At 71.3% G+C, this 86308-nt stretch carries 86 protein-coding genes, 1 tRNA gene, 2 pseudogenes and 1 riboswitch; of the genes and pseudogenes, 34 read left to right on the forward strand and 55 right to left on the reverse strand.

What is annotated here, in order from left to right:
* Positions 1-94: pseudogene (locus tag AB0H54_RS32620) on the forward strand (50S ribosomal protein L16); the annotation flags it as partial.
* A gap of 7 nt (positions 95-101) precedes the next feature.
* On the opposite strand, the pseudogene AB0H54_RS32625 reads toward AB0H54_RS32620, so the two are convergent.
* From AB0H54_RS32625 to AB0H54_RS32635, 3 genes and pseudogenes are all read right to left on the reverse strand, one after another.
* A pseudogene (locus tag AB0H54_RS32625) lies at positions 102-1229 on the reverse strand (branched-chain amino acid ABC transporter substrate-binding protein); the annotation flags it as partial.
* A 272-nt stretch (positions 1230-1501) separates the two neighbouring features.
* On the reverse strand, positions 1502-2119 hold the full coding sequence (locus AB0H54_RS32630) for an ANTAR domain-containing response regulator (protein ID WP_218716853.1): 618 nt from the start codon (positions 2117-2119) through the stop codon (positions 1502-1504).
* 238 nt (positions 2120-2357) lie between these two features.
* Positions 2358-2444: transfer RNA gene (locus tag AB0H54_RS32635), tRNA-Leu, on the reverse strand.
* Between the two features lie 112 nt (positions 2445-2556).
* Between AB0H54_RS32635 and AB0H54_RS32640 the strand changes: the two genes are divergently transcribed.
* The 3 genes from AB0H54_RS32640 to AB0H54_RS32650 all read left to right on the forward strand — a co-directional run bounded on the left by AB0H54_RS32640 (position 2557) and on the right by AB0H54_RS32650 (position 4367).
* A complete protein-coding gene (locus tag AB0H54_RS32640) occupies positions 2557-3066 on the forward strand; it encodes a DUF4188 domain-containing protein (protein WP_357350775.1) in 510 nt (169 codons plus the stop codon).
* Between the two features lie 185 nt (positions 3067-3251).
* Complete coding sequence (locus tag AB0H54_RS32645) at positions 3252-3869, forward strand: low molecular weight phosphatase family protein (RefSeq protein ID WP_355283333.1); 618 nt, start codon at positions 3252-3254, stop codon at positions 3867-3869.
* A 129-nt stretch (positions 3870-3998) separates the two neighbouring features.
* Positions 3999-4367, forward strand: coding sequence for a hypothetical protein (locus AB0H54_RS32650; RefSeq protein ID WP_357350778.1), 369 nt, complete (start codon positions 3999-4001; stop codon positions 4365-4367).
* 7 nt (positions 4368-4374) lie between these two features.
* Here AB0H54_RS32650 and AB0H54_RS32655 read toward each other — a convergent pair whose 3' ends face one another.
* The 11 genes from AB0H54_RS32655 to AB0H54_RS32705 all read right to left on the reverse strand — a co-directional run bounded on the left by AB0H54_RS32655 (position 4375) and on the right by AB0H54_RS32705 (position 15613).
* Positions 4375-5244: an acyl-CoA thioesterase II gene (locus AB0H54_RS32655; RefSeq protein WP_357350907.1), complete on the reverse strand. Its 870-nt coding sequence runs from the start codon at positions 5242-5244 to the stop codon at positions 4375-4377.
* A gap of 41 nt (positions 5245-5285) precedes the next feature.
* Positions 5286-6704: a pyruvate kinase gene (gene pyk / locus AB0H54_RS32660; protein WP_355283328.1), complete on the reverse strand. Its 1419-nt coding sequence runs from the start codon at positions 6702-6704 to the stop codon at positions 5286-5288.
* A 78-nt stretch (positions 6705-6782) separates the two neighbouring features.
* On the reverse strand, positions 6783-7454 hold the full coding sequence (locus AB0H54_RS32665) for an amino acid ABC transporter permease (protein ID WP_357350780.1): 672 nt from the start codon (positions 7452-7454) through the stop codon (positions 6783-6785).
* A 3-nt stretch (positions 7455-7457) separates the two neighbouring features.
* Positions 7458-8210, reverse strand: a complete 753-nt coding sequence (locus AB0H54_RS32670) for a transporter substrate-binding domain-containing protein (RefSeq protein WP_355283344.1) — start codon at positions 8208-8210, stop codon at positions 7458-7460.
* 170 nt (positions 8211-8380) lie between these two features.
* Positions 8381-8932 (reverse strand): TM2 domain-containing protein, encoded by a 552-nt coding sequence (locus AB0H54_RS32675; protein WP_355283323.1) that lies wholly within the window; start codon positions 8930-8932, stop codon positions 8381-8383.
* Between the two features lie 227 nt (positions 8933-9159).
* Positions 9160-10323, reverse strand: coding sequence for a prolipoprotein diacylglyceryl transferase (gene lgt, locus AB0H54_RS32680; protein ID WP_357350782.1), 1164 nt, complete (start codon positions 10321-10323; stop codon positions 9160-9162).
* Between the two features lie 63 nt (positions 10324-10386).
* On the reverse strand, positions 10387-11187 hold the full coding sequence (trpA, locus tag AB0H54_RS32685) for a tryptophan synthase subunit alpha (protein WP_357350784.1): 801 nt from the start codon (positions 11185-11187) through the stop codon (positions 10387-10389).
* Positions 11184-12446, reverse strand: coding sequence for a tryptophan synthase subunit beta (gene trpB / locus AB0H54_RS32690; protein WP_355283318.1), 1263 nt, complete (start codon positions 12444-12446; stop codon positions 11184-11186). The genes trpA and trpB overlap by 4 nt, the downstream gene beginning before the upstream one ends.
* On the reverse strand, positions 12443-13264 hold the full coding sequence (trpC, locus tag AB0H54_RS32695) for an indole-3-glycerol phosphate synthase TrpC (protein WP_355283315.1): 822 nt from the start codon (positions 13262-13264) through the stop codon (positions 12443-12445). The genes trpB and trpC overlap by 4 nt, the downstream gene beginning before the upstream one ends.
* 124 nt (positions 13265-13388) lie before the next feature.
* A complete protein-coding gene (locus AB0H54_RS32700; RefSeq protein WP_357350787.1) occupies positions 13389-14078 on the reverse strand; it encodes a TIGR02234 family membrane protein in 690 nt (229 codons plus the stop codon).
* Entirely contained in the window at positions 14075-15613 is a 1539-nt protein-coding gene (locus AB0H54_RS32705; protein ID WP_357350789.1) for an anthranilate synthase component I, read from the reverse strand. Before AB0H54_RS32705 ends, AB0H54_RS32700 begins: the two co-directional genes overlap by 4 nt.
* A 134-nt stretch (positions 15614-15747) precedes the next feature.
* Here AB0H54_RS32705 and AB0H54_RS32710 point away from each other — a divergent pair, with 134 nt between their 5' ends.
* The 6 genes from AB0H54_RS32710 (at position 15748) to AB0H54_RS32735 (ending at position 20869) form a co-directional block, all read left to right on the forward strand.
* Complete coding sequence (locus AB0H54_RS32710; protein WP_355283305.1) at positions 15748-16023, forward strand: hypothetical protein; 276 nt, start codon at positions 15748-15750, stop codon at positions 16021-16023.
* A 119-nt stretch (positions 16024-16142) separates the two neighbouring features.
* Positions 16143-16613: a peroxiredoxin gene (locus AB0H54_RS32715; RefSeq protein ID WP_355283302.1), complete on the forward strand. Its 471-nt coding sequence runs from the start codon at positions 16143-16145 to the stop codon at positions 16611-16613.
* A 61-nt stretch (positions 16614-16674) separates the two neighbouring features.
* Positions 16675-17244 (forward strand): permease, encoded by a 570-nt coding sequence (locus AB0H54_RS32720; RefSeq protein WP_357350792.1) that lies wholly within the window; start codon positions 16675-16677, stop codon positions 17242-17244.
* A gap of 76 nt (positions 17245-17320) precedes the next feature.
* On the forward strand, positions 17321-18499 hold the full coding sequence (locus AB0H54_RS32725; protein WP_357350794.1) for a 4-hydroxybenzoate 3-monooxygenase: 1179 nt from the start codon (positions 17321-17323) through the stop codon (positions 18497-18499).
* 14 nt (positions 18500-18513) lie between these two features.
* Complete coding sequence (locus AB0H54_RS32730) at positions 18514-20187, forward strand: methyltransferase (RefSeq protein ID WP_357350796.1); 1674 nt, start codon at positions 18514-18516, stop codon at positions 20185-20187.
* 214 nt (positions 20188-20401) lie between these two features.
* A complete protein-coding gene (locus tag AB0H54_RS32735; RefSeq protein WP_357350798.1) occupies positions 20402-20869 on the forward strand; it encodes a MarR family transcriptional regulator in 468 nt (155 codons plus the stop codon).
* On the opposite strand, the gene hisI is transcribed toward AB0H54_RS32735, so the two are convergent.
* Together hisI and AB0H54_RS32745 are read right to left on the reverse strand one after the other, a co-directional pair.
* The gene (hisI, locus tag AB0H54_RS32740; protein WP_357350800.1) at positions 20866-21210 is read right to left on the reverse strand and encodes a phosphoribosyl-AMP cyclohydrolase; all 345 of its coding nucleotides are present in this window, start codon (positions 21208-21210) and stop codon (positions 20866-20868) included. The two genes, AB0H54_RS32735 and hisI, sit on opposite strands and share 4 nt — an antisense overlap.
* The gene (locus AB0H54_RS32745) at positions 21207-22529 is read right to left on the reverse strand and encodes a helix-turn-helix domain-containing protein (protein ID WP_357350802.1); all 1323 of its coding nucleotides are present in this window, start codon (positions 22527-22529) and stop codon (positions 21207-21209) included. The genes hisI and AB0H54_RS32745 overlap by 4 nt, the downstream gene beginning before the upstream one ends.
* A gap of 134 nt (positions 22530-22663) precedes the next feature.
* Between AB0H54_RS32745 and AB0H54_RS32750 the strand changes: the two genes are divergently transcribed.
* The 7 genes from AB0H54_RS32750 (at position 22664) to AB0H54_RS32780 (ending at position 29368) form a co-directional block, all read left to right on the forward strand.
* On the forward strand, positions 22664-23422 hold the full coding sequence (locus AB0H54_RS32750) for an ABC transporter ATP-binding protein (protein WP_357350804.1): 759 nt from the start codon (positions 22664-22666) through the stop codon (positions 23420-23422).
* Positions 23419-24144, forward strand: a complete 726-nt coding sequence (locus AB0H54_RS32755; protein WP_355283278.1) for an ABC transporter ATP-binding protein — start codon at positions 23419-23421, stop codon at positions 24142-24144. Before AB0H54_RS32750 ends, AB0H54_RS32755 begins: the two co-directional genes overlap by 4 nt.
* Positions 24141-25019 (forward strand): branched-chain amino acid ABC transporter permease, encoded by an 879-nt coding sequence (locus AB0H54_RS32760; RefSeq protein ID WP_355283276.1) that lies wholly within the window; start codon positions 24141-24143, stop codon positions 25017-25019. Before AB0H54_RS32755 ends, AB0H54_RS32760 begins: the two co-directional genes overlap by 4 nt.
* A complete protein-coding gene (locus AB0H54_RS32765; protein WP_357350806.1) occupies positions 25016-26068 on the forward strand; it encodes a branched-chain amino acid ABC transporter permease in 1053 nt (350 codons plus the stop codon). Before AB0H54_RS32760 ends, AB0H54_RS32765 begins: the two co-directional genes overlap by 4 nt.
* Positions 26058-27308: an ABC transporter substrate-binding protein gene (locus AB0H54_RS32770; RefSeq protein ID WP_357350808.1), complete on the forward strand. Its 1251-nt coding sequence runs from the start codon at positions 26058-26060 to the stop codon at positions 27306-27308. The genes AB0H54_RS32765 and AB0H54_RS32770 overlap by 11 nt, the downstream gene beginning before the upstream one ends.
* A gap of 72 nt (positions 27309-27380) precedes the next feature.
* Positions 27381-28124, forward strand: coding sequence for a hypothetical protein (locus AB0H54_RS32775; RefSeq protein WP_357350810.1), 744 nt, complete (start codon positions 27381-27383; stop codon positions 28122-28124).
* Positions 28125-28210: 86 nt separating this feature from the next.
* Positions 28211-29368, forward strand: coding sequence for an acyl-CoA dehydrogenase family protein (locus AB0H54_RS32780; RefSeq protein WP_357350812.1), 1158 nt, complete (start codon positions 28211-28213; stop codon positions 29366-29368).
* Between the two features lie 30 nt (positions 29369-29398).
* Here AB0H54_RS32780 and AB0H54_RS32785 read toward each other — a convergent pair whose 3' ends face one another.
* The 5 genes from AB0H54_RS32785 to AB0H54_RS32805 all read right to left on the reverse strand — a co-directional run bounded on the left by AB0H54_RS32785 (position 29399) and on the right by AB0H54_RS32805 (position 33484).
* Positions 29399-30337 (reverse strand): TIGR03564 family F420-dependent LLM class oxidoreductase, encoded by a 939-nt coding sequence (locus tag AB0H54_RS32785; protein WP_357350814.1) that lies wholly within the window; start codon positions 30335-30337, stop codon positions 29399-29401.
* Between the two features lie 83 nt (positions 30338-30420).
* On the reverse strand, positions 30421-31236 hold the full coding sequence (gene hisF, locus AB0H54_RS32790) for an imidazole glycerol phosphate synthase subunit HisF (RefSeq protein WP_355283260.1): 816 nt from the start codon (positions 31234-31236) through the stop codon (positions 30421-30423).
* A gap of 5 nt (positions 31237-31241) precedes the next feature.
* Positions 31242-32063 (reverse strand): inositol monophosphatase family protein, encoded by an 822-nt coding sequence (locus AB0H54_RS32795; protein ID WP_355283257.1) that lies wholly within the window; start codon positions 32061-32063, stop codon positions 31242-31244.
* A gap of 8 nt (positions 32064-32071) precedes the next feature.
* Positions 32072-32803 carry a bifunctional 1-(5-phosphoribosyl)-5-((5-phosphoribosylamino)methylideneamino)imidazole-4-carboxamide isomerase/phosphoribosylanthranilate isomerase PriA gene (gene priA / locus AB0H54_RS32800; protein WP_357350817.1) on the reverse strand — a complete coding sequence of 244 codons (732 nt, stop codon included), beginning with the start codon at positions 32801-32803 and terminating at the stop codon, positions 32072-32074.
* A gap of 78 nt (positions 32804-32881) precedes the next feature.
* The gene (locus AB0H54_RS32805; RefSeq protein ID WP_357350819.1) at positions 32882-33484 is read right to left on the reverse strand and encodes a maleylpyruvate isomerase family mycothiol-dependent enzyme; all 603 of its coding nucleotides are present in this window, start codon (positions 33482-33484) and stop codon (positions 32882-32884) included.
* Positions 33485-33722: 238 nt separating this feature from the next.
* Between AB0H54_RS32805 and AB0H54_RS32810 the strand changes: the two genes are divergently transcribed.
* The 7 genes from AB0H54_RS32810 to kstD all read left to right on the forward strand — a co-directional run bounded on the left by AB0H54_RS32810 (position 33723) and on the right by kstD (position 41271).
* Positions 33723-34976, forward strand: coding sequence for a DUF2786 domain-containing protein (locus tag AB0H54_RS32810; RefSeq protein WP_357350821.1), 1254 nt, complete (start codon positions 33723-33725; stop codon positions 34974-34976).
* 77 nt (positions 34977-35053) lie between these two features.
* Positions 35054-36637, forward strand: a complete 1584-nt coding sequence (locus AB0H54_RS32815) for an alpha/beta hydrolase (RefSeq protein ID WP_357350823.1) — start codon at positions 35054-35056, stop codon at positions 36635-36637.
* A 47-nt stretch (positions 36638-36684) separates the two neighbouring features.
* Positions 36685-37467, forward strand: coding sequence for a helix-turn-helix domain-containing protein (locus AB0H54_RS32820; protein ID WP_357350825.1), 783 nt, complete (start codon positions 36685-36687; stop codon positions 37465-37467).
* A 52-nt stretch (positions 37468-37519) separates the two neighbouring features.
* Positions 37520-38479 carry an alpha/beta hydrolase gene (locus AB0H54_RS32825; RefSeq protein WP_357350827.1) on the forward strand — a complete coding sequence of 320 codons (960 nt, stop codon included), beginning with the start codon at positions 37520-37522 and terminating at the stop codon, positions 38477-38479.
* A complete protein-coding gene (locus AB0H54_RS32830) occupies positions 38472-38825 on the forward strand; it encodes a cupin domain-containing protein (protein ID WP_357350829.1) in 354 nt (117 codons plus the stop codon). Before AB0H54_RS32825 ends, AB0H54_RS32830 begins: the two co-directional genes overlap by 8 nt.
* A gap of 125 nt (positions 38826-38950) precedes the next feature.
* On the forward strand, positions 38951-39544 hold the full coding sequence (locus AB0H54_RS32835; protein WP_357350831.1) for a helix-turn-helix domain-containing protein: 594 nt from the start codon (positions 38951-38953) through the stop codon (positions 39542-39544).
* A gap of 32 nt (positions 39545-39576) precedes the next feature.
* Complete coding sequence (gene kstD, locus AB0H54_RS32840) at positions 39577-41271, forward strand: 3-oxosteroid 1-dehydrogenase (RefSeq protein ID WP_357350833.1); 1695 nt, start codon at positions 39577-39579, stop codon at positions 41269-41271.
* 26 nt (positions 41272-41297) lie between these two features.
* Here kstD and AB0H54_RS32845 read toward each other — a convergent pair whose 3' ends face one another.
* The 13 genes from AB0H54_RS32845 to AB0H54_RS32905 all read right to left on the reverse strand — a co-directional run bounded on the left by AB0H54_RS32845 (position 41298) and on the right by AB0H54_RS32905 (position 57958).
* Complete coding sequence (locus tag AB0H54_RS32845; RefSeq protein ID WP_355283233.1) at positions 41298-41780, reverse strand: nitroreductase family deazaflavin-dependent oxidoreductase; 483 nt, start codon at positions 41778-41780, stop codon at positions 41298-41300.
* A gap of 64 nt (positions 41781-41844) precedes the next feature.
* A complete protein-coding gene (gene hisH / locus AB0H54_RS32850; RefSeq protein ID WP_357350836.1) occupies positions 41845-42477 on the reverse strand; it encodes an imidazole glycerol phosphate synthase subunit HisH in 633 nt (210 codons plus the stop codon).
* Complete coding sequence (hisB, locus tag AB0H54_RS32855) at positions 42474-43088, reverse strand: imidazoleglycerol-phosphate dehydratase HisB (protein WP_030203827.1); 615 nt, start codon at positions 43086-43088, stop codon at positions 42474-42476. Before hisB ends, hisH begins: the two co-directional genes overlap by 4 nt.
* Before the next feature lie 26 nt (positions 43089-43114).
* A complete protein-coding gene (locus AB0H54_RS32860; RefSeq protein WP_357350838.1) occupies positions 43115-44242 on the reverse strand; it encodes a histidinol-phosphate transaminase in 1128 nt (375 codons plus the stop codon).
* Positions 44239-45576: a histidinol dehydrogenase gene (hisD, locus tag AB0H54_RS32865; RefSeq protein WP_357350840.1), complete on the reverse strand. Its 1338-nt coding sequence runs from the start codon at positions 45574-45576 to the stop codon at positions 44239-44241. The genes AB0H54_RS32860 and hisD overlap by 4 nt, the downstream gene beginning before the upstream one ends.
* Before the next feature lie 67 nt (positions 45577-45643).
* A complete protein-coding gene (locus AB0H54_RS32870) occupies positions 45644-46900 on the reverse strand; it encodes an amidohydrolase family protein (RefSeq protein WP_357350843.1) in 1257 nt (418 codons plus the stop codon).
* 224 nt (positions 46901-47124) lie between these two features.
* Positions 47125-48723, reverse strand: a complete 1599-nt coding sequence (locus AB0H54_RS32875) for a serine/threonine-protein kinase (RefSeq protein WP_355283221.1) — start codon at positions 48721-48723, stop codon at positions 47125-47127.
* 88 nt (positions 48724-48811) lie between these two features.
* Positions 48812-50554 (reverse strand): penicillin-binding transpeptidase domain-containing protein, encoded by a 1743-nt coding sequence (locus AB0H54_RS32880; RefSeq protein ID WP_357350845.1) that lies wholly within the window; start codon positions 50552-50554, stop codon positions 48812-48814.
* A gap of 45 nt (positions 50555-50599) precedes the next feature.
* On the reverse strand, positions 50600-52660 hold the full coding sequence (locus tag AB0H54_RS32885; protein WP_357350847.1) for an acyltransferase family protein: 2061 nt from the start codon (positions 52658-52660) through the stop codon (positions 50600-50602).
* 152 nt (positions 52661-52812) lie between these two features.
* On the reverse strand, positions 52813-53709 hold the full coding sequence (locus AB0H54_RS32890) for an arylamine N-acetyltransferase (protein WP_357350849.1): 897 nt from the start codon (positions 53707-53709) through the stop codon (positions 52813-52815).
* Positions 53710-53776: 67 nt separating this feature from the next.
* A complete protein-coding gene (locus AB0H54_RS32895) occupies positions 53777-54769 on the reverse strand; it encodes a prolyl oligopeptidase family serine peptidase (protein WP_357350850.1) in 993 nt (330 codons plus the stop codon).
* 73 nt (positions 54770-54842) lie between these two features.
* Complete coding sequence (locus AB0H54_RS32900; protein ID WP_357350851.1) at positions 54843-55832, reverse strand: TAXI family TRAP transporter solute-binding subunit; 990 nt, start codon at positions 55830-55832, stop codon at positions 54843-54845.
* 32 nt (positions 55833-55864) lie between these two features.
* Positions 55865-57958, reverse strand: a complete 2094-nt coding sequence (locus AB0H54_RS32905) for a TRAP transporter fused permease subunit (RefSeq protein WP_357350853.1) — start codon at positions 57956-57958, stop codon at positions 55865-55867.
* Between the two features lie 138 nt (positions 57959-58096).
* Here AB0H54_RS32905 and AB0H54_RS32910 point away from each other — a divergent pair, with 138 nt between their 5' ends.
* Positions 58097-59278, forward strand: a complete 1182-nt coding sequence (locus tag AB0H54_RS32910) for a winged helix DNA-binding domain-containing protein (RefSeq protein WP_357350855.1) — start codon at positions 58097-58099, stop codon at positions 59276-59278.
* A gap of 195 nt (positions 59279-59473) precedes the next feature.
* On the opposite strand, the gene AB0H54_RS32915 is transcribed toward AB0H54_RS32910, so the two are convergent.
* The 4 genes from AB0H54_RS32915 to nadA all read right to left on the reverse strand — a co-directional run bounded on the left by AB0H54_RS32915 (position 59474) and on the right by nadA (position 64052).
* On the reverse strand, positions 59474-60289 hold the full coding sequence (locus AB0H54_RS32915) for a phosphotransferase (RefSeq protein ID WP_357350857.1): 816 nt from the start codon (positions 60287-60289) through the stop codon (positions 59474-59476).
* Between the two features lie 50 nt (positions 60290-60339).
* Positions 60340-61200 carry a carboxylating nicotinate-nucleotide diphosphorylase gene (nadC, locus tag AB0H54_RS32920; RefSeq protein ID WP_357350859.1) on the reverse strand — a complete coding sequence of 287 codons (861 nt, stop codon included), beginning with the start codon at positions 61198-61200 and terminating at the stop codon, positions 60340-60342.
* Between the two features lie 118 nt (positions 61201-61318).
* Complete coding sequence (locus AB0H54_RS32925; protein ID WP_357350861.1) at positions 61319-62977, reverse strand: L-aspartate oxidase; 1659 nt, start codon at positions 62975-62977, stop codon at positions 61319-61321.
* Positions 62978-63014: 37 nt separating this feature from the next.
* Entirely contained in the window at positions 63015-64052 is a 1038-nt protein-coding gene (gene nadA / locus AB0H54_RS32930) for a quinolinate synthase NadA (RefSeq protein ID WP_355283187.1), read from the reverse strand.
* Between the two features lie 78 nt (positions 64053-64130).
* Between nadA and AB0H54_RS32935 the strand changes: the two genes are divergently transcribed.
* Both AB0H54_RS32935 and AB0H54_RS32940 read left to right on the forward strand, forming a co-directional pair.
* Positions 64131-64859: an NUDIX domain-containing protein gene (locus AB0H54_RS32935; RefSeq protein WP_357350864.1), complete on the forward strand. Its 729-nt coding sequence runs from the start codon at positions 64131-64133 to the stop codon at positions 64857-64859.
* A gap of 47 nt (positions 64860-64906) precedes the next feature.
* On the forward strand, positions 64907-65392 hold the full coding sequence (locus AB0H54_RS32940; protein ID WP_357350866.1) for a nitroreductase/quinone reductase family protein: 486 nt from the start codon (positions 64907-64909) through the stop codon (positions 65390-65392).
* Positions 65393-65468: 76 nt separating this feature from the next.
* On the opposite strand, the gene AB0H54_RS32945 is transcribed toward AB0H54_RS32940, so the two are convergent.
* A complete protein-coding gene (locus AB0H54_RS32945; protein ID WP_357350868.1) occupies positions 65469-66149 on the reverse strand; it encodes a TetR/AcrR family transcriptional regulator in 681 nt (226 codons plus the stop codon).
* Positions 66150-66244: 95 nt separating this feature from the next.
* Between AB0H54_RS32945 and AB0H54_RS32950 the strand changes: the two genes are divergently transcribed.
* Together AB0H54_RS32950 and AB0H54_RS32955 are read left to right on the forward strand one after the other, a co-directional pair.
* Entirely contained in the window at positions 66245-67222 is a 978-nt protein-coding gene (locus AB0H54_RS32950) for an ATP-binding cassette domain-containing protein (protein ID WP_357350870.1), read from the forward strand.
* Positions 67219-68028: an ABC transporter permease gene (locus AB0H54_RS32955; protein WP_357350872.1), complete on the forward strand. Its 810-nt coding sequence runs from the start codon at positions 67219-67221 to the stop codon at positions 68026-68028. The genes AB0H54_RS32950 and AB0H54_RS32955 overlap by 4 nt, the downstream gene beginning before the upstream one ends.
* Before the next feature lie 19 nt (positions 68029-68047).
* On the opposite strand, the gene AB0H54_RS32960 is transcribed toward AB0H54_RS32955, so the two are convergent.
* The 9 genes from AB0H54_RS32960 to bioB form a co-directional block, all read right to left on the reverse strand.
* On the reverse strand, positions 68048-68875 hold the full coding sequence (locus tag AB0H54_RS32960) for a class I SAM-dependent methyltransferase (protein WP_357350874.1): 828 nt from the start codon (positions 68873-68875) through the stop codon (positions 68048-68050).
* Positions 68865-69032 (reverse strand): hypothetical protein, encoded by a 168-nt coding sequence (locus tag AB0H54_RS32965; protein WP_357350876.1) that lies wholly within the window; start codon positions 69030-69032, stop codon positions 68865-68867. Before AB0H54_RS32965 ends, AB0H54_RS32960 begins: the two co-directional genes overlap by 11 nt.
* A gap of 83 nt (positions 69033-69115) precedes the next feature.
* The gene (locus AB0H54_RS32970; protein WP_357350878.1) at positions 69116-70513 is read right to left on the reverse strand and encodes a hypothetical protein; all 1398 of its coding nucleotides are present in this window, start codon (positions 70511-70513) and stop codon (positions 69116-69118) included.
* A 40-nt stretch (positions 70514-70553) separates the two neighbouring features.
* The gene (locus tag AB0H54_RS32975; RefSeq protein WP_355283162.1) at positions 70554-70970 is read right to left on the reverse strand and encodes a hypothetical protein; all 417 of its coding nucleotides are present in this window, start codon (positions 70968-70970) and stop codon (positions 70554-70556) included.
* A complete protein-coding gene (locus AB0H54_RS32980) occupies positions 70967-72082 on the reverse strand; it encodes an AI-2E family transporter (RefSeq protein ID WP_357350880.1) in 1116 nt (371 codons plus the stop codon). Before AB0H54_RS32980 ends, AB0H54_RS32975 begins: the two co-directional genes overlap by 4 nt.
* 123 nt (positions 72083-72205) lie before the next feature.
* Entirely contained in the window at positions 72206-72739 is a 534-nt protein-coding gene (locus tag AB0H54_RS32985) for a DUF1353 domain-containing protein (protein WP_357350882.1), read from the reverse strand.
* A 72-nt stretch (positions 72740-72811) separates the two neighbouring features.
* Positions 72812-73459 (reverse strand): DUF2567 domain-containing protein, encoded by a 648-nt coding sequence (locus AB0H54_RS32990; protein ID WP_355283154.1) that lies wholly within the window; start codon positions 73457-73459, stop codon positions 72812-72814.
* Positions 73459-73668 carry a hypothetical protein gene (locus AB0H54_RS32995; protein ID WP_189033945.1) on the reverse strand — a complete coding sequence of 70 codons (210 nt, stop codon included), beginning with the start codon at positions 73666-73668 and terminating at the stop codon, positions 73459-73461. Before AB0H54_RS32995 ends, AB0H54_RS32990 begins: the two co-directional genes overlap by 1 nt.
* Positions 73669-73694: 26 nt before the next feature.
* Positions 73695-74708: a biotin synthase BioB gene (bioB, locus tag AB0H54_RS33000; protein WP_019046302.1), complete on the reverse strand. Its 1014-nt coding sequence runs from the start codon at positions 74706-74708 to the stop codon at positions 73695-73697.
* Positions 74709-74857: 149 nt separating this feature from the next.
* Here bioB and AB0H54_RS33005 point away from each other — a divergent pair, with 149 nt between their 5' ends.
* The gene (locus AB0H54_RS33005) at positions 74858-75442 is read left to right on the forward strand and encodes a TetR/AcrR family transcriptional regulator C-terminal domain-containing protein (protein WP_355283150.1); all 585 of its coding nucleotides are present in this window, start codon (positions 74858-74860) and stop codon (positions 75440-75442) included.
* A gap of 10 nt (positions 75443-75452) precedes the next feature.
* Here the strand turns inward: AB0H54_RS33005 and AB0H54_RS33010 are convergent, their stop codons facing one another.
* Positions 75453-76205: a helix-turn-helix domain-containing protein gene (locus AB0H54_RS33010; RefSeq protein ID WP_357350885.1), complete on the reverse strand. Its 753-nt coding sequence runs from the start codon at positions 76203-76205 to the stop codon at positions 75453-75455.
* 62 nt (positions 76206-76267) lie between these two features.
* On the opposite strand from AB0H54_RS33010, the gene AB0H54_RS33015 reads away from it, so the two are divergent.
* Complete coding sequence (locus AB0H54_RS33015) at positions 76268-76846, forward strand: TIGR03086 family metal-binding protein (protein WP_357350887.1); 579 nt, start codon at positions 76268-76270, stop codon at positions 76844-76846.
* A gap of 113 nt (positions 76847-76959) precedes the next feature.
* Here the strand turns inward: AB0H54_RS33015 and AB0H54_RS33020 are convergent, their stop codons facing one another.
* The 5 genes from AB0H54_RS33020 to AB0H54_RS33040 all read right to left on the reverse strand — a co-directional run bounded on the left by AB0H54_RS33020 (position 76960) and on the right by AB0H54_RS33040 (position 82290).
* Positions 76960-78156 carry an MFS transporter gene (locus AB0H54_RS33020; protein WP_357350889.1) on the reverse strand — a complete coding sequence of 399 codons (1197 nt, stop codon included), beginning with the start codon at positions 78154-78156 and terminating at the stop codon, positions 76960-76962.
* 96 nt (positions 78157-78252) lie between these two features.
* Positions 78253-79602 carry an LLM class flavin-dependent oxidoreductase gene (locus AB0H54_RS33025; RefSeq protein ID WP_357350891.1) on the reverse strand — a complete coding sequence of 450 codons (1350 nt, stop codon included), beginning with the start codon at positions 79600-79602 and terminating at the stop codon, positions 78253-78255.
* On the reverse strand, positions 79599-80363 hold the full coding sequence (locus AB0H54_RS33030; protein ID WP_357350893.1) for an ABC transporter ATP-binding protein: 765 nt from the start codon (positions 80361-80363) through the stop codon (positions 79599-79601). Before AB0H54_RS33030 ends, AB0H54_RS33025 begins: the two co-directional genes overlap by 4 nt.
* Positions 80339-81199, reverse strand: coding sequence for an ABC transporter permease (locus AB0H54_RS33035; protein WP_357350895.1), 861 nt, complete (start codon positions 81197-81199; stop codon positions 80339-80341). The genes AB0H54_RS33030 and AB0H54_RS33035 overlap by 25 nt, the downstream gene beginning before the upstream one ends.
* Complete coding sequence (locus AB0H54_RS33040) at positions 81199-82290, reverse strand: ABC transporter substrate-binding protein (RefSeq protein ID WP_357350897.1); 1092 nt, start codon at positions 82288-82290, stop codon at positions 81199-81201. Before AB0H54_RS33040 ends, AB0H54_RS33035 begins: the two co-directional genes overlap by 1 nt.
* A 142-nt stretch (positions 82291-82432) precedes the next feature.
* Positions 82433-82496: riboswitch (cobalamin riboswitch) on the forward strand.
* Positions 82497-82550: 54 nt separating this feature from the next.
* Here AB0H54_RS33040 and AB0H54_RS33045 point away from each other — a divergent pair.
* From AB0H54_RS33045 to AB0H54_RS33055, 3 genes are read left to right on the forward strand one after another with little or no spacing between them, the layout of a single operon-like run.
* Entirely contained in the window at positions 82551-83582 is a 1032-nt protein-coding gene (locus tag AB0H54_RS33045; protein WP_357350899.1) for an iron ABC transporter permease, read from the forward strand.
* The gene (locus AB0H54_RS33050) at positions 83579-84643 is read left to right on the forward strand and encodes an ABC transporter ATP-binding protein (RefSeq protein WP_357350901.1); all 1065 of its coding nucleotides are present in this window, start codon (positions 83579-83581) and stop codon (positions 84641-84643) included. The genes AB0H54_RS33045 and AB0H54_RS33050 overlap by 4 nt, the downstream gene beginning before the upstream one ends.
* On the forward strand, positions 84643-85674 hold the full coding sequence (locus AB0H54_RS33055) for an ABC transporter substrate-binding protein (protein WP_357350903.1): 1032 nt from the start codon (positions 84643-84645) through the stop codon (positions 85672-85674). Before AB0H54_RS33050 ends, AB0H54_RS33055 begins: the two co-directional genes overlap by 1 nt.
* Positions 85675-85700: 26 nt before the next feature.
* Here the strand turns inward: AB0H54_RS33055 and AB0H54_RS33060 are convergent, their stop codons facing one another.
* The gene (locus tag AB0H54_RS33060) at positions 85701-86168 is read right to left on the reverse strand and encodes an SRPBCC domain-containing protein (protein WP_357350905.1); all 468 of its coding nucleotides are present in this window, start codon (positions 86166-86168) and stop codon (positions 85701-85703) included.
* Positions 86169-86308 lie beyond the last annotated feature (140 nt).

The following is an 86308-nucleotide window of genomic DNA, read 5'->3' on the forward strand; positions in this document are numbered from 1 at the left end:
CCCGAACGAGGAGATCGCTCGCGAGGCCCTGCGTCGCGCGATGCACAAGCTCCCGATGAAGTGCAGGATCGTGACCAGGGAGGAGCAGTTCTGATATGGATGTTGGCCAGCTCGCCGGTCTCGCCCCACTTGTACTGGCGGGCGACGCCGGTGCCGTTGTAGTTACGGACGTAGTCCACGAGCTCGGCGCGGGTCACCTTGCCCGAGTCGATGCCCTTGAGCAGGATCGTGGTCAGGTCGTAGCCCTCGACGGAGTAGACGCCGGGCGCCTGGCCGTTGAGCGCCTTGTACTCGGTCGCGAACTTCTCCGGCGCCGGGCTGCACGGGCAGGAGAGCAGCGCGCCCTTGGACGAGCTACCGGCCTGCCGGACGAACTCGGGATCGTTGCTGCCGTCGGCGGAGACGAAGGCCGCGGTCACACCGCCGGACCGCAGCTGCTGCACGAACGGCGCGGCCTCGGCGTAGTAGCCGGCGTAGAAGATGGCGTCGGGCTTGGCGGCGGACAGCTTCGACACCGCGGCCGAGAAGTCCTTGTCACCTTCCTTGACGCTGACCGCGCAGGAGGCGTCGGCGGCCGGGCCCGCGGCGGTGATGAACGCCTGCGCCAGACCGGCACCGTAGTCGGTGTTGTCCTGCACGACGCAGATCTTCTTGTAGCCCTTCTCGCCGGTCAGGTAGTTGGCGACGGCCGGACCCTGCGAGTTGTCGTTGCCCAGGCCGCGGAAGAAGGTCTTCCAGCCGTTCTGGGTCAGGGTCGGGTTGGTGGCCGAGGCGGTCAGCGTGGGCATGCCCGCCTCGCTGAGGATCTGGCCGGTCGCCTTGGTCTCGCCCGAGAATGTCGGGCCGACCAGCGCCACGATGCTGGGATCGCTGACGATCGTCGGGATCACCTGGCTCGCGATCTGCGGCTTGCCCTCGGTGTCGAACTGCTTGACCGAGACCTGACAGTCGGGGTTGGCCTTGTTGTGCTTGTCGAGGGCGAGCTTGACGCCGTCGATGATGTTGATGCCGAGCGCGGCGTTGCCGCCGGTCAGCGGGCCCGCCATCGCGATGGTCTGGGGCGCGCACTTGGCCTTGCCGTCACCCGCCGGGTCGGCGGCGGTGCCCGCGTCGGTCGCCGCGACAGCCTTACCCTGGGTATCGAGCTGCACGACCGGCTGGATGGAGAGATCGGTGTTGCCGCCACCGCCGCCGTCGGACGACTTGTCGCTGCATCCGGACAACACCAACGACGCGGCAGCTCCGATTACCAGAACTCCTCGCGTCGAACGACTGCGCCATGTCGAACTGAGCACGTCTCACCTCTATGTCCTGTGCTCCCCGGGGTCACCGAGGGGGCCGACCACGTTCAGCCCGGACAGAACATATCGTCGGTTTGTTAGATCCGCATCACATTCGCATCATGTCGGACGCTCCGTGTCCAGTCGTAGTTCACATTATTGTTTCGCTTACGTAAAGTTTTTCGGCTTTCGACGCGAGACACGGAGCGACGCGTTCCAGCTCACTGCGGGGTGAGGTTCTCCAGCACGACTTCGGCGACCGCCTTCATCGTCGTCCGGCGATCCATCGCGGTGCGCTGAATCCATTTGAACGCCTGCGGCTCGGACAGACCCTGGGTCTGCATGAGCACGCCCTTGGCGCGCTCGACCAGTTTGCGCGTCTCCAAACGATCCGACAGATTCGCGACTTCTGTTTCCAGCGCGGTGATTTCGTGGAAACGGCTCGCCGCGAGTTCGATCGCGGGCACCAGATCGGATTTGGTGAACGGCTTGACCAGATAGGCCATGGCGCCCGCGTCGCGGGCCCGCTCGACCAGGTCACGCTGACTGAACGCGGTCAGGATCACCACGGGCGCAACACGTTTCGACGCGATCTCGGCGGCGGCGTCGATCCCGTCGCGGCGCGGCATCTTGACGTCCATGATGACCAGATCGGGGCGCAGCTCCTCGGCGAGCTCGACGGCCTGCTGCCCGTCGCCCGCTTCACCGACTACCTCGTAGCCCTCTTCCTTGAGCATCTCCACGAGATCCATCCGGATGAGGGCCTCGTCCTCGGCGACGACGACACGCTTGGCCGCGGCCTCACGCGTGGCGCCAGCGCCCCCTGCATTCGTGCTCATAGGTTCGACCCCTCTGGATTCCGATGCCTGTCGATCACACCACGACAGACGACGGCACCGGGCGAGCCGGCCGAAAAACCCGTCGTGGGTGACCGAGTGATGTAAAGAGTACCTTTCGCTTCCGCACAGAATGCATTGAGCGGTCGGAAACCGCCGGTGAACGCAAGCGCGGAGACGTCGCGCACACCCCGCGACCGATACTCCCCCGCGGAGCGCGGCCGATGCCGCGCTTCCGCCGTGGTGCCGAGTGTGGGACTCGAACCCACACGTCCTTTCGGACAACGGTTTTTGAGACCGTCGCGTCTGCCAGTTCCGCCAACCCGGCGCACCGCGGTCACTATAGCGTCTCGGCGCGCCGGGACGCGAACCGCCGGTCGAACCGGGGGAACGCCCACGTCGTAGTACCGGGAGAGCGGGCACGACAGAAGGGCGCGGACATGCGGGTGAACAGGATGACGGTGGATCTGGACGCCTACCCCGACCTGGTGATGATCCTGCTGGGTATGCGCGTGCGCACCCCGCGCGGGATGCTGCGCCTGCTCGGCGTCGGGCCCAAGCTCTACCGCTCGCACGCCGACCGTCCCGACGGCCTGATCCTGCACGAAGACGTGGTCTGGTCGATGCTGCCGCCGCACTGGGGCGCCCGGCAGTACTGGCGCGACCTGGACTCGCTCGAACGCTGGACCCGCTCGGACCCGCACCGGCAGTGGTGGCGGGAGTTCCTGCGCGATTCCGGCGGCACCGGCTTCTGGCACGAGGCGTACTTCCGGCGCGGCGGCATCGACGCCGTCTACGACGACATGACCAGGCCGACCGGCCTGGCCGCCTTCGCGCCCACCGTCCCTGCGCGCGGCCGGATGTTCTCCACCCGCGGCCGGGTACACGGCGCTCCGCCCGCCGTGCCGCCGGTTATTACCGAATCGAATTATTACGACGCGAAAGAGTGATGGTCGACACATATCATCGGGAGGTTTCCAGACCATATCTCGCGGGTATCACGGTCACACACAACGGATTTGCGCATTGCGATTCGTGTACAGCATTCAACCGAGAGGTGAATAAGTAGCACCGCGCCTGTGATGGTTACAATTCCGGCCTTCTGCGCGACAATCGACCCGATTACGGTGTCGGTATGCACGTGCTGTTCGTCTGCAACTCCAATGTCTGCCGGTCGGTGATCGCCGAACGGCTCACCCGGGCGTTCGCGACGGACAACGGCCTGGCCGGCCTGACCGCGGAGAGCGCGGGCACCCGCGCCCTGGTCGGGTTTCCGCCCGAACCGATGGCGGCGGAGACCGTCGCGGGCCTCGGCGGCGACCCCACCGGTTTCAAGGCCCGAAAGCTCAAGCCCGAGATGGTCGATCGCGCCGATCTGGTGCTGGCGATGACTGAATCACTGCGCGACCAGGTCAGCGAGCTGGCCTTCGGCGCCGCGCCGCGCACCTTCACACTCGGCGAGGCGCACCGGATCGCCAAGGTCACCGGCGCGAAATCCATTGCCGCGCTGCACCAAGCCCGCAACGACCTGGCCTACGTCGGCCGGGAGAACATCGCCGACCCGATCGGGCTGTCCCCCGAGGCGTTTCTCGAGGTCGGCGACCGGATCGCCGAACTGCTGTTCCCGCTGCTGGCCGCGCTGGCACCGCACGAGCAGGCCAAGCTCAGCGAGGACGCGCGCCCCGGGCTGGTCATCGAACCCGCCCCGGCCCGGCCGCTCTCGGCGTTTCTGGCCGCGCAGCGCAGACGCTGAGCGCAAGGCTGTTCGCCGGGCCGCCGACGGTCTAGACTTCGGCGGACGTGGAAGTTCCCCTTGCAGGTTCGACACGACAGGACTGGAGACTTGCCGAAACGCATTTCGGATGTTTCGCTCCATGTGTATGTGACCCCGGAAATCCTCGACCGCATCGTCGCCAGCGTGCGGACGGTTCTCGACGACCACCTCCAGGACCGTGAGGCCTTCGCCTGGCGATTCACCCTGCCGGTCGACGCCGCCGATCCGCTGCATCGGGAACTCGAATCACAGTGGCGCGCAACGCATCCCGGTGCCGCGCCGGAAACCGAGGCGGCGTTCGAGATCGCGCTGAGCCTGGTCGGCGATCCGGCCGATCTCACCGATGCCGATATCGCCGACCTCGAGCACGGGCTGGCCCTGGCGGTGTACGGCGCGGCCAGCCACGCCGTCCCCTTCGTCCTGCGCGCGGATCAGCGCACCGACCTCGAATGGGAACTCGACGTCGAGCGGCGCTGACCCCCGCTCAGCGGGCCGGGAAGTGCCGGATGACGCCTTCCTGGACGGTGGTGGCGAGCAGTTCGCCACTGCGCGAATAGAACCGGCCCGTGGCCAGCCCGCGCGAACCGGCGGCCACCGGCGACTCGGTCGCGTAGAGCGTCCAGTCGTCGAAGCGGAACGGGCGATGGAACCAGATCGAGTGGTTCACCGTCGCCGCGAGAATCCGGTCCAGGCCCCACGACAAACCGTGCGTGGTGATGATCGAATCCAGCACCGTGGTGTCCGAGGAGTAGCCGAGGGCGGCCACGTGCAGCAGCGGATCGTCGGGCAGCGTGCCGTCGGTGCGCATCCACACGCGGTTGTGGTTGAGCTTCTCGCCGGTGCCCTTGAGGATCCACGCCGGATCGTTGGTGTAGCGCATGTCGATCGGGTGCGGCGCGTTGATGAACATCTCCAGCTTGTCCTCGAAGCCGGCGAAGCTCTCCTCGATCCGGGGCAGCGTCTCCGGATCGGGCACCTGGGGGCCCTCGTGGGCGTGCTCGAGGCCCTTGCCCCAGTCCTGGAAGGCCGCCAGCATGACGAACAGCTCCTGGCCGTCCTGGCTGGCGGTGACCGTCCGGTTCGCGAGCGCGCGGCCGTCGCGATGCCGCTGCACGTGGTATTCGATCGGCTTCTTCACGTCGCCGCCGCGCACGAAGTGCGCGTTGATCGCGTGCAGCGGCCGCTCCCCGGCGGTGCGTCCGGCAGCGACGATCGCCTGCGACACCAGCTGCCCGCCGAAGGTGCGGCTCCACACCTTCTCGGGATGGTTGCCGAGGAAGACGTCCTCGCCGATCGGCTCGAGGTCGAGCAGGTCGAGCAGCACCCGCAGATCGGGTGACTGCTCGTCGTGCACTGTCTCCACCTCGGTCGATCCGCCTGCCGAACTACTCACGACTAGTGGTCCTCCTCGCCGATGCGATGAACGTGGATCAGGTTGGTGGAACCGACGGTACCCGGCGGGGAACCGGCGACGATGACCACCAGGTCACCCTTGCGGTACCGATCCATCGACAGCAGCGCCTGGTCGACCTGATGGATCATCGCGTCGGTGCTGTCCACCATCGGCACGATGAAGGTCTCGGTGCCCCAGGTCAGCGTCAGCTGGCTGCGCACCTCCGGCAGCGGGGTGAACGCCAGCAGCGGCAGCGGGGTGTGCAGCCGGGCCAGGCGGCGCACGGTGTCACCGGACTGGGTGAAGGCCACCAGCGCCTTGGCGTTGAGCCGCTCGCCGATGTCGCGGGCGGCGTAGGAGATGACGCCGCGCTTGGTGCGGGGCACGTGGGTCAGCGGAGGGACCCGGTTGGTCTCGGACTCCACGGCGGTGACGATGCGGCTCATGGTGCGCACCGCGTCGATCGGCCAGGCGCCGACCGAGGTCTCGCCCGAGAGCATCACCGCGTCGGCGCCGTCGAGCACCGCGTTGGCGACGTCGGAGGCCTCGGCGCGGGTCGGGCGGGAGTTCTCGATCATCGACTCCAGCATCTGGGTCGCGACGATGACCGGCTTGGCGTTCTCGCGCGCCATCTGGATGGCCCGCTTCTGCACCAGCGGCACCTGCTCGAGCGGCAGCTCGACACCCAGGTCACCACGGGCGACCATGACCGCGTCGAAGGCGAGCACGATGGCCTCGAGGTTGTCGATCGCCTCCGGCTTCTCCAGCTTGGCGATGACCGGCACCCGGCGGCCGACCTTGTCCATGATGTCGTGCACGAGCTCGATGTCGGACGGCGAGCGCACGAACGACAGCGCGATGAAGTCGACGCCCAGCTTCAGGGCGAACTCGAGGTCTTCGATGTCCTTCTCGGACAGGGCGGGCACCGACACGTCCATGCCGGGCAGCGACAGGCCCTTGTTGTTGCTCACGGGACCACCCTCGGTGACCCGGCACACGACGTCGTTGCCGTCGATGCTCTCGACCGTCAGGCCGACCTTGCCGTCGTCGACGAGCAGGCGGTCACCGGCCTTGGCGTCCTGCGCGAGCTGCTTGTAGGTGGTGGAGACCCGGTCGTGGGTGCCGTCGACCTCGTCGACGGTGATCCGGACCTGCTCGCCGTTGGCCCAGGTGGTCCGGCCGTCGGTGAACCGGCCGAGGCGGATCTTGGGGCCCTGCAGGTCGGCGAGGATGCCGACCGCGCGGCCGGTCTCGTCCGAGGCCGCGCGGACCATCTTGTAGTTGTCGGCGTGGTCGGCGTGTTCGCCGTGGCTGAAGTTCAGCCGCGCGACGTCCATGCCGCTTTCGACGAGCTCACGAATACGGTCCTGGGTGGCCGTAGCCGGTCCGAGGGTGCACACAATCTTCGTCCGTCGCATCACACCGGCAAGCCTAGTCCTCCCGATTCCGGGCGTCGTTTCGCCGGTCGGGAGTTATCCCGGTGTTCACGAAATCGGTTGTCACCGAACGGCGACGTGCCTGGACAACCGGGTCTCCAGGCGGGTCTGGAAGAAGCCGAGGATCAGGCAGATCACCCAGTAGTAGACGGCGGCGACGCCGTAGAGGGCGAAGAAGTCGAAGGTGGGCGCGGCGGCCAGCTGGGCGGTGCGCAGCAGCTCGGTGACCAGGATGGTCGAGGCCAGCGAGGTGTCCTTGACCAAGGAGATGAGCGTGTTCGACAGCGGCGGCACCGCGATCCGGGACGCCTGCGGGAACACGACGTACCAGAGCGTCTGCGGGTAGGTCATGCCCAGCGACTCGGCCGCCTCCCACTGCCCCGGCGCGACGCTCATGATCGCCGAGCGCACCACCTCCGCGGCGTAGCCGCCGACATTGAGGCTGAAGGCGATCACCGCGGCCGGGAACGGGTCGATGACGATGCCGAACTGCGGCAGCGCGTAGAACACGATGAACAACTGCACCAGCAGCGGGGTGCCGCGGATGATCGAGATGTAGAAGCGGGCGGGCAGCGACAGCGCCCGCTTCGACGACATCCTGGCCAGCGCGACGCCGACCGCGATCGCCAGGCCGATGACGAAACTGATCGCCGTCAGCGGCAGCGTCGCGGTCAGCGTGGCCTTCAGCATCGGCCACAGGTTGTGCCAGATCAGCTCCCTGGTCGCGGGATCCATCCGCTATTTGCTGACGTCGGTGCCGAAGTACTTCTCCGACAGCCTGGTCAGCGTGCCGTCGGCGCGCAGCTGCGCGAGCGCGGCGTCGATGTCGGCGATCAGCGCGGCGTCGTCCTTGCGGGCGGCCAGCGCCTGCTTGCTGGTCTCGCCGGTCTTGCCGGCGATCTTGATGCCGGTGTCGCCGGTCTTCTTGGTGTACTCGCCGACGGCGAGGGTGTCGTTGACGGTCGCGTCCACGCGGCCCGCCTTCAGCAGCTGCACCGCCTGCACGAACCCTTCCACCGCTTCGACTTTCGCGCCGGCGGCCGCGGCGACCTTGCCCCAGTTGCTGGTGGCCGACTGCGCCGTGGTCTTGCCCGACAGGTCGGCCAGCGAGGTGATGGTGGTGTTGTCGGCCTTGGTGACGATCACGCCCTCGGAGGTCGTGTAGGGCTGCGACAGGGAGTACTTGGCGGCGCGCTCGGGGTTGACGGTCACCTGGTTGGCGACGAGGTCGAAGCGCTTGGACTCCAGTCCGGCGAAGATCGAGTCCCAGGGCGTCTGCACGAATTCCACCCGCTTGCCGAGCTTCTCGCCGACCGCCCGCGCGACCTCGACGTCGTAGCCGGTGAGGGTGCCGTTCTCCTGGTAGCTGAACGGCGCGTAGGTGCCCTCGGTACCGACTTTCAGCACGTTCGGGTCGGCGTCGGACGAGCAGGCCGACAGGCCCGTCGCGGCGACGACGGCGAGTACGGCGGCGGCAAGCAGTTTGCGCACGGACATCCCTTTCTCCGCTGCGCGCATCGGGCACGCGCAGGCCAAGCGACGCTACGGCGCCGCCCTGGACCGACACAGAGTATCGCTCACGGTGATCGCAATCCCGGCCGGGAAACGCGAAACGGGTACTCCGCGAGACGCGGAGCACCCGTTCGTGGCGTAGCCGGCGATCAGTCGCGCAGCGGGCGGCCCTGCGCGTCGGGCACCTTGCCGGTGAGCATCATGATGCCGTCGATCAGCGGCCAGATGGCGCCGATGCCACAGGTCAGCCAGACCACCGCGATCTGGGCGATGCCCAGACCGGTGTAGCCCAGGTAGAAGCGGCCGACGCCGAAGCTGCCCAGGAAGATCTCCAGCAGGCCCGCCATCAGCTTCTGCTTGTCCGAGAACGGCACGCCGTACATGTCACGGCCGTACGGCGCCTCCGGGTCGGCCGGGTTGTAGCCCTGCGGCATGCCGCCGTAGGGCGCGGCGCCGTAGGCGGGCTGCGGCTGGGCGTACGGGTCGGCCGGCTGACCGTACTGCGGCTGCGGCTGACCGTACTGCGGCTGGCCGTAACCCGGCTGCGGCTGCTGCTGCCCGTACCCGGGCTGCTGCGCGTACGGATCGGACGGCTGGCCGTAGGCGGGCTGGCCGTACTGCGGCTGCGAGTGCGAGCCGGAGTCGGGCTGCTTGTTCAGGTCGGGCCCGTACTGGGGATTGGGGTTGTAGGGGTCGGTCACTCATGTCCTCCATCATTCGTGCGGGTACCCGTCGTGGCCCCCGGCCGGTGTGGCGATCTGCCGAACAGCGATGCGCCACCGACGATCACCGGTCATTGTGGTCATACCGACCGGCCGTTGTCTCCTCGGGTGCCCCACGGAACTGCGCTCGACACTCGTTCGCAATATCGCGACGGGCGCCCGGAATGTTGCCGGACGCCCGTTCACTTCGTACTGGAGGTCGCTGATCAGGCCTTTTTCGCGCCCGACTGCTCCGGCTCCGCGGTCGCCGTCGCCTCGGCGGCCTCCGGCTCCTGCTCGGCATCGTCCTGCGCGGCGCCGGTCGGCTTCGCGTCGGCGGAATCCGCGGGCGCGGCCGGGTCGTCGGCGGAATCGGTTGCCTCGGCGGTCTTGTCGAGGTCGACGGCGGCGGCGTTGCCGGCCGCGCCCGCGGCCCGCAGCGCCGAGAACTGCCACGGCCACGGCCGCGGCTCACCACCGGGCTGCAACTGCGCGGGTGTCTCGCGGCCCTTGGTCGCCAGCGCGAAGTAGGCCATGGCGGCGAGGAAGACCAGCGCGGCGGTGAACGAGTTGATCCGGATGCCGAGGATGTGGGTGGCCTCGTCGTTGCGCATCAGCTCGACGAAGAAGCGGCCGAAGCTGTAGCCGGCGACGTAGAGCGCGAACAGGCGGCCGTGGCCGATCTTGAAACGCTTGTCCAGCTGCACCAGCAGGATGACGACCAGCACGTTCCACACGAGCTCGTACAGGAACGTCGGGTGCACGACCTCGATCACCCGCCCGGTCGAGACCCCGTTCATCATGTCCCTGGCGCCGGTCTCCGGGTCGAACCGCTCGTAGATCTCGAGGCCCCACGGCACCTCGGTGGTGCGGCCGTAGAGCTCCTGGTTGAAGTAGTTGCCGAGGCGGCCGATCGCCTGCGCGAGCAGCACGGCGGGCGCGATGGCGTCACCGAACGCGGGCAGCGGGATCTTGTAGACCCGGCAGCCGATCCAGGCGCCGATGCCGCCGAGGAACACCGCGCCCCAGATACCGAGGCCGCCCTGCCAGATGTAGAGCGCCTCGATCGGGTGCTTGCCGGGGCCGAAGTACTTCTGCCAGTCGGTGGCCACGTGGTAGAGCCGACCGCCGACCAAGCCGAACGGCACCGCGAACATCGCGACATCGAGGACCGCGCCCTGCTGACCACCACGCTGTTGCCACCGGCGCTCACCCCACCAGATGGCGACGACGATGCCGAGGATGATGAACAGCGCGTACGCCCGGAGCGGGAAGGGTCCGAGGTGCCAGACACCCTGCGGCGGACTCGGTATGTAGGCCAGGACTGAGTTCACGGCCCCCAGGCTAGTGGAATCCGGTACCGCCACGTTGCCGCGGCCCTGACAGCACATGCCGGGCCGGTGACAGCCGATGGGCCCGGCCGCGCGTCGGCGGCCGGGCCCATCGGCGCACCACTAGGAGCTGACGGTCGCCGACCGTACGCCTTCGGCGAGTTCCGACGTCAGCGCGCGGACCGCGTCCAGGCCCTCGGCGGCGGCCGAGACCAGCGCCGATCCGACGATGACGCCGTCCGCGTACGCGGCGATCTCGGCGGCCTGGGCCCCCGAGCGAACACCCAGACCGACACCGATCGGGATGTCGGAATGCGCGCGGACGCGGGCGCACAGCGCGGGCGCGGCCGAGGAGACCACGTCGCGAGCACCGGTCACACCCATGGTCGAGGCGGCGTAGATGAATCCGCGCGAAGCCTCGAGGGTCTTCACCAGGCGCTCCTCGGTCGAGGACGGCGCGACCAGGAAGATGCGATCCAGGTTGTGCGTGGCCGAGGCGATGAACCAGTCGTCGGCCTCGTCCGGGATCAGGTTCGGCGTGATGATGCCGGCGCCACCGGCCGCGGCCAGGTCACGGGAGAAGGCATCGACACCGTACTGGAGCACCGGGTTCCAGTAGCTCATCACCACGGCCTGCCCACCGGCGGAGGTGATCGCCTCGACGACGGAGAACACGTCGCGCACCCGGACGCCACCGCGCAGCGCCTGCTCGGCGGCGGCCTGGATGGTGGGTCCGTCCATCACCGGGTCGGAGTAGGCGACGCCGACTTCGACGATGTCACAGCCGGATTCGACCATGGCATTGCACACCTCGATGGAACCGGCCAGATCGGGATAGCCCGCGGGCAGGTAGCCGATCAGGGCGGCCCGGTTCTCCGCGCGCGCGGCGGCGAAGGTGTTGGCCAGACGGGACTGCTGACTCACTGAGCGTTCTCCTCGGCGGCGTCGTCGTCGAACAGATTGAACCAGCGACCCGCGGTGTCCATGTCCTTGTCGCCGCGACCGGACAGGTTGACCAGGATGATCGCGCCCTCGCCGAGCTCCTTGCCGAGCTGCAGCGCGCCTGCCACGGCGTGCGCGGACTCGATCGCCGGGATGATGCCCTCCGAGCGGGACAGCAGCAGCAGCGCGTCCATCGCCTCGGTGTCGGTGATCGGCGCGTACTCCGCGCGCCCGATGTCCTTGAGGTGGGCGTGCTCGGGGCCGACGCCCGGGTAGTCCAGACCGGCCGAGATCGAATGCGACTCGATGGTCTGGCCGTCCTCGTCCTGCAGCAGGTACGAGTACGCGCCCTGGAACGCGCCGGGCGTACCGCCGGTGAAGGTGGCCGCGTGCCTGCCGGTCTCGACGCCGTCACCGGCCGCCTCGTAGCCGATCAGCCGCACACCCGCGTCGGGGATGAAGGCGTGGAAGATGCCGATGGCGTTGGAGCCGCCGCCGACGCAGGCCACGACCGCGTCGGGCAGCCTGCCCACGCGCTCGGTGATCTGCTGGCGCGCCTCGATCCCGATGATGCGCTGGAAATCGCGCACCATCAGCGGGAACGGGTGCGGGCCCGCGGCGGTGCCGAAGCAGTAGTAGGTGTCGTCGGCGTTGGAGACCCAGTCGCGCAGCGCCTCGTTGATGGCGTCCTTGAGGGTCTGCGAACCGGTGGTCACCGAGACGACCTCGGCGCCGAGCAGCCGCATCCTGGCCACGTTGAGCGCCTGGCGGGCGGTGTCGACGGCGCCCATGTAGATGACGCAGTCCAGGCCGAGCAGCGCGCACGCGGTCGCGGTGGCCACGCCGTGCTGGCCCGCGCCGGTCTCGGCGATGACCCGGGTCTTGCCCATCCGCTTGGCGAGCAGCGCCTGGCCGAGCACGTTGTTGATCTTGTGCGAGCCGGTGTGGTTGAGGTCCTCGCGCTTGAGGAAGATCCGCGCGCCCCCGGCGTGCTGGGCCAGGTTGGCGCACTCGAACACCGGCGACGGACGGCCGGTGTAGTCGCGCTGCAGCCGGTCGAGCTCGTCGAGGAAGGTGTGGTCGGTGCGGACCTTGTCGTACTCGGCGGTGACCTCCTCGATCACCGCCATCAGCGCCTCGGGGACGTGCCGTCCGCCGTAGACGCCGAAGTGGCCGCCCGCGTCGGGCTCGTAGTCGCTGTGCTGGGCGACACCGGCGCTGGCCTGGGGCAGCGCGGTCACCGGATGCTCCGCCGGGCCGGCTTCGGGCAGGACGGATGGGTACCGGCGGTCACCAGCTCGGACACCGCGGCCCGCGGGTTCCCGCTGGTCACCAGGCCCTCGCCGACGAGCACCGCGTCGGCGCCAGCGCCGGCGTAGGCCAGCAGGTCGGCGGTGCCGCGGATGCCGGACTCGGCCACCCGGATGACCTCCGACGGCAGGCCGGGGGCGATCCGCGCGAACACGTCGCGGTCGACCTCGAGGGTCTTGAGGTTGCGCGCGTTGACACCGATCACCGACGCGCCCGCTTCCAGCGCGCGGTCGGCCTCCTCCTCGGTGTGCACCTCCACCAGGGCGGTCATGCCGAGGGATTCGGTGCGGTCGATCAGCGCGGACAGCACGTCCTGCTCGAGCGCGGCCACGATCAGCAGGATCACGTCGGCGCCGTGGGCACGGGCCTCGTGGATCTGGTACGGGCCGATGACGAAGTCCTTGCGCAGGACCGGGATGTTCACGGCGGCGCGGACGGCATCGAGATCGTCGAGCGACCCGCCGAACCGCCTGCCCTCGGTGAGCACGCTGATGATGCGCGCGCCACCGTCTTCGTAGGCCTTGGCCAGGACGGCCGGATCGGGGATGTCGGCCAGCGCGCCCTTGGAGGGGCTGGCACGCTTCACCTCGGCGATGACACCGATCCCGTCCTCGTGCAACGCGGCGCTCGCGTTCAGCGGCGCCTTGGCGGCGGCCGCTGCGGCTTTGATCGCCTGAAAATCGAGGAGGGCTTCGCGAGCGGCAACATCCGCCCGGACCCCGTCGAGAATCGAGTCGAGTACCGTCATCTGGCTCGAATCCTTTCTGGGGAGACGAACTTCTCACCTGAGAGTCCCCTCAGGCGCTGTCTCACCGATGCTTGACAACAATAAATGGCTGCCGCGCGTGTCACTGCGGCGGGGGTGCCGGGGGTCACGGTGCGCGGCCGGTCGACTTGTCGTCGCCGTCTTGCCCCTCGGCGGTGTCGGTGGGATCGGTGCCCGCGTCGAGCGCGTCCCACAGCACCCGGTCCGACAGCGGCGCGGCGGTGCCGGTCTCCTCGCGCTGCTTGGTCACCTCCGCGCTGGCGTCGGCCCGGCGGAACACGGGGTTGTCGTATTTGCCGGACAGCTGCGAACTTCCGTCGGTGCGGCGGGTGAGCAGCACCCCGGCGATCAGCGCCAGCACCGCCGCCACGATCGACAACAGCGCGGGGCCGACATGCGCGTCGGCACCGCTGACGACCGCGCGCACCGGCAGCTCGGCCAGCGTGCCCGCCCGCTCCGCGGTCCTGCCCTCCCCCACCACCAGCGCGAACCCGGGCACCGCCGCGACCGCGGCGACGACCGCGACGACCACGCCCAGCAGCTGGCGCAGCGCGCCCTTCACCGCGAACACCGCGGCGATCGAGGCGACCAGCACCAGGGCCAGCGGGGTGAGCGCGCCGAACCAGGTGGCGCCGTCGAGCTCGTCGGTGCGCGGTTCGGTGAGCCCGTCGGCGGAGTGCACCGTCACCCAGGTCATCCGCGACGACGCCCACAGCCCCGCCGCCGCCAGGGCCAGCAGCGCCACCGGGACGATGGGCTTGGCGGCCTTGGCGGTGTCGGCGGGCGCGTCGGTCACGAGGCGCCGTCCTCGTAGGTTCGCAGGGTCTGCGCGGCCGCGATCGCCTTGAGCACCGCCATGGCCTTGTTGCGGGCCTCGGTGTCCTCGTAGACCGGGTCGGAGTCGGCGACCACACCCGCGCCCGCCTGCACGTAGGCGGTGCCGTCCTTGAGCAGCGCGGTGCGGATGGCGATGGCGGTGTCGGCGTCACCGGCGAAATCGAGGTAGCCGACGACACCGCCGTAGACACCGCGCCGGGTCGGTTCGAGTTCCTCGATGAGCTCCATCGCCCGGACCTTCGGCGCGCCCGACAGCGTCCCCGCCGGGAAGCAGGCCTGCACCGCGTCGAGCGCGATCTTGCCCTCGGCGAGCTGGCCGGACACCGTCGAGACCAGGTGCATGACGTGGCTGTAGCGCTCGACGTGGCGGTACTGGGTGACCCGCACGGTGCCGGGGCGGCAGACCCGGCCCAGGTCGTTGCGGCCCAGATCGACGAGCATCAGGTGCTCGGCGTTCTCCTTGTCGTCGGCCAGCAGGTCCTTCTCCAGCAGGATGTCGTCCTCGGCGCTCTCCCCGCGCCAGCGGGTACCCGCGATCGGGTGCGTCGTCGCGACGCCGTCCTTCACGGTGACCAGCGACTCGGGGCTGGAGCCGACGATGGAGAACGCGGTGCCGCCGTCGCCGTCGGGGATGTGCATCAGGTACATGTACGGGCTCGGGTTCGACGCCCGCAGCATCCGGTAGACCGCCAGCGGCGAGCCGGTGTAGTCCATCTCGAAGCGCTGCGAGAGCACCACCTGGAACGCCTCGCCCGCCTCGATCTCCTTGATCAGGCGGCGCACGCCGGCGCCGAACTCCTCGGTGGTGCGCCTGCGCAGGTACTCCGGCTCGGGCCGGTCGAAGACCGACACGGTCGAGGGCGCCGGCGCGGCCAGCGCGGCGGTCATCCGGTCCAGCCGGGCGACGGCGTCGTCGTAGGCGGCGTCGGCGTTCTCGTCGGTGCCGTTCCAGTTCACCGCGTTGGCGATCAGGGTGATCGCACCCTCGTGGTGGTCGAACGCGGCCAGATCGGTGGCCAGCATCAGCACCAGTTCGGGCAGCTGCAGATCGTCGGCGGCCAGCTCGGGCAGCCGTTCGATCCGGCGCACCGCGTCGTAGCCGAGGTAGCCGACCAGGCCGCCGGTCAGCGGCGGCAGGCCGGGCAGCCGCTCGGTGCGCAGCAGTTCGAGGGTCTCGTGCAGCGCGCGCAGCGGGTCACCGCCCGACGGCGCGTCGGCGGGGACGACGCCGAGCCAGGCCGCCTCGCCGTCGACGACGGTCAGCGCCGACGGGCTGCCCGCGCCGATGAACGACCAGCGCGACCACGAGCGACCGTTCTCGGCGGACTCGAACAGGAAGGTGCCCGGCCGGTCGTCGGCCAGCTTCCGGTAGGCCGAGAGCGGAGTCTCGGAGTCCGCCAGCACCTTTCGGGTCACCGGGACCACCCGGTGCTCGGCGGCGAGCACCCGGAACTGGTCGCGGGTCGTGGTGGTTGATGTCGACGCGCCCTGCATGACCCCATCATCCCAGGCGGGTCGCGACACCTGTGCGCTGACCCGACCCCGTGACGCGACAAGGGGTGATCGGCATCACTACACTCGCGCGCGTTCCATGTCGCATGCGGTATCCCCCCTTTCCGAGAGGAGCAATGTTGTACCCCTCGCACCAGGGCGCTCAGGACGGCCGGCTGGCCGCCCCGTCGCAGCAGCACTACGGTCCCGGCCAGCTGTCCGCGGCGAGCGCGCTCACGTCGTTCGTCACCTACGCCAAAGAGATGCAGGATCTGGACGAGAAGGCCTACCCGGACGAATACGCCGCGCACTGCGATCGGATCCGGCAACTCGAGCCGATGCTGCGCGTGCACGGCATCCTCGACGTGATGGAGATCCGCAACCCGGAGATCGCCGCCCTGCTCAAGCGCTGACGCGCCCGTTCGACGGGTGCGGTCCGTCGGGGGCGGTGCCGGTCGAACCGAAGATGTCCCCGTTCGCGTGCGCGGGCGGGGATCTTCCGTACCTCCGGCCCGGTCGATAGGGTCGAATCATGCAGCCAGGCCAGCACGCCCCCCAGTTCGCGCTCCCCGACCAGTCCGCCCAGCTCCGCACGCTCGACGGCTTGCTCGCCGACGGCCCGCTCGTGCTGTTCTTCTACCCGGCGGCCAATACCCCCGTGTGCACGGCCGAGGCCTGCCACTTCCGCGATCTGAGCGCGGAGTTCGCCGCCATCGGCGCCTCCTGCGCCGGCATCAGCACCGACAGCGCCGAGGTGCAGGCCGGCTTCGCCGCCAAGCAGCGGCTGGACTACCCGGTGCTCTCCGACGCCGACGGTGCCGTAGCGGCGGCGTTCGGCGTCAAGCGCGGCCTGCTGGGCAAACTCGCCCCGGTCAAGCGCCACACCTTCGTCATCGATACCGACCGGACCATCCTGAAGGTCGTCACCGGCGAGCTCCGCGCGGCGGTGCACGCCGACGAGGCGCTGGCGTTCCTGCGCGCCCGCGCGACCGCGGCGGAGTAACCGGCGAAACGCCGGGCGCCGGATCGGCGTCCGGCGTCATCGGCGCCTCTACGCTGGGGAGATGACAACCGGCGAGGTGCAGTCGAGCGGTCAGAAGTCCACGATGACCGTGTGGCGCAACCGGGCGATCATCACGGTCGCCACGGCCGTCGTGCTGGTGATCGCCTATCTGATCCTGTCCTCGTTCATCCCGCGCTGGTGGGCGCAGCGACTGGCGAGCATGGTGCACGGCAGCTTCACCCAGGGCATCTGGTGGGGCCTGGTCTACGGACTGGTGTTCACCCTCGTCCCGCTGCTGCTGGTGCTGCTGGCGGTGCGCGTGTGGAATCGCAAGGGCGGCAAGTTCATCGCGGGCGCGGCGGTGATCATCGCGCTGCTGCTGGCGCTGCCCAACCTGATGACGCTGACGATCGTGCTCGGCGGCAACAACGCGGCGCACGCGGGTCAGCGCATCCTCGACGTCGACGCCCCCGCCTTCCGCGGCGCCTGCCTGGTCGGCGCGATCGTGGCGGCGGTGGTGTTCGCGCTCGTCCTCGTGCTGATGGGCAAGCGCGGTCTCACCCGCCGCAAGGCCGCCAAGGCCGCGGAGAACCCACCCGCGCAGACGCCGCCGATGACCGGAGCGCAATAGCTTTTCCACATAATCCCAGCAACACGCCACCGCGACGGACGGTCGGTGCCGCCGCGGTGACCTAAGCTCCGGTCCCATGCCGATGGGGAGCAGCGAGTCGACCACCGTCCTGGTGCTCGGCGCGGGACCGGCGGGGCTCGTCCTCGGCAACATTCTGCGCGCGGCCGGGATCGAGGTGCTGATCCTGGAACGGCGCGACCGCGCGCACATCCAGCAGCGCGCCCGCGCCGGTTTCCTCGCCCCCGCCAGTGTCGCGGTGCTGGCCGAGCACGGACTCGACACCGGCTTGCGCACCGGCGGGCACACCCACCAGACCTGCGAGTTCCGCAGCGCGGGCGGCCGGATCGCGCTGTCCTACGGCGGACTCGGGCGGGGCGAGGCGCACACCGTCTACCCGCAACAGCGGCTGGTGACCGATCTGGTCGCCGAGTACCTGCGCCGCGGCGGCGAGCTGCGGTGCGCGACCACCGCCGAGCAGATCGGTGACGAGCACAGCGACCGGCCGTGGGTGCTCGCCCGCACCGCCGACGGCGAAACCTCCCGGATCACCGCCCGCTACCTCGTCGGCTGCGACGGCGCGCAGGGCGCGGCCCGGCAGACCTTGCGCGGCCCGCGATCCACCCACGACTACGCCATCACCTGGCTCGCGCTGCTGGCCCAGGCCCCGCCGACGACCGACACCGTCGCCTACGGCGTCCACCCCGACGGTTTCGCGGGCCAGATGCCGCGCAGCCCCGAGGTGACCCGCTACTACCTGCAGTGCGCCGGCGAGGACGCGCTGCGCTGGAGCGAGGACCGGGTCTGGAGCGCGCTGTCCGACCGGCTGCGCGCCGACCGGTACGGGCCGCTGCGGACGGGCCCGATCATCGAGCGCGGACTGGTCCGGTTGCGGTCGGAGATCCTCGACCCGATCCAGCAGGGGCGGCTGTTCCTCGCCGGCGACGCGGCCTCCACGATCAGCCCGTCCGCGGCCAAGGGCGCCAACCTGGCCATCCTCACCGCGCGGTCGCTCGCGGCGGCGCTGATCGCCGCGATCGCGGACGGCGACGAGTCGGCCCTGCGCAGGCATTCGGCCGACTGCGTCCCGCGCATCCGGCGCGCACACGAGTTCTCGCACTGGATGATCGGCCTGCTGCATCCACCGACCGGCCCGCACGCGGGCTTCGAACGCGAGCTCCAGCAGGCCCGGCTGCACAGTCTGGCCACCTCACGACCACATCAGGATTTCTTCGCGGAGAACTACGTCGGTATCTGAATCCAGGAGGATGCGTGACCCGCTCGCCGGCAGTGCGATCCAGGATCGACCCGCTCGATCACGACCGCGTCGCCGCGGCCGTGCAGTTCGTCGCCACCCATGACACCGACAGCGTGCTCGCCCGGCTGCTGCCCCGCCTCGGCGAGGCCGAACGCTCGGCGATCGCCGAGCGCTGCCGGTTCGCGCACGCCGCGGTCATGGTGTTCCCGCCCGATCTCGCCGCCCTCGACGACCTGCTCGCGGCGCACGACCTCACGATCGCCTCGAACGAGCCCAGCGTGGTGGTCCGACAGCGCCTGGCCGCCCGGCACGGCCTGGACCCCCAGCGGGTCCCGGTCCGGATCGTGCGCGCCGCGCTCCCGGCCGCCGACGGAACACCCTGCGCGATCGAGATCTTCGCGCTGCCCGCCGCGCCCGCCGAGGTGGCCGCCGTCGAACGCGCCGAGGCGCACGAGGCCCACATCGCGCTGGCCACCGGCCCCGTCGACCCCGTGACCCTCGCGGGACTGCGCGCGCTGCTCACCGGCCCGGGCGGGCTGCGCCCCGACCAGGGCGGCTACAACGACCGCGAGGACGCGACCAGCTTCTACTTCCGCAGGCCGGGCGCGCGGACCGACCGGCGGGTGGAGCTCTATGTGGCCGGCGCCCACCCGCGCGAACTCGCGCGGCACAGCCGCGAATCCGCCGACCCGGCGACCCGGCTGCTCGGGTTGCTCACCGGTGCCTGGGCGACCCAGGCGCTGGCCGTCACCACCGGGTCCGGCATCGCCGACCGGCTCGCCGCGGCCCCGGGTGGCCCGCTCGACGAGCTCGCCGCGGCGACCGGCACCGACCTCGACGCGCTCGGCAGGCTGCTGCGCTACCTGGCCCAGCTCGAGATCGTCGAGCCGCTCGGCGCGGGCTACACGCTCACCGAGACCGGCAGGCTGCTCGTCGCCGACGCCCAGCCGTCGCTGCATCCGCTGGCCTGCCTCTACGGCGGCGCGTTCTACGAGTCGTTCGGCGAGCTCGGCTACGCCGTGCGCACCGGCCGCACGGCCTTCGACCACCACTTCGGTGCGCACCACTTCGACTACTTCCGCGCCGACCCGGAGCGAGCGAGCCTGTTCGACCGGGCCATGGCGGCGAGCGCGTCGATCTTCGGCCAGGTCGCCGGACTCGTCGGCGCCGCCACCGCGCGCACGGTGGTCGACGTCGGCGGCGGCACCGGCGAATTGCTGGCACGCGTGGTGGCGGCGCACCCGCAGCTGCGCGGCATCCTGTTCGAACGCGAGACCACGCTGCCCCGGGCGCGCACCACCTTGGCGGCGGCGGGCTGCCTGTCCCGCTGCGAATTGGTCGGCGGTGACTTCTTCACCGCCGAGGTGCCCACCGGGGGTGACGTCTACCTGCTGTCGCGGGTCCTGCACGACTGGGACGACGCGGACTGCCGCGCGATTCTGCGTGGGTGCGCCGCGGCGATGTCCGAGCATTCCCGGCTCTACATCGTCGAACGGCTGCTCCCCGAGGACGGGTCCCGTTCCCTCGCCCCCGCGTGGGACCTGCACATGCTGTGCAATGTCGGCGGGCGCGAACGCACCGTCACCCACTATCGCGCGGTGCTGCGGTCGGCCGGACTCGAGCTGATCGGGCACGACGACCTGCCGCTGGGCTTCGCACTGCTGCAGGCCCGGCACACCGGCACCTGACCAGCGCGGCGCCGCGTCCGCGCGCATCGCCGGTGCGCGCGGACGCGACAGCCCCTGGGGCGACGGGCTTTTCGCGATAGGGCACTCGCCTTGCTGTGAGTGACCTCACGACCGCGGCCAACTCGGGGACGACACAGCGACGTCGTGGCAAACTCTGTTCGGTGCGCGTTCCAGTTCACCCGTCCTGTCGCCCGGCCGTGAGGCTGTGCCGGCGATGACCCAGTGGCTCGACCCCGTCGAACAGCGTGCCTGGCAGGCGATCGTGACGCTCATGGCCCGGATCCCGGGTGCGCTCGATACGCGGCTGCAGCGCGAGGCCGGGCTGACCCATTTCGAGTTCCGGGTGCTGAGCCTGCTGTCCGAGGAAGCGGGCCATCGCCTGCAGCTGAGTGATCTCGCCCACAAAGCAAACGCGTCGCTATCGCGGCTGTCGCACGTGGTGTCCAAGCTGGAGCGACTGGGCTGGGCCCGGCGCGACTCCACCGCGGGCAGGCGCGGCGTGCACGCGGTACTCACCGACGCCGGCTTCGAGAAGGTGCTCGCCGCCACGCCGGGCTACGTGGACGCGGTGCGCCGGCTGGTGCTCGACGGACTCGACGACGAACAGACCGCCCAGCTGGCCGAGCTCGGCGAGGCACTGTCGGCCCGGCTGCACCGCGTGCTGGCCGAGGACGGGGACTAGTCGGCGGCCAGCAGCACGTCGGTGTCGAAGCAGGTGTGCGTGCCGGTGTGACAGGCCGCGCCCTCCTGGTCGACGATCAGCAGGATGGTGTCGCCGTCGCAGTCCAGGCGCACCTCGTGCACGTACTGGGTGTGGCCCGAGGTCTCGCCCTTGACCCAGTACTGCTGCCGCGAGCGCGAGTAGTAGGTGCCCTTGCGGGTCTCGATGGTCCTGGCCAGGGCCTCGTCGTCCATCCAGGCCATCATCAGCACGTCGCCGGTCGACTTCTCCTGGGCGACGGCGGCGACCAGACCCGCGTCGTTGCGCTTGAGGCGTGCGGCGATGGCGGGATCCAGGCTCATGCCTCGTTTATAACAGCCGTACCCGGACGAGCCGACTGCCCGGTCTGCAGCTCGATCGCCACCAGCAGTTCCACCAGGTCGTTGACGCTGCGCACATTGCGCCCGGTCAGCTCCTGGATCCGCCCGAGCCGGTACTTGGCGGTGTTGAGGTGGATGCGCAGCGTGTCGGCGGCTTCGCGCAGGTTCATGTCGGCGGCGGCGAAGGCGCGGATGGTCTCGGCCAGCGAGCCGCCGCGGGCGCGGTCGTCGGCCAGCGCGGCGCCGATGCGCGGGTCGACGAGCTGGCGGGTGGTGTCGTCGGCGCGCAGCAGCAGGTACCGGAACGGCGTGAGCTGCGGGAGCGCGAGCACGCCGCCGTCCTCGGGCAGCAGGGCCAGCGCGGCCTGCGCCTGCCGGTAGGCGCGCGGGATCTGGGCGACCTCGGTGACCGCGGTGCTCACGCCGACGGCCAGGGCGATGCCCTCGGCGGCGAGTTCCTCGCGCATCGCGCGCAGCCGCTCGCACAGCTGCTCGGCCGAGCCGTCGCGCCCGAGCGCGGGAATCGCGACGATCTCCCCGCCGCGCACCACCGACAGCGTGCGTAGCCCGTTGACGCCGACGCGCGCCGCCGCGGCCGACACCACTTGCCGTGTCTCCCCGAGCCCGTCGGCGGAATCGGCGCGCGCCGAGCCGTCGAGCACCACGGCCGTCACCACCACCAGCGGCGTGGTGCGGTCGGCGCCGATCCCGTGCGCGGTGGCCACCGACAGGTGCGGGCCGCCCGCGGGCAGGGTGCCGTCGAGCAGGGTGTCCATCAGCGCCTGGCTGTCGCGGCCGGATTCGGCGGCCACGTACTGCTGGAACTCGAGGTACGCGTCGGTGGCCTGGGTGCTGATCAGGTCGGTGTAGCGGGCCAGCGGCCCGGCCAGGGAGAGCACGGCCTCGCGGCCCGCCTCGGTGTCGCCTGCATGGGCGAGCAGCGATTTCCAGATGGCGCGCTGCCCCAGCCGGAACGCGGCGATGTAGTCGACCAGCGGCAGACCCGAGCGGGCCCGCCGGGCCGCGGCCTGCCGGGCGTAGGTGACATCGGCCGGGGTGACCCGCTTGCGTTCGAGCAGCGCGCCGAGCCCGGTCCGGCTGAGCCGGGCGAGCTGGTCGTGCACGTCGGCGAGGAAGCCGGGGTCGGCGGTGCCGTAGCCGGGCAACTCGGTGCGCAGCTTGGCCATCACGTCGTCGGCGATGTCGTCGGCGTGGTCGTAGGCGCAGCCGACGATGCGCGCGCGCTCGGCGTGCACCGGATCCGAGATCGACGCGGTGAGCAGATGTGATCCAGCCGACATGTCCGGGGAGTTTGCATGTCCGATTTCGCAGTGTCAACCGTCTGCCGCCCTGTCCACAGCGGACGATGCCGTGCGCGAAAGTTGGTCCGCAACGTCCGATGTGGCCTGTGACCTGCGAACTTACTGTTCGTCGCATGCTCGAGATAACCAACCTGACGGTGCGCTTCGGCGGCATCACCGCGCTGCGGGAGGTCGGGTTCGCGGTCGCTCCCGGGGAGATGGTCGGCCTGATCGGACCGAACGGCGCGGGCAAGACCACCCTGTTCAACTGCCTGACCCGGCGTCACCGGCCGACGTCGGGCGCCCTGCGCTACCGCGACACCGATCTGTCCACGGTCCGCCCCGACGCACTGGCCGGGCTCGGCATCGCCCGCACCTTCCAGAACCTGGGCCTGTTCCCCCGGCTCTCGGTCCGCGACAACGTCCTGGTCGGTGCCCATCATCGCGCTTGCGCCGGCTTCGTCTCGGCCGGCCTGCGCCTGCCGAAGGTCCGCCGCGAGGAGCGGATGCTGCGCGAGGAGGCCGACGAGCTGCTCGACCGCCTCGAACTGACGGCGGTGGCCGACCATCCCGCGGCGGGCCTGCCGTTCGGCACGCTCAAGCGCATCGAACTGGCCAGGGCGCTCGCGGTCCGGCCCCGGCTGCTGCTGCTCGACGAGCCGGTCAACGGCCTGAGCCACGGCGAGGTCGACGAGTTCGCCGAGCGCCTGCGCGCGCTGCAGGCCGATCTCGACCTCACCGTCGTGGTGGTCGAACACCACATGGGTTTCGTCATGGGCACCTGCGACCGGGTGGTGTGCCTGGAGTTCGGGCAGGTCATCGCCGAGGGCGAACCCGCCGCGGTGCAACGGGATCCGGCCGTCGTCCGCGCCTACCTGGGAGCCGCTTCGTGAGTGAGTTCCTTGTCGTCACTGACCTGCACGCCGGGTACGGCGCGGCGAAAGTGCTGCACGGCGTGAGCTTCTCGGTCGCCGAGGGCGCGGTGTGCGCGATCCTCGGGCCCAACGGCGCGGGCAAGACGACGCTGCTGCGGGCCCTGTGCGGCATGGTCAAGGTGCGCGGCGCGCTGCGGCTGGGCGGCACCGAGGTGACCGGCCGCGCCCCGGAGGCGATGGCGCGGCTCGGCGTCGCCCACGTGCCCGAGGGCCGTGGCACCTTCGCGCCGCTGTCCGTCGAGGAGAACCTGCGCCTGGGCGCCTACACCCGGCGTGACCGCGCGGGCGTCGAGGCCGACCTGCGCCGCATCCACGACTACTTCCCGATCCTGCGCGACAAGCGGCGCGAACCGGCGGGCGGGCTGTCCGGCGGCCAGCAGCAGATGCTCGCCATCGGCCGGGCGCTGATGCTGCGGCCGCGGCTGCTGCTGCTCGACGAGCCATCGCTGGGGCTGTCCCCGCTGGTCACCCAGGAGTTGTTCGGGATCGTGCACACCATCAACGAAGAGGAACGCACCACCGTGATCGTCGTCGAGCAGAACGCTCATCTGGCCCTTGGCATCGCCCACCAGGCGCACGTGCTGGAGTCCGGGCGCATCGCGCTGTCCGGCACGGCCGCCGAGATCAGGGCCGATGACCAGGTCACCCGCTCCTATCTGGGAATCCGGGTGCGGCCGTGACCGAATTCGTCCAGCAGCTCGTCGAGGGACTCTCGGCGGGCGCGATCTACGCCGGTCTCGCACTGGCCCTCGTGCTGATCTACCGGTTCACCGGGATCGTCAACTTCGCCCAGGGCGAGCTGGCCATGTTCTCGGCGTTCCTGGCCTGGCAGCTGAGCCAGACCATGCCGTTCTGGGCGGCGCTGCCGCTCACCCTGGCCATCTCCTTCGTCGCGGGGATGCTCATCGAGCGGGTGGTCATCCGCCCGGTCGAGGGCGCGCCCGAGATCACGCTCGTGATCGTCACGGTCGGCCTGTTCTTCACCGTGCACGCGGTGGCGGGCTGGATCTGGTCGTATCAGGTGAAGTCGTTCCCGAATCCCTTCCCGGACGGGGCTTTCCGTACCGCGGGCGTGAGCGTCGGCTACGGCAGCCTCGGCATTCTCGCCGTCGTCGCGGTGGTGATGGCACTGCTGTATCTGCTGTTCCGGTTCACCGGGATCGGCCTGGCCATGCGGGCGGTGGCCTGTAATCCGCAGTCCGCCCGGCTGGTCGGCATCCGGGTCGGCACGGTGCTCGCGCTCGGCTGGGGGCTGGCCGCGCTGGTCGGCGCGGTCTCGGGGGTGCTGTCGGCGCCGCTGCTGTTCCTCGAACCCAACATGATGGGCGGCGTTCTCATCTACGCCTTCGCGGCGGCCACCCTCGGCGGCTTCGACTCCCCCGGCGGCGCGGTGGCGGGCGGCCTGATCGTCGGCGTCGCCGAAACCCTCACCGGCGCCTACGTCGACGCGATCGGCACCGAACTCAAGATCGGTGTGCCGCTGGTGATCATCCTGGGCGTGCTCCTGCTGCGCCCGCAAGGTCTGTTCGGACACGCGGCGGTGGAACGGGTATGAGCGAAGTAGAACTCTCCGACAAGACGGTGACAGCCACTTCCGCTGTCCCGCAGGCGACTTCCGTGCTGACCAGGGTGAGCGCATTCCGGTGGCCGCTGCTCGCGACGGCGGCACTGCTGGTGCTCGCCTGTGCCGCCCCCTTCCAGCTGGTGCCCTTCCACACCTTCCAGCTCGCCATGGCGATGGTCTACGCGGTCACCCTGCTCGGATTGAACCTGCTCGTCGGCCACACCGGCCAGATCTCGCTGGGTCACGGCGCGTTCTTCGCGGTCGGCGCCTATACGGCCGCGGTGGCGATGGAGCGCTGGGACACACCGTATATCGCGACCATCCCGCTCGCGGCTGCGGTGACCTTCGTCCTCGGCTTCGCGCTCGGCATCCCGGCGCTGCGGCTGCGCGGGCTGTATCTGGCGCTGGTCACCCTCGCGATCGCGATCTTCCTGGTCCCGCTGCTCAAGCGGTTCGACGGCCTGACCGGCGGCTCGATGGGACTCACCGTCGACAAGCCGGTGCCGCCCGCGTGGACCGGGCTCGCCGAGGACCAGTGGCTGTACTTCCTGGCGCTGGCGACGACGGTGACCGCCTTCGTCCTGGTCGCCGGGATGCTGCGATCCCGGGTCGGGCGCGCGCTGCACGCGGTGCGCGACAACGAGATCGCGGCGGAAGTGCTCGGGGTGAACCTGGCCCACTACAAAACCCTGGCCTTCGCCTGGAGCGCCCTGCTGGCCGGCGTCGCGGGCGCGGTCTACACCTGGGTGATCGCCTTCGTCTCGCCCGACTCGTTCGCGCTGACCCTGTCGGTGACGCTGCTGGCCGGACTGGTCGTCGGCGGGCTCGGCACCACCTGGGGTCCGCTGCTCGGCGGCCTGTTCGTGATGTTCGTGCCCAGCTTCGCCCAGGACGTCAATCAGGCGGCGCCCGGCGTCATCTTCGGACTGCTGATCATCGCGGTCATGTACCTCGCGCCCACGGGCCTGGCCGGACTCACCGGCCGGCTGGCGCAACGGCTCGGCCATCTGGTTCGGAAAGGGAAAACACATGCGCACTAAGGCGATCCACACTCTCGGCCTCGCGGCGGCGCTGCTCGCGACGCTCACCGCCTGCGGTGGGCGCGGCGAGGAGACCGGCACCGCCGCCGTCGGCGACTGCCGGGGCCAGCAGACCGTCGGTATCACCGACACCGCCATCAAGCTCGGCGGGGTGTACCCGCTGTCGGGTCCGGCCTCGGCCTACAGCGAAGTGCCCAAGGGCATCAAGGCCTACTTCGACTACGTCAACGCCGAGCAGGGCGGCATCGGTGGACGCAAGGTCGAGTACCTGGTGCGCGACGACGGCTACCAGCCGCCCAAGACGGTCGAGGAGACCCGCAGGCTGGTCGAGCAGGACCAGGTGTTCGCGGTGTTCCAGACCCTGGGCACCGCGACCTCCTCGGCGGTCTGGGACTACCTGGGCCAGCGCAAGGTGCCACAGGTGTTCGTGGCCACCGGCGCGACCAAGTTCGGCGCTGATACCGAGCACCCGTGGACCATCGGCTGGCAGCCCAGTTACCGCACCGAGGGACTCGCGTACGCGCAGTACGTCAAGGCGCAGCGCCCGAACGCGACCGTGGCGGTGCTCTACCAGAACGACGACTTCGGCAAGGATCTGCTCGCCGCGTTCACCGAGGGTGTCGCCGGCAGCGGCGTGACCGTGGTCGCGCAGCAGAGCTTCGAGGTCACCGACCCGACCGTCGACGCGCAGGTCCGCAATCTGGCGAATACGAAAGCCGATGTGCTGCTGAACTTCTCGACCCCGAAGTTCGCCTCGCAGGCACTGGCCGCCGACGTGCGCAACACCGACTGGAATCCGCTGCACGTGCTGACCCAGGTGTCGAACACCATGGCCACGCTGCGACCGGTCGGCCTGGAGAACGTGCAGGGCGCGGTGAGCGCCGCGTTCCTCAAGGACCCGGCCGACCCGCGCTGGGCCCAGGACGCGGGCATGCAGACCTACAAGAGCAAGCTCACCCGGTACGCGCCCGGCGCCGACCCGGAGAACCAGCACGCCATGGCCGGCTGGGCGATGGCCGAGAGCTTCCGCAAGACGCTGGAGTCGGCGAAGTGCCCGACCCGCGAGGGCCTGCGCGACGCGATGCGCTCCCTCGACAACGTCGCCGTCGACCTGCTGCTGCCCGGTATCAGCATGACGACCGGTGCGAGCGACGGCTATCCGCTCGAGACCGTCGGCATCCAGACCTTCGCGGGCACCCACTGGTCGCTCACCGACGGCCTGATCACGACGAGCAAGTAGCTCCCCCACGTTCCGCGGTCCGCCGCGAAACCCCCGAAGTACACCCCCGATCGATGAGGATCACCGATGAAGATGTCCACCACTCTCGCGACCGCCGCTCTCACGGCGCTGGCCCTGTGCGTCGGCGCGGGCACCGGCCACGCCGACCCGGCGGCGCAGACCGACGTGCACTACGAGGTCAGCAGGCAGGGCGACGCCGCCGTCGTCACCACCACTGACGGCAAGCTCCAGATCGTCGGCGATCAGCTGGTGCTCACCACCGGCGCCGACGTCCCGGTCGCCGCGCTGCCGCTGTCCTACCGGATGGACGACAAGCTGTTCCCGATCGCCGCCACCATCGACGGCGGCAAAGCCACCCTGACGCCGTCACGCGTGGACGCCACACCGGTGGCCGCGGCGACCGAGCTGGTCAGCACCGACGCCGCGGTCAAGCAGGTCGCCGAGTCGTTCACCCCGCGCGATCAGGCGGCGCTGGGCGCGTTCAGTCAGCGGGTCGGCATCGGCGGCGCGGTCGCCGCGATCGTCGGCGCGGTGATCGGCGGTGGCGTCGGCTGCCTGGTGGGCGGCGCGGCCGGGGCGACCATCGCCAGCCCGGTGATCGTGTTGCTGGTCCCGTGGGTCGGCGCGACCGTCGCGGGCTGCGTCCTCGGCGCGGCCACCCTCGGCGCCGTCGGCACCATGGTCGGGCTGATCACGGTCGGCGGGCCGCTGGCACTGTTCTCGGCCTACCAGTACTTCTCGACCATCACGGCCCCGTGCCCGGCCGAGCTCGGCGCCTACTGCAAGGATCCCGCGGTACCCGCCCCCGCGAAGTAAGTCCTTCCCACCGCTTCGCCGGTCCGCCCGCACCACGCTCGGGCGGGCCGGCCCGTGGCCGTTCGCAGGCCGGTTAGGAATCCCGTATGCACAGAACAGTTCTCGATGCCGAGCACGCCGCGTTCCGGGCGACGATGCGCGCGTTCATCGGTGCCGAGGTCGTGCCCTGCTTCACCAAGTGGTACGACGACGGGCAGGTGCCGCGCGAATTCTATTACCGGCTGGGCGAACTCGGCGTCTTCGGACTGGAGGCCCCGGTCGAGTTCGGTGGGGCGGGGCGATCCTCGTTCGGCTTCCGCACCGTGCTGGCGGAGGAGATCGCCAGGGCGGCGGTGTCGTTCGGCGGCGCGAGCGCGCACGTCGCCCGGTGCCTGCCGCTGGTCACGACGCTGGCGAGCCCGGCGCAGCGGGCGCGGTGGTTGCCCGGCATCGTCACCGGCGACACCATGTTCGCGCTGGCGGTGGCCGAGCCGGGCACCGGCGCCGAACCGGCCGACATGCGTACCACCGCACCGCTGTCGGTCGACGGGTCCACCTACGTGGTGAACGGCTCGAAGACCTACGTCGCCGGTGGTGTGCACGCCGACCGGGTGATCGTCTGCGCGCGCACCGCGGCGCCGCGCCCCGACGATCCGTCCTACGGCCTGTCACTGCTGGTCGTCGACACCGCCGCCGCGGGTTTCCGGGTGGGCCGACGGCTCGACACGCTGGGCCGCAAGCTCAGCGGCACCGCCGAACTCACCTTCACCGATGTGCGGGTGCCCGCCGCCGACGTCCTCGGCGCACCGCACCTGGCCGTCGCCCACCTCGCCGGGCAGTTGCCGAGGGAACGCCTCGGGATCGCCGTCGGCGCCTATGCCCAGGCCAAGGCCGCGATCCGGTTCGCGCGCCTGCACACCACCGAACGCGTCGCCTTCACCCAGCCCGTGTCGGCCTTCCAGAACACGAAATTCGAGCTGGCCGCCTGTCAGAGCGAGGTCGACGCGGTCGAGGCGGTGGTCGACCGCGCGCTGGCCGCGCACGACCGGGGCGAACTCGGCGCCGCGCACGCCGCCTCGGCCAAGCTGTTCGCCACCGAGACGGCGGGCCGGGTGATCGACCGCTGCCTGCAATTGCACGGCGGCGCGGGCTATCTCACCGATTCCCCGATCGCCCGGCTCTACGCCGACCATCGCATCGATCGGCTCCAGGGCGGCAGCAGCGATGTGCTGCGCACCATCATCGCCGCCGAGATGGGCCTGTAGACCGGTTCGGGTACCGGCGCTCAGAGCCGGTCAGCGCGCCCGGTTGAGATCGCCGAGGAGCCGCCAGGTGCGCTGCTGATCCTCGGGGGTGGTCAGGTCGGTCTGGGAGAACACCACCTCGGTCGCGCCCGCCGCGAAGTAGTCGGCCACCCGCGCGGCCACGGTCTCCTCGTCGCCGTACACCACCAGGTCGGACGCGCGCTGCGCGCCGGACAGCTCGATCACCCGGCGATACGACGGAATACTGTCGTAGAAGGCGGTTGTCGCCTCGGCGGCGGTGCGGGCGGCGGCCACGTCCGCGGTGACCACACCGGGGACGAGCGCGACGACGCGCGGCCGGGGTCTGCCCGCGCCCGCCGCCGCGGCCGTCAGCGGCGCGACGATGTGCTCGGCCAGCGCCTCGGGGCCGACCAGGAACGGCAGCGTTCCGTCGGCCAATTCGCCGGTGGCCCGCAACGCCTGCGGTCCCATGGCCGCGACCAGCACCGGCACGGTGGGCGCCGCGCCCGCGACCGTGGCGGGCATCGGGGTGGCCGCGGTCAGGGTCTCGCCCTGGAAGTCGACCGCGCCGGTGTCGAGGACCGAGCGCAGCGCCGTGAGGAATTCGCGCAGCCGGGTCGCCGGGCGATCGAACGGGCCGCCGAAGGCGCGCTCGGACAGGTCCCGAGCACCCAGGCCGAGGCCCAGCGTGAATCGTCCGCCGGTGGCCGCCTGCGCGGTCTGCGCCTGACTCGCCACCAGCAGCGGGTGCCTGCCCGGCACCGGAACCACCGAGGTGCCGACCTGTAGCCCGGGGACCTCGCGGCCGATCAGCGCCGCCACCAGCAGCGAGTCGTGGGAGAAGGTCTGGCCGAGCCACACCGAGCTCAGCCCGGCCGCGGCGGCGGTCCGCCCGAGGTCGACGGCCGCGTCCACGGCATTGCCGGACTGATCGAGGGCGAACGGGGACAACGCGATTCCGATGCTCACCCGAGGAACAACCCGGGCCGCAACGGAATTCATCGCGATCCGCGCACGCTGATTCCAATCGCACCCAGCGCGCGGTCACGAGCTCAGCGGACGGTGATCCCGTCGGTGCGCATGGCGTCCTTGACCTGGCCGATGGTGAGATCGCCGAAGTGGAAGACGCTCGCGGCCAGCACCGCGTCGGCGCCCGCGTGCACGGCGGGCGGGAAGTGCGCGACCGCACCCGCGCCGCCGCTGGCGATCACCGGCACCCGCACCGCGGCCCGGACGGCGGCGATCATCGGCAGGTCGAAACCGGCCTTGGTGCCGTCGGCGTCCATCGAGTTCAGCAGGATCTCGCCGACGCCCAGTTCGGCGCCGCGGATGGCCCATTCGACCGCGTCGATGCCGGTGCCGCGCTTGCCGCCGTGGGTGGTGACCTCCCAGCCGGACGGGGTGTCGGGCTGACCGTCCGGCACGGTGCGCGCGTCGACGGAGAGCACGATGCACTGCGAGCCGAACCGCTGCGACATCTCCGAGAGCACTTCGGGGCGGGCGATGGCGGCGGTGTTCACCGACACCTTGTCCGCGCCGGCGCGCAGCAGCCGGTCGACATCCTCGACGGTGCGCACGCCGCCACCGACGGTGAGCGGGATGAAGATCTGCTCGGCGGTCCTGGTCACCACGTCGAGCATGGTCCCGCGATCGCCGGTGGAGGCGGTGACGTCGAGGAAGGTGAGTTCGTCGGCGCCCTGGGCGTCGTAGGTGGCGGCCAGTTCCACCGGGTCGCCCGCGTCGCGCAGGTTCTGGAAGTTGACGCCCTTGACCACCCGGCCCGCGTCGACGTCCAGGCACGGGATCACCCGGACGGCCAGCGTGCTCGGCGCCGCGGTGTCCGGCCGTTCGTCGGTGCGCGGTGTCATGGTGTTCAGCCTCGTTCCTCTTCGCTGACCGTGCAAATCATTTCCAGGAGTTCGGCGTGGACGCCGGGCGCGGCGGCCAGCACCGACCCCGAGGTGATCGTCCACGGCGCGCCCGCCAGGTCGGTGACCACGCCGCCTGCGGCCCGTACCAGCGCGACACCGGCCGCGTTGTCCCACGGATGATGCCCGAACACGACCGCGCCGCCGAGCACGCCCGAGGCGGTGAAGGCCAGGTCGATGCCGGTGGAGCCGTGCATGCGCACCCGCGAGGACAGCCTGCTGAGCGCGCCGAGCAGGTCGAACCGGAACTGGCCGGGGATGCGGCCCGCCGAGTCGACGTTGAACGCGCCGAAGCCGATCATCGCGTCGGCCAGCCTGCCGGGGCGCAGCGGCGGCAGCGCGACGCCGTCCAGGAACACCGGGCCACCCTGGACCGCCGCGTACCGGCGGCCGAGCAGCGGCAGCCAGGTCAGGCCGAGCACGGGTTCGCCCTCGTGCACGAGCGCCAGCAGGGTGCCCGACATGGGGTGGCCGGAGGAGTAGTTGAAGGTGCCGTCGATCGGGTCGAGCACCCAGGCCGTGCCGGAGGTGAGCGCCGGGCCGCCGAATTCCTCGCCGTGCACGGCGATCCCGGTGCGCTGCTGGAGTTCGGCGGAGATGGTGCGTTCCAGCTCCAGATCGAGTTCGGTGGCGAAGTCGTTGCGGCCCTTGGCGACCGCGCTCGGCGCACCGATGCCCTCGACGAAGCGCGGGACGACCCCGTCCAGGACCTGGGTGGCGACGGCCAGCAGGTCGGTCAGTTCGGCGGTGCTCGGTGCGGCGGTCATCGTCGGTGTCAGCGCACCGCGGCCAGGGCCTCGGGCAGCGTGAACCGGCCCGCGTACAGCGCCTTGCCGATGATCGCGCCCTCCACGCCCTCCTCGGCCAGCCCGGCGATGGCCACCAGGTCGTCGAGCACCGAGATGCCGCCGGAGGCGACGACCGGCGCGTCGGCGGCGTTGGCGACCTCGCTCAGCAGTTCCAGGTTGGGGCCGGTCAGCGTGCCGTCCTTGGAGACGTCGGTCACCACGTAGCGCGCGCAGCCGTCGCGTTCGAGCCGCTCGAGCGCCTCCCACAGGTCACCGCCGTCGGTCACCCAGCCGCGGCCGCGCAGCCGCCACTCCCCGTCGATCTGCTTGACGTCGAGCCCGACCGCGATCCGGTCGCCGTACTCGCCGAGCACGCGGGCGCACCACTGCGGGTTCTCGATCGCGGCGGTGCCGATGTTCACCCGCGCGCACCCGGTGGCCAGCGCCGCTTCCAGGGAGGCGTCGTCGCGGATGCCGCCGGACAGTTCGACCTTGACGTCGAGTTCCCCGACGACCTGCGCGATCAGCTCCCGGTTGCTGCCCTTGCCGAAGGCCGCGTCCAGGTCGACCAGATGGACCCACTCGGCGCCGGCCTGCTGCCACGCCAGCGCCGCGTCGCGGGGCGACCCGTAGCTGGTTTCGCTACCGGCCTCTCCCTGCACGAGGCGCACGGCCTCCCCATTGGCGACATCGACGGCGGGCAACAGCACAAGACTCACGGGATCAGACTAGTAGGTCCGGACTGTCGATCTCCGCACCGGTCCACGCCCCTGAGGCCCGTGTCACGCCGACCGGGTTCAGCAACAGCGGCGACGCAGTTCCGGGACGCCACCGCCGGTGAGCTCGTCGAGGACGACACTGCGGCCGACCACGGCCAGCGCGATGGCCTCGCCGGGCCCGCGGACCTCGGGTCCGTCGCCCCAGGCCCAGTCCACATCGGTGGCGATGAACCGCAGCCCCTTGGTCCGTTTGCCCGGGAAGGCGAAGGGATCCGGGTAGGACAGCACCGCAATCAGGCGATCGGGGGCGATGGTGCGCGGGCGGCGCAGCGGCCGCCGGATGTCCTGCTGGTGCACCAGCAGGTCGGAGAGCATCAGGCGCGGCGAGAACCGCGACAGCCTGCCCGACTCGTGCTCGAACATGTGCACCAGCTGCGCGGTCGGCAGGCCCGCGAACGAGGCCGCGAGCGCGTTGTTGATCCGGTCGACGGACCCGCGATGGCGGGCCGCGGCGGCCGCGTAGTCGAGTGGGCCGAGCGTGTCGGTCAGCAGGTGACCGACCACGTCGCGCACCCGCCACCCCGCGCACAGCGACGGTGTCTCCCACTCCTGCTCGGTCAGTCCACGTAGGAGTTCGATCAGCTCGGCACGTTCCGCGGCCAGCATCCCCCGATAGCTCATGTCGATCACTGTAGGGCCCGATCCGACGCCGGGTTCCCGGATTCCGGTGCACGGGAGCGAAATACATTCCGACGGGTCTGTCCGCTCGTGGCCCCGCAATCGATCGGCACACCGGGGCGTAGCCCGTGCCGTCCGGCCCGTCGGGACGCCGGGACAATGGGACGATGGCCGCCGACCGGCCGCACCGTCACCGCGCGCCGCCCGAGCGGCGCCACGAAGGAGAGGACGCCCGGACACCGTGGGCAAACAGAATCGGCGACGCCGCACCGGACGCCGGGCCGTGCCCGCCACCGGGCCGGTGCTCGACGCCGACACCCTGACCGATCCGGAGCGGCTCGCGGAGGCGATCGCGACAGCCGCCATGGCCGCGGCCCAGGGCGACACGGCCGGGGTCCGGCACTTCGCCGAGCAGCTGGCAGGCCCGGACCGGGTGCGCCCGGAGGTGGCGGCGGGGGTCGAGCGGGCGAGCCGGCGAATCATCGCCCGCGCCTTCGACTTCGGCTGGCTGCCGAGCGATGTCCACCAGGCCGCGCGTCGCCGCCTCGACGAGTTCGCGGTCGGCTATCTGACCGATCTGATGGCCGACCATCGCGCCGCGTTCGCCGACGACACCGTCGACGAGATCTGGCAGGCCCAGCTCGACGACCTCGGCGCCACCGTCTGGTGGACGCCGCCGCACCTGATCCCCTGGGCCGATCGCGCGCTGCTCACCGGCGCCGAAGCCGTGACCACCGTCCTCGACGCCCTCGCGCTCCTGCTGCGGCTGCCGAAACTGGAGCCGATCCGGCCACTGCCCGGCACCGCGCAGCGGCAACGGGGCGCGCGGCCCGCCGTCGACGAGAAGGCCCTCGGCCGGGTCCGCGGCCTGCTCGCCAAGGCCGAGTCCACCGCCTTCCCAGAGGAGGCCGAGACCCTCTCGGCCAAGGCCCAGGAACTGATGACCAAGTACGCGATCGACCGCGTCCTGCTGGCGGTGCCCGCCGTCGACGCCGACCTGCCCGGCGCCCGCCGCCTCTGGCTCGACACCCCCTACACCGAGGCCAAAGCCCTGCTCATCGACCTGGTCGCGCGGGCCAACCGCTGTCGCGCGATCTTCGTCGCCGACTGGGACTTCGTCACCGTCGTCGGCGACGACCCCGACCTCGACGCCGTCGAACTCCTGTCGACCTCGCTGCTCGTCCAAGCCACCCGCGCGATGATCGACACCCCGTCGACGGCCGGTGACTCCCGCTCCCGCGCCTATCGCAAGGCCTTCCTCACCGCCTACGCCACCCGGATCGGCGACCGCCTCACCACCGCCGCGGCCGCCACCGTCGCCGAAGCCGCCGACCGCGCCACCCTGCTCCCGCTGCTGGCCACCCACGATCACCGCGTCGAGACGGCGTTGTCGACCTACTTCCCCACCACTCGCTCGCGCGGCATCACCATTCGCAGCGCCGAAGGGTGGGAGGCGGGCACCGAGGCCGCCGATCGCGCCCGCCTCGACGGCTGAACCCTGACCGGTTTCAGGGTTCGCCTCCATCGAACGGGTGACGACACCACGCCCGGGACGCCGTGAAGATGATCGGTATGGTCACTTCGAAATCGCTGGTCTGCGGTGTCCTGGTCGCGCTGGCTCCCGTTGTCGGTGGCTGCGTCGCCGCCGAGCGGCCGCCCGAGCCGGTCGCCGCGGTCACCGAGCTGGTGGCGCAGGCCGATGCCGTGCCGACACCCCGGATCGCATGGGCGCCGTGCCCGGAGGAGTCGTTGCGGGGCAAGGACTGCGCCCGGGTGGCGGTGCCGCTCGACTACGCGAACCCCACGGGACGGCACCTGGAACTCGCGGTGGTCCGCCAGCCCGCGGGCGACCCCGCCCAGCGCATCGGCACGTTGTTCACCGCGGCGGGCGGACCCGGTGGCTCCGGCGTCGAGTGGGCGGCGAAGGGCGAGATGTTCCCCGGCGAGCTGAGCAGGCGCTTCGATGTGGTCACCTTCGATCAGCGCGGGGTCGGGCGCAGTTCCACCGTCCGCTGTTTCCCGGATTCCACTGCCCAGCAAGACTTCTGGCACACCCTGGCGCTGCCGCCCGTCGGCACCGCGCAGCAGGCGGCCACCACGGACGCGAGCGGACGGCTCGCGGAAGGATGCCTGCGCCACGACGGCGAGCTGATCGCCCACCTCACCACCGTGGACGCCGCCCGCGATCTCGATCTCCTCCGGCGTGCCGTCGGCGACCCGACCCTGACCTACCAGGGTGGCTCCTACGCCAGCTACCTCGGCACCGTCTACGGCGCGCTGTTCGCCGATCGCGTTCGCGCGCTGCAGCTCTCCTCGATCCTCGACCCCGCGCCGTACACCACCGACACCCGCGCCGTCATCGACGCCACCGCGACCGGCACCGAGGAGGTGCTCGGTGAGTTCCTGCGCCTGTGCGCGGCGGCCGGTCCGCTACGCTGCGCCTTCGCCACGGACGCATCCTCGATCGCGGACCTGCGCGCCCGCGACACGGCCCTGCTCGACCGGGCGAAGGTGGCGCCGATCCGGGTCGGCGAGGGGGCGGCGACCGTGCCGGTGACCTACAGCGAGCTCGTCCAGGCACACGCCATGCTGCTCTACGACGCGAGCCTGGGATGGCCCGCCCTCGCGACTCTGCTGACCGAACTCGAGCGGGGCCCCGCCGGGAATCCCGCCGTGGTGCGGCAGGTGCTGACCACGATCGCCTCGACCGGTGACTTCCTCGACTCGTTCGTCGCCATCTCCTGCGCGGACAACGCCCTCCCCCGGCAACCCCTGCGCTGGCCGGAATTCGCCGCCGAATCCGCCGAAACCGCGCCCGTCTACGGCCCGTTCTGGCTCTATCTCCGCCAGCCGTGCGCCACCTGGCCCGCCCCCACCGACGGCTATCCCCAGCGCTACACCGGTCCGTGGACCCAGCACGCCACCGTCCCGCCGCTGCTGGTGAACAACCGTTTCGACCCGGCCACGCCGCTCCCCGGCGCCCAGCGTGCCGCCGCGGCGATGGGCGACGCGCGCTTGGTCGTGGTCACCGACGGCTACGGACACGAACCGGACGGCGACTGCGTCACCGACCTGACCCGGCGCTATCTCGTCGACCTCCAGCTCCCGGCAGCCGGGACCACCTGCGCGAACGGCCGGACACCGTTCACCGGATGACGCGGGCGCCATTGCGGGAAGCCGAACCGCGCTCCTACGCTCGACAAGTGCGACCGATCATGTCCGACCACGAGCTGGACGGCGGCTGGGAGCTGGTGCGGGCCGCCTCGCCGGTGTGGAAAGGGCTGTCGCTGTCCGGTTTTCGTGACGGTGGCGGCGGCGGACCGGACCTGCGGATCGTCGCGCTCCCCGCGGTCACGGTGGTCGTCCAGATCGGCGAGAGCGGATTCACCACCGCGGACGCGCGCGGCGTGGACGGCCTCGTCGCCGGGATCGCGCCGGGCACCCACCAGGTCCGGTCGGACCGGGTCGACTGTGTCGAGCTCCGCATGCCGCCGACCCTCGCCTACTCCCTGCTCGGCATCGCGCCACCCGACATCACCGGCACGGTGCTCGGCATCGAGGACCTCTGGGGGTCGTCGGTCGACCGGCTGCGGGCGCAGCTCGCCGAAACATCCACCTGGCCCGCTCGATTCGAGCTGACGACCCGCTTCCTCGCCGACCACGCGACGGCCAGGCACCCGGATGCCGAGGTCGCCGCGACCTGGCAGCGGATCGTCGCCCACGGCGGCCGGGTCCGGGTCAGGGAGCTGGTCGATCTGACCGGCTGGAGCCAGAAGCGACTCTGGACGCGGTTCACCGCCCAGATCGGCGTGACCCCCAAGCGGGCCGCGATGGTGGTGCGTTTCCGCCGCGCGTTCGACCAGCTCGTCGCGGGCGAATCCGCGGCCGCCGCGGCCGTCGCGTGCGGCTACACCGACCAGTCCCACCTCCACCGCGACATCGCGATGTTCGCCGGAACCACCCCGGGCGCCCTGGCCCCGCGCTGAGCGGGAAATTTCGTCCAAGACACCGCGCCCCGGCGGCTGTGACAGTGGCGTCATGACCACGTCCACCGCGCTCGCCGCCCGCATCCGCGCGACCGAGCACCGCGTCGCAGCCACCTACGGACTACGGATCACCGAACGGACTTTCGCGCTGCGCGACCGCGGCCCGACCGTGCGCACGGTCGAGATCCCCGGCTCCGGCCCACCGATCCTGTGGGTCAACGGTCTCGCGGCCCCGGCGCTGGCCTTCGCGCCCCTGCTCGCCCGGTTCCCCGACCGGCACCACCTCCTGATCGATCTGCCCGGCCACCATCTCGCGCCCGCGTACGACTGGAGTGACCGACCGGTCCGCGAGGTGGCGGTGGCGGTACTGACCGGCGTGCTGGACGAGTTCGGGCTCGCGGGCGCCCAGCTCGTCGGCTGCTCACTGGGTGGCCTGTTCGCGCTGTGGACCGCGCTGGACGCGCCGGGCCGGTACACGCGCCTGGTTCTGCTCGGCGCACCGGCGACCGCGCTGCCCGGCACCAGGGCCACCCCGGCCATGGCGTCGACGGCCGCCGCCGGGCGCGGCCGGGTGGACGAATGGTCCATGCGGCTGCCGTCGCCGCGGTTCGTCGCCCGGGCCGCCCTGGCCACGGCGCTGGGACCGGAGACCGCGCGCGCCATGTCCGACGACCTGCTCGATCTGCATCGCCTCCCGCTCCGGCTCCCAGGCAAGGCCGCGTCCTACCGAGCGCTGCTGCGCCGTCTCATCCAGGGCCGCGTGCCCAGGCCGGACGCCGTGCTCACCGATGCCGAGCTCGCCCGGATCGACGTTCCCGCCCTGTTCGTCTGGGGTGCGCGCGACGTCTTCTGCCCACCGGATCGCGCCCGTCGATCCGTCGCCATGATCCCCGGCGCGCACCTGGCCGTCGTGCCCGGCGGCCACAACCCCTGGCTCGACGACCCACCCGCATGCGCCGAGCTGATCACCGAATCCGACCTCCCCTCCACCGACAGGAAGCACCATGCGTAATCACGACCCGCTCGCCCTCGCCACGGCCCTGCCCCCGTTCGACTTCCGCCCGATCACCGCGTTCAACGACGGCGAGTTCTGCGTGTTCCACGGCGACGGGCTCGCGTCCTCCGACTGGGAACTCCATCCCGACACCGACGAACTGCTGATGGTGCTGCGCGGCAGCGTCACCGTCGAGATCCTCACCGACACCGACCGGCACCGCATCCCGCTCACCGCAGGACAATTCGCCATCGTCCCGCGGGGCCACTGGCACCGCCATCTCGACGTCGACCACCTCGTCGAGATGTTCTACACCCCGGGCGCCACCATCGAATCCACCGCCGAGGACCCCCGCGTCGGGTGATCGATACCGTCCCGCCTCTTCCCCTGCCTAGACCCTGAATCGACAGCTACAACCTAGTTGACAGTCTCTGTCAACTAGGTTGATACTGTCGATATACGAATGGTCCGGCGATACGGAGGTGTGGGGTGTCTTTGCGGGAGCGGCAGCGGCGGCAGGTGCGGGCCGAGATTCAGCACGCGGCGTTCGCGTTGTTCGCGAAGTCCGGATTCGACGAGGTGACCACGGAGCAGATCGCGGCGGCCGCGGGGATCTCACCGAGCACGTACTTCCGGCACGTGCGCAGCAAGGAGGATCTGCTGCTGGACCCGGTGCGGGAGGGCGGCGCCGGGATCGCCGCGCTGCTCGAGGGCCGCCCCGACGAGGAGCCCGCCGACATCGCACTGGCCCAGGCGATCCTGACTCGCTCGACAGCCCTGGGGATCGAGGAGCTGGAACAGTGGCGCGCCGCCTTCGCCACGGCACCCCATCTGCTCGACCGGGTCGCGCTGATTCCGCCGGACCATCGGGCACGCCTGGTCGAGTTGGCCGCGCACCGGATGGACACCGACCCCGGCACCGACAGCGGCCCCGGGCTGCTGGTGCATCTGATGCTCGCGGCCGCGGAGTTCGGATACCTGCGGTGGCTGCGGAGCGCGCAGAATCCCTCCGCCTCGCTGCCGGTCTGCGTCGAAGCGGCGGTGGCCGCCGTTCTCGACGAGCGCTGGCGAGCGCCGCGCTGACCCCTCGCCGTATCGAACAGAAGAAGGCAAACATGCAGCAGGACAAGGTAATCCCGGAGACCGTGGATGTCGTGGTCGTCGGATCCGGCGCGGCGGGCATGTCCGCCGCGATCACCGCGGCCCGCCACGGCCTGTCGGTCGTCATGGTGGAGAAAGCGAGCCGCTGGGGTGGTTCGACAGCCCGATCCGGTGGCGGCGTCTGGATTCCGGGCAACTCGGCGCTGGGCCGGCTCGCCGGGCCCGAGGATATCGACGCCGCCCGCGCCTATCTCGCCGACATCGTCGGGGACGCCGTCGCACCGGAGATGCTCGACACCTACCTCGATCACGGGCCGACGGCCTTCGACTTCCTGGCCCGCCACACGCCACTGGCGATGCGCTGGGTGCCCGGCTACAGCGACTACTACCCCGAAGCGCCCGGCGGCCGAGCCCGTGGCCGGTCGGTCGAGCCGAAGCCCTTCGACGCGCGGGGTCTCGGCGGCGAGCTGGCCACCATGGAGCCCGACTATCTTCGCGCTCCCCGCAACATCGTCCTGACCCAAGCCGATTTCCGGCAGATCCATCTGGGCCTGCGCAATCCGCGAAGTCCGTTCCGCGCGGCCCGGATCGGGGCCAGGTGGCTCGGTGGTCTGCTGCGCGGTCGGCATCTGCTCGCCCGTGGCCAGGCGTTGAGCGCGATGCTCCGCCAGGGGATGCGCGACGCCGGAGTACCCCTGTTCCTGGACACCGCACTGGTCGAACTGGCCGTCGCCGATGACCGGGTCGTCGGTGCCGTCGTCCGCCGCCACGGCGCCGAGCAGGTGGTCGGTGCGCGCTGTGGCGTGATTCTCGCCTGTGGCGGTTTCGAGCACAGCGACACCATGCGCAAGCAGTACCAGCGCGAGCCCATCGGCACGGACTGGACCGTGGGCGCGGCCGCCAACACCGGCGACGGCATCCGCGCCGGCCAAGCCGTCGGAGCGGCCACCGCCTTCCTCGACGATGCCTGGTGGGGTCCGTCGATACCGCTGCCACGCACGCCGTTCTTCTGCGTGTCCGAACGCAATCTGCCGGGCAGCCTCATCGTCAACGACCGCGCGGAGCGGTTCATGAACGAGTCGCTGCCCTACGTGGAAGCGACCCATCGCATGTACGGCGGGCCCCACGGCCGAGGCGACGGCCCGGCCGAGAATCTGCCCGCCTGGCTGATCTTCGACCAGCGCTACCGCAATCGCTATCTCTTCGCCGGCCTCCCCCCGCGCGCACCGCTGCCCCGGCGCTGGTTCGACGCCGGGATCCTCACCCGCGCAGGCACCATCGGCGAACTCGCGGACAAGATCGGCGTACCGGCCGACCGCCTCGACGCCACCGTCACCCGGTTCAACCACTTCGCTCGCACCGGCGTCGACGCGGACTACGGCCGCGGCACCAGTGCCTACGACCGCTACTACGGCGACCCCCGTCAGCGCCCGAATCCCAACCTCGGCGCCCTCGACACCGGCCCCTTCTACGCCGCCCAGCTCGTCCCCGGCGACCTCGGCACCAAGGGCGGCCTGCGCATCGACACCCACGGCCGGGTCCTGCGCGACGACGGCGCGGCCATCGACGGCCTCTACGCGGCGGGGAACACCAGCGCACCGGTCATGGGTCACACCTACGCGGGCCCCGGCGCGACCATCGGCCCCGCGATGGTGTTCGGCTACCTCGCCGCTGTCCACGCCGCCACCGCCCGCGCCGGACGCGGGTAGCCGGGCAGGTCCCGATCACCCCGTGATCAGCGGGGTTCGAGGATGACGACCGGGATCTCGCGGTCGGTCCAGGCCTGGTAGTGCTCGAAGTCGGCGTAGGCGTCGACGAGCAGGGGCCACAGGCGGGCGCGTTCGGCGGGGTCGGCGGTGCGCGCGCGGACCGGGTGGCGGTCGCGGCCGATCTGGATGTGGGTGTCGGGGGCGGCGCGCAGGTTGTGGTACCACTGCGGGTGTTTGGGCAGGCCGCCCTGGGAGGCGACGACGACGGTGTCGGGGCCGTCGACGAGGTAGAGCAGCGGGGTGGTGTAGTCGACGCCGGACTTGCGGCCGCGGTGGTCGAGCAGCAGGGTGGGGACCGGCTTGCGGAAGCCCGCGCCGACCCGCCATTTCGCGCCGATCCGGCCGCCGGTGCGCCGGTAGACCCACACCTGCGTCTTACCCATGTACTTGAAGATCGTGGGCAGGCTCGGGGAGTCGAGGTGTTTCGGGCGCGGCGGTACAGCGGTCATCCCCTGACCATACACATCAGCCTCGGCGTGTATGGTCAGGATCCGGTCGCCCGACGGCCTCCGGCTACAGCGATCCGAGCCAGTTGCGCAGCAGCTGGGCGCCCGCGTCGCCGGACTTCTCCGGGTGGAACTGGGTGGCCGAGAGGGCACCGTTCTCGACCGCGGCGAGGAACGGGACACCATGATCGGCCCAGGTGAGCTTCGGGGGCGCGATGTGCTCGTTCTCCGGCAGTTCCCACTGCTGCGCGGCGTAGGAGTGCACGAAGTAGAAGCGGGTGTCGGCGTCGAGACCGGCGAACAGGGTGCTGTCGGCGGGCGCCTTCACCGTGTTCCAGCCCATGTGCGGCAGGACCGGCGCGTCGAGGCGGGCCACCGTGCCGGGCCACTCGCCACAGCCCTCGGTCTCCACACCGAACTCGACCCCGCGATCGAACAGTATCTGCATGCCGACGCAGATGCCGAGCACCGGACGCCCACCGGCCAGCCGCTGGCCGATGATGCGTTCACCGCGCACCGCGCGCAGCCCGGCCATGCACGCCGCGTACGCGCCGACACCGGGAACGACCAGCCCGTCGGCGGCCAGCGCGGCCTGCGGGTCGGCGGTCACCTCCACCTGCGCACCTGCGCGCACCAGCGCGCGCTCGGCCGAGTGCAGGTTGCCGGAGCCGTAATCGAGCAGGACGACCTTCGAACTCACAGCACGCCTTTCGTGGACGGGACGCCGCTCACCCGCGGGTCGATCTCGACCGCGGCCCGCAGCGCCCTGGCGACCGCCTTGAACTCGGCCTCGGTGATGTGGTGCTGGTCGCGGCCGTAGAGCACGCGCACGTGCAGCGCGATCCGCGCGTTCTGCGCGATCGACTCGAAGACGTGCTTGTTGAGCACCGTCGAGTACGACGCGCCGGGTCCCGCGCTGGGAATGATGGTGTGCACCAGGTGTTCCGGTTCGCCGGTGAACACGCAGTAGGGCCGCCCGGACACGTCGACGGCGGCGTGCGCGAGGGTCTCGTCCATCGGGATGAAGGCGTCACCGAAGCGGCGGATGCCCTTCTTGTCGCCCAGCGCCTTGCCCAGCGCCTGGCCGAACACGATCGCGGTGTCCTCGACCGTGTGGTGCGCCTCGATCTCGATATCGCCCTCGGCCCGCACGACCAGGTCGAACCCGCCGTGCTGGCCCAGCGCGGTCAGCATGTGGTCGTAGAACGGGACGCCGGTGGAGATCTCGGTCTGCCCGGTGCCGTCGAGGTTCAGTTCCACCAGGATCGACGATTCCTTGGTGACCCGTTCCACCCGTGCGGTTCTGCTCATGATGTGTTCCTCCACAGGGGGATTCGTCAGTGGGTCAGGTCGGTGGCCGCGATGCCGGCGCTCACCCGCAGGAACTCGTCGTTCTCCGCGGCGAGGCCGACGGTGGCGCGCAGATAGCCGGGGATGCCGACATCGCGGATGAGTACCCCGGCGTCGAGGTAGTGCTGCCAGGCGCGCGCGGCGTCGGTGAACCGGCCGAACAGGATGAAGTTGGCGTCGCTGGGGATCACCTCGAAGCCCTGCGCGGTCAGCGCGGCGGCGACCCGGTCGCGCTGGGCGGCCAGTTCCGCGACGCTGCCGAGGGTTTCGTCGGCATGCCGTAGCGCCGCCCGCGCGGCCGCCTGGGTGACCACCGACAGGTGGTACGGCAGCCGCACCAGCAGGATCGCGTCGATCACGGCGGGCGAGGCGGCCAGGTAGCCGAGGCGACCGCCCGCGAAGGCGAAGGCCTTGCTCATGGTGCGGGTGACCACGAGCTTGGTCGGGAACCGGTCGATCAGCGTGATCGCGCTCGGCGCGGCCGAGAACTCGCCGTACGCCTCGTCCACGACGACGATGCCGGGCGCCGCGTCGAGGATCCGCTCGAGCTCGTCGATCGGGATGCTGTGCCCGGTCGGGTTGTTCGGGCTGGTCACGAACACCACGTCGGGGCGGCGCTCGGTGATCTGCGCGACGGCGTAGTCGATGTCGAGGGAGAAGTCGCCGCTGCGCTTGGCCTCGATCCACTCGGTGTCGATGCCCTCGGAGATGATCGGGTGCATCGAGTAGGAGGGCACGAAACCCAGCGCGCTGCGGCCGGGTCCGCCGAAGGCCTGCAGCAGCTGCTGCAGGATCTCGTTGGAACCGTTGGCCGCCCACACGTTCGCGGCGTCGACGGGGACGCCGGTCTGCCGGGTCAGGTACGCGGCGAGGTCGGCGCGCAGGGCGACGGCGTCGCGGTCCGGGTACCGGTGCAGATCGGCGGCGGCCGCGCGCACCGATTCGGCGACGTCGTCGATCAGCGCCGTGCTCGGCGGGTGCGGGTTCTCGTTGGTGTTGAGCTGCACCGGGACGGTCAATTGCGGTGCGCCGTACGGGGATTTGCCGCGCAGGTTGTCGCGCAGCGGCAGCTGGTCCAGGGTCGCCGAGGCGCCGGGCACGGTGGGAGTACTCACGAGAGCGCCTCGAAACGCGCCTGCACGGCCTGCCCGTGCGCGGGCAGATCTTCCGCGTTCGCCAGTGCGACGACGTGTCCCGCGACATCCTTCAGCGCGGCCTCGGTGTACTCCACGATGTGGATGCCGCGCAGGAAGGTCTGCACGCTCAGGCCCGAGGAGTGCCGCGCGCAGCCCGCGGTGGGCAGCACGTGGTTGGACCCGGCGCAGTAGTCGCCCAGGCTGACCGGCGCCCACGGGCCGACGAAGATCGCGCCCGCGCTGCGCACCCGCGCGGCGACGGCGGCGGCGTCGACGGTCTGGATCTCGAGGTGCTCGGCCGCGTAGGCGTCGACGACGCGCAGGCCCTGGGCGATGTCGTCGACGAGGACGGTCCCGGACTGCTTGCCGCTCAGCGCTTCCCGCACCCGGGCGTCGTGCTTGACGACGGCGAGCTGGGCGTTGAGCGCGACGTCGACCGCGTCGGCGAGGGCCACCGAGTCGGTGACCAGCACACTGGCGGCGAGCACGTCGTGCTCGGCCTGGCTGATCAGGTCGGCGGCCACGTGCACCGGGTCGGCGGTGGCGTCGGCCAGGACCGCGATCTCGGTGGGGCCCGCCTCGGCGTCGATGCCGACCAGGCCACGGCACAGCCGCTTGGCCGCGGTGACGTAGATGTTGCCGGGACCGGTGATCAGGTCGACCGGCGTCAGCGCGGCGCCGTCGGTGTCGGTGCCGCCGTAGGACAGCAGCGCCACGGCCTGCGCGCCGCCGACCGCCCACACCTCGTCGACCCCGAGCAGCGCGGCGGCGGCCAGGATCGTCGGGTGCGGCAGACCGCCGAACTGGGCCTGCGGCGGCGAGGCCACCACCAGCGACTCCACGCCCGCGGCCTGGGCCGGGACGACGTTCATCACGACCGAGGACGGGTAGACGGCATTGCCGCCGGGCACGTAGAGGCCCACCCGCTCGACCGGCACCCACTTCTCGGTGACGGTGCCGCCCGGCACCACCTCGGTGACGGTGTCGGTGCGGCGCTGATCGGCGTGCACCTTCCTGGTCCGCTCGATCGCGACCTCGAGCGCGGTGCGCACGGCGGGGTCCAGCTCGTCGAGCGCCTTCGCCAGCTCCGCGACGGGCACGCGCACCACGCTCGGGCGCACACCGTCGAACTTCTCGCTGTAGTCCAGCGCGGCCTCGGCACCCCGGTCGCGGATGTCCTCGACGACCGGCCGCACATGATGCAGCACCGAGTCCACGTCGACTCCTCCGCGCGGCAGCGCGGTGCGCAGCTCGGCAGCGGAAGGAGTACGACCGCGCAGATCGACGCGGGCGAGCTCGATGCGGGGAGTCATATCGGGGTGCAGTCCTGTCTGTGCTGGGCTCAGGTCAGCTACCAGCCTATCGGTCACCCGCCACCGGTTATCCGGCAGATCCCGCCGGGGACGGCGGACGCTGGTGGATCACGCCCTCCTTCATCACGAAATCGACCTGCCCGGTGACGGCGATGTCGGTGAACGGGTCACCGGGCATCGCGATTAGGTCGGCGATCTTGCCGGGCGCGATCGTCCCCAGGTCGTCGAGCCCGAGGAGTTCGGCGGCGACACTGGTCGCGGACGTGAGGGCGCGGTGGGCGCTGATGCCGTTGGCGACCAGCATCGGGAATTCCCGCCAGTTGTCGCGGTGCGGGAACATGCCCGCGTCGGTGCCGAACGCCAGTTTGATCGCGCTGTCGGCGACCAGTTCGGCCGAGTCGAGCAAATCCTTCGCGTACCGCTGATACTTGCGGCGCTTGTACACCGGCTGGCCCTTCCAGTACGCGTCGTCGTCGACGCGGCGGGCGTCGTCGAGCATCGTGTACTGCGTCGGGACCAGGAACACGCCGTGGTCCTGCATCATCGTCAATGCCTCGGCGGAGGCCAGGTTGCCGTGCTCGATGCTGCGCACACCGGCGCGCACCGCCCGCTTGACCCCGTCGTCACAGACACAGTGCGGGGTGACCGGCACGCCCAGGTCCTTCGCGGTGGCGACGAGGGTGTTCATCTCCTCCTGGCTGTAGGTCGGCAGGGCCGGATCGTCGGACGGGGTGCTGAACCCGCCCGACGCGGCGAACTTGATCCAGTCCGCGCCGTAGCGGATCTGCTGGCGTACCCGGGTGCGGATCTCGTCGGGCCCGTCCGCGGCGGCGAGCTCGAGCGCCCGGTGATCACACTGGAACTCCCCGGCCATCGCCCCGCTGAAATCACCGTGTCCGCCGCGCGCGGAGATCAGATGCGGCGCGACCAGCATCCGCGGTCCCTCGATCAGGCCCGCGGCGACCGCGTCGCGCAGGTACAGCGTCGTCGGATCCACATCGGTCCCGCACAGATCACGAATCGTGGTGAAACCGTTGCCCAGCAACTCTTTCAGAACCGACAGCGCGCCCAGCGCCTTCTGCGCGCTGCCCCGCATCAACGCCGACGGACCGATGTCCGGGTTGATCGTGACGTGCGTGTGGCAGTCCATGAATCCGGGTGTCACCGTGTGACCGGACAGGTCGACGACCTCCGCCCCGTCCGGCAGGTCGACCGCGGGACCGCAGGAGACGATCCGGTCACCACTCACCACGATCGTGCCCGCCACGGCGGACTCGGACAGACCGTCCCACACCGTCGCCCCGGTGATCACTGTCGTCGCCATGACCCACACCTCCGTCGAGGAAGTCGGTGCACGAGGCCACTACGAATTCAGGGCCCGGCCCGAATCGGAAGAGCAATCCATCAGCTACCGAGACGGTACCGGATCGACCCGTCCGCGAGCGTGCACCCGGCCGAGCCGGACCACGCCGGTCGCTCAGGAGGGCGCCGCGGTGCGGGCGACCGGCAGCCGCGCCCGACGTGGGCCCGACCGCCGGACGACCGTCCTCAGCGGGTGTCGCCGTCGATGCGTAGGCTGCCGCCGGCGTTGACCACGCGCATCACCATGGCCTTGGTCTGGCCGTTGATGGTGATGCTGGCCAGGCGCATGTCGGTCGAGCCGTCGGCGTTGTTGCCCTTGACCGCGGTGATGCTGGCGAAGGTGTCGACGGTGCGGTCGTTCCAGTACTGCCGGAACGCGGCCTCGCTGCCGTAGACCTTCTGCGCGGCCGGGGTCAGCAGCGACCAGGAACCGGCCGGGTTGCTGAAGAAGTCCTCGACCAGCAGGCCGGCCGAGCCGATGTCGACGGTGCCGACATTGGCGGTCTGCCCGAGCGCGACCGAGGGCGCGCTGCTCGACGCCGGACCGGCCGAGGACTGCACCGAGGTCGACGGATTCGCCTGCACCTGCGGGGAATCCGAGTCCGAGCTGCTCATGGCGCTGACCGCGACGGCGATCGCGGCGACGACGGCGCCGACACCGGAACCGATCAGCACCGCCCGACCCTTGCCCGCCTGCTTGCGCGGCAGCGGCGCGGGCTGGGCCGCGGTCGGCGGATGCGCGGCCGTGTCGTGGCGCACCGGCGGACGCGGGTTGGACCGGATCTGACGGGTGGTCGCCGTCGACGCGCCCGCGTGCGAGGTCCGGTTGCCGGACTGCCGGATGACCTGGGTCGCGGCCGCGGAGTTGCGGCGGCCGTAGGCCTCGCTGGCGGGCACGAAGCCGGCGGGCACCGCGTCGGCGTCGGCGAACGCGGCCAGCGCGTCGCGGGCCTCGGTCATCGTCGGCCGGTCCAGCGGGTCCGGGCTGAGCAGGTCGAGCAGGAAGTCGGTCGCCGGGCCCGCGTTGCGCGGCTCGCGCACCTGGCCGTTGGCGGCGGCGTAGAGCACCGCCAGCGGGTTGGCGTTGGCGCCGTAGGGCGGCTCGCCCTCGAGCGCGTGGAACAGCGTGGCGCCGAGCGCGAACACGTCGGCGGCCGGGGTGGGATCGGAGCCGCGCGCGACCTCGGGCGCCAGATAGGCGGCCGTACCGCAGATCAGGCCGGTCTCGGTGAGGGTGACGTCACCGGCGGCGCGGGAGATGCCGAAGTCGGTGATCTTCACCTCACCGTGCTCGCCGAGCAGGATGTTGCCCGGTTTCACGTCGCGGTGCACCAGGCCGGCCTGGTGGGCGGCGATCAGCGAGGACGCGACCTGTTCGCCGATGCGGGCGACCTCGGTCAGCGGCAGCGGACCCTTCTGCCCCAGTTCGGCGGCCAGGCTGACCGACTTGAGGTACTCCATCACCAGGCACGGGTCACCGTTGTGCTCGGTGATGTCGAAGACCACGATGGCGTTGGGATGCTGGAAGCGTGCCGCGTTGCGGGCTTCCCGAATCGCGCGCTGGCGCAGGACATCCCGCTCGCCCTCGGGCAGGCTGGGCTTGATGTGGATCTGCTTCACAGCCACGGAGCGTTGGAGGCGTTCGTCGACAGCGCGCCATACAACGCCTGTGCCGCCGCTACCAATACGCTCGACCAGGCGGTAATGCTCCGCGATCTTCTGACCGGTATCGATGGCGCCTACTCCGAACCTTCTCGAAATTGTGACATCCCGCGTATTGACCATGGATATGGCCCGCCGACGAGTGTAGCTGGCCCGGTGCGGACCGCGTGCGGCAGCGTGGGTATTGCTCGCCCACAGAGCGTGACATAGATCATCGTTTGGCTCGTAACATCCGTCCGGCGGCCTCGACCGCGGGGCCCGAACTGCCGGCGTCGGCGACGAAGACGGCGAACGCGAGGTCGCCGTCGATGCCGACGAACCAGCCGTGCGCGTGCTTGTCGTCGAGGTATTCGGCGGTGCCGGTCTTGCCGAGCAGGCCCGGGATATCGCGCAGCGCGGTCGCGGTTCCGGCGGTCACCGTCTCGCCCATCATGGTCTCTATCTGCGACGTCACCGTCGCGGGCACCGGCGCGGCGGCCCGGTCGGCCGTACCGGGACGCCCGCGCACGATGGCGGGCGCCGGCGCGGAACCGTGTGCCAGCGAGGCGGCGACGAGCGCCATCCCGAACGGCGAGGCGGTGACGCTGCCCTGCCCGATGCTCGACTCGACCTGCTGGGCGGGATTCTGCGCGGGCGGAACCTTCCCCGTGACAGTCGTCAACCCGGGTGTCACATAATCCACCCCGAGACCCAGTTGCGCGGCCGCCGCGGTGAGCCCGTCGGCGGGCAAGCGCACCCCCAGCTCGGCCATCGTGGTGTTGCAGGACCGCGCGAAGGCGGTGTGCAGCGGCACCTGCCCGAGATCGAAGCCGTTGTCGTTGGGAATCGTGCGGCCCTCGATGGTCGCGCGGCCCGGGCAGGGCAGCACCGTGTCGACGGAGACCCCGCCGGCCTGCAGCGCGGCCGAGACGGTGACGGTCTTGAAGGTCGAGCCCGGCGGGTAGAGGCCGGTGAGCGCGATCGGGCCCTGCGCGTCGGCTGGCGCGTTCTGCGCGACGGCGAGCACCTCCCCCGTCGACGGGCGCAGCGCGACGATCGCGGCGGGCTGCGCGAGCGGGGTCAGCGCGGCCTCGGCGGCGTTCTGCAGGTCGATGTCGACGGTGGTCGCGATGTCGGCGGTCGGGGTCGCGTCGGGTCCGGCGATGCGCTGGGTGCCCTCGGCGGTCTGCGCGCGGATCGCCCAGCCCGCCGCGCTGTCGGCCTGCTGCTGCCACAGGTCGGCCAGGCCGGCGGTGGTGGGTCCGGCCAGGCTCTTGTCGACGGTGAGCAGGCGGGTCTGCGGCGCGAGCGTCACTCCGCGCACGCCCGTCAGCGCCTGCTGCACCGGGGCGATGTCGGCGTCCCGCAGCGCGACCGCGACCACCGGTTTGCCTTGCGCTGCGGCCAGATCCGCCCGCAGCGTGGCCTCGGTGACGCCCTGCGGCGCGAGCAGCGCGGCGACGGCGGGCAGATCGGCGTCGGCGGCGACGTTCACCAGCGTCACCACCTGCTGGGTCATCAGGTCACCGCCGGAGGCGTCGAGCACCCGCGCGGGTTTCGGGTAGACCGGGCTGTAGCCGAGCGGGCCGAGTTCGAGGCCGGGCGCGACCGTGGCGGGGTTCCAGGTGATCTTCCAGCCGTCGGCGTCGGCCGCGGCGCCCTTGCTGGTGTAGGTCCACTCGTTGCGGCCCTCGGGGCCGAATTTCCAGGTGGATTCGAGCGTGAAGGTGGTGTCGTCGGTGGCCGTGACGCGGACGGTGTCGTTCTTGCCGAGGTTGTCGAACAGGGTGGTCAGCGTCGCGCGGGCCTGGTCGGGCGCGTCGGTGAGCGCCGCGGCGGCAGCCGCGTCACCGCTGCTCAGCGCCGCGGCGAAGGACTCGGCCACGGTCTGCGGCTGATCCGGTCCGGACGAGCACGCGACGGGCAGCAGGGCGAGCGCGAGGAGCAGGACCGGTGTCTTGCGGGAGAGGCGCACGCGACCGAGGGTAGCCGGACTCGCGGCGGCCGTAGGTCGCTCGCGCTACCACCAGCCGGTGATCGCGCCGATCTGCCGGCCGAGTTCGGGGGCGAGCGAGCGCGCGTAGCTGGCGGTGAGGTGGTGTTCGTCGCGGTAGATCAGCACATTGCCCTCCACCACCCGGCAGCGCTGCGGCCGGCAGACGGCATCGGAGAGGTCGAGCAGGTAGACGTTCGGATAACCGGCCGCCGGTTCCTCGGCCGGGTCGCGGGCGGCGAGGGCGGCGGCGCGATCGAGGCCGCAGCTGTCCGGATCGCCGCGGTGGGCCAGGCAGTCGGTGGCGCGGTAGAGCACCCCGTCGCGGCGCAGGCGCGGAGTGTCGCGCAGCGCAAGCACATTCAGCCCGCGCTCCTGCAGCGCCGACCACACCTCGAGGTATTCGCCGGGTACCTCGTCGCCGAGTCCGTCCTTGCGGTAGCGGGTCGAGAGCGTGAGCACCCAGTCCGGCGGCTCGGCGGCGAGCCGGTCGAGCACCTCCTGCGACCACTCGTGACACTCGGGGAACGGCCATTCGGCATAGGAGGGCTGGTCGGCGAGGGTGACCGGACAGCCCTCCTTGAGGTAGGAGATGACCCGGATGCCGTGTTCGGCGCCGAGCAGTTCCAGCGCGGGAATCCAGTGCTCGGAATGCGATCCGCCGACGACCGCGATCGAGCGGGCCGCGTCGGGATCGCCGTAGACGCAGGTGCGGACCTCCCGGTTGGGGGTGATGCAGCCATCGGTCGTCGGCGGCGGCGTGTCGGCCTGGCCTTCGAAGACGGTGGGGCGCATCGGTTCCGGCGAGTACTCCGCGCCGGAGAGCAGGGCCGCCGCCCCCGGGTACCGCACGATGTCCAGCGCCTGCGGCGGCACCGCCGGATTGGCCCGCAGCACCACCTGCCAGCCGGCCGCCGAGATCAGCACCGCGACGGCGAGCGCGGTGACCAGCGGACCGGTCACCCGGTGCCCGCCCGCCGCGATCGCCTGCCCGCTCGGGGGCAGCCGCAGCGGTGTCTCGATCAGCCGGGTCGTCAGGTAGGCCAGCACCAGCGAGACGCCGATCACCACCAGCCCGTCGACGAGTCCGGCGTGCGCGCGGCCGGTCTCGGCCAGGTAGAAGATCAGGATCGGCCAGTGCCACAGGTACAGCGGATAGGCCAGCGCCCCGAGTTCGGTGCAGACCCGCCCGGCCAGCAGGCGGTTCGGCCAGGCCGTCACCGTCGCGGCACCGAAGCCGGAGGCGATCACCAGGCAGGCCGCGGCCACCGGCCACAGCGCCGCGACGCCGGGAAACTGGTTGGCCCCGTCGAACATCGGGCCGCACGACAGCACCATCAGCAGACCCGCCGCGGCCGCGACTCCGCGCAGCGCGCGCGGCACCCGCAGGTACGACGCGGCGACGGCGAGCGCGGCGCCCGCCAGCAGTTCCCAGCCGCGCGCGACGCTGTCGTAGTAGGTCCACGCCTGATGCTGCGCGGTGCCGAACGCCGCGTACCAGAACGAGAGCAGGCCGAGTCCGGTCAGCGCGATCAGCAGGGTCGGGCGGCCCGCCCCGCCCCGGCGGCGCAGCCACGCCCACCCGGCCAGGACCGCCAGGATCACCACGTAGAACTGGCCCTGCACGGACATCGACCACAGATGCTGTAGCGGGCTGACCGAGGGGTCGGGCGCGAGGTAGTCGAGTTCGGCGGTGGCCAGATACCAGTTCTGCGCGTAGAACATCGAGGCCAGCGTCTGTGCCGCGGTCTCGCCCAGCTGGGTGTAGGGCCGCAGGGCCACGGTGGCGACGGCGATCGCCGCCAGGACGACGACCAGCGAGGGCATCAGCCTGCGGGCGGTCCGGCGCGCGGTCGCGCCCGCGGCCACCCCGCCGCGCCGTTCGACACCGCGGACCACCGCTCCGGTGAAGAAGAATCCCGACAGCACCAGGAACACGTCGACGCCGCCGGACACCCGGCCCGCCCACACGTGGAACGCCACGACCAGCGCGATCGCGACCCCGCGCAGTCCGTCCAGATCTTGACGCCGGACCGCCGAACCGCCGAGCGGTCCGGGTTGAGCTGTCGCCTCCGGCTGAACCGGCAACGCGGATTGCACCTTCGGCACCAACGACCCCACAGATTCGTCCCCACACCACAGCGCAGGGGTGTGTTTCCCGGCAAGTAACCATCAATTTGCCGTAGCGACACCGTGGAAGCAAACCGCCGAGCCGTGCGCGGGGTCGTCGATGTGAGGAGTCAGTCGATGCGCCAGGGCGCGGTCGCCAGGACCGCGGCGTCGGTGTCGTCGAGGTCGATGTCGAACACCTCGGTCAGGACTTTCGGCAGGTCGCTGGGGTCGAGCTCGCGCGCGGAGGAGGTGCCGTCGGGGTATTCGGTGGTCAGCGTCAGGTCGTCGAGGACGTGATGGGTGTCGGGAAGGAAACGCTGCACGAACGGCCGGGTGGTGAACGGCGAGCGTGGCGAGGTCGACACGAAATGATTGCCGACGGCGTAATCGATCCGGTACTGCGGTTCCAGGGTGAAGGCGTAGCGGTCCTGCCAGCCGTCACGGCCGAACTGGTGCAGCACCCACAGGTCCGCGCCCAGCACGCTGGTGCGGCGCTCAAGCCGGAAGCGCCACGCACCCAGCGCGAATTCACCGTGCGCGTCGGTCAGCTCGAACGGGGCGAGCGGCCCGTGGCCGAAGCCGACGTCGCAGATCCACACCCGCTCGTCGTCGGCGGTGGTGACCCGGACCAGGGCGTGGGTGGCCGGCCGGATGGCACCCGAGTCGAGCGAGCCCATCGTCACCCGGCCGCTGAGCCCGGTGACGCCGAAGCCGAGCCGTTCCAGGGCGGCGGCGAAGAGGGTGACGTTCTCGTAGCAGTACCCACCGCGGCGCCGGGCCACCATCTTGTCCTGGAGGGTCGCCAGGTCGAGCGGGATGCCGCGCCCGAGGATGATCTCGAGGTTCTCGAACGGCATGGCCGTGGTGTGCGCGGCGACCAGCGCGTGCAGGGTGTCGACGGTCGGTGTGCGTGGCCCGTCGTAGCCGATCCGGGCCAGGTAGGCGTCCAGATCCAGGTCTTCGCCCTGCCAGCGGTCGGCCCGCTGCGTCGGTTCGGTCACCATGTCCTTCTTTCCGGTCGACATCCGTTCGGCACCTCCCCCGACAACGCGCCGGCCGGGGCCGGTGTTCCACCGCCGACCGCGGCGCGGGTCAGGCCGCGCATTTCGCGCCCGCGGGTCTCGCGGGCGCGGTGACCACCCCCGCCGCCACGTCGACGACGTAGTCGCCGACCGCGGGCGTGAGCGGTTCGGTGCCTGCGAGCAGGCGCAGCACCACGCACCCGCCTTCGAAGAACGCGGGCCCGATGTCGTGGTTGCCGGGCACGACGGCACCGGACAGGTCACGCCCGCTGACGACGGTGTAGAACGAGAACGGCTTGCCCGCCACGGTCAGCGCGTCGCGCAGTTCCACGCTGCTGGTGAAGGGGATGACGGTGTCGGCGGTGCCGTGGATCAGGAACGCCCGGCGCATGCTCATGCGGTCGGCGAGCAGGGCGGGTGATCGCTCGGCGTAGGCGAGCGGGCAGCGGATCGGCGTGCAGCCGCCCGCGTCGCGCTCGATCTGGCGTGGCAGCGCGGGATCCACCGCCGCGCCCTGGGCCCACATCGTGAAATCGTCGGCGGGACCGTAGTTGTCGACCCAGTAGTCGAACATCCCGGCGGGCCCGTGCGCGACGGCGAGGCCGCTGGTGATGCCACCCTGGCTCCAGCCCCACAGCACCGTGGTCGCCACGGCGGGGTGCGTGTCGCGGTACCACCGGGTCGCGGCGACCACGTCGTGCCAGCCCGCCCACAGATTCCATTCCCCGGCGCGCCACGGTCCGTCGGCGCTGCGCAGGTCCATCAGCAGGATCGGCGAGCCGCCGACCAGCGCCAGCGAGGTCATGTACGGCGCGAAGTCGGCCGCGGAGCCGCCGTGTCCGTGCACCGCCACCACCAGCTGATCATCCGAGATGTCGCCCGGCGCACAGCGATACGGCTCGTACACCCGCCCGGTGGCGCGCTCGCCGTCGACAGTGATGGCCACCGGCACGACGCTCACCCCCGGCGCGCACACCGGCTGCGCGAGCGCGTCCGGCCCACTCACGAGCGCCCCACCGACCAGCACCACCACTGCCGCGAGCACCCGGCACCACTGCCTCATGCCGTGATTGTCCGCTGTCGCGGTGCGCCGGACCCGCCGACCGTGCCACGACACGCGACGGGCGGCCGCCCGCTCAGCGCAGCGCCTCCTCCGATCCGCGATGCAGCTGCACCGGCGCGGTCTTGCTCGCGGTCGCGGCGTCGATGCCCTTGGCAGCCGGATTAGCCTGGACCAGTTGCGGTTTGCGCTCGAGCAGGGTCTCGGTCAGCACGCAGGCCAGGTTCGCGTCGAGGTCGTCGCGGACGACGAGCAGGTTGGGCACCACGATGGTCGGCACATCGGCGGTCAGACCGTAGGTGGCGGCGGGGATCGGCGCGGTCTCGTAGACCGGGTTGATCTCCTTCAGTTTCGGCAGCACCCCGGTGATGTCGAGGAAGCGGACCTTGTCCTTGGCGGTGGTGAACAGGTCGGTGATGCCGGGGGTCGGCAGGCCGCCGGACCAGAACATCGCGTCGATCGAACCGTCCTTCAGCCCGTCGACGGTCTTGGTGAGATCCAGACGCTGGGCGGCGACATCCTTGTCCGGATCGAGCCCCGCCGCCTGGAGGACCCGCTGCGCGATGACCTCGGTGCCCGACTTCGGCGAACCGGTGGAGACCCGCTTGCCGCGCAGGTCCGCCAGGGAATTGATCCCGGCGTCGGACCGCACGATGACCTGGGTGTAGTTGTCGTAGAGGCGGGCCAGCGCGCGGATCGGCTGAGCGCTGGTGAAGCTGCCCTTGCCCGCGACCGCGTCGGCCGCGGAGTCGGCCAGCGAGAAGCCGACCTGGTAGGTGCCGCCGACCACCTGCTGGATGTTCTGCACCGAGGCGCCGGTCTCGGCGGCGGTGGCCTTGACCTTGCCGTCGGTGGCGGCGGAGATCTGCTCCGCGTAGGCATTGCCGAGCGCGAAGTAGACGCCGGTGGCATTGCCGGTCGCGATGCCGATCCTGGTGTCCTGCGTCACCTCACAGGTGACGGCGCCGCCCGCGTCGGTAGTCGGGGCGTCCTGCCTGCCACCACATCCGGTGAGCAGCGCGGCCGCGGCGGACACCGCGACCACGGCGACAACTGTTCTGACCATGAGGTCCCCTCTCGTCTGCGTGGATCCACGACTCACGGTGTGGCCGTGGCTGGTCGGCGTCGCCGCCGGTCGACGACGCCCGCGAGCACGGCGACGAGCAGCACCGCGAGGCCGAGGACGGTCGCGGTCGGGTCCGGGTAGAGCAATGTCAGGCCCGCCGCGGCGGCCAGGCCGCGCGGCACCGGCCCGACCGCGCCGATCCCGAACAACCAGCCCCCGGTGGCCGCCGCGAGCGCCGCGACACCGACACAGGCGGCCGCGCTCACCCACAGCACGTCGGTCGGCGCGCCGCGCCCGAGCAGGTGCTGACCGGCGTCGGTGAGCACGAACATCAGCGGCACCAGGAACGCGGGCAGCGCGTAGCGCAGGGCCGCCCACATGGTCGGCATCGCCTTCGCGCCGGTGACGGCGGCCGCGCCGACGGCGGCCAGCGCGGTCGGCGGCGTCACCTCCGAGAGCACCGAGAAGTAGAAGACGAACATCGCGGCCGCGGGCGCGGCGACGTCCAGATCGAGCAGCGCGGGTCCGATGATCACCCAGCCGATCACGAACGACGCCGTCACCGGCACCGCCAGCCCCAGCAGCGACAGCGCGATCGCCGCCAGCACCGCGGTGGTCGCCAGCACGACGGCGGGGTCGTCGGAGAGCACCGAACCGGCCCGCACCAGCAGCGACGCCAGCTGCGCGCCGAGGCCGGTCTTGGTGGTCATCGCGGTGATCACGCCCGCCGCCGCGCACACCGCGACCACGGGCAGCGCCGCGCACATGCCCAGCGACAGCGTGCGCAGGGCCGCGAGCCCGAACTGCCCCGCCTCCCGCGCCGACCACGTTCGCGCCGGCGACTGTTCCGCCGCGGCCTCGGCTCGCGCGCGCAGGATCCGGTCGGGCACGGCCAGGATCAGCGCGAGCACCATGGCGTAGACCACCGCGCGCGTCGCGCTCATCCCGGCCAGCAGCAACACCACGATGACGATCAGCGAGGAGAAGTGATAGCCGAAGCGTCCCAGCAGTTTCCACCACGGGGTCGGCAGTGGGCCGTCGGCGAGGTCGGCCGGTGCGCGCCCCTCGGCGTGGATGCGGCGGGCGTCGATCTCGACCGAGAGCAGGATGCCGAGGTAGTAGAGCAGCGTCGGGATCAGTGCCCAGCCGAGCACCGTCACATACGACACATCGAGGTATTCGGCGACGATGAACGCCGCGACGCCCAGCGTCGGCGGCGACAGGATCGCGCCGACGCCCGCCGCGGCGAGCATGCCGCCCGCCTGTTCGGGCCGGTAGCCCGCCCGGCGCAGGATCGGCCAGGTGACCGCGCCGGTGCTCACCGCGGTCGCGGTGCCCGACCCGGAGACGGTGCCGAGCAGGAAGCCCGACACCACCGCGGTGCGGCCCGCCGCGCTGTGCGAGCGCCGGAACAGCGAGACCGACAGATCCACGAAGAACCGTGCGGCACCGGAGAATTCGAGCACGGCGCCGTAGAGGGTGAACAGCACGATGTAGCTGGCCGCCACGTCCAGCGGGGTGCCGTAGAAACCGCTGCCGGAGTTGTACAGCGCGTCGACGATCTGGTCGACGTCCAGGCCCGCGTGGGCGATGGCCCAGCTCTGCGGCAGCAGGCCGCCGTAGTACCCGTAGGCCAGGAACACCAGGCAGACCAGCGGCAGGATCCACCCGGTGGTGCGGCGGCAGGCTTCCAGGATCAGGACCAGCAGGACCGCGCCGAACACGACGTCGACCGGGGCCAGCATGCCCTGCCGATCGAGGAACGCGTCGTATCCGCCACCGCCGTCGCCGATCGTGAACGGCAGCACCGGATACAGGCACACGAACAGGGTCACCGCGGCCAGCACCCAGTCCAGCGGGGCGGGCGCGTCGGCCCGGTCGAGCCTGCCCCAGCCGGAGCGGTAGCTCAGGAACACCAGCGGCAGGGCGATGGCGAGGAACACCACCAGGTAGTACTGACTGCCCTGCGGCAGCGGCCGGAACACCTGCCACAGCGCCAGCACCGCCAGCGCGAGCGCGACGACGCCGACCAGCCGGGCGGGGAACCCGGTGAGGGTGCGGGCCGGGCGTTCCTGGTCGTCGACGCCGAGTTCGGCCGAGGTCACGACCGGTGGCGCTGCGCTCATGAGCGCGACGATAACAACACCCGCCCGCGCCCGGCGGCGAAAACGGCGACCCGGAATTCTGGACAAAAGTGACAGAACTCCCGCCGTTCGGGCGACGCCGCACGCGGGAATGTCGGTGGGCCCGCCTACGATCCGCGCATGCCTTCGATCGATACCGCGCAGCGCCGGGCCCGTCTGGCGACCAGGCATCGGCTCGCGCCGTCCACCCGGTCGGCCGAGCCGACCGAGATCGCGCGCTCGATGGTGGTGCTGCACGCCACCGATCCCGCCACCGTCTATCTGTCGGTCGGCGCGCGCGGGGTCGGCCTCACCCCGGCCCACGTGGAGCGCGCGCTCTACGACGACCGTGCCCTGGTGCGTCTGCTCGCCATGCGCCGCACCATGTTCGTGGCGCCGACCGAGCTGGTCCCGGTGTTGCAGTCCTCGTGCTGCGACGCGCTGGCGATCAAGCAGCGCAAGGCCTACGGCCGCTACATCGAGCAGGCCGGTGTCGTCGAGGGCGATGTCCAGGCGTGGCTGTCCGACGTCGAGGCCGAGACCCACGCCGCGCTGCTCACCCGGGGCGCGGCCACCGGCGCCCAGCTGAGCAAGGACGTCCCCCGCCTGCGCACCCAGATCGATCCGTCGCCGGGCAAGTCGTATTCGAAGCCGACCAGCATCACCACCTGGGTGCTGGTGGTGCTCGGCGCCGAGGGCCGGATCGTGCGCGGCCGCCCCAACGGCAGCTGGACCAGCAGCCAGTACACCTGGTCCCCCGCCGAAACCTGGCTTCCCCCTGACCTTTCCCCGATCCCCGCGGCCGAGGCCAGGGTCGAGCTGGTGCGGCAGTGGCTCCGCGCGTTCGGCCCCGCCCCGGTGACCGACCTGAAGTGGTGGACCGGCTGGACCCTCGGCGAGGTCCGCAAGACACTGACCGAGCTCGATATCGTCGAGGTCGACCTCGACGACGGCACCACCGGCATCGTCCTCGCCGACGACCTGGCCCCCGACCCCACCCCCGAGCCCTGGGCCGCCCTCCTTCCCGCCCTGGACCCCACCCCGATGGGCTGGCAGACCCGCGACTGGTTCCTCGGCCCGCACGCCCCGGCCCTGTTCGACCGCAACGGCAATATCGGCCCCACCATCTGGGCCGACGGCCGCATCGTCGGCGGCTGGGCCCAGCGCCCCGACGGCGCGGTCGTCACCCATCTGCTCGAGGATGTCGGCGCCGACGCGAAGAAGCTCATCGACGCCGAAACCGACCGCACCACAACGTGGTTCGGTGACATCCGCGCCATCCCCCGCTTCCGCACGCCGCTCCAACGCGAACTCACGGCCTAGCCACCGGCGCGGCGCGCAGCTGCCCGATCCGGGCCGACACCACGATGAGTAACGCGAAGGCATCCGCCCCTGGACGGCACCCTGGTTCGTGACTTACGCAGGGCGAGAACGACATCCGCTGCTACGTCCTCGGCGACGCGCCGACCACATGATGCCGAGACGACTGGCAGCCCGCGCTGAGTGCGCTGCGCTGAGTCAGTCAGCGGTGAGGTCGAGTCGGTCGAGTACTCCGGCAAGTCCGCTGCGCACGGTCTCGGGATCATCGATGTCGGCGCCGTAGGTCACTTCGTGCCACGGTCCGAGCTGGTGCCAGATCAGGGCGCGGCGGCGCAGGGCGTCGGTGACGCCGTAGGCCGTGGCGACGGCGGTGGCGAAGGCGGCCGGCGCGCCGTACAGAGGCCAGGCCAGGTCGATCGCGGCGTCGCCGAGATGGGTGTCGCCGAAGTCGATCACGCCGGTGACGTGGTCGCCGGTGACGTGGTCGCCGGTGACGTGGTCGCCGGTGACGTGGTCGCCGGTGACCAGGATGTGTTCGGGTCCCAGGTCACCGTGCACGACCGTGTCGGCGGGGAGATCCTGTGCGGCGTCGAGAATCGCCAGGGCCCGAGCACGGCGATCGGCCGGAACCATCGGCACGACCTCGGCCCGGAACCGCCGGACGGTCGCCGCCCGGTCGTCCCTGGTCTCGGCCGCCGTGGGCAACCCGTGCCGCATCGCGTCGTCGGCGGGGCTGCCGTGCAGGGCGCGAAGGAACGCGCCGATCGCGAGACCGTGCTCGGCGGTGGGTGATTCGATCGCCGCGCCCGGCACCAGCGCGTGCCGCACGACCAGCGGCGATTCACCCACCACGGCAGGCACCGGGACCGCCAGCGGCAGTCGTGGTGCCAGCCACGGCAGCAACCTGGTCTCGCGCCGGAGCTGATCGGCGACGTCGGGCCGCCGCGGCCTGCGCTCGACCCAGCGATCGTCGATCAGGACGGCGAGGCTGTCCCACCCTTGCGAGAACTCCACTGCCTCACGGTAGAGCACCGATAGTCGGCGCTCTCGGACCCGGGACGGCCTCACATGTCCAGGCCGAGGTCCAGTACCCGCACCGAGTGCGTGAGCGCGCCGATGGCGAGGTAGTCGACCCCGGTGCGCGCGTAGTCGGCGGCCTGCTCGATCGACAGACCGCCCGAGGACTCGAGCTTCGTCGCGGGCGCCGCGGCGTCGCGACGCTGCACGGCGGCCTGGGTCTGCCACAGCGGGAAGTTGTCGAGCAGCACCAGTTCGACGTTCTCGGCCAGCACCGCGTCGAGCTGTTCGAGGCTGTCGACCTCCACCTCACAGGCGATCTCGGGGGCCAGCTCGCGCACAGCACGCAGCGCGTTCACGACCGAACCCGCGGCGACGACGTGGTTGTCCTTGATCAGCGCCGCGTCGCCGAGGCCCATCCGATGATTGACACCGCCGCCGACCCGCACCGCGTACTTCTGCAACGCGCGCAGCCCGGGCAGCGTCTTACGGCTGTCGCGGATCGCGCAGCCGGTGCCCTCGACCTCGTCGACCCAGGCCGCGGTGGCGGTCGCGATACCGGACAGGTGGCACACCAGGTTCAGCATGGTCCGCTCGGCGGTCAGCAGACCGCGGGTCGGCGCCTCGATGCTCAGCACCGCGGTGCCCGGCTCCACCCGGGTGCCGTCGGCGACCCGGTCGGTGACGGTGTAGTCCCCCGCGCCGATCACCTCGTCGAGCACCAGCAGGCCGACATCGAGACCCGCGACGGTGCCGTGCTGACGCGAGACCACCGACGCCTTGCTCACCGCGTCGGCGGGCACGGTCGCGACCGTGGTGACGTCGGGTCCGTAGCGCAGGTCCTCGTCGAGCGCGGAACGGATCAGCGTCAGCAGTTCCTCGCGGTCGAGGGCGGCATCCAGAGCCATCACTGCACTCCTGTTCTCGGGCGCGTCGCGCGCCCGCTCGATCCAGCGGCGATCCTCACCGGTACGCCGGAATTGCTTGTGCGGCAGCCGGTGCCGCGGCCTGCCGCAGGGTGGTTGGTCACCGCGCGCCGATCGACACCGCGGCATCGACCGCGACGGCGGACAGCGCGAGCGCTCCGTCCGCGCCGAGGCGAACCGCCGTGCTGTGCCGCAGGCCCTCGACCGGACCCGGGTACTCCGAGCGGGTGTGGCAGCCACGGCTCTCGGCGCGGCCCGCGGCCGCGACCAGCAGCGCGCGGGCGGTCAGCGTCAGCGCGGCGTCCTCGATCCGGCGCAGCGTGCGCGCCGCGTCGAAAACGCCCTCTCCGGGACCGGTTCCGTCGAGCGGCTGGACCGCCTGCGGTGCGGCGACATCGAGGGGCGCCACCACCGACCGCGCCGCGTCGATCCGGGCGAGGGCGGTACCGAGGCCGGCACCGTCGCGCACGACCGAGGCGTGTTCGGTCATCGCCTGCTGGACCACCGCACGGTCCGCGAATTCCACTGTCCACGCGGCGATCTCGTCGCCGCCGGTCGGTGAGCCGAGCCGCTCGGCGGCGGCCGAACCGGCTCGCTCCCCCACGACCAGCCCTTCGAGCAGGCTGTTGGACGCCAGCCGGTTCGCTCCGTGCAACCCCGTCCTGGCCACTTCACCGGCGGCGTAGAGCCCCGGCACCTCGGTCCGCCCGTCGGTGTCGGTCAGCACCCCGCCGCACTGGTAGTGCGCGCCGGGCGCGACCGGAATCAGTTGCGCCGACGGGTCGATCCCCGCCGCCAGACACGACGCGGTGATCGTCGGGAACCGGCGCGCGAAGCCGTCGATGTGGCGCGCGTCGAGGAACACGTGATCGGTCCCCGTCGCCCGCATCCGCTCCGCGATGGCCCGCGACACCACGTCCCGGGGCGCCAGGTCACCGCGCGGATGCACGCCCGCCGTCACCGAATCACCCTCGGCGTCGACGAGGATCGCGCCTTCCCCGCGCACGGCCTCGCTGATCAACGGCCGCCTGCCCACTCCGCCGGGGGTGTAGAGCACGGTCGGATGGAACTGCACGAATTCGAGATCGGCCACCGCGGCACCGGCCCACAGCGCCAGCGCCACGCCGTCGCCGGTCGCGCCGGGCGGGTTGGTGCTCGAGGCGTAGAGCTGGCCGAGCCCACCGGTCGCCAGCAGCACCGCGGGGGTGCGCACGACGCCGAAACCGTTGTCCGACACCGCGACGACGCCGCGCACACCGGCGGGACCGGTCAGCACACGCAACGCGGCGGCACCGAACAGCACCGGCAGCCCGGCCGCGTTGAGCGCGCGCTGCACCTCGGCGCCGGTGGCGTCACCACCGGCGTGGATGATCCGGCGGGTGCTGTGCCCGCCCTCGCGGGTGCGCGAGATCTGGCCGTCACGGCCCAGATCGAACACCGCGCCCAGGTCGGTCAGCGCGGCCACCGCCGCCTGCCCGCCTTCGACGATCGAGCGCACCGCCTCGACCTCGCACAGCCCGGCACCGGCCTCGACCGTGTCGCGCACGTGCGAGTCGACCGAATCGCCCCGCGGCGCGACGACCGCGATGCCGCCCTGCGCGTACTGCGTCGAGGTGTCGGTGGGCCCGCCCTTGCTGAGGATGAGCACCCGCAGCCCGCGCAGCGACGCCGTGCGGGCCGCCGTGAGCCCCGCGACGCCACCGCCGATGACCACCAGGTCGACCTCGGCCTCCCAGGAGACCGGAACCGTCGCCGTCATGGTCGTTACCGGACCGGCCGCGCGACGAGCGGCGCGGTCACTCCCCACCGCCGGGGTTGCCGATCGCGATCATCCGCTGCACCGAGGCGCGGCCCGCCTCGGCCATCGCCAGGTCGACGTGCACCTCGTCGGCGCCCTCGACCAGGCAGCGCAGCAGCGCGGCCGGGGTGATCATCTTCATGTACTTGCAGGAGGCGCGATCGTTGACGGCCTGGAAGTCGATGCCGGGTGCCGCCTTGCGCAGCTGGTGCAGCATGCCGACCTCGGTCGCCACCAGCACCTGGTTCGACGTCGAGGCCTTGGCCGCGTCGATCATGCCGCCGGTGGACAGGATGTGCACCCGCTCGGCCGGGAACGCCCCCTCGCCCGCCAGGTACAGCGCCGAGGTGGCGCAGCCGCACTCCGGGTGCACGAACAGCTCGGCGTCGGGGTGGGTCCGGGCCTGCTCGGTGAGCTCGTCACCGTTGATGCCCGCGTGCACGTGGCACTCGCCCGCCCAGATGTGCATGTTGTCGCGGCCGGTCTCGCGCTTGACGTGCGCGCCGAGGAACTGGTCCGGCAGGAACAGCACCTCGACGTCGGGGTCGATCGAGGCGACCACGTCGACGGCGTTGGACGACGTGCAGCAGATGTCGGTGAGCGCCTTCACCTCGGCGGTGGTGTTGACGTAGGACACCACCTTCGCGTCCGGGTGCTCGGCCTTCCAGGCACGCAGTTCCTCGGCGGAGATGGAGTCGGCCAGCGAGCAGCCGGCGCGCTGGTCCGGGATGAGGACCGTCTTGGCGGGGCTCAGGATCTTGGCGGTCTCGGCCATGAAGTGCACGCCGCAGAACACGATGGTGTCCTCTTCGGCCTCGGCCGCGATCCGCGACAGGGCCAGCGAGTCGCCGACGTGGTCGGCCACGTCCTGGATCTCGGGCAGCTGGTAGTTGTGCGCGAGGATCGTGGCGTTGCGCTCACGCGCCAGCCGCCGCACCTCCTGCGCCCACTCCGGCGTCGCTTCGACACCCGTGTACCCCGTGGGTCCGTCGAAGACCGAACCCATCAGCGTCGGCTGCGCGGTCGTCGTCGCCATGGTGGCTCCCTTCCTCGTGCGAACGGCTTCCTCGCCTCGATTCGCACCAAACCAGGTTTTCGACTTACAATCGAAAACGTGCCCCATAGTAACACCATCCACGAATCGCTCACCGCGGTGTTCCAGGTTCGCCGCTTCCCCGCCGACGTTTCCGCAGGTAGAGGCATCGAGGGCCGCTCGAGGCACCCGGAATTGGCGGTTCTGCTGTGGGAGCGGGCGCTCGATCCGCAGAAGGGCACCTGGTCGCTACCCGGCGGCCGATTGCGCGACGACGAGGACCTCGACGCCTCGGCCCGGCGCCAGCTGGCCGAGAAGGTCGACGTGCGCGAGCTGGCCCATCTGGAGCAGCTCTCGGTGTTCAGCGCGCCCGATCGCGTCCCGGCACCGCGCCGCATCGCCTCGGCCTATCTCGGCCTGGTCCCGCTGACCACCGAGCCCGAACTCCCGGCCGACACCACCTGGCACCCGGTCTCGGCCCTCCCGGACATGTCCTTCGACCATCGCACCGTCGTCGACCACGCCCGCACCCGCCTGGCCGCCAAGCTCTCCTACACCAATATCGCCTACGCGCTGGCCCCCGACACCTTCACCATGTCGACCCTGCGCGAAATCTATTGCGCGGCCCTGGGATACGACGTCGACACGACCAACCTCCAGCGAGTCCTCTCGCGCCGCAGGGTGATCACCCCCACCGGCGCCACCGCCCCCTCCGGCCGCGCGGGCGGGCGCCCCGCCGCGCTCTACCGGTTCAGCGACTCCGGCCTGCGGGTCACCGACGAATTCGCGGCCCTGCGCCCGCCGAGCTGAGCGCGCACCCACCGAATCTGTCGGTGGCCGCTGTCAGACTGGCGGGCATGGGCGACGACACCGCGAAGACATCGATCACCTCCTACGACGATCCGGAAGCGCCGTGGAACAAAGAGTTCAGCCCGGACGAGATGGCCGGCTGGAACGACGGCGTCATCACGGAGTTCCGGGCGAACGACGGGCAGGTCGGCGGCGACTACAAGGGCGCCACCCTGCTGCTGCTCACCACGACCGGCGCGAGGAGCGGCAAGCCCCACGTCGTTCCCCTCGGGGCGCTGTACCGCGGCGACGTGCTGTACGTGAGCTCGTTCATCGAGGACCGCTACCCGGCCTGGTATCACAACGCGAAAGCCGATGCGCGGGTGACGATCGAGCTCGGCGGCGACCGCTTCGCGGCGACGGCGGACGTGCTCACCGGCGAGCGTTATGACGAGTTCGCGGCCTGGGCGCTGGCGGAGAATCCGCTGCTGGCCGAGTACCAGGCCAAGGTCGACAAGCCGCTGCCGCTGGTGATCCTGCGCCGGGCGCAGTAACTCCGGCCGCTCGAACCCCGAGCCGGGCGGCCCAGGTCGCCCGGACTCGGCTCGACTTCGCCTGTCGCGCAACGGCTCACGCGCGCGGCAGGATGCCGAACAGCAGCGCGTCGATACCGGCGGCGAACACCGCGTCGTTGTCGACCGACGCGCCCACGCCGGCGGGTGCCGTGCCGAACAGCGTGGTCAGATTCGGATACTCGCGCGCCGGATCGCCGGTCGAGGCCGCCAGCGCGCCGCCGAGATCCCCGGTCGACAAGCCCGCGCGCTCCCGCGACGCGAAGTTCGCGCCCCACCCGGAGAGCATCGCGACGCCCATCATGACCGCGCCCGCGTCCAGCCCGGCCTGCGCCAGTGTGCCCGCCATCCGGTCCAGGTAGCGCACCGAGTTCGGGCCCATGCTCGACGGCACTGCCTGCACCAGCCACGGATGCCGACCGTGCAGGGCGCGCGACTGCTGCGCCAGCGCGAGCACGTCGGCGCGCACGTCGCCGGTCAGCTCCGGGTACCGATACTCCCCCGCCACCCGGTCGACCATCAGTGCGATCAGGTCGTCCTTGCCGTCGACGTACCGATACAGCGAGGCGGCCGCCGTACCGAGCTCGTCGGCCACCCCGCGCATCGAGACCGCGCGCAGCCCGCCCGCGTCGGCGCGCCGCACGCAGGCGTCGGCGAGCTGGTCGAGGGTGTACGCCGGGCGCGGCCCCGGCCGGGGCGCCGCGCCGCGCGACCACAGCGAGGTTCCGGTGTGCGTCATACCTGCCAGCATGCCGCAGATCCCTAGTTGCGAACAGTGTTAGCAGATGCGTATCCTGCAATTGCGAACACTGTTCCCAATGGAGGGAGATTGCCGTGCATGCCATCGACGCCGCTGCACTGACCAGGACCTATGGCGACAACACCGTGGTGGACGGGGTGGACCTGCGGGTACCCGCCGGCCAGGTGCACGCCCTGCTGGGGCCGAACGGCTCGGGCAAGACCACCACCGTGCGCATGCTGGCGACGCTGCTGCGCCCCACCTCGGGGCGGGCCGCGATCGGTGGATTCGACACCGTCACCCACGCCGAGGACGCGAAGCGGCAACTGGGTCTGGTCGGCCAGTTCCACGCCGTCGACCCGCGCCTGACCGGGCGGCAGAATCTGGTGATGCTGGCCCGGCTCAACGGCTTCCGCGCGACGGCGGCCCGGCGGCACGCGGGCGAGCTGCTCGACCGCTTCGAGCTGGCCGAGGCGGCCGACCGGGTGGTCCGCACCTACTCGGGCGGGATGCGGCGCAGGCTCGACATCGTCGCGGGCATGATCGTGCGCCCCGCCGTGCTGTTCCTGGACGAGCCGACCACCGCGCTCGATCCGCACAGCCGCAACGAGATCTACCGGTACGTGCGCGATTTCGTCGCCGAGGGCACCACCGTGCTGCTCACCACCCAGTACCTCGACGAGGCGCAGCGCCTGGCCGACGCGATCACCATCCTGGAGGCGGGCCGGGTCGTCGCGGCGGGCACGCCCGCGCAGATCCTCGCGGCCGTGCCCGCCGGGCTCGACCTGATCGTCGACGATGCCGACCGCTACGCCGAGATCGCCGCGGTGCTGGCGACCTTCGGTGGCGCGCCATCGGATTCCCCACCAGCGCAGCGCCTTTCACCGATGGAGCTGTCGTTCACCTTCACCGGCGATGCCCCCGGCCTGCTACCGGTGCTGCGCGCGCTCGACGCCGCCGACATCACGGTGCGCGATATCGGCACCCGCGCGACGACGCTCGACGACGCGTTCCTCGCACTCACCGGCCGCGACCGGGTCGCGGCGGGTGCGCGGAAGGAGGTGCGGGGATGAGCGCCACCGAGACCCGGTCGGTCTCCGTGTACACCGGCGCGGCGGTGCTGTTCGAGCGCGTCCTGACCAACTACCGCAATTCGCCGGGCCTGTTCGCGATCACGCTGGCCGCGCCGCTGGGCATGATGCTGCTGTTCGGCTTCGTCTTCGGCGGCGCGCTCTCCGGGGGCAGCGACGCCGCCGCCTACCGCGCCTACCTGGTCCCCGGCGTGCTGGTCCTGGTCGCGGCGATGGGCCTGACCTCCACCGCGTCCACCGCGAACGCCGACCTGCACAGCGGATTCACCGACCGGCTGCGCGCGCTGCCGCTGTCGCCCGCGGCCGCGCCGACCGGCTTCGCGCTGGCCGAAACGGTGGTCGGGGTGCTGGCGCTGGCGCTGATGTCCGGCATCGGCGCGCTGCTCGGCTGGCGGGTGGACGCCACGGTGGGCGAGGTCGCGGTGGCGATCGCGCTGCTGCTCGCCTTCCGCTGCGCGCTGTCGTGGCTGGGGATCGCGCTCGGCGCCGCGATCCGCGACGAGCAGATGCTCCAGCAGACGGCACCGCTGATCTTCGGCTCGATCATGTTCTCGAACGTGTTCGTCCCGACCTCGACCATGCCGTCGGTGATCGCCACGATCGCGGAGTGGAATCCGGTGAGCGCCATCGTCGCCGCGCTGCGCGAGCTGCTCGGCGCCGACCTGTCCGCGACCCGGGGCGGCGCCTGGCCGATGCAGCATCCGGTCGCCGCGGCGGCCGCCTGGATCGCCGTACTCTTCGCCCTCGCGATCCCGATCGCCGTCCGCCGCTACTCGGCGGATACCTGATCAACCCCGCGTGGCGGGGTCAGGTCCGCGCTGCCCGCAGCGAGTACAGCAGCGGCACTCGTGGCATGCCCGCCGGTGCCCGGTAGCCGCGCTCGTCCTGTTCGAGGAAGGCGAAGCGTGGGGAGACGGTGAAATCGTGCTCGCGCAACGACTCCACCCGCAGCCCGGCGGCGGCCACGGCCGAGACGACCTCGCCGATGCCGTGCCGCCAGCCGACGGTCACATCGGCGGTGGTCACCGCGTAGGGGGCGGCGTAGCTGCCCGGCACCAGTTCGACGACCGGCGCCGGGTCGAAGTAGTCGTCGATCACGGTGCGGCCGTCGTCGGGGCTGAGCAGGTCGCCGACCGGATGGAATTCGCTGAGGTAGAGGAATCCGCCGGGCGCCACCAGGGCCGCGACCGTCTCGGCCCAGCGACGCAGGTCGGGCAGCCAGCACAGCGCGCCGAGGCCGGTGTAGACGATGTCGAAGGTGCGGTGGGCCAGCGCGTCGACCGCGTCGTACACCTCCGCCTCCACGAATTCGGCGTCGTCGGCGCCGATCCGCGCGGCCAGCGCACGCGCGGCCGCGATCGCGGGCGCCGAGAAATCCAGACCGGTCACGACGGCGCCGCGCCGGGCCCAGCCCAGGGTGTCGGTGCCGATATGGCATTGCAGGTGCAGCAGCCGCTTGCCCCGTACGTCACCGATCTCGCGGATCTCGAAGTCGCGCAGGTGTTCCCGGCCCGCGACGAAGCCATCGAGGTCGTAGAGGTCCGAGCGGACGTGGATCGGGGCGCGTTCGTCCCAGTGCGCCCGGTTGAGCCGGACCCAGTCGTCGGCGTCGCCCGGCGGCGGTTCAGCTGTCATAGCGGCGATCTCGGTGTTTCGCCGAGCGCCGGTAGGTGCGGCCGCTGGGCACGGCGGTGGCGGCGGACGAGCTGCGCAGCGCGTGCCGACGTCGCCAGGCGGCGAGATCGGGCCGCTCGGCGGGTTGTTCGGTGCTGGTGTTCTCGGTGGCGCGCACGGCCAGGTCCTCCCCCGGTGCAAATGCTGACCGGTCGACGGTAGGTGGACCGGCACCGTGCGCGCCACCGGTTTTCCGTGGCATCACCGCGCGCCGGTCCGGACCGCGACCAGGAGGTGGGCCAGGGTGAGCAGCAGGTCGCTGTCGGCGAGGACGGCCGGACCGCCGTCGATCGACCGGCCGCGCAACGTCTGCCGCAGGATCGCGCTCGCGGTGGTGCCGAGCGAGCCGTCCGGCTCGGGGAACACCGCGGTGGGCAGATGGTCGGTCGAGGCGATCAGGGTCACCCGTTCCGCGCCGCCCGCGCCCCGCCAGTCCCAGCTCAGCCATGTCCAGCGCAGGGCACCGTGGTCGTCGACGACGGTGCGCATCCGCCCGACGACGCCCGCGCCGAGCTCGAAATACGAGGGCGGACCGAAGCGCGGTTCGGCCAGCCGGTAGTGCGCGAAGTCCGGATACCGGTCGAGGCCGTCGCCGTTCCCGGCACCGAGCACATCCACCGTCACCCGGCGCTTGCGCCCGGCGGCGTCCCAGTCCGGATCGACCTCCTCGGCCTCCAGCAAGCTCCGGGTACCGAACCGCGCGTCTTCGAAATAGTCTGCCGCCCAGGGATATCGGTGACTTTCGAGCACATTCCAACCAGGCACGACGACCCCCTCGCCCGCGACGACACCGGTCACCGTGGTGGCCTCCGGGATCCCGTCCCGCGGCACCGGGATCCACGCCGAGACCGCGGCGGCGACCAGAACCACACCGGCGCCGGGTATCCCGAGTCGAGCCACCCGCCGACGGGGTCCACCGCCGGTGTGCGCGTCCGGCCGTTCACCACGGCCCAGCACGTCCTCCGCCAGGCCGTCGACCGGCCGATCAATGCTCGCTCCGCACACGCCGCCGACCGGCGAGACCGAGCGACCGACGACCACCGCCACCGCGCACCCGGCGAGCAGCACCAGAACCCCGCCCTTGCCCAGGAGCACCAGCCCGGCCCCGTACACCGGCGGCAACAGCGCGAGCAGCATCGCCCACACCGGCCAGAACCGGACGACCGACCGCACCCCGGACACCACCACGGTCGCGCTGATCGCGAAGACCCAGGCCGCCAACAGGTCCAGGCGCAACGGCAGGTACTCCGCCCCCAGCCGCACCGTCAGCACACCGAGCAGGCCGACGGCGGCGATCAGGCCCGTCAGCCCGATGGCCATGTCGGTGGCCGGATCCCGGGACAGCGCGGGCCCGCGCCGCATCGCGATGCCGAGCGTGGCCGCGGCGATTAGTACGCACAGCACGGCACCGAACCCCGCGTACCCGCTGTCGACGGGCATACCGATCTCGCGCCAGGTCCGCCGGAACGCCCACCCGGTCGCCACGACGACGAACACCCACCCCACGAGCCGAGCGACCGGCACGGCCGAGCCCGTCCGGCGCCGAGCACCCGACTCCCCGAGCGCCGGACCGGCGATCGACGTGGCTGGCGCGGACATGGTGGCTCCGGTCTGTCGAGACAGCGAGACCCCGGTCGGCTCAGTACCGAACGGGCTCCCAGGTGGACACCGCCCACAGGACGGCCAGATCGAGCAGGATCACCACCACCGACCACCACGGGTAGTACGGCAGCGACGCGAAATTCGCGATGATCGACACCCCCGCCAGCCCGGCCGCGACCAGCAGCGCCCAGCGCGCGCCCAGGATCATGCCGAGCGCGACCGCGACCCCGAACACCCCGATCAGCAGATGCAGCCACCCCCACGTGGTGATATCCAGCTCGAACGTGTACGGCCGTGTGCCGTCGAAGATCTCGGCACCGGCCACGCACGCGATGCCGCGCAGGATCTCCAGAATGCTCGCGACCAGCAGCAAGGCGACACCGAGCATGGTGATTCCGGCCGCGACGCCCTGGGTCACCGGACGCGGGGGCGGCGCCACCATCGTCGTCGTCACGGCCCCTTCGCTTCCGGCTCCGCCTCCGCTTCCGCTTCTTCCGGCACCGGTTTCGGCAGCGGCGCGCCGATCAGCACGTCGGCCCACCGGGTCGACGGGTCGATATCGAGCAACAGCGCCTTGACCAGCAGGGTCAGCGGGATGGCGAGCAGGGCCCCGAGCGCGCCGATCACCCACGCCCAGAACACCAGCGACAGGAAGGTGATGGTCACGCTCAAACCGACCGCGTCACCGACGAATTTGGGCTGGATGATCGACTGGATCACGAAGTTGATCACCGAATAGACCACGATCACCCAGATCATCAGCACCGGGCCGCTGTCGAGCAGCGCCAGTAGCGCGGGCGGGATGACCCCGATGACGAAGCCGATGTTCGGGATGTAGTTGGTGATGAACGACAGCAGCGCCCACAGGATCGGCAGCGGCACGCCCATCAACCACAGTGCGCCACCGTCGATCACCGCCACGATCGCGCCGAACACGGTGGACACGACGAGGTATTTGCGGGTGCCCTCGGTGAACGACAGCAGCGCGCTCGCGATGGCGGGCCGCTGCTTCTGCACCACGGCCATCCGCTTGTCCATCGTCATCCCGTCGACGGCCATGAACAGCAGCAGGGCGAGGACGAAGAACAGATTCGAGAAGACCCCGAGCACGCCGCCGAGCAGTTCCTCGACGACCCCGGCGATCTTGCCGACGTCGATCCCGTCGAGCACCTTGTGGACCTGCTCGGAGCTGATGCCCAGGTCCGACAGCAGCCCACGGACGTTGTCGAGCAGCGAGTTCAGCTTGTCGCCGTATTCCGGGAGCAGCGAGGCCAGCTGCCACGCCGACACCACCAGCGCCAGGCCGATCCCGAGCAGGATCCCCACCACCGCGAGCAGGGCGATGATCATCCCCACCCACGTCGGCCACCCGCGCCGCTGCGCCCACCCCTGCAACGGCTGCACCGCGATGGTGAGCATGAGGGCGAGGAAGACCGGTCCGACGATGCCCGAGAAGACTTTCAGACCCGCGATCGCGACGACGCCGGCGGCCAGCGACAGCAGCACGATCAGTCCGCGGGGAATCGACCAGGACGGCGCCGCGGCACCCGTGCTCGGCTCGGACATCGACACTCCCTCGGTCTGGTGAACACCGCCGGAGAAGACTTCGCGCAGTGTCGCACAGTCCTCCGGGACCGACGCTAGGGAGCGAACGGGCCGCGCACATCGCCCGTTCTGGGTGAAGTGTGGCTAGGCCGTCTTCATCTGCGGGCCCGGCGGCGGCGCGGTCGTGCGCCTGCCGAGCCTGCCGATCGCCCAGAAGGCCAGCTCCACCACCCAGAACAGCCACAGCGCCACGGTCACCACGACCACCGGCACCGCCAGGAACAGCAGCGACGGCACCGCGATGACGATCCAGCGCGCGATGTCACCGGGTGTCGCGCCGCACAGGTGACTGCCCAGACGCACTGCGGCCCACATCATCCAGCGGCGCGGCGTCGAGACCGCGAACTCGTGCAGGCAGCGGCGGAAGATGCCGTCGGCGTCGGCGCGGCTGACCGTGCCGGTGCGGCACAGGTAGTCGTGCAGGATCGCGGCCCTGGTGTAGGCGCCGTAGCGCGGGATCAGCCAGACCAGTGCCCGTGGCACCGAGGCGAAATCGGTGCGGAAGCCGGCCGGGACCGTGAAGGTCTGTACCGCACCCTGATACGTGAGCGGCTCGATCAGCCGCCAGAATGTCGCGTCCAGCTCTTCGACGACCGGACCGCCTCCGATGAACCCCACGACCCACTCCTCCCGAGCCGTCCACCTGCCGATATCGGCGATGGTAGCGCCGGTCGGGGGCGCGGGCCGCGCTCAGACGCGCGGTTGCGGACTCGAATCGAAATCGCCGCTGGGACGATATTCCTCGGCCGGTCCGGCCACCGGATAGTCGTCGAATTCGGCCGGTCGCAGGTCGCCGAGCAGACCCGCCGAGCCCGAACCGAGATCGGTGCGCGGATGCAGCGCGGCCAGGAACAGCAGCACGAGCGCGGCGAGGAAGGGTTGCACGAGCAATGCGAGGTCGGTGCCGACTTCCGCGGGGAGCGCGATGATCTGACCGATCGCGGGATCGTGCGGACGCGGATGCCGCTGTTCGGCGACCGCCTCGCCGAGCCACATCATCACCGCCGCACCGAGTCCCGAGGCGAGCAGGATCCCCACCACCAGCGCGGGACCGCGCACGCTGCGCACCCGCCACGCGGCGATCGTGGTCAGCACCGCGACCACCGCGCCCAGGCACAGGAACATCCCGACCGCGTCGAACAGGTGCAGGCTCTCGCCGGTGAGGACGGCGGCACGCCCGGGCTGGGTCACCCGCAGCCGTTCGGTCGGCGCGAGCAGACCCCACGCCACCCCGGCCGCCGCGCTCGCCACGAGCACGACGACCGCGACGACGCCGACGCCGATCACCTCACGGCGCAGGACCTCCGGGCGCGGCGCGGCGCCGACCTCGGCGACCACTACCGGCGTTCCAGCTGCGCCGATTCGATGACCCCGTGCCGGGAGCACTTGGCCCACCAGCCGTCTGGGCTGACCTGCACGATCATCCGGCGGCCGCACTGCTCGCAGAACCGCGGCGGCTCGAGCCCGAGCGCGGCGGCCGCGGGCATCGCGTCGTCGAGCCCCGGCACGATCCGCTTGCCGGTGAACGGGTTGTAGCGCTCGTCCATATCAGTCACCCTACTGCGCCCGCGTCTCAGAGGGTTTCGTTGAGCGCCTTGATCGGCATCTTCAGCTCACCCAGCAGATCGAGATCCGATTCGGCGGGACGGCCGAGGGTGGTCAGGTAGTTGCCGACGATGACGGCGTTGATGCCACCGAGCATGCCCTGCTTGGCGCCCAGGTCACCGAGGGTGATCTCGCGGCCGCCGGCGAAACGCAGGATGGTGCGCGGCAGCGCCAGGCGGAACGCGGCGATGGCGCGCAGCGCGTCGGCCGCGGGCAGCACCTCGAGGTCGCCGAAGGGGGTGCCGGGGCGCGGGTTGAGGAAGTTCAGCGGCACCTCGTCGGGCTCGAGCGAGGCCAGCTGCGCGGCGAACTCGGCCCGCTGCTCGATGGTCTCGCCCATGCCGAGGATGCCACCGCAGCAGACCTCCATGCCTGCTTCGCGGACCATGCGCAGGGTGTCCCAGCGCTCCTCGTAGGTGTGCGTGGTGACCACCTTCGGGAAGTGCGACTTGGCGGTCTCCAGGTTGTGGTTATAGCGGTGCACGCCCATCGCGGCGAGCTGGTCGACCTGCTCCTGGTTCAGCATGCCCAGCGAGCAGGCGACCTGGATGTCGACCTCGTTGCGGATCGCCTCGACGCCCGCGGCGACCTGCGCCATCAGGCGCTCGTCCGGGCCGCGGACCGCGGCGACGATGCAGAACTCGGTGGCGCCGGTCTTGGCGGTCTGCTTGGCCGCCTCGACGAGGCTGGGGATGTCGAGCCAGGCCGCGCGCACGGGCGACTGGAACAGGCCCGACTGCGAGCAGAAGTGGCAGTCCTCGGGGCAGCCGCCGGTCTTGAGGCTGATGATGCCCTCGACCTCGACCTCCGGGCCGCACCACTTCATCCGCACCTCGTGGGCGAGTTCGAGCAGCGCTTCCAGGCGGTCGTCGCCCAGGCGCAGGACCTCGACGGTCTGCGCCTCGGTGAGGCCTTCACCGCGCTCGAGCACCTGCTCACGGGCGATGGCCAGAATGTCGGTCTGGACGGGTGCCTGTGTCACGACGTGATGTCCCTTCGACGGGGTTCGCGCACGAGCACGGGTGTGATCCACCCGGCGTGGCCGTGCAACTTGAACGGTGTTCAGGCTAGGGTAGCGGGTGCGAGTGAGACACGACACTCGGGTCGGTGAATCTCTGGGGAAGGACACGCGTGCAACTGCGGAAGACGGATGTGGTCGATGCCGCCGTCGCGATTCTGGACCAGTACGGTCTCGGCGACCTGACGATGCGACGGCTGGCCGGATCGCTGCAGGTCCAGCCCGGTGCGCTGTACTGGCACGTGAAGGACAAGCAGTCGCTGCTCGGCGCCGTCGCCGACCGGATCCTGGCGCCGATGGACGAGCCGATCACCGCCGTCGACTGGCCCGAGCAGCTCACCGAACTCGCCCACCGGCTGCGCGACTGCCTGCTGGCCTACCGCGACGGCGCCGAACTGGTCTCGGCCACCTACGCCTCGCGGCTGACCACCAGCAAGGCCCGCGAGCGCCTCGCCGGCATCGTCATCCGCGCCGGAATGACCAGGGAGGAAGCCGAACTCACGGCCTACACCCTGCTCTACTACGTGCTCGGCCAGACCGTCGACGAGCAGTCCCGCATGCAGATGGATTCGGTGGGCGCGCTCACCGACGACGCCTCCCCGCTGCACGACACCCCCGACCCGACCGCGCGTTTCGACTTCGGCCTGCAGTTGTTCATCGCGGGCGTGCGCACCATCCTGGGCACCCGCGTCCGCTGAGGCGGCGGGGTCAGCGCGCGTCGTAGCGCCGCGCGTAGCGGGTCGGCGGTTCGCCGAAGATCCGGCGGAAATCCCGGCTGAGGTGGGCCTGATCGGCGTATCCGAGCTCGGCGGCGGTCCCGGCCCAGTCGATCTCGGTCCCGGCGGCGAGCCGCTCGGTGATCTCGTGCAGGCGATAGCGGCGCACCACCCATTTCGGGCCGAGTCCGACGTACTCGGCGAACAGCCGCTGGAGCCCGCGCACGCTCAGCCCGAATCGGTCCGCGATCGTCTCCACCCTGGTCACCTCGATGTCCTCGGCGATCGCGGCGACGATCCGGGCGGCGAGGTCGGCCCGCGGGTCCGGACCGGGCAGGTGCGCGCGAAGGAATCGCTCGACCGTGTCGACGTCGGCGACCGCGGGCAGCGCTGCGCCGAATACCGTTGTGGCGTCGATCGTCCGGTCCCGCAGCCGCGCTACCGGGCCGCCGAGGAACGGACGGAACATGCCGGGCCGGAACGCGACACCGAATACCGAACCGGTCCCCGACAACTCGCGATACACGTGCGACGACGACGGCCCGTGCACCTCGGCCCGCCCGTCCCGGAAGCTCAGGTGGACATTCGGCAGCGGCACCACCAACTGCCGATACGGCCGCTCGTAGGCCCAGGTCACCGACCAGTACCGCGCGACGTAGCGCGCCGGCTCCCCCGACGGTTCGGCGAACGTGTGCCGTTGCGCCGCGCGCCAGGCACCGCCGAGTTCCCGCGGGTCGCGCTCCACGCGGCGAGTGTATGTCGCGTTTGTTCAAGACAGCGCGAGGCCGAGGGTGATTACCTCGCTGTATGTCCGAAACCGAACGCGTCGCCCGCGCCGCCGAACCACTCTCGAAGCTCCTGCGCACCCTCACGCCGGACCAGCTCACCGCCCCGACGCCCTGCGCCGAGTTCGATGTCCGCGCCCTGCTAAACCACCTGCTGTTCTGGGGTCCGTCGCTCATCGGCGCGGCGCGCAAGGAGTCGGTCGCCCCGCCCGCTACCGCCGAATCCGAGGTCGACCTCACCGCGGGCGACTGGCCCGCCGCCCTCGACACCCAGCTCGCCGATCTCGCCACCGCCTGGCGCGACCCCGAGGCGTGGCAGGGCACCACCCACATGGGCGGGCCGACGGAACTGCCCGCGGCACTGGTCGGCGGCATGGTCGTCGGCGAACTGATCGTCCACGGCTGGGACCTGGCCCGCGCCCTCGGCACGACCGCCGACTGGGACGACGACCTGCTCCTCTACGCCTTCGACGAGACCACCGCCACCGCCGACCAGGGCCGCGCGATGGGCATCTACGGCCCGGAGATCCCCGTCGCCGCCGACGCTCCCCTCCTCGACCGCATCCTCGGCCTCACCGGCCGCGATCCCGCCGGGAGGTAGACCGCTCGATCGGCGCCCCGCCCGCCAGGCGCACTCGCCGATGCAGACCGCTGCACCCGCGCGCCTTCTACGATCGCCCCTCGCGGCAGCCCGAACACCCATGGGCCGCAGCATCACTCGTCGCTCACCAGCCGCGGCCGCACCCGGCCCGGGAACCAGCGGTAGATCGCCACGGTGCCCAGGCCGACGCCGACCGCGAGCAGCGCACCGGCGGCGGCCAGGCCCGCGGCCGCACCGACCAACCCGACCGAGACCGGGCCCGCGAACATCCCCACATCGTGGGTCAGCCGCCACGCGCCGAGGAATTCCGCGCGGCGGTCCTCCGGTGCGGCGAAGGCGCCGACGGTCATGATCAAGCCGTTGCTCAGGCCGTTGGCCAGCCCGAGCAGCATGGTCGCGGCGCCCATGGTGAGCGCCGAGTGGGTGAACGGCAGCGCCGCGTACCCCGCCGCGAAGCAGATGCCGCAGGCGATGCCGGTGACCCGGCTGCCCGCCCGGTCCAGCCAGACCCCGGCCGGGTACGACATGAGCACGTCGATCGCACCGGCCAGCCCGAACAGCAGACTGGTGGTCGCGGCATCGATGCCCAGGTGCGCCGCCCACAGCGGCAGCAGCGCGGTGCGCGAGGCCCGCGCCGCGCCGACCGCGACCGAGGCGAGCCCGAGCGTGCCCAGGGCCCTGCGGTTCTCGGAGAGCACCGTGTGCAGCGGCCGCAGCGCCGCCACGTCGTCGAGGTCGGCGGCGCGGATGGTCACCATCGCCGCGCTGGCCAGCAGCGTGGTGACGAGTTGCAGCCACAGCGCGCCGACCGGCCCGAACCCGTGCACCAGCGCGGCACCGAGGAACGGCCCGCAGAAGAATCCGAGACGGTGCGCGCCCGCCAGCGTCGACATGGCCCGCCCGCGCTGATCGGGCGCCACCACCGAGACCAGATAGGTCTGCCGCGCCAGCCCCCACACCGCGCCCGCCGCCCCGTTGAACAGCAGACCCACCGCCAGCACAGCGAGATTCGGCGCGAGGATCGCCGCCAGCACCCCGACCGTGCCGAGCACACTGCCGACCCCGATCGCCGCCCGCTCCCCGATCCGCGCGACGATCCGCCCCGCGGGCAGATCCGTCAGCACCATCCCGAGCCCACTCAACGCGACGATCAGCCCCGCCGCGCCCGCCGACGCCCCGAGGTCGAGCGCCCGCAGCGCGTACATCGGCGCGGCCGCCCCAGCGCCGACGCCGTACAGCGCCATCGGCGCGAACACCGGCCACACGAGCGACCGCATCCGCACCGATTCGTCGACTACCCCGGCGCTCACCGAGACCCAGCCGTCCGCCGGAGTGAGCCACGACGCGCGCTCACGGCATCACGGCTTCCGGCCCAGCGGTACAACAGTTCTCGTCGTCGATCCGGTTCATCCGACGCTGACGGGTTCCGGCGCGAACCGCCCGCGCGGCCGGGCCAGCCCGAAGTGATCGCGCAGCGTGGTGCCCGTGTACTCGGTGCGGAACAGCCCGCGCTCCTGCAGGATCGGCACCACCGTCTCGGCGAACACCTCCAGCCCACCGGGGTAGTACGGCGGCATCACATTGAAGCCGTCGGCCGCGCCCTGGGTGAACCATTCCTCGATGGTGTCGGCGATCTGCTCCGGCGTCCCGGCGAACACCCGGTGCCCGCGCGCGCCCGCGAGCCGGTGTAGCAGCCCGCGCAGGGTCGGTCGCTCCCGCTCGACGATGCCCGCCACCACCTGCAACCGGCTGCGCGCGTTGTCGGTGACATCGCCTGCCCCGGCGAACGTCTCGACCGGCACCGGTTCGTCCAGCGCGAGGGCGCGCAGCGAGGTACCGGTGAGGGATTCCAGCTGCTTGATCCCGTATTCGGGCACGGTGAGCTCGTTGAACTCCCGCTCCAACCGGAGTGCGGCGGCCTCGGTGTCGGCGATGAACGGGCTGATCCCCGGCAGGATCTTCACCTCGCTCGCGTCGCGCCCGAACTCGGCCGCCTTGGCCTTGATGTCGGCGTAGAAGGCCTGCGCGTCCGACAGCCGTTGGTGCGCGGTGAAGATGGCCTCGGCGTACTTGCCCGCGAAGGCCCTGCCCTCGTTCGACGCGCCCGCCTGCACCAGCACCGGATGCCCCTGCGGCGTGCGCGCGGCGTTGAACGGCCCACGCACGCTGAGGTGTTCACCGACGAAGTCGATCGGATGGATCTTGTCCGGGTCGGCGTAGACGCCAGCGGCCCGGTCGAGCAGGATCGCGTCGTCCTCCCAGCTGTCCCACAGCGCCACCACCGCGTCGACGAATTCCCGCGCGCGGGCATAGCGTTCGGCGTGGTCGGGATGCCGGTCCAGGCCGAAGTTGGCCGCGGCCAGATCGGTACCGGTGGTGACGATGTTCCAGCCCGCGCGGCCGCCGGAGATGTGGTCGAGCGAGGAGAACAGCCGCGCCAGGTTGTAGGGCTCGTAGTAGGTGGTCGACGCGGTGGCGATCAGGCCGAGATGCGTGGTCGCCGCGGCGATCGCAGTCAGCAGCGTGATCGGCTCCAGGCCCGGGGCGGCGTTGTGGCGCACATCGGTGCGCAGCGCGGGCCCGTCGGCGAAGAACACCGCGTCCAGCTTCGCCGCCTCGGCGGTGCGCCCGATCTCCTGGTAGTAGGTGACGTCGTAGATCCGGTCGGGCCTGCTGTCGGGATGCCGCCAGGCCGCCTCGTGATGCCCCGACGGGTAGATGAACGCGTTGAGACTCAGCTGCCGTGGTGCGCTCATGACGCTTGTTTCACTTCCTCGATGTCGGTGGTGTCGACGCCGAGCCCGGCCAGCAGGACCTCGCGCAACCGGATGAACTCCGGGTGCGCGTGCCTGCGCGGGCGCGGCGTGTCGATGCGCTGGTCGATCGCGATCCGGCCCTCGTCCAGGACCAGCACGCGGTCGGCGAGCAGTACGGCCTCGTCCACGTCGTGGGTCACCAGCAGCACGGCGGGCCGGTGCCGCTCGCACAGCGCCTGCAGCAGCGCGTGCATCCGGATCCGGGTGAGCGCGTCGAGCGCGCCGAACGGTTCGTCGGCCAGCAGCAACTCCGGCTCGCGCACCAGCGACCTGGCCAGCGCCACCCGCTGCTGCTCCCCACCGGAAAGCTCACGCGGCCACGCCTTCTCGCGTCCGGCCAGGCCGACCTCGGCGAGCGCCGCGCGCCCACGCCCGGCCGTGTCGCGCCCGGTGAGGCCGAGTACCACGTTGTCGAGCACCCGGGCCCACGGCAGCAGCCGCGAATCCTGGAACACCACGGCGCGCTGGGTCGGCACCGCGAGTTCGCCGGAGCCGGGGACATCGGCGTCGAGTTCGGCCAGCGCCCGCAGCAGCGTGCTCTTGCCCGACCCGCTGCGGCCGAGCAGCGCAACGAACTCGCCACGCCGGATCTCGATGTCGATGCCGTCGAGCACGATCCGCTCGCCGAAGCCGCGGGTGAGCGCGCGGGTGCGCACCACGCTGCGGTCCTCGTCGGTCAGTCGCCCAGTGTCTGTCGCCATGCCAGCGCCTTCCGTTCCGCCGCCCGCACGGCGAGGTCGCCGAAGAGCCCGAGGAGTCCGTAGATCACCAGACCGACGACGATGACGTCGATCTGTCCGTAGGTGCGCGCCTGCGTCATCAGGTAGCCGATGCCGCTGGTCGCGTTGACCTGCTCGACCACGACCAGCGCCAGCCAGGAGATGGTCACCGCCAGCCGCAGTCCGAGGAAGAAGCCCGGCAGCGAGCCCGGCAGCGCGATCCGCCGCAGGAACCCCCACCGCGACAGCCCGACGGTCTCGGCGAGCTCCACGTAGCGGGCGTCGACGCTGCGCAGATAGGCGTGGGTGTTGATATAGACCGGGATCAGCACGCTGGTCGTGATGACGATCAGCTTCATCTCCTCGCCGATGCCGAACCACACGATGAACAGCGGGATCAGCGCCAGCGTCGGGATGGCCCGCTTGATCTGCACCGGCCCGTCGACGATCGCCTCGCCGATCCGGCTCAGGCCCGCCACCAGCGCCAGCACGACGCCGATCAGCACACCGAGCCCGAGCCCGAGCGCGGCGCGCTGCAGCGAGGTCAGCAGGTTCGACTGCAGCCGGCCGTCGGCGATCAGGTCACCGGCGGTCTGCGCGACGGTCCACGGCGCGGGCAGGGTGTCCGGGTCGATCGCGCCGGTGGCCGAGCCGAGCACCCAGGCGCCGACGAGCAGCGCGGGACCGAGCGCGAAACCGAACGGGATGGGCTTGCCGGGTCCGAGCCTGCGGGTGCCCCGCCCGCGCGGTGCGAGTGCCGTGACCGGCGCCGGCGTGCTGCGAATCCGCCGCAGCACGCCGGCGTCGAGGGTGGCCATCAGCTCGCCGCCGGCGCGAACGCCGCCCCGCCGGCCGTGACCGCTTCGGTGACCGCCGCGTCGAAGCGCAGATCGAAACCGTCGGCGGCATCGATCTTCTTCGGCAGCTCGCCGACGGCGTCGATCGCGTCGATGGTGGTCTGCTGCCGGGCGACCAGCGCCTGGTCCAGGTGCGGGAACGTGTAGGTACCCAGCGATTCGACGATCCGCTTCGCGTCGTCGACGCTCACCTTCTGGCTGTCCACGTAGTACTTGGTCGCCCATTCCTCGCGGTGGGTGTTGGTCCACTGCCAGGCCCGCACGAACGCGCCGACGAGGGCGCGGGTGGCGGCGGCCTTGGCCGGGTCCTGGACCACCGCGCGACGCGCGTACAGGTAGGCCAGGCCGCTGTAGATCCCGGTCGTCTCCGAATCGGGGATCACCGAGGCGCCCTGGGTGCGCAGCAGCCGGGTCACATTGGGCTCGATCAGCGGCGCGACGTCGACCTGACCGGTGCGCACGGCATCGAGGAACTCCGCGAGCTGCAGCCGGACCAGCTGCACGTCGGTGGGCTTCAGCCCCGCCTTGGTGAGCGCCTTGAGCACTGCCGCCTGCTGCGCGGTGCCCTCGGCGTAGGCGATCTTCTTGCCCTTCAGGTCGGTCAGCTTGCTGATCGACCGTCCCGGCGCGACAGCGAGTTTCAGCGCCTGCGGGTTGGTCTGATACGAGCCGACGATCGGCACGTCCTGCCCGGCGGCCAGCGCGTGGATCGGCGGCACGTCGCCCACCTGACCCACATCGGCCGCGCCGGCCCGGAAGGCCTCGAGAATGGCCGGGCCACCGACGAAGTTGGCGAATTCGATCTTGAACGGCAGCTTGTCCAGCTCACCGGACAGTCGCAGCGCGGACTGCAACCGCTCCTGCTGGTCGGCCACGACGAGCGTGGTGCCCGCGGGAACCTCGGTGGGCAGGGGCGCGTCCGGGGTGCCGACCGGTGCGTCGCTGCCGTTCGAGCATCCGCTCAGGCCGAGCGTCGCAACGGTGGCCACCGCGAGGAGCGCGGCGGTGGCGCGGCCTCGCAGGCCGGGCAGGAAGGTGTTCGGTCGGTGCATAGTGGGATTGAATCAATCCGCGGTTTTCCCGAACAGCTTTAGCCTTACCGTGATCGGAACACCGGTGACACCCGCCGGTCCCCCGGTAGACCGCAGGCACCGAGTGCCAGGTTAGAGTTCGGTCGTCCTCCCCGGCGGGTGCGGGAATCCGGTGCAACTCCGGAACGGTCGCGCCACTGTGATCGCCTCGCGGCGAAAGTCAGACCTCCCTCGCCGGGCACCCTCTGAAAGGGCCGCGCCTTGCCTCTGGAGAACCCGCGATGATCCGTGCCCGGACATCGCTCGCCTTCCCGCTGCTCGGGGCGCTGTTGCTGGCCGCCATGATCGGCGCCACCGGCTTCGGCGCCGAGATCGTCCCCGTGTCCGCGGTGCTCGACACCCTCGGCGCCCGCCTGACCGGGACCACCCCCACCGACCTCGGCGTCGACACGATCGTCTGGCAGCTCCGGGTGCCCCGCACGGTCCTGGCCGCCGTGGTCGGCGCGGGTCTCGCGCTGGCGGGCGCGGCTATGCAGACGCTGGTGCGCAACCCCCTCGCCGACCCCTATCTGCTGGGCGTCTCCTCCGGCGCGGGCGTCGGCGCGGCCGCGGTGATCACCTCGGGGCTGTTCGCGGGCGCGGGCATCTGGGCGCTCTCGGGTGGCGCGCTGGCCGGCGCGTTCGGCGCGGCCACCCTCGTCTTCCTGGTGGCCTTCGCCCAGGGCGGTCTCACCCCGCTGCGGCTGGTCCTCACCGGCACCGTGCTCGGCTCGGCCTTCGCCGCGTTCAGCAGCTATCTGGTGTTCCGCAGCACCGATCCCGCCGCCGCGCAATCGGTCCTGTTCTGGCTGCTCGGCAGCCTCGCGGGGGCGGATTGGACCACCCTCGCGCTTCCGCTGGTCGTCGTGGTGGTCGCGGGTGCCGTCCTGCTGGCCATCGCCGGGTGGCTCGACGCCCTCACCCTCGGCGCGACCACCGCGTCGTCGATCGGTGTTCCGGTGAAGGAACTGCGCATCGGATTGTTCGTCCTGCTGGCGGTGCTCGTCGGGGTGCTGGTCGCGGTGTCGGGCGGGATCGGTTTCGTCGGGCTCGTCGTTCCCCACGCCGCGCGCATGATCGTCGGCCCACGCCACCGTGCGCTGCTGCCCGCCTGCGCCCTGTGCGGCGCGCTGTTCCTCGTCATCGCCGACGCCGCGACCCGGGTCCTGGTCCGCCCCACCGAGATTCCCGTCGGTGTCCTCACCGGCCTCATCGGCGCACCCACCTTCCTGCTCCTGATGGGTCGCCGCCGCTACCACTTCGGCGCCTCGTGACGACCCACGAACACACGGCCCGCACGGCACGGTCCGCCGACAGCGAGCACGCGGATCTCCGCGGCGCGACGCCTTCTGCGCAGCGGATCGATTCCGCCGGTACCGATCACGACACCCCTAGGTCCGACGCGCACGTCACGGTGACCGGTCCCGGCACCGAGGCCAGTGCCCCCGTCACCGCTCCGACCGCGACGGGCGATCCGGTCGACGCCCGGCCGAACGACGACGAGCGCGACGGTGGTGACGCAGGCACGGGCGACACCACCCGCCCGAACTCCGCGCGGCCCGGATCGATTCGGGCCGCCGGGCTGACGTGTTCGATCGGCCGCCGAAACGTCCTCACCGCCGTGGAATTCTCGATCGAGCCCGGCGAGACCGTAGGCATCGTCGGCCCCAACGGCAGCGGCAAGACCACGCTGCTGCGAACCCTGGCCGGTCTCCGCAAACCCGCACGCGGCCGAGTGCTCGTCGACGGCCGTGCGCTGCACGATCGACGACCGCGACACCGGGCCACCGCGGTGGCGTTGGTGGCCCAGGACGAGAGCCCTCCCGCCGACATGCTCGTCGGCGAAGTCGTCGCCCTCGGACTCACCCCCTATCTGCCACCGTGGGGGCTCGGCGCATCGGGCGAGCGTCAGCAGGTGCTGGAAGCGCTGGCGGCAGTGGATCTTTCGGGTTTCGCCGACCGCCCGGTGCAGCAGTTGTCGGGTGGCGAGCGGCAACGAGTGCTGCTGGCCCGCGCCCTGCTCCAGAACACCCCGGTCCTGCTGCTGGACGAGCCGACCAACCACCTCGACATCACCCACCAGCTCGAGCTCCTCGACCTGGTGCGCGGGCTGCGCCGCACCGTCGTCGCCGCCCTGCACGATCTGTCGCTGGCCGACCGCTACTGCGATCGGATCATCGTGCTGCACAACGGCATCGCCCGACCGCCCGCGCCGCCCGCCGAGGCGCTGACCCCCGCCGTCGTCGCCGAGGTGTTCGGCGTGGACGCCACCCGGGTCGCCCATCCGGTGACCGGCGAAGACCATCTGTTGATCACCCCGCGAAAGGCGCGCTGATGAAGAACACCGGCCGGATCCTGGCCACCACCGCACTCGCCGCCGTCCTGGCGGCCTGCACCGGCACCTCGGCGGACACCGCGTCCACCATCACGGTGCGCAACTGCGGCAAGGACACCCGCTTCCCCGCACCCGCGCAGCGGCTGTTCGTCAACGACGGCAACCTCGTCTCGATGATCCTGGCGCTCGGCGCCCAGGACCAGGTGACCGCGGTGTCGAGCATCCAGCGCGACGCCGACACCCTGCGCAGGCACTACGGCGCCGCCGTCGTCGACGGGCTGAAGTCCGTCGCCCCCGAGTACCCGTCGCGCGAAACCGTCCTCGCCCAGCGCCCGGATGTCATGGTCGCGGGCTGGAGCTACGGCTACGACGAGGCGAGCAACCTCACCCCCGCGGCACTCCAGAAGGACGGCGTGGCCGCCTACGTCCTCACCGAGAGCTGCCGCCAGCAGGACGGCGCGGCCGCCCGCGGCACCGTCGAACCCTGGACCGCGCTGCGCACCGACCTGACCGATCTGGGCGCCATCACCGGCCACCCCGACCGCGCCGCCGACGTCACCGCCGATCTCGACCGCAGGCTGGCCGCCCTCACCGCCGCCCCGAAGCCCGCGCAGGCCCCGACGGTCTTCCTCTTCGACAGCGGGACCGACACCATCTACTCCAGCGGCAAGTTCGGTGCGCCCCAGGCGATCCTCGAAGCGGCCGGCGCCCGCAATGTCCTCGACGACGTCGCCGACACCTGGACCAAGGTCTCGTGGGAGCGCCTGGCCGCCGCCGACCCGGACGCGATCATGTTCGTCGACTACCCCGGCCAGAGTTACGCGCAGAAGGTGGAGCTGCTGCGCGGCAAGCCGGGCATCAACGGGCTGCGCGCCGTCCGCGACAGCCGCTTCTTCAACCTGCCGTACGCGCTGTGGACCAGCGGCCCGCTCAATATCGACGCCACCGAGCAGATCCGCAAGCAGCTCGAAGCCTGGAATCTCGTCCCAGCCTCCGGCATCACGCCGCGCGCCGACGACGCCGTGCGCTGAACCGACGCGCGGCCGGGCGCGGCCGATCAGCCGATCGCGCCGCGCTCGACCAGGGCGACCATCTTCGCGAGCGCCACTTCCCACGCCACCTCGTTGTCGGCGAGCGTCATACCCGGCGGCACTCCCTCGTGCAGCACCTCGAGGTCGGTGCCGCCGTCGGCGTCGGCCAGCGTGAAGGTGATGGTCTGTGCGCCCGCCATATCCGGGATCTCGGTGACGAACTCCAGCACCTCCATCACCCGCTCCTCCGGGACCAGGCTCAGGAATCGCCCGTAGTAGGCATGGTGCTGCTGCTCCGTCGTCCCCGCCGCGGTGAACTCGTCCTGGGTGACGGTGATCGAGAAGACCCCGCCCTCCTCCGGCTCGAACCGATGCACCTCACTGACCATGCCGTCGGGCACCATCCAGGCCCGGACCGCCTCGGGGTCGATCAGCAGCTGATACACACTTCCGCGGGGCGCATTGATGTGCGTGCCGATCCTCGTGGTCGCCATAGCTCCACGGTAGTCCCCTGACCCGGCGAAAGGCTTGTGGACGCGAACGCAAAAAGGCCCTCCAGCAATGCTGGAGGGCCTTTCGCAATGATGTTCCGGCGGTGTCCTACTCTCCCACACCCTGTCGAGTGCAGTACCAT

It is taken from the genome of Nocardia sp. NPDC050718 (genome assembly GCF_040654235.1).
GTDB lineage: Bacteria > Actinomycetota > Actinomycetes > Mycobacteriales > Mycobacteriaceae > Nocardia.

Bases quoted from the DNA above. Each gene is read 5' to 3' on its own strand.
- AB0H54_RS32630 (WP_218716853.1), bottom strand. From the start codon at position 2,119: ATGAGCACGAATGCAGGGGGCGCTGGCGCCACGCGTGAGGCCGCGGCC.
- AB0H54_RS32640 (WP_357350775.1), top strand. From the start codon at position 2,557: ATGCGGGTGAACAGGATGACGGTGGATCTGGACGCCTACCCCGACCTG.
- AB0H54_RS32645 (WP_355283333.1), top strand. From the start codon at position 3,252: ATGCACGTGCTGTTCGTCTGCAACTCCAATGTCTGCCGGTCGGTGATC.
- AB0H54_RS32665 (WP_357350780.1), bottom strand. From the start codon at position 7,454: ATGGATCCCGCGACCAGGGAGCTGATCTGGCACAACCTGTGGCCGATG.
- lgt (WP_357350782.1), bottom strand. From the start codon at position 10,323: ATGTGCTGTCAGGGCCGCGGCAACGTGGCGGTACCGGATTCCACTAGC.
- trpC (WP_355283315.1), bottom strand. From the start codon at position 13,264: ATGACGGTACTCGACTCGATTCTCGACGGGGTCCGGGCGGATGTTGCC.
- AB0H54_RS32705 (WP_357350789.1), bottom strand. From the start codon at position 15,613: ATGCAGGGCGCGTCGACATCAACCACCACGACCCGCGACCAGTTCCGG.
- AB0H54_RS32710 (WP_355283305.1), top strand. From the start codon at position 15,748: ATGTTGTACCCCTCGCACCAGGGCGCTCAGGACGGCCGGCTGGCCGCC.
- AB0H54_RS32715 (WP_355283302.1), top strand. From the start codon at position 16,143: ATGCAGCCAGGCCAGCACGCCCCCCAGTTCGCGCTCCCCGACCAGTCC.
- AB0H54_RS32720 (WP_357350792.1), top strand. From the start codon at position 16,675: ATGACAACCGGCGAGGTGCAGTCGAGCGGTCAGAAGTCCACGATGACC.
- AB0H54_RS32725 (WP_357350794.1), top strand. From the start codon at position 17,321: ATGCCGATGGGGAGCAGCGAGTCGACCACCGTCCTGGTGCTCGGCGCG.
- AB0H54_RS32735 (WP_357350798.1), top strand. From the start codon at position 20,402: ATGACCCAGTGGCTCGACCCCGTCGAACAGCGTGCCTGGCAGGCGATC.
- hisI (WP_357350800.1), bottom strand. From the start codon at position 21,210: ATGAGCCTGGATCCCGCCATCGCCGCACGCCTCAAGCGCAACGACGCG.
- AB0H54_RS32745 (WP_357350802.1), bottom strand. From the start codon at position 22,529: ATGTCGGCTGGATCACATCTGCTCACCGCGTCGATCTCGGATCCGGTG.
- AB0H54_RS32750 (WP_357350804.1), top strand. From the start codon at position 22,664: ATGCTCGAGATAACCAACCTGACGGTGCGCTTCGGCGGCATCACCGCG.
- AB0H54_RS32765 (WP_357350806.1), top strand. From the start codon at position 25,016: ATGAGCGAAGTAGAACTCTCCGACAAGACGGTGACAGCCACTTCCGCT.
- AB0H54_RS32770 (WP_357350808.1), top strand. From the start codon at position 26,058: ATGCGCACTAAGGCGATCCACACTCTCGGCCTCGCGGCGGCGCTGCTC.
- AB0H54_RS32775 (WP_357350810.1), top strand. From the start codon at position 27,381: ATGTCCACCACTCTCGCGACCGCCGCTCTCACGGCGCTGGCCCTGTGC.
- AB0H54_RS32780 (WP_357350812.1), top strand. From the start codon at position 28,211: ATGCACAGAACAGTTCTCGATGCCGAGCACGCCGCGTTCCGGGCGACG.
- hisF (WP_355283260.1), bottom strand. From the start codon at position 31,236: ATGACACCGCGCACCGACGAACGGCCGGACACCGCGGCGCCGAGCACG.
- AB0H54_RS32795 (WP_355283257.1), bottom strand. From the start codon at position 32,063: ATGACCGCCGCACCGAGCACCGCCGAACTGACCGACCTGCTGGCCGTC.
- AB0H54_RS32805 (WP_357350819.1), bottom strand. From the start codon at position 33,484: ATGAGCTATCGGGGGATGCTGGCCGCGGAACGTGCCGAGCTGATCGAA.
- AB0H54_RS32815 (WP_357350823.1), top strand. From the start codon at position 35,054: ATGGTCACTTCGAAATCGCTGGTCTGCGGTGTCCTGGTCGCGCTGGCT.
- AB0H54_RS32825 (WP_357350827.1), top strand. From the start codon at position 37,520: ATGACCACGTCCACCGCGCTCGCCGCCCGCATCCGCGCGACCGAGCAC.
- AB0H54_RS32830 (WP_357350829.1), top strand. From the start codon at position 38,472: ATGCGTAATCACGACCCGCTCGCCCTCGCCACGGCCCTGCCCCCGTTC.
- kstD (WP_357350833.1), top strand. From the start codon at position 39,577: ATGCAGCAGGACAAGGTAATCCCGGAGACCGTGGATGTCGTGGTCGTC.
- AB0H54_RS32845 (WP_355283233.1), bottom strand. From the start codon at position 41,780: ATGACCGCTGTACCGCCGCGCCCGAAACACCTCGACTCCCCGAGCCTG.
- hisB (WP_030203827.1), bottom strand. From the start codon at position 43,088: ATGAGCAGAACCGCACGGGTGGAACGGGTCACCAAGGAATCGTCGATC.
- hisD (WP_357350840.1), bottom strand. From the start codon at position 45,576: ATGACTCCCCGCATCGAGCTCGCCCGCGTCGATCTGCGCGGTCGTACT.
- AB0H54_RS32870 (WP_357350843.1), bottom strand. From the start codon at position 46,900: ATGGCGACGACAGTGATCACCGGGGCGACGGTGTGGGACGGTCTGTCC.
- AB0H54_RS32875 (WP_355283221.1), bottom strand. From the start codon at position 48,723: ATGGTCAATACGCGGGATGTCACAATTTCGAGAAGGTTCGGAGTAGGC.
- AB0H54_RS32890 (WP_357350849.1), bottom strand. From the start codon at position 53,709: ATGTCGACCGGAAAGAAGGACATGGTGACCGAACCGACGCAGCGGGCC.
- AB0H54_RS32895 (WP_357350850.1), bottom strand. From the start codon at position 54,769: ATGAGGCAGTGGTGCCGGGTGCTCGCGGCAGTGGTGGTGCTGGTCGGT.
- AB0H54_RS32900 (WP_357350851.1), bottom strand. From the start codon at position 55,832: ATGGTCAGAACAGTTGTCGCCGTGGTCGCGGTGTCCGCCGCGGCCGCG.
- AB0H54_RS32905 (WP_357350853.1), bottom strand. From the start codon at position 57,958: ATGAGCGCAGCGCCACCGGTCGTGACCTCGGCCGAACTCGGCGTCGAC.
- AB0H54_RS32910 (WP_357350855.1), top strand. From the start codon at position 58,097: ATGCCTTCGATCGATACCGCGCAGCGCCGGGCCCGTCTGGCGACCAGG.
- nadC (WP_357350859.1), bottom strand. From the start codon at position 61,200: ATGGCTCTGGATGCCGCCCTCGACCGCGAGGAACTGCTGACGCTGATC.
- AB0H54_RS32925 (WP_357350861.1), bottom strand. From the start codon at position 62,977: ATGACGGCGACGGTTCCGGTCTCCTGGGAGGCCGAGGTCGACCTGGTG.
- nadA (WP_355283187.1), bottom strand. From the start codon at position 64,052: ATGGCGACGACGACCGCGCAGCCGACGCTGATGGGTTCGGTCTTCGAC.
- AB0H54_RS32940 (WP_357350866.1), top strand. From the start codon at position 64,907: ATGGGCGACGACACCGCGAAGACATCGATCACCTCCTACGACGATCCG.
- AB0H54_RS32945 (WP_357350868.1), bottom strand. From the start codon at position 66,149: ATGACGCACACCGGAACCTCGCTGTGGTCGCGCGGCGCGGCGCCCCGG.
- AB0H54_RS32955 (WP_357350872.1), top strand. From the start codon at position 67,219: ATGAGCGCCACCGAGACCCGGTCGGTCTCCGTGTACACCGGCGCGGCG.
- AB0H54_RS32960 (WP_357350874.1), bottom strand. From the start codon at position 68,875: ATGACAGCTGAACCGCCGCCGGGCGACGCCGACGACTGGGTCCGGCTC.
- AB0H54_RS32970 (WP_357350878.1), bottom strand. From the start codon at position 70,513: ATGTCCGCGCCAGCCACGTCGATCGCCGGTCCGGCGCTCGGGGAGTCG.
- AB0H54_RS32980 (WP_357350880.1), bottom strand. From the start codon at position 72,082: ATGTCCGAGCCGAGCACGGGTGCCGCGGCGCCGTCCTGGTCGATTCCC.
- AB0H54_RS32995 (WP_189033945.1), bottom strand. From the start codon at position 73,668: ATGGACGAGCGCTACAACCCGTTCACCGGCAAGCGGATCGTGCCGGGG.
- AB0H54_RS33015 (WP_357350887.1), top strand. From the start codon at position 76,268: ATGTCCGAAACCGAACGCGTCGCCCGCGCCGCCGAACCACTCTCGAAG.
- AB0H54_RS33025 (WP_357350891.1), bottom strand. From the start codon at position 79,602: ATGAGCGCACCACGGCAGCTGAGTCTCAACGCGTTCATCTACCCGTCG.
- AB0H54_RS33030 (WP_357350893.1), bottom strand. From the start codon at position 80,363: ATGGCGACAGACACTGGGCGACTGACCGACGAGGACCGCAGCGTGGTG.
- AB0H54_RS33035 (WP_357350895.1), bottom strand. From the start codon at position 81,199: ATGGCCACCCTCGACGCCGGCGTGCTGCGGCGGATTCGCAGCACGCCG.
- AB0H54_RS33040 (WP_357350897.1), bottom strand. From the start codon at position 82,290: ATGCACCGACCGAACACCTTCCTGCCCGGCCTGCGAGGCCGCGCCACC.
- AB0H54_RS33045 (WP_357350899.1), top strand. From the start codon at position 82,551: ATGATCCGTGCCCGGACATCGCTCGCCTTCCCGCTGCTCGGGGCGCTG.
- AB0H54_RS33055 (WP_357350903.1), top strand. From the start codon at position 84,643: ATGAAGAACACCGGCCGGATCCTGGCCACCACCGCACTCGCCGCCGTC.
- AB0H54_RS33060 (WP_357350905.1), bottom strand. From the start codon at position 86,168: ATGGCGACCACGAGGATCGGCACGCACATCAATGCGCCCCGCGGAAGT.